The organism is Cupriavidus sp. OV096 (assembly GCF_900115455.1).
Lineage (GTDB): Bacteria > Pseudomonadota > Gammaproteobacteria > Burkholderiales > Burkholderiaceae > Cupriavidus.
Genome location: NZ_FOWM01000011.1, coordinates 1 through 113,812, shown reverse-complemented (window position 1 = coordinate 113,812; position 113,812 = coordinate 1). Strand labels below are relative to the sequence as shown.

General features: G+C 67.0%; 102 protein-coding genes, 1 tRNA gene, 1 rRNA gene and 1 pseudogene (1 of these 105 cut by a window edge). 42 read left to right on the top strand and 63 right to left on the bottom strand.

All coding sequences use genetic code 11. The features are described 5' to 3' along the window. The 3 genes from thiL to BM115_RS21190 all read left to right on the top strand — a co-directional run. Positions 1-757, top strand: the 3' portion of a protein-coding gene (gene thiL / locus BM115_RS21200; protein WP_092298731.1) for a thiamine-phosphate kinase. 221 nt of this gene lie to the left of the window's left edge; the window shows 757 of its 978 coding nt (coding positions 222-978); the start codon falls outside the window, past its left edge; its stop codon occupies positions 755-757. 99 nt (positions 758-856) lie between these two features. Continuing rightward, positions 857-1,429, top strand: coding sequence for a phosphatidylglycerophosphatase A family protein (locus tag BM115_RS21195; RefSeq protein ID WP_092298728.1), 573 nt, complete (start codon positions 857-859; stop codon positions 1,427-1,429). A 35-nt stretch (positions 1,430-1,464) separates the two neighbouring features. Then, positions 1,465-1,962: a CinA family protein gene (locus BM115_RS21190; RefSeq protein WP_092298726.1), complete on the top strand. Its 498-nt coding sequence runs from the start codon at positions 1,465-1,467 to the stop codon at positions 1,960-1,962. A gap of 36 nt (positions 1,963-1,998) precedes the next feature. On the opposite strand, the gene pyrF is transcribed toward BM115_RS21190, so the two are convergent. After that, positions 1,999-2,817 carry an orotidine-5'-phosphate decarboxylase gene (gene pyrF / locus BM115_RS21185; RefSeq protein WP_092298723.1) on the bottom strand — a complete coding sequence of 273 codons (819 nt, stop codon included), beginning with the start codon at positions 2,815-2,817 and terminating at the stop codon, positions 1,999-2,001. 218 nt (positions 2,818-3,035) lie between these two features. Here pyrF and BM115_RS21180 point away from each other — a divergent pair, with 218 nt between their 5' ends. Together BM115_RS21180 and corA are read left to right on the top strand one after the other, a co-directional pair. Next, positions 3,036-3,920, top strand: a complete 885-nt coding sequence (locus BM115_RS21180; RefSeq protein WP_092298720.1) for a DMT family transporter — start codon at positions 3,036-3,038, stop codon at positions 3,918-3,920. A 511-nt stretch (positions 3,921-4,431) separates the two neighbouring features. Next, positions 4,432-5,394 (top strand): magnesium/cobalt transporter CorA, encoded by a 963-nt coding sequence (gene corA / locus BM115_RS21175; protein WP_092298717.1) that lies wholly within the window; start codon positions 4,432-4,434, stop codon positions 5,392-5,394. A gap of 36 nt (positions 5,395-5,430) precedes the next feature. Here the strand turns inward: corA and mtgA are convergent, their stop codons facing one another. The 7 genes and pseudogenes from mtgA to mpl all read right to left on the bottom strand — a co-directional run bounded on the left by mtgA (position 5,431) and on the right by mpl (position 13,049). Beyond that, positions 5,431-6,132: a monofunctional biosynthetic peptidoglycan transglycosylase gene (mtgA, locus tag BM115_RS21170; protein WP_092298987.1), complete on the bottom strand. Its 702-nt coding sequence runs from the start codon at positions 6,130-6,132 to the stop codon at positions 5,431-5,433. Between the two features lie 71 nt (positions 6,133-6,203). Then, the gene (aroE, locus tag BM115_RS21165; RefSeq protein ID WP_092298714.1) at positions 6,204-7,103 is read right to left on the bottom strand and encodes a shikimate dehydrogenase; all 900 of its coding nucleotides are present in this window, start codon (positions 7,101-7,103) and stop codon (positions 6,204-6,206) included. Continuing rightward, on the bottom strand, positions 7,103-8,032 hold the full coding sequence (locus tag BM115_RS21160; RefSeq protein WP_092298984.1) for an energy transducer TonB family protein: 930 nt from the start codon (positions 8,030-8,032) through the stop codon (positions 7,103-7,105). The genes aroE and BM115_RS21160 overlap by 1 nt, the downstream gene beginning before the upstream one ends. A 125-nt stretch (positions 8,033-8,157) precedes the next feature. Further along, a complete protein-coding gene (locus tag BM115_RS21155) occupies positions 8,158-10,296 on the bottom strand; it encodes a ribonuclease catalytic domain-containing protein (RefSeq protein WP_092298711.1) in 2,139 nt (712 codons plus the stop codon). 168 nt (positions 10,297-10,464) lie between these two features. Beyond that, positions 10,465-11,037 (bottom strand): annotated as a pseudogene (locus BM115_RS21150) (chorismate lyase); the annotation flags it as partial. Then, positions 11,034-11,651 carry a YqiA/YcfP family alpha/beta fold hydrolase gene (locus BM115_RS21145; RefSeq protein WP_092298705.1) on the bottom strand — a complete coding sequence of 206 codons (618 nt, stop codon included), beginning with the start codon at positions 11,649-11,651 and terminating at the stop codon, positions 11,034-11,036. The gene BM115_RS21145 and the pseudogene BM115_RS21150, both read right to left, overlap by 4 nt. A 24-nt stretch (positions 11,652-11,675) precedes the next feature. Then, a complete protein-coding gene (gene mpl, locus BM115_RS21140) occupies positions 11,676-13,049 on the bottom strand; it encodes a UDP-N-acetylmuramate:L-alanyl-gamma-D-glutamyl-meso-diaminopimelate ligase (protein WP_092298702.1) in 1,374 nt (457 codons plus the stop codon). A 145-nt stretch (positions 13,050-13,194) separates the two neighbouring features. On the opposite strand from mpl, the gene BM115_RS21135 reads away from it, so the two are divergent. From BM115_RS21135 to BM115_RS21090, 10 genes are all read left to right on the top strand, one after another. Beyond that, a complete protein-coding gene (locus BM115_RS21135; protein WP_092298699.1) occupies positions 13,195-13,887 on the top strand; it encodes a UDP-N-acetylmuramate--alanine ligase in 693 nt (230 codons plus the stop codon). Between the two features lie 36 nt (positions 13,888-13,923). After that, complete coding sequence (locus BM115_RS21130; protein WP_092298696.1) at positions 13,924-14,478, top strand: TlpA family protein disulfide reductase; 555 nt, start codon at positions 13,924-13,926, stop codon at positions 14,476-14,478. A 212-nt stretch (positions 14,479-14,690) separates the two neighbouring features. Further along, positions 14,691-15,179, top strand: a complete 489-nt coding sequence (aroQ, locus tag BM115_RS21125; RefSeq protein ID WP_177219981.1) for a type II 3-dehydroquinate dehydratase — start codon at positions 14,691-14,693, stop codon at positions 15,177-15,179. A gap of 141 nt (positions 15,180-15,320) precedes the next feature. Continuing rightward, positions 15,321-15,776, top strand: coding sequence for an acetyl-CoA carboxylase biotin carboxyl carrier protein (gene accB, locus BM115_RS21120; protein WP_092298693.1), 456 nt, complete (start codon positions 15,321-15,323; stop codon positions 15,774-15,776). Positions 15,777-15,971: 195 nt separating this feature from the next. Continuing rightward, positions 15,972-17,339, top strand: a complete 1,368-nt coding sequence (accC, locus tag BM115_RS21115; protein ID WP_092298690.1) for an acetyl-CoA carboxylase biotin carboxylase subunit — start codon at positions 15,972-15,974, stop codon at positions 17,337-17,339. A gap of 39 nt (positions 17,340-17,378) precedes the next feature. After that, positions 17,379-18,302: a 50S ribosomal protein L11 methyltransferase gene (prmA, locus tag BM115_RS21110; protein WP_092298687.1), complete on the top strand. Its 924-nt coding sequence runs from the start codon at positions 17,379-17,381 to the stop codon at positions 18,300-18,302. 9 nt (positions 18,303-18,311) lie between these two features. Then, positions 18,312-19,925, top strand: coding sequence for a DUF3426 domain-containing protein (locus BM115_RS21105; protein ID WP_092298684.1), 1,614 nt, complete (start codon positions 18,312-18,314; stop codon positions 19,923-19,925). 76 nt (positions 19,926-20,001) lie between these two features. Continuing rightward, a complete protein-coding gene (tpx, locus tag BM115_RS21100; RefSeq protein WP_092298681.1) occupies positions 20,002-20,502 on the top strand; it encodes a thiol peroxidase in 501 nt (166 codons plus the stop codon). Between the two features lie 111 nt (positions 20,503-20,613). Then, positions 20,614-21,561, top strand: a complete 948-nt coding sequence (locus BM115_RS21095) for a carbohydrate kinase family protein (RefSeq protein ID WP_092298678.1) — start codon at positions 20,614-20,616, stop codon at positions 21,559-21,561. Between the two features lie 97 nt (positions 21,562-21,658). Further along, the gene (locus BM115_RS21090; RefSeq protein ID WP_369823518.1) at positions 21,659-22,138 is read left to right on the top strand and encodes an outer membrane lipoprotein; all 480 of its coding nucleotides are present in this window, start codon (positions 21,659-21,661) and stop codon (positions 22,136-22,138) included. Positions 22,139-22,363: 225 nt separating this feature from the next. Here BM115_RS21090 and BM115_RS21085 read toward each other — a convergent pair whose 3' ends face one another. Continuing rightward, a complete protein-coding gene (locus BM115_RS21085; RefSeq protein WP_092298675.1) occupies positions 22,364-23,002 on the bottom strand; it encodes a histone H1-like DNA-binding protein in 639 nt (212 codons plus the stop codon). A 1,562-nt stretch (positions 23,003-24,564) separates the two neighbouring features. Between BM115_RS21085 and BM115_RS21075 the strand changes: the two genes are divergently transcribed. Continuing rightward, positions 24,565-25,029 carry a DUF2147 domain-containing protein gene (locus BM115_RS21075; protein ID WP_092298671.1) on the top strand — a complete coding sequence of 155 codons (465 nt, stop codon included), beginning with the start codon at positions 24,565-24,567 and terminating at the stop codon, positions 25,027-25,029. 207 nt (positions 25,030-25,236) lie between these two features. Next, positions 25,237-26,211: a Bug family tripartite tricarboxylate transporter substrate binding protein gene (locus tag BM115_RS21070; RefSeq protein WP_092298669.1), complete on the top strand. Its 975-nt coding sequence runs from the start codon at positions 25,237-25,239 to the stop codon at positions 26,209-26,211. A gap of 94 nt (positions 26,212-26,305) precedes the next feature. On the opposite strand, the gene BM115_RS21065 is transcribed toward BM115_RS21070, so the two are convergent. Both BM115_RS21065 and BM115_RS21060 read right to left on the bottom strand, forming a co-directional pair. Further along, positions 26,306-28,426 (bottom strand): TonB-dependent receptor, encoded by a 2,121-nt coding sequence (locus BM115_RS21065; RefSeq protein ID WP_092298667.1) that lies wholly within the window; start codon positions 28,424-28,426, stop codon positions 26,306-26,308. A gap of 151 nt (positions 28,427-28,577) precedes the next feature. Then, positions 28,578-29,468 (bottom strand): LysR family transcriptional regulator, encoded by an 891-nt coding sequence (locus tag BM115_RS21060; protein ID WP_092298665.1) that lies wholly within the window; start codon positions 29,466-29,468, stop codon positions 28,578-28,580. A gap of 169 nt (positions 29,469-29,637) precedes the next feature. On the opposite strand from BM115_RS21060, the gene BM115_RS21055 reads away from it, so the two are divergent. After that, on the top strand, positions 29,638-30,036 hold the full coding sequence (locus BM115_RS21055; protein ID WP_092298663.1) for a tautomerase family protein: 399 nt from the start codon (positions 29,638-29,640) through the stop codon (positions 30,034-30,036). Between the two features lie 103 nt (positions 30,037-30,139). Continuing rightward, complete coding sequence (locus BM115_RS21050) at positions 30,140-30,973, top strand: aldo/keto reductase (RefSeq protein WP_092298661.1); 834 nt, start codon at positions 30,140-30,142, stop codon at positions 30,971-30,973. A gap of 39 nt (positions 30,974-31,012) precedes the next feature. On the opposite strand, the gene BM115_RS27520 is transcribed toward BM115_RS21050, so the two are convergent. After that, positions 31,013-31,450, bottom strand: coding sequence for a hypothetical protein (locus tag BM115_RS27520; protein WP_255370931.1), 438 nt, complete (start codon positions 31,448-31,450; stop codon positions 31,013-31,015). Between the two features lie 185 nt (positions 31,451-31,635). Here BM115_RS27520 and BM115_RS21040 point away from each other — a divergent pair, with 185 nt between their 5' ends. Both BM115_RS21040 and BM115_RS21035 read left to right on the top strand, forming a co-directional pair. Then, positions 31,636-32,235, top strand: a complete 600-nt coding sequence (locus BM115_RS21040; RefSeq protein WP_092298659.1) for a BPSL1445 family SYLF domain-containing lipoprotein — start codon at positions 31,636-31,638, stop codon at positions 32,233-32,235. A 208-nt stretch (positions 32,236-32,443) separates the two neighbouring features. Beyond that, positions 32,444-33,385 (top strand): recombination-associated protein RdgC, encoded by a 942-nt coding sequence (locus BM115_RS21035; protein WP_092298657.1) that lies wholly within the window; start codon positions 32,444-32,446, stop codon positions 33,383-33,385. A gap of 53 nt (positions 33,386-33,438) precedes the next feature. Here BM115_RS21035 and BM115_RS21030 read toward each other — a convergent pair whose 3' ends face one another. The 8 genes from BM115_RS21030 to BM115_RS20995 all read right to left on the bottom strand — a co-directional run bounded on the left by BM115_RS21030 (position 33,439) and on the right by BM115_RS20995 (position 44,960). After that, positions 33,439-34,413, bottom strand: coding sequence for an MDR/zinc-dependent alcohol dehydrogenase-like family protein (locus BM115_RS21030; RefSeq protein ID WP_092298656.1), 975 nt, complete (start codon positions 34,411-34,413; stop codon positions 33,439-33,441). 193 nt (positions 34,414-34,606) lie between these two features. Continuing rightward, the gene (locus tag BM115_RS21025) at positions 34,607-35,791 is read right to left on the bottom strand and encodes a ribonucleotide-diphosphate reductase subunit beta (protein WP_092298654.1); all 1,185 of its coding nucleotides are present in this window, start codon (positions 35,789-35,791) and stop codon (positions 34,607-34,609) included. Positions 35,792-35,931: 140 nt separating this feature from the next. After that, entirely contained in the window at positions 35,932-38,868 is a 2,937-nt protein-coding gene (locus BM115_RS21020; RefSeq protein ID WP_092298652.1) for a ribonucleoside-diphosphate reductase subunit alpha, read from the bottom strand. Positions 38,869-39,387: 519 nt separating this feature from the next. Next, positions 39,388-39,984, bottom strand: a complete 597-nt coding sequence (gene ampD / locus BM115_RS21015) for a 1,6-anhydro-N-acetylmuramyl-L-alanine amidase AmpD (RefSeq protein ID WP_092298651.1) — start codon at positions 39,982-39,984, stop codon at positions 39,388-39,390. Then, positions 39,977-41,620: a sigma-54-dependent transcriptional regulator gene (locus BM115_RS21010; protein WP_092298649.1), complete on the bottom strand. Its 1,644-nt coding sequence runs from the start codon at positions 41,618-41,620 to the stop codon at positions 39,977-39,979. The genes ampD and BM115_RS21010 overlap by 8 nt, the downstream gene beginning before the upstream one ends. Before the next feature lie 32 nt (positions 41,621-41,652). Beyond that, positions 41,653-43,689 carry a sensor histidine kinase gene (locus BM115_RS21005; protein ID WP_092298647.1) on the bottom strand — a complete coding sequence of 679 codons (2,037 nt, stop codon included), beginning with the start codon at positions 43,687-43,689 and terminating at the stop codon, positions 41,653-41,655. Continuing rightward, positions 43,686-43,976 (bottom strand): PP0621 family protein, encoded by a 291-nt coding sequence (locus BM115_RS21000; RefSeq protein ID WP_092298645.1) that lies wholly within the window; start codon positions 43,974-43,976, stop codon positions 43,686-43,688. Before BM115_RS21000 ends, BM115_RS21005 begins: the two co-directional genes overlap by 4 nt. Positions 43,977-44,006: 30 nt before the next feature. Next, entirely contained in the window at positions 44,007-44,960 is a 954-nt protein-coding gene (locus BM115_RS20995; protein WP_092298643.1) for a cytochrome C assembly family protein, read from the bottom strand. 115 nt (positions 44,961-45,075) lie between these two features. Between BM115_RS20995 and ffh the strand changes: the two genes are divergently transcribed. Both ffh and BM115_RS20985 read left to right on the top strand, forming a co-directional pair. Next, on the top strand, positions 45,076-46,479 hold the full coding sequence (ffh, locus tag BM115_RS20990; protein ID WP_092298641.1) for a signal recognition particle protein: 1,404 nt from the start codon (positions 45,076-45,078) through the stop codon (positions 46,477-46,479). A gap of 38 nt (positions 46,480-46,517) precedes the next feature. Beyond that, positions 46,518-47,060, top strand: a complete 543-nt coding sequence (locus BM115_RS20985) for a hypoxanthine-guanine phosphoribosyltransferase (RefSeq protein ID WP_092298972.1) — start codon at positions 46,518-46,520, stop codon at positions 47,058-47,060. Positions 47,061-47,104: 44 nt separating this feature from the next. Here BM115_RS20985 and BM115_RS20980 read toward each other — a convergent pair whose 3' ends face one another. From BM115_RS20980 to BM115_RS20970, 3 genes are read right to left on the bottom strand one after another with little or no spacing between them, the layout of a single operon-like run. Beyond that, positions 47,105-48,022: a 2OG-Fe(II) oxygenase gene (locus BM115_RS20980; RefSeq protein WP_092298638.1), complete on the bottom strand. Its 918-nt coding sequence runs from the start codon at positions 48,020-48,022 to the stop codon at positions 47,105-47,107. Then, positions 48,019-48,774, bottom strand: a complete 756-nt coding sequence (locus BM115_RS20975; protein WP_092298635.1) for a lytic transglycosylase domain-containing protein — start codon at positions 48,772-48,774, stop codon at positions 48,019-48,021. The genes BM115_RS20980 and BM115_RS20975 overlap by 4 nt, the downstream gene beginning before the upstream one ends. Before the next feature lie 32 nt (positions 48,775-48,806). Continuing rightward, on the bottom strand, positions 48,807-50,528 hold the full coding sequence (locus BM115_RS20970) for a proline--tRNA ligase (protein ID WP_092298632.1): 1,722 nt from the start codon (positions 50,526-50,528) through the stop codon (positions 48,807-48,809). 185 nt (positions 50,529-50,713) lie between these two features. Here BM115_RS20970 and BM115_RS20965 point away from each other — a divergent pair, with 185 nt between their 5' ends. Together BM115_RS20965 and BM115_RS20960 are read left to right on the top strand one after the other, a co-directional pair. Next, positions 50,714-51,424 (top strand): RNA pyrophosphohydrolase, encoded by a 711-nt coding sequence (locus BM115_RS20965; protein ID WP_092298629.1) that lies wholly within the window; start codon positions 50,714-50,716, stop codon positions 51,422-51,424. Further along, positions 51,417-51,980: a CNP1-like family protein gene (locus BM115_RS20960; RefSeq protein WP_092298626.1), complete on the top strand. Its 564-nt coding sequence runs from the start codon at positions 51,417-51,419 to the stop codon at positions 51,978-51,980. Before BM115_RS20965 ends, BM115_RS20960 begins: the two co-directional genes overlap by 8 nt. A 90-nt stretch (positions 51,981-52,070) precedes the next feature. Here BM115_RS20960 and proB read toward each other — a convergent pair whose 3' ends face one another. From proB to BM115_RS27155, 5 genes are all read right to left on the bottom strand, one after another. After that, complete coding sequence (gene proB / locus BM115_RS20955) at positions 52,071-53,189, bottom strand: glutamate 5-kinase (RefSeq protein ID WP_092298623.1); 1,119 nt, start codon at positions 53,187-53,189, stop codon at positions 52,071-52,073. Between the two features lie 74 nt (positions 53,190-53,263). Continuing rightward, positions 53,264-54,388: an Obg family GTPase CgtA gene (cgtA, locus tag BM115_RS20950; RefSeq protein WP_092298620.1), complete on the bottom strand. Its 1,125-nt coding sequence runs from the start codon at positions 54,386-54,388 to the stop codon at positions 53,264-53,266. A gap of 96 nt (positions 54,389-54,484) precedes the next feature. Then, the gene (gene rpmA / locus BM115_RS20945; protein ID WP_061955320.1) at positions 54,485-54,745 is read right to left on the bottom strand and encodes a 50S ribosomal protein L27; all 261 of its coding nucleotides are present in this window, start codon (positions 54,743-54,745) and stop codon (positions 54,485-54,487) included. Between the two features lie 53 nt (positions 54,746-54,798). Next, the gene (gene rplU, locus BM115_RS20940) at positions 54,799-55,110 is read right to left on the bottom strand and encodes a 50S ribosomal protein L21 (protein ID WP_006576525.1); all 312 of its coding nucleotides are present in this window, start codon (positions 55,108-55,110) and stop codon (positions 54,799-54,801) included. Positions 55,111-55,383: 273 nt separating this feature from the next. Then, on the bottom strand, positions 55,384-55,668 hold the full coding sequence (locus BM115_RS27155; RefSeq protein WP_143093927.1) for a hypothetical protein: 285 nt from the start codon (positions 55,666-55,668) through the stop codon (positions 55,384-55,386). On the opposite strand from BM115_RS27155, the gene ispB reads away from it, so the two are divergent. The 8 genes from ispB (at position 55,646) to BM115_RS20900 (ending at position 62,712) form a co-directional block, all read left to right on the top strand. After that, a complete protein-coding gene (gene ispB / locus BM115_RS20935) occupies positions 55,646-56,575 on the top strand; it encodes an octaprenyl diphosphate synthase (protein ID WP_092298617.1) in 930 nt (309 codons plus the stop codon). The genes BM115_RS27155 and ispB overlap by 23 nt on opposite strands. Before the next feature lie 49 nt (positions 56,576-56,624). Then, positions 56,625-56,701 (top strand) — tRNA-Pro (locus BM115_RS20930). Positions 56,702-56,974: 273 nt separating this feature from the next. Then, positions 56,975-58,702 (top strand): type IV-A pilus assembly ATPase PilB, encoded by a 1,728-nt coding sequence (pilB, locus tag BM115_RS20925; protein WP_092298614.1) that lies wholly within the window; start codon positions 56,975-56,977, stop codon positions 58,700-58,702. Positions 58,703-58,738: 36 nt separating this feature from the next. Further along, positions 58,739-60,004, top strand: a complete 1,266-nt coding sequence (locus tag BM115_RS20920) for a type II secretion system F family protein (RefSeq protein ID WP_092298611.1) — start codon at positions 58,739-58,741, stop codon at positions 60,002-60,004. A 3-nt stretch (positions 60,005-60,007) separates the two neighbouring features. Further along, positions 60,008-60,874 carry a prepilin peptidase gene (locus BM115_RS20915; protein WP_092298608.1) on the top strand — a complete coding sequence of 289 codons (867 nt, stop codon included), beginning with the start codon at positions 60,008-60,010 and terminating at the stop codon, positions 60,872-60,874. A gap of 68 nt (positions 60,875-60,942) precedes the next feature. Beyond that, positions 60,943-61,551 (top strand): dephospho-CoA kinase, encoded by a 609-nt coding sequence (gene coaE / locus BM115_RS20910; RefSeq protein WP_092298605.1) that lies wholly within the window; start codon positions 60,943-60,945, stop codon positions 61,549-61,551. Positions 61,552-61,751: 200 nt separating this feature from the next. Then, entirely contained in the window at positions 61,752-62,510 is a 759-nt protein-coding gene (gene zapD, locus BM115_RS20905) for a cell division protein ZapD (RefSeq protein WP_092298602.1), read from the top strand. 10 nt (positions 62,511-62,520) lie between these two features. Beyond that, positions 62,521-62,712, top strand: a complete 192-nt coding sequence (locus tag BM115_RS20900; protein ID WP_092298599.1) for a DNA gyrase inhibitor YacG — start codon at positions 62,521-62,523, stop codon at positions 62,710-62,712. A gap of 29 nt (positions 62,713-62,741) precedes the next feature. Here the strand turns inward: BM115_RS20900 and BM115_RS20895 are convergent, their stop codons facing one another. The 6 genes from BM115_RS20895 to BM115_RS20870 all read right to left on the bottom strand — a co-directional run bounded on the left by BM115_RS20895 (position 62,742) and on the right by BM115_RS20870 (position 71,485). Next, a complete protein-coding gene (locus BM115_RS20895; protein ID WP_092298596.1) occupies positions 62,742-64,784 on the bottom strand; it encodes an OPT family oligopeptide transporter in 2,043 nt (680 codons plus the stop codon). Between the two features lie 64 nt (positions 64,785-64,848). After that, positions 64,849-65,289: an NUDIX domain-containing protein gene (locus BM115_RS20890; RefSeq protein ID WP_092298593.1), complete on the bottom strand. Its 441-nt coding sequence runs from the start codon at positions 65,287-65,289 to the stop codon at positions 64,849-64,851. Then, complete coding sequence (locus BM115_RS20885) at positions 65,286-66,185, bottom strand: ATP-binding protein (RefSeq protein ID WP_092298590.1); 900 nt, start codon at positions 66,183-66,185, stop codon at positions 65,286-65,288. Before BM115_RS20885 ends, BM115_RS20890 begins: the two co-directional genes overlap by 4 nt. Before the next feature lie 21 nt (positions 66,186-66,206). Next, complete coding sequence (gene argJ, locus BM115_RS20880; RefSeq protein ID WP_092298587.1) at positions 66,207-67,433, bottom strand: bifunctional glutamate N-acetyltransferase/amino-acid acetyltransferase ArgJ; 1,227 nt, start codon at positions 67,431-67,433, stop codon at positions 66,207-66,209. Positions 67,434-67,543: 110 nt separating this feature from the next. After that, positions 67,544-70,336 (bottom strand): preprotein translocase subunit SecA, encoded by a 2,793-nt coding sequence (secA, locus tag BM115_RS20875; protein ID WP_092298583.1) that lies wholly within the window; start codon positions 70,334-70,336, stop codon positions 67,544-67,546. Between the two features lie 201 nt (positions 70,337-70,537). Beyond that, positions 70,538-71,485 carry a M23 family metallopeptidase gene (locus BM115_RS20870; protein WP_092298580.1) on the bottom strand — a complete coding sequence of 316 codons (948 nt, stop codon included), beginning with the start codon at positions 71,483-71,485 and terminating at the stop codon, positions 70,538-70,540. A 105-nt stretch (positions 71,486-71,590) separates the two neighbouring features. Between BM115_RS20870 and BM115_RS20865 the strand changes: the two genes are divergently transcribed. Then, entirely contained in the window at positions 71,591-72,100 is a 510-nt protein-coding gene (locus BM115_RS20865; RefSeq protein WP_092298577.1) for a DciA family protein, read from the top strand. 68 nt (positions 72,101-72,168) lie between these two features. On the opposite strand, the gene lpxC is transcribed toward BM115_RS20865, so the two are convergent. From lpxC to ftsZ, 3 genes are all read right to left on the bottom strand, one after another. Beyond that, positions 72,169-73,086, bottom strand: a complete 918-nt coding sequence (gene lpxC / locus BM115_RS20860) for a UDP-3-O-acyl-N-acetylglucosamine deacetylase (RefSeq protein WP_092298574.1) — start codon at positions 73,084-73,086, stop codon at positions 72,169-72,171. 169 nt (positions 73,087-73,255) lie between these two features. Then, entirely contained in the window at positions 73,256-73,762 is a 507-nt protein-coding gene (locus BM115_RS20855) for a peroxiredoxin (protein ID WP_092298571.1), read from the bottom strand. A 361-nt stretch (positions 73,763-74,123) separates the two neighbouring features. After that, complete coding sequence (gene ftsZ / locus BM115_RS20850) at positions 74,124-75,314, bottom strand: cell division protein FtsZ (protein ID WP_092298568.1); 1,191 nt, start codon at positions 75,312-75,314, stop codon at positions 74,124-74,126. On the opposite strand from ftsZ, the gene BM115_RS27360 reads away from it, so the two are divergent. Further along, on the top strand, positions 75,301-75,456 hold the full coding sequence (locus tag BM115_RS27360) for a hypothetical protein (RefSeq protein ID WP_177219980.1): 156 nt from the start codon (positions 75,301-75,303) through the stop codon (positions 75,454-75,456). The genes ftsZ and BM115_RS27360 overlap by 14 nt on opposite strands. 50 nt (positions 75,457-75,506) lie before the next feature. Here BM115_RS27360 and ftsA read toward each other — a convergent pair whose 3' ends face one another. The 15 genes from ftsA to coq7 all read right to left on the bottom strand — a co-directional run bounded on the left by ftsA (position 75,507) and on the right by coq7 (position 92,742). Further along, positions 75,507-76,739, bottom strand: coding sequence for a cell division protein FtsA (ftsA, locus tag BM115_RS20845; RefSeq protein WP_092298565.1), 1,233 nt, complete (start codon positions 76,737-76,739; stop codon positions 75,507-75,509). Beyond that, positions 76,736-77,635, bottom strand: a complete 900-nt coding sequence (locus BM115_RS20840) for a cell division protein FtsQ/DivIB (protein WP_092298562.1) — start codon at positions 77,633-77,635, stop codon at positions 76,736-76,738. The genes ftsA and BM115_RS20840 overlap by 4 nt, the downstream gene beginning before the upstream one ends. A gap of 41 nt (positions 77,636-77,676) precedes the next feature. Continuing rightward, positions 77,677-78,657 carry a D-alanine--D-alanine ligase gene (locus BM115_RS20835; protein ID WP_092298559.1) on the bottom strand — a complete coding sequence of 327 codons (981 nt, stop codon included), beginning with the start codon at positions 78,655-78,657 and terminating at the stop codon, positions 77,677-77,679. After that, the gene (gene murC / locus BM115_RS20830; protein WP_092298556.1) at positions 78,654-80,087 is read right to left on the bottom strand and encodes a UDP-N-acetylmuramate--L-alanine ligase; all 1,434 of its coding nucleotides are present in this window, start codon (positions 80,085-80,087) and stop codon (positions 78,654-78,656) included. The genes BM115_RS20835 and murC overlap by 4 nt, the downstream gene beginning before the upstream one ends. A gap of 13 nt (positions 80,088-80,100) precedes the next feature. Beyond that, the gene (murG, locus tag BM115_RS20825; RefSeq protein ID WP_092298553.1) at positions 80,101-81,171 is read right to left on the bottom strand and encodes an undecaprenyldiphospho-muramoylpentapeptide beta-N-acetylglucosaminyltransferase; all 1,071 of its coding nucleotides are present in this window, start codon (positions 81,169-81,171) and stop codon (positions 80,101-80,103) included. Continuing rightward, the gene (gene ftsW, locus BM115_RS20820) at positions 81,168-82,409 is read right to left on the bottom strand and encodes a putative lipid II flippase FtsW (protein ID WP_092298550.1); all 1,242 of its coding nucleotides are present in this window, start codon (positions 82,407-82,409) and stop codon (positions 81,168-81,170) included. Before ftsW ends, murG begins: the two co-directional genes overlap by 4 nt. Continuing rightward, a complete protein-coding gene (gene murD / locus BM115_RS20815) occupies positions 82,406-83,947 on the bottom strand; it encodes a UDP-N-acetylmuramoyl-L-alanine--D-glutamate ligase (RefSeq protein WP_092298547.1) in 1,542 nt (513 codons plus the stop codon). Before murD ends, ftsW begins: the two co-directional genes overlap by 4 nt. Before the next feature lie 38 nt (positions 83,948-83,985). Beyond that, the gene (gene mraY / locus BM115_RS20810) at positions 83,986-85,155 is read right to left on the bottom strand and encodes a phospho-N-acetylmuramoyl-pentapeptide-transferase (protein ID WP_092298544.1); all 1,170 of its coding nucleotides are present in this window, start codon (positions 85,153-85,155) and stop codon (positions 83,986-83,988) included. Positions 85,156-85,168: 13 nt separating this feature from the next. After that, the gene (gene murF, locus BM115_RS20805; protein ID WP_092298541.1) at positions 85,169-86,569 is read right to left on the bottom strand and encodes a UDP-N-acetylmuramoyl-tripeptide--D-alanyl-D-alanine ligase; all 1,401 of its coding nucleotides are present in this window, start codon (positions 86,567-86,569) and stop codon (positions 85,169-85,171) included. Further along, positions 86,566-88,113 carry a UDP-N-acetylmuramoyl-L-alanyl-D-glutamate--2,6-diaminopimelate ligase gene (locus tag BM115_RS20800; protein WP_092298969.1) on the bottom strand — a complete coding sequence of 516 codons (1,548 nt, stop codon included), beginning with the start codon at positions 88,111-88,113 and terminating at the stop codon, positions 86,566-86,568. Before BM115_RS20800 ends, murF begins: the two co-directional genes overlap by 4 nt. After that, entirely contained in the window at positions 88,110-89,927 is a 1,818-nt protein-coding gene (locus tag BM115_RS20795) for a peptidoglycan D,D-transpeptidase FtsI family protein (protein ID WP_092298538.1), read from the bottom strand. The genes BM115_RS20800 and BM115_RS20795 overlap by 4 nt, the downstream gene beginning before the upstream one ends. Further along, entirely contained in the window at positions 89,924-90,256 is a 333-nt protein-coding gene (ftsL, locus tag BM115_RS20790) for a cell division protein FtsL (protein ID WP_092298535.1), read from the bottom strand. The genes BM115_RS20795 and ftsL overlap by 4 nt, the downstream gene beginning before the upstream one ends. Beyond that, a complete protein-coding gene (gene rsmH, locus BM115_RS20785) occupies positions 90,253-91,233 on the bottom strand; it encodes a 16S rRNA (cytosine(1402)-N(4))-methyltransferase RsmH (protein WP_092298532.1) in 981 nt (326 codons plus the stop codon). Before rsmH ends, ftsL begins: the two co-directional genes overlap by 4 nt. A gap of 7 nt (positions 91,234-91,240) precedes the next feature. Then, positions 91,241-91,669 (bottom strand): division/cell wall cluster transcriptional repressor MraZ, encoded by a 429-nt coding sequence (gene mraZ, locus BM115_RS20780; RefSeq protein WP_092298529.1) that lies wholly within the window; start codon positions 91,667-91,669, stop codon positions 91,241-91,243. Between the two features lie 449 nt (positions 91,670-92,118). Continuing rightward, positions 92,119-92,742: a 2-polyprenyl-3-methyl-6-methoxy-1,4-benzoquinone monooxygenase gene (gene coq7, locus BM115_RS20775; RefSeq protein ID WP_092298526.1), complete on the bottom strand. Its 624-nt coding sequence runs from the start codon at positions 92,740-92,742 to the stop codon at positions 92,119-92,121. Positions 92,743-93,142: 400 nt separating this feature from the next. Between coq7 and BM115_RS20770 the strand changes: the two genes are divergently transcribed. The 4 genes from BM115_RS20770 (at position 93,143) to BM115_RS20755 (ending at position 96,588) form a co-directional block, all read left to right on the top strand. Continuing rightward, positions 93,143-94,327, top strand: coding sequence for a porin (locus BM115_RS20770; protein ID WP_092298524.1), 1,185 nt, complete (start codon positions 93,143-93,145; stop codon positions 94,325-94,327). A 173-nt stretch (positions 94,328-94,500) separates the two neighbouring features. Next, a complete protein-coding gene (locus BM115_RS20765) occupies positions 94,501-95,508 on the top strand; it encodes a tripartite tricarboxylate transporter substrate binding protein (RefSeq protein ID WP_092298522.1) in 1,008 nt (335 codons plus the stop codon). 93 nt (positions 95,509-95,601) lie between these two features. Further along, a complete protein-coding gene (locus BM115_RS20760; protein ID WP_092298520.1) occupies positions 95,602-96,114 on the top strand; it encodes a MarR family winged helix-turn-helix transcriptional regulator in 513 nt (170 codons plus the stop codon). 6 nt (positions 96,115-96,120) lie between these two features. Next, positions 96,121-96,588, top strand: a complete 468-nt coding sequence (locus BM115_RS20755; protein ID WP_092298518.1) for a hypothetical protein — start codon at positions 96,121-96,123, stop codon at positions 96,586-96,588. 36 nt (positions 96,589-96,624) lie between these two features. Here BM115_RS20755 and BM115_RS20750 read toward each other — a convergent pair whose 3' ends face one another. The 4 genes from BM115_RS20750 to BM115_RS20735 form a co-directional block, all read right to left on the bottom strand. Further along, on the bottom strand, positions 96,625-98,307 hold the full coding sequence (locus BM115_RS20750; RefSeq protein WP_092298515.1) for a long-chain fatty acid--CoA ligase: 1,683 nt from the start codon (positions 98,305-98,307) through the stop codon (positions 96,625-96,627). 172 nt (positions 98,308-98,479) lie between these two features. Then, positions 98,480-99,145 (bottom strand): TetR/AcrR family transcriptional regulator, encoded by a 666-nt coding sequence (locus BM115_RS20745; RefSeq protein ID WP_092298513.1) that lies wholly within the window; start codon positions 99,143-99,145, stop codon positions 98,480-98,482. Positions 99,146-99,225: 80 nt separating this feature from the next. After that, positions 99,226-100,392: an aminopeptidase gene (locus tag BM115_RS20740; RefSeq protein ID WP_092298510.1), complete on the bottom strand. Its 1,167-nt coding sequence runs from the start codon at positions 100,390-100,392 to the stop codon at positions 99,226-99,228. Beyond that, positions 100,389-102,500, bottom strand: a complete 2,112-nt coding sequence (locus BM115_RS20735; RefSeq protein ID WP_092298507.1) for a molybdopterin-containing oxidoreductase family protein — start codon at positions 102,498-102,500, stop codon at positions 100,389-100,391. Before BM115_RS20735 ends, BM115_RS20740 begins: the two co-directional genes overlap by 4 nt. Before the next feature lie 308 nt (positions 102,501-102,808). Between BM115_RS20735 and BM115_RS20730 the strand changes: the two genes are divergently transcribed. Further along, entirely contained in the window at positions 102,809-103,996 is a 1,188-nt protein-coding gene (locus BM115_RS20730; RefSeq protein ID WP_092298504.1) for an ABC transporter substrate-binding protein, read from the top strand. A gap of 39 nt (positions 103,997-104,035) precedes the next feature. On the opposite strand, the gene BM115_RS20725 is transcribed toward BM115_RS20730, so the two are convergent. From BM115_RS20725 to BM115_RS20705, 5 genes are all read right to left on the bottom strand, one after another. After that, complete coding sequence (locus tag BM115_RS20725; RefSeq protein WP_092298501.1) at positions 104,036-105,100, bottom strand: ABC transporter ATP-binding protein; 1,065 nt, start codon at positions 105,098-105,100, stop codon at positions 104,036-104,038. After that, on the bottom strand, positions 105,097-106,095 hold the full coding sequence (locus BM115_RS20720; protein WP_092298499.1) for an ABC transporter ATP-binding protein: 999 nt from the start codon (positions 106,093-106,095) through the stop codon (positions 105,097-105,099). The genes BM115_RS20725 and BM115_RS20720 overlap by 4 nt, the downstream gene beginning before the upstream one ends. A 16-nt stretch (positions 106,096-106,111) precedes the next feature. Beyond that, positions 106,112-107,050: an ABC transporter permease gene (locus BM115_RS20715; protein WP_092298496.1), complete on the bottom strand. Its 939-nt coding sequence runs from the start codon at positions 107,048-107,050 to the stop codon at positions 106,112-106,114. 3 nt (positions 107,051-107,053) lie between these two features. Continuing rightward, positions 107,054-108,031 (bottom strand): ABC transporter permease, encoded by a 978-nt coding sequence (locus tag BM115_RS20710; protein WP_092298493.1) that lies wholly within the window; start codon positions 108,029-108,031, stop codon positions 107,054-107,056. Between the two features lie 102 nt (positions 108,032-108,133). Beyond that, positions 108,134-109,717: an ABC transporter substrate-binding protein gene (locus BM115_RS20705; protein ID WP_092298966.1), complete on the bottom strand. Its 1,584-nt coding sequence runs from the start codon at positions 109,715-109,717 to the stop codon at positions 108,134-108,136. 348 nt (positions 109,718-110,065) lie between these two features. On the opposite strand from BM115_RS20705, the gene BM115_RS20700 reads away from it, so the two are divergent. Together BM115_RS20700 and BM115_RS20695 are read left to right on the top strand one after the other, a co-directional pair. Then, on the top strand, positions 110,066-111,259 hold the full coding sequence (locus BM115_RS20700) for a M20 aminoacylase family protein (RefSeq protein WP_092298490.1): 1,194 nt from the start codon (positions 110,066-110,068) through the stop codon (positions 111,257-111,259). A gap of 55 nt (positions 111,260-111,314) precedes the next feature. Continuing rightward, a complete protein-coding gene (locus BM115_RS20695; RefSeq protein WP_092298487.1) occupies positions 111,315-112,373 on the top strand; it encodes a DUF2891 domain-containing protein in 1,059 nt (352 codons plus the stop codon). A gap of 7 nt (positions 112,374-112,380) precedes the next feature. Here BM115_RS20695 and BM115_RS20690 read toward each other — a convergent pair whose 3' ends face one another. Together BM115_RS20690 and rrf are read right to left on the bottom strand one after the other, a co-directional pair. After that, positions 112,381-113,322 (bottom strand): DUF3047 domain-containing protein, encoded by a 942-nt coding sequence (locus BM115_RS20690; protein ID WP_177219979.1) that lies wholly within the window; start codon positions 113,320-113,322, stop codon positions 112,381-112,383. Between the two features lie 218 nt (positions 113,323-113,540). After that, positions 113,541-113,654, bottom strand: a 5S ribosomal RNA gene (gene rrf / locus BM115_RS20685). Positions 113,655-113,812 lie beyond the last annotated feature (158 nt).

The following is a 113,812-nucleotide window of genomic DNA, read 5'->3' as shown; positions in this document are numbered from 1 at the left end:
CAACCTCTCCGATCTTGCCGCGATGGGCGCCGAACCTCGCGCCTTCACGCTCGCGCTGGCCTTGCCCGAGGCGGATCCCGCCTGGCTGGCCGAACTGGCCGCCGGCATGCTGGCGCTGGCCGATGCCCACGGCTGCGAGCTGATCGGCGGCGATACGACCAAGGGACCGCTTACGCTGTCGATTACCGTGTTCGGCGATGTGCCCGGCCGTCAGGCGCTGCGCCGCGACGCCGCGCGGCCCGGCGACGATATCTGGATCTCCGGCACCCTCGGCGACGCCCGCCTGGCGCTGGGCGACTGCCGGGGCGAATGGCTGCTGCCCGAGCCGGATTTCACGATCATCCGGCCGCGCATGGACACCCCCACCCCGCGCGTGGCGCTGGGCATGGCGCTGCGTGGCATCGCCCATGCCGCGCTCGATATCTCGGACGGGCTGATCGGCGACCTCGGCCATATCCTCACCCGGTCGGCGCTGGGCGCGATCATCGACGTGGATGCGCTGCCTCGCTCCGAAGTGCTCGGCGCCCAGCCGCTGGCGCGCCAGCGCGAATGCGTACTGGCCGGCGGCGATGACTACGAACTGTGCTTCACGGCGCCCGTCGGCGCGCGCGAAGCCATCGCCGGCATCTCCCGGCAACTCGGCCTGCCGCTGACGCGTGCCGGCAGCATCACACCGGAGCCGGGCCTGCGCCTGGTGGATGGTGACGGCAACCCCTACGCCTTCAGCGGCACCGCGTTCGACCACTTCGCTTCCTGACACTTCGCGCACGAGCCATGTCATGATGCCGCCATGCGCTCGGCGGGAGCCACCGCCGCGCGCCATATGACAAAAGCAAGACAGACGAGCCAACTCCTGATGTCCGCCTATCCTCCCGGGGCCGCGCCGCGCGACCCTGTTCCCCCCGTCACGCTGGAAGCGGGACAAACCGCGCGCGTCACGCGCCCCACCGCGCGCTTCATGCTCGGCCATCCCGCACGCGCCATCGCACTCGGCTTTGGCTCGGGGCTGTCGCCGGTCAGCCCGGGCACGGTCGGCACGCTGTACGGCTGGCTGTCGTTCGTTGTGATCTCGATGTGGATCGAGCCGTCCACGTGGCTCTGGATCATCGCCGGCGGTTTCCTCGTCGGCATCTGGGCGTGCCGGCGTACCGCGCGCGATATGGGCGTGTATGACCATGGCAGCATGGTCTGGGACGAGATCGTGGCGTTCTGGCTGGTGCTGCTGTTCGTCACCCCCACCGGCTTCTGGGGCCAGTTCGCGGCGTTCCTGTGGTTCCGCCTGTTCGACATCGCCAAACCCGCACCCATCGCCTACTACGACCGCACGCTCAAGGGCCCCGGCCTGCTCGGCGCGTTTGGCGTGATGTTCGACGACATCTTCGCGGCCTTCTACACCCTGCTCGTGTTCGCGCTCTGGCGCTCGTTCTGAGCGGGCATCGCATCGTCAAATAAGGATTCGTCGATATGTCCGTCAGTCGCCTGCTTGACCAGCTTGCCATCCAGGCCGGATCCGTCCTTGCGGAACATTCGCTGATGCTTGCCACGGCGGAATCGTGCACCGGCGGCCTCGTCGCCGCCGCGATCACCGATGTGGCCGGGTCGTCGGGCTGGTTCGAGCGCGGCTTCGTCACGTATTCGAACGAAGCCAAGTCCACGATGCTGGGGGTGCCGGCGAAGCTGATCCGCGATCATGGCGCGGTCAGCGAGGAAGTGGCCCATGCCATGGCCGAGGGCGCGCTGCTGAACAGCCGCGCGCAGGTGTCGCTGGCGATTACCGGCGTGGCCGGCCCGGGCGGCGGCACGCCGGAAAAGCCCGTCGGCATGGTCTGTTTCGGCTGGAGCAACCGCGTTACCACGCTGACGCAGACGCAGCGGTTCAAGGGCGATCGCGCCCAGATCCGCCGCCAGGCCGCGGAGCATGCCATGCGCGGCCTCTTCGAATTGATCCGAAACGAGCAGTAAGCTGCCCGCTCCGGCGGCTATCACGCTGATCGTCGCTTAACCGTGACGATAGCGGTTGATGGTCTCGCGCGTCTGCAACGCCACATTCCGGGCGGCCGTGGCGAAATCCTTGTCACGGCTCGCGTACAGGATGGCGCGCGAGGAATTGATCATCATGCCGGTGCCGTCGGCGGTGCGGCCGGCCTTCACCGTGGCCTCGATGTCCCCGCCCTGCGCGCCGATGCCCGGAATCAGCAGCGGCATGTCACCCACGATCTGGCGCACCTTGGCGATTTCATTCGGGAACGTGGCGCCGACCACCAGTCCCATCTGCCCGTTAGTATTCCAGCGCTCGCGCGCGGCCTCGGCCACCACCTGGTAGAGCGGCTTGCCGTCGACCTGCAGGAACTGTACGTCCGAGCCGCCCGGGTTGGAGGTCCGGCACAGCACGATCACCCCCCGCCCCGGATGCGCCAGGTACGGCGACATCGAATCGAACCCCATGTACGGGCTGACCGTGACCGCATCGGCGCGGTAGCGCTCGAACGCCTCCACGGCATAGTGCTCGGCCGTGGAGCCGATGTCGCCGCGCTTGGCATCCAGGATCACCGGAATCCCCGGGTGGGCATCGTGGATGTACTCGATCAGTTGCTCGAGCTGGTCCTCGGCGCGCTGCGAATGGAAATAGGCGATCTGCGGCTTGAAGGCGCAGACCAGGTCGGCCGTGGCGTCGACGATCTCCCGGCAGAACGAGAAAATCGCGCCGCCCGTGCTGGTCAGGGACAGCGGCAGCTTGGCCGGGTCCGGATCGAGGCCGACGCACAGCAGGGAATCGTTACGCTGCCATGCGGCGGACAGCTGCTCGGTGAAAGTCATGGGATGCTCGATGTTGGGTAAGGCCCGGGGGCCGGACGTTATCCAAGGATAACGCGGCGGCGCGCCGGCCGGTTGTCGCGGGGCGCCGGCAGCGCGGTCCGGCGCACGATATATGGCGTTGGCGCAATTTTACCCGTTGCGTGCTATCGTTTTCGGGTTTTGCGCTCCCGCTTAATAAGAGCGACCTCGCTACGTCGCCAAATCCCGTCTCGCCTCCCATGACCCTCGATCGCCGCGGCATCGTCCTGCTCGTCATCCTCACGCTCGCCTGGGGCATCAACTGGCCCATCATGAAGGTGGGCGTCGCCCATTTCCCGGCCATGGGCTTCCGGCTGCTCTGCATGGCCGGCGGGCTGGTGGCGCTGGGACTGGCGCTGAAGCTGCGCGGGGAATCCCTCCACGTACCGCGCGCCAGCTGGCCGATGGTGATCAAGCTAGCCATCCCGAACATGGTGATCTGGCACCTGTTCGCGATCTGCGCGGTCAAGATGCTGTCCTCGGGCCGCGCGGCCATCCTCGGCTACACCATGCCGATCTGGGCCGTGGTCTGGGGGCTGGTGCTGTTCCGGGACCGCATCGCCCTGTCCGCCTGGATCGGCATTGCCTGCGCGCTGGCCGGCACGGTGCTGCTGCTCTCGGGAGAGATCGCCGCGCTCACCGGCAGCCCGGCCGGCACCTTGCTGATGCTGGTGGCGGCGGCCGGCTGGGGCCTCGGCACCCAGTTGATGAAGCGGACCCAGGTGGATATTCCCATCGGCGCGCTCACGTTCTGGATGCTGGCCATCACCCTGCCCTTCCTGGGCCTCGGCACGCTGCTGCTGGAGTCGGGCTGGCGCATGCCCACGGCCGTGGAATGGGGCGCCATCGCCTATAACGCCGTGGTGGTCTTCGCCTACTGCCACCTGGTCTGGTTCGCGCTGGCGCGCAGCCTGCCGCCGGTGGTGTCCAGCCTGTCGATCATGTTCATCCCCGTGGTGGGGGTCTTCTCGGGCATGTGGCTGCTCGGCGAGACGCCGCACTGGCAGGACTACGCGGCCATCGTGCTGATGTTCGCGGCGCTGTCTTCGGTGATGCTGGCCCCGCTGCTGCGCCGCCGCCTGTAAGCCAAACGTAGGGCGGCGTTCGCGGCGCGCAACGGGTGGCGCGCGGGATGAGATTTCGCTTAACAAGCCCCCCTGCGTTGGATTACACTCGCGGCCATCAGAATCCCGGAGAAAGTACGTGGGCAGTAGCATCGGGTGTTCGAGTTGCCGCGGTCGTACCGCGACATCGTCGGATGCCATGTCACTGCGGGCTGCGTAACGACGATCCGCGGGGCCCTGCCCTTGCTTATCGCCGTCCTTGCCCGCAGACACCTGCGGGTGAGTGTCTTTCCGTTTCCCCCTGCGGCCGTCGCCCTGACTGCCGTGTCGCGCTTCGGATCTTCCCTCTCCCGGCCAGCCAGCCAAACCCAGGCAAACGCCATCGCCTTGCCCGCGCGCCGCTTTGTTGCGGCCGTCCGCAGCGCGATCACGCTTGCCCGTGGCCGCGCCATGGTCACCCGGCTGGCTTGCCTTGCCTGCGCCTGTCTTCGATGCATCGACAACCGCGCCATCAGTAACAAGGAACCCAGGGATGATCAACCTGTTCGTCCTGCAGAAAGGCCGGCTTGCCCAGGAGCAGGTCGACGAGCGCAATGAGCTGCTGCAGCACAAGCCCATCTGGATCGACGTCGTCAGCCCCGACGACGAGGAGCTGGCATGGATCAAGGAAGCCTATAACGTCGTCCTGCCGGAACTCGAGGACCTCGGTGACCTGGAAGCGTCCGCCCGGTATTTCGAGGGCGAGGACGAGAACATCCACATCCGCACCGATTTCCTGCTGGCCGAGGACGAGGCGTCGCGCAACGTGCGCGTGGCCTTCGTGCTCACGCGCGACGTGCTGTTCTCCATCCACGACGAGGATCTGCCGGTGTTCCGGCTGGTGCGCCTGCGCGCGCGCATGCGGCCGGGTTCGGTGCGCAATGCCAAGGACGTGCTGATGGACCTGTACGCCACCGACGCCGAGTACTCCGCCGACTCCATTGAGGAGATCTACGAGCGGCTGGAGGAAGCCAGCCGCCGGGTGCTGGCCGAGAACGTGACCGATGCCGCCGCCGCCGACGTGCTGGAAACCATCGCCCGCGAGGAAGACTTGAACGGCCGCATTCGCCGCAACGTCATGGATACGCGCCGCGCGGTGTCGTTCCTGATGCGCAGCCAGCTGCTGTCCGCCGAGCAGCAGGACGAGGCCCGCCAGATCCTGCGCGACATCGACTCCATCGAAAACCACACCGCGTTCCTGTTCGACAAGATCAACTTCCTGATGGATGCGACGGTCGGTTTCATCAACATCAACCAGAACAAGATCATCAAGCTGTTCTCGGTGGTGTCGGTAGCGCTGATGCCGCCGACGTTGATCGCGAGCATCTACGGGATGAACTTCAAGCTGATGCCGGAACTGGACTGGGCCGCGGGCTACCCGTGGGCCATCGCGCTGATGGCCGTGTCGGCGGCGATTCCACTGATCTACTTCCGCCGCAAGGGCTGGCTGAGCTGAAGTCAGTGCCAGCGCCAGCGCCCGTTGCCGGAAGCGCTAGTCCGGCAGCGTGGCCGCGCCCATGCGGCGCGCGATGATCGACGCCTTGACGCGGAAGTTGACGTGCACGTTGGCGCAATATGTCTTCTTGTCGAAGCATTTCGGCGCCGGCAGCGCCGCCGCGAGCCGCGCGGCCTGCCCGACGCCTAGCTTGGCGGCCGAGGTGTGGAAGTAGTGCTGGGCGGCGGCCTCGGCACCGAAGACGCCCTCGCCCCACTCCACCGAATTCAGGTAAATCTCAAAGATCCGCTGCTTGTCGAGCCAGAACTCGAGCATCCACGTGATGGCCAGCTCCTGGCCCTTGCGCAGGTAGTGCTGCTCGGGCGCCAGGAACAGGTTCTTGGCGAGCTGCTGCGTGATGGTCGACCCGCCGCGCACGATGCGCCCGCGCTGCTTGTTGCGCTCCCGGGCGGTCAGCATCGCGTCGAGGTCGTAGCCGGGATGATTGACGAAATCCGCGTCCTCGCTGGCGATGACCGCGCGCTTCAGGTGCCGCGAGATGTCGTCGTAGCGCACCCACTCGCGCTCGACCCCGCAACTCCAGACATTGGCGCCGCAGAGCCGCCAGCGCTCGGCGCGCATGAAGGTCGTGGACGATGGGTTCACGACCTGCCACGCGGCAATCTGGAGGAAGAAGTAGAGCTGCATCGCCAGCACGCCCGCCACCAGGCAGCCGGCGAGATAGCCGAGCCAGCGCAGCGGATTGGCCGCGCTGCCGGCACGCGCCGGCGATCGGGAGGAAGTCCGCTGGCGCGCCAAGCCGGGTGGCCTCAGCGGGCGGCTTCGGCCTGGAGCCCGGCTCGCAATTCCGCGAGAACGGGGACAGTGTTGGGCCGCACGCCGCGCCAGTTGTAGAACGCCTCGGCGGCCTGCTCCACGAGCATGCCCAGGCCGTCGCTGGTGCGCGCGCCCCATTGGGCGGCGTAGGCCAGGAACACGGTCGGACGGGCGCCGTACATCATGTCGTAGGCCAGCACGCCCTCGCCCAGCAGGTAGTCAGGCACGGGCGGCACTTCGCCCTGGAGGCTGCTCGACGAGGCGTTGATCACCACGTCGCAGCGCTCTTCCTCGCTCAGGGCGGACAGCGCGTCCAGCCCACCGCCCCACAGTTCCACGTTGTACTGGTCGGCCGCTTCGACGAATTCCTCGAGCATATCGCTCGCCTTGGAAGCGGTGCGATTGGCCACCACGATCCGCGCCGGACGGCACTCGATCAGCGGCAGCATCGCTCCCATGGCCGCGCCACCGGCGCCGAGCAGCAGGATGCGCTTGTCTTCCAGCAGCACATCCAGGTTGTCCTGGATGTCGCGGACCAGGCCCACGCCGTCGGTGTTGTCGCCATGGATCAGGCCGTCCTCGATCCACATCGTATTGACCGCGCCCGCGGCTTCGGCGCGCGGGGTCAGGCGGTCGGCCAGGTCGTACGCTTCCAGCTTGAACGGGGTGGTCACGTTGAAGCCGTGGCCACCTTCGGCCAGGAAGCGGCGCACCGTGTCGGCAAAGGCGCCGAGCGGTGCTTCGAGGCGGTCGTACTGCACGGCTTCGCCGGTCTGGCGCGCGAAGGCGGCGTGGATTGCCGGCGAGCGGCTGTGCGAAACGGGGTTGCCCACCACCACGTAGCGGTCTTGCTGCACGGGCGGGTTCGGCTGGGAAGTCAGGTCTGTGGTCATCAACGGGGTTGCAGGCGGACGTCGAGCCCGCTCCGCGTGAACTTGAACGTGGAAATGACTTCCAGGATGTCCTGGCGCTGTTGCATTTCCGGGGTAAAGGCGCCGAACGGCGCGGCGGCGCGCACGATGGCCACGGCCTGGCGGTCCAGCGCGGGGTCGCCCGAACTCTTGGCCACGTCGATGGACTCGACGTTGTAGCCGTCGCGGTTATAGCCGAGCTTGCCGAGCCGGTTGACGTTGATCACCAGGATCAGCTGGCCGTACAGCGGCTTGCCATTGCGCTGGGGGAAGTCGCTCGTGCCGCGCGTCTCGATCTTGCGGCGCAGGCGGTCGTAATACTGGGCGTAGTCCACGCCCTGCGCGCTGGTCGCGGTCAGCTGCATGCGCTTGGGCCGCTTGGCGTACTGCTCCAGGTTCCGGCCGATCTCGGCCTCCAGCCGTGCCATCTCGGTCACGGCGGTGCGGTCGTCCTGGCCACGCGTGGGGGCCGGCTGCCGCTGTTCGCCCGGCTTCACGGGCTGGCTGCGCACGCTCGGCGCGGCTTCGCGCGATTGCGTCATCAGCCGGCGCTGGTCTTCTTCCAGTTGCTCGATGCGGCGCTGCGTCAGCCGCATCAGGTCGCCATCCTTGGACTCGGTCTGCGCCGGCAGCGGCGTGGTGGCACGCTGGGCGTCGTGGTCGCCGCCGCCGTCCAGGTTGGCCTGGGCCAGCACGGTCGGGTTGCGGGGGCGTTCGGCGGACTTGGAGTTGACCAGCACCACGTCGAGCTGCGGATCGGACCGCTTGATCTCGAAGACTTCGGGCGCGGCAATCCGCACCATCAGGATCAGCGCGTGAATGGCCACCGACACGGCCAGCGCCTTGGCCAGCGTGCCGCTGGAATGCCACCACTGCAGGGGATGGCGGGGAGCAACAAGAACGGCGTTCACGATGGCGGTGGGCGGGAGCGTCCGGAAATGCAGACAGTGAATACGAAGGGCGGCCACCCCACCGCAGGCGGGGTTGGCCGGATCAGACTTCGATTGTAAGGGAGCGGATTGCTTTTCCGAAGGGGTCAGGCCGTCGGGCTGGCCCCGGTGTCGCGTGGCGCCGACGCCTCGTCGTCCGAGGCGGGCTCGGCGCCCTCCCCGGCCGGGGTTTCCTGGCCTTCCGGCGCCCCTTCCGAGCCACCCTCGGCAGCCGCTTCCGCCGCATCTTCGGCCGCCGCCTCGGCAGCGGCCTCGGCCGACACTTCCGCCGCCTCCTCGTCGCTCTCCAGCTCTTCCTCGGGGACTTCGCCTTCCCCGGCGAAGACCTCAAGCACGCGGCACGACACTTCCAGCGAAATCTCGTCCGTCGAGGCAATCTCGAGCAGCACCTGGGTGCCCCGGGCCGCCTGCGCCAGTTCCGCCACGCGCGTGACCAGCGGAATCTCGGTAAAGCGCACCGCGCCTTCCTTGAGCACGGTCGCCATCAGCTTCTCGCGGCCTTCCTGGGCCAGCCAGCGCAGGCACCAGTAGCGTTCCATCGTCGACTGGTGCTCGGCATAGGCCGCATAGGTGCCTTCGAAGTCCGCCACAGCGGCCAGCAGGTCGGCATCCTTGGGCTTGAACGGCGCCACCAGCTTGGCCGTGACGCCATGCTGCGCCACCGCCAGGATCTGCCACTGGTTCACCAGATCGACGTAACGGCGCAGCGGCGAGGTGCTCCACGCGTACTGCGCCACGCCCAACCCCTCATGCGGCGCCGGGTAGGTCTGCATCCGCGTACGGTGCATGCCCCACGCCTTCTGGGTGCGATAGATGCCCGGCACGCCGTGGTCGGCCAGGAGCTTGCCCCACGTGCTGTTGGCCAGGATCATCAGCTCGGCCACGATCTTGTCCAGCGGGGAGCCCCGGCGGCGCTGCTCGATGCGCACGCGCTCGGCGCCGCCTTCGAGTTGATCGATATAGAAGTTGTAGTCAGCCCGGTTGTGCGACTCCGGCCGCAGCCCGCTGGCGAGGCGCGCGCGCTGGCGCTCGTCATGCAGGTGGTTGGCCAGGTGGAACAGGTGCGTCAGCGCGGAGCGGAACGGGTAGTCGCCGGTGCCGTTGGCCAGCGCGGCCTCGGTCACCACGTCCTCGAGCAGGTTGTGGCGCAGGTTGGCGGCAATCGGCACCCGCTCGGCGCGGGTTTCGCTGGCGGTGATGGCGATGCCGTCCGGTGTGTTCGGGTCCACCGTCACATAGAGCGACAGCGCCGGGCAGGTGCGCCCTTCCTGGAGCGTGTAGCGCTCCACGATGGGGTCCGGCAGCATGGTGATCTTGTCGCCCGGGAAGTACACCGTGGACAGACGATGCCGCGCGATGGCGTCGAGCGCATCGCCACGCTTGATGCCCAGCGCCGGCGCAGCAATGTGGATACCCACGCGCAGCTTGCCGCCGTCGAGTTCGGTGACGGACAGCGCGTCGTCGATCTCGGTCGTCGTCACATCGTCGATCGAGAACGCCTGCACGTCGGCCAGCGGCAGGTCGCCGCCCGGCTCCGGCACGTCCACGTCCGGGAAGCCGGTGCCCTTCGGGAAGCATTCGGAGAGGAACTTGGCCTCGTGCAGCGCGCGCGGGCTGGACACGCCGCCCACGGCCACCATCAGCCGCATCGGCGTCATGCCGAGCGCCGTGCAGGCGGCGTCCATCGCCTTGAATTCGAGGCTGTTCTTGTCCGGCTTGAACAGCAGTTGCAGCACCTTGCCCCGGAACGCGTCCGGCAGCGTCCGCGCCTTGAGCTGGTCTTCATAGCCGGCCTGCACCAGCGCCTGCTGCTTCTTGCGTTCGACGGCGGCCAGCGCGGCCTGCAGCTGGTCTTCCGGGGCGCGCAGGTAGCGGCCACGGCCCTTGCGGCGGAAATAGACCGGGTTGCCATGCAGCGCCATGGCCAGCGCGGCCTGCTGCACCGGGCCGGCATCGGCGCCGTAGTATTCGGCGGCCAGCTCGGCAAAGCCGAATTCCTCGGCCGGCGCGCATTCCCAGAGGAAGTCGAGGTCGATGTCGGCGGTCAGGTCGCCGGTCTGCCGCACCATTTCGATTGCCGACGGCTGGGCAAACTGCAGCAGCACGTCGCGCGCCTTCACCTTGGTGCGTTTGCCTGCTGGCAATTCCACCTGGTAGGCCTCGCCCTGCTGGGCGAGCACGGTGCCGGCGCGAATTTCGCCGCCTTCTTCAAACAGCAACTGCATGGATCGGTACTTTCAGAAATGCCGGGCGCCGTCACCGCGTGAGCGTGGGAGCGGGTTCCCGGGCAGAGTCGACGGACCGCCCGTGATGGATGGGCGCCGTGGGCCGCCATATGGCAATGGGTCCGGCAGATGTGGCCGGTCGGACTCCGGATGATACCGCACCGCCGCCGGCGCAGGCCGGCGCAGCAGGTCTGGCAGGAAGACCTCGGTCACCAGCATGGTGCCGCCGCCGCGCCGGAACACCGAGCGCCGCGCGGGCAGCATCGGCACATCCTGCATGGCCGGCACCACGCGGGCCAGGGCCTGCCGCAGCGGATGCTCCGGACGCAGCCGCGCAAACTGGAACGGCTCGCGCCGCACGCGCGGATCGATAAACAGCGCCCCACCGAGCGGGCGCTCACCTAAGCCGCGCAGGAACGGCCAGTCGCGCGGCGCGTGGTGCGGATCGACGATGGTATGGGCGAAGATGGCCGGCACATCGTCGCAGATAAGCAGCACTTCGCGCGTGATGGCCGGCACGGGCCGGATCAGGCCGATGGTCCGCCATTCATCGGCAAACGGCCGTTGGAGCGACTGGGCGAGCCGCTTGACGCGGAACTGCGCGGAGGCGGCCATCAGCCGGGCGGTCAGCGAGCCCTCGCCAATCACCCAGCGGCGCAGGTTGAAGGGGATGTCGGCATCGAACGGCAAATGCGCCCGCCACGCGCCGGTGCGCGGCGTCCGGTACAGCGAATCGCTCATGCCGGGTCCGGGCGGGAGGCGGGCAGCTTGCCGCCGGGGCCGTAGCCGCAGAAAGCGAGCACGTCGTCCACGTAGTCTTCGAACTCGCTGATGCCGTGGTCGCTGCCTTCGATGATGCGGATGTGGGCACCCGGGCAGGCTTCGACCATCTCGCGGTAGTCGAGCACCTCGTCGCCAGTCGCCGCCAGCAGGTAATAGCGCGCTGGTTTTGTGATCTTTTCGACACGCAGATCGAGCAATTCCTGAAGGTGGCTACGCTCCACCACGACCGATCCGCCGCCGTGATACAGCGGCTGCTCGCCCAGGTACTTCTCCAGGTCGGTCCACGGATGGATCGCCGGATTGAGCAGCACCGCACGGCAGCCATGGCGCTCGGCCAGCCAGCGCGCATAGAAGCCGCCCAGCGACGAACCGATGATGGCGATGTCCGTCTCGCCCCCGGCGCGGGCGCCCCGGATGGCGGCCTCGGCCTGGGCGATGGCCTGGGCCGGCGAGACATTGAGCGTGGGGCAGGCGAAATATTTCTCCACGCCCCAGGCGCGCATCCGCTCTTGCACAAGCCGCGACTTGAACGATTGCGGCGAGGAGCGGAAGCCGTGCAGATACAGCAGCATCGTCGGACCCTTGTCGATTCTTGATCAGGCGGCGAGCGCGTCGAGCAGCTTCTGATGCACGCCGCCGAAGCCGCCATTGCTCATCACGAGCACATGGTCGCCGGGGCGGGCGGCTGCCGTGACGGCCGCGACCAGCTCGCCGAGGTCCTGATAGGCGGCGGCCTTGTCGCCAAGTGGTGCCAGCGCCTCACCGAGGTTCCAGCCCAGCGCGTCCTTGCCCGCCGGCGCACCGTAGCCGAACACCCGATCGGCGCCTTCCAGGCTGGCCGGCAGTTGCGCGGCCATGACGCCGAGCTTCATCGTATTGGAGCGCGGCTCCAGCACAGCCAGGATGCGGGCGTTGCCCACCCGGCGGCGCAGGCCGTCGAGCGTGGTCTGGATGGCCGTGGGATGGTGCGCGAAGTCGTCATAGACCGTGATGCCGTTGGCCACGCCGCGCACTTCCATGCGGCGCTTGACGTTGGCGAAGCGACCCAGCGACTCGATGGCCTGCGCCGGCGTCACGCCCACATGGCGGGCGGCGGCGATGGCAGCAATCGCGTTCATGCGGTTGTGGGTGCCTTGCAGGTCCCAGACGACCGTGCCCTGCACCGCATCGCCGAACCAGACATCGAAGGCATCCTTGCCCGCCGGAGCCGGCGCCGGCGCATCGCTCTCTTTCCAGTCGCCCACGCCGAACTGCTCGACCTCGCTCCAGCAGCCGCGCTCCAGCACGCGCGCCAGCGCCGGCTCCACGCCGTTCACGAGGATGCGGCCCTGCCCCGGCACGGTGCGCACCAAGTGATGGAATTGCGTCTCGATGGCGGCAAGATCCGGGAAGATGTCGGCGTGATCGAACTCGAGGTTGTTCAGGATGGCCGTGCGCGGGCGATAGTGGACGAACTTGCTGCGCTTGTCGAAGAAGGCTGTGTCGTATTCGTCGGCTTCGATGACGAAGAAGTCCGATGGTGTCAGTCGCGCGGAGATACCGAAGTTTTGTGGCACGCCGCCGACCAGGAAGCCCGGGTTGTAGCCAGCGTCCTCAAGGATCCAGGACAGCATCGACGTGGTGGTCGTCTTGCCATGCGTACCGGCCACCGCCAGCACCCATTTGCCGTTGAGCACGTGCTCGCCCAGCCATTGCGGGCCGGAGACGTACGGCAGATTGCGATCGAGGATGGCTTCCATCAGCGGATTGCCGCGCGACACCACGTTGCCGATCACGAACAGGTCCGGCTCCAGCGAGAGCTGGAACGGGTCGAAGCCTTCGATCAGGTCGATGCCCTGGGCTTCCAGCTGGGTGCTCATGGGCGGGTAGACGTTGGCGTCGCAGCCGGTCACGCGGTGACCCGCCTGCCGGGCGAGGACCGCAAGGCCGCCCATGAAAGTACCGCAGATGCCGAGGATGTGAATATGCATGGGATGCGTCGGGGGAAATGGCGTGCGCCCGGGGCGCCGGGCGGGATAGCGGTCGATTGTACCCGAGCCCTCCGCCCGGACTGCGACACCCGGCCGCGGCACCAAGCCCGGCACCACGACCAGGCAAGCGGCGTATCATCGCGGCATGTCCAGACGCAACATCCCCGACCCGACCCGCGTACGCGAGGAAATCGCCCAGGCCGCGGCCCGCATGATCGCCGAGGACGGCGCCGACTACGCCACCGCCAAGCGCAAGGCCGCCAAGCAGCTGCTCGGCGACATGCGCGTTGCCGGCGAATGGCTGCCTGATAACGACATGATCGAGGAAGAAGTCCGCGCGTACCAGGCACTGTTCCATCCCGAGAGCCAGCCGCGCATCCTTGCGCTGCTGCGCCGGCTGGCCGTGCTGGCGATGGAAGACCTGGCCAGTTTCCGGCCTTATCTGGTCGGCGCGGTGCTCAACGGCACGGCCACCGAGCATTCCGATGTCTATCTGCAATGCTTCTGCGACAGTCCCAAGGACGTCGCGCTGCACCTGCTCAACGCCGGCGTGGACTTCGACACCAGCGAAAGCCGGCACTTCGCCGGCCGGGGCGACGTGGAGACGCTGAGCTTCCTGTGGCGCGGCCAATGGCCGGCGGCGCGCGAATGCCGCGCGCTGGCCGGCGAGGTCCGCGCGGAACTTGGCGCGCCGGTCGGCATTCATATTGCGCTGTACGATGCCATCGACGAACGCGGCGCCGTGCGGGCGGATGCCAGCGGGCGCGTCGCGCGTGCCGACCTGGCCGCCGTGCGCGCCCTGAGCACCCCCGAGCCGGCCGAACCGCCCGCGCCCTGATCCTCCGAACCCTCTCTATATAGATAGCGCCCCCAGATGACCGCCTCCGCACCCGGCTCCACCCCCATCCGCCGCTCCCGCCTGGGCCTGTGGCTCGTCGTTGCCATCGTGGCCGCCGCTGGCGGCGCCATCGTCGGTCATTTCGTGTTATCTCCCAAGCCGGTGGCCGACCAGGCCGTCGAGACCTTCTTCCAGACCAAGATGCCGGACCCCGCCGGGGTGGAACTGGATCTGACCAAGCTGCGCGGCAAGACCCTGGTGGTGAACTTCTGGGCGCCCTGGTGCGGCCCGTGCGTGGAAGAAATGCCCGAGTTGACGGCCTTGCATGGCGAATATGCCCAGCGCAACGTCGAATTCGTCGGCATCGGCATCGATTCGGCCAGCAATATCCAGCAGTTCCTCAAGAAGGTGCCGGTGGCCTATCCACTGGCCGTGGCCGGGTTCGCAGGCACCGAGCTGTCGCGCAGTTTCGGCAACGCGCAGGGGGGCCTGCCCTATACCGTGGTCATCAACCCCGACGGCTCGGTGAAATACCGCAAGATGGGCCGCGTGCACGCCGAGGAATTGCGCAAGGTGCTGCCCGGCGCGTGAAATCGGGCTTCTGGGCCGAAACACGGCCCAACTGCCCGGGATCTCCGCTCAATGGGGTGACTACCACCCCAGTCTGAGCGCGCGGACACCAAATTCCGTGAGAAGACTCTGAAATGCGCCGGCCACGCCACGTGGCCTTGTATCGCGTGCTAGACAAATCCCTCTAAGCTACGGTAATCTCCGCGCAATTTCGTTGATCTGGTCGAGCTACCGTGTCTTCAACTTCCGCCGAAAACGGCGCCGCGCGCTACCGGAAGGTGCTGGTCCTGCATGGACCGAACCTCAATATGCTGGGCACGCGCGAACCGCAGACGTACGGGCACACGACGCTCGCCGACATCAACGATGCGCTGGCAAAACGCGCCGCCACGGCTGGCCTGGATCTTGATACGTTCCAGTCCAACCATGAAGGGGCGCTGGTGGATCGTATCCAGGCAGCACGCGGCGAGGGGGTGGACTTCATCCTCATCAACCCGGCAGCCTATACGCACACCAGCGTGGCGCTGCGCGATGCCCTGGCCGCCGTGGCGATCCCGTTCGTGGAGATACATCTGTCGAACGTGCATCGCCGCGAACCGTTCCGTCATCACTCGTATTTCTCGGATCAGGCCGTGGGCGTGATCTGCGGCCTGGGCTGGCAGGGTTACCTGCTGGCGCTGGAATACGTGCTGGGGCAGACGGCCGCGGCCCCGGGCGATTGAAGGCTGCCCGCGCGTCGGCACAGCATCAGGAATGCCCGGACCCTGCCTCGCGGCCAGCGCGGCAGACCAATCAATGACTCACCGCCGCCGTTTCCTTCCCTCGGGAGGAGACCGGACAACCCGATTCTGGAGGATAAGAAGATGGACCTGCGCAAGCTGAAGACGCTGATCGACCTGGTGGCCGAATCCGGCATCTCGGAACTGGAAGTCACCGAAGGTGACGGCAAGGTACGCATCGTCAAGGCGCCGCCCCAGGTGATCGCCGCCCCGATGGCCATGCCCCAGATGCAGGCCCTGCCGGGCGCTGCCCCCGTCGCCCCGATGGCGCCGGCCGCCGCACCGGAAGCCGCCCAGGTTCCGTCGGGCCACGTCGTCACCTCGCCGATGGTCGGCACGTTCTACCGCGCACCGTCGCCGGGCGCCGCCCCGTTCGTGAACGTGGGCGACACCGTCAAGGAAGGCCAGACCGTCTGCATCATCGAGGCCATGAAGCTGCTCAACGAAATCGAGTGCGACAAGGCCGGCGTGATCAAGGAAATCCTGGTCGAGAACGGCCAGGCCGTCGAATACGGCCAACCGCTGTTCGTGATCGGCTGATGCGAGCCTGCCCGCCGCGCCCCCGTCGCCCGCGCCCAATCGGCCCCGGCACGGGGATCGGGGCGGGCCTGCATCGCCCCTGCTCCCCCATGCTTGGCACGCTTCAGGCCGCCGCGTGGCGCCCTGCTTTGCAACACCGGCCCCGCGCCGGGGCCCGACTTGCCGGGCCGGCACCCGTTCTCGCAGAGAGAGACCATGTTTGAAAAAATTCTGATCGCGAACCGGGGCGAAATCGCCCTTCGCATCCAGCGCGCCTGCCGCGAGCTGGGTATCAAGACCGTGGTGGTGTACTCGGAAGCCGACAAGGAAGCCAAGTACGTCAAGCTGGCCGACGAGGCCGTCTGTATCGGCCCGGCGCCGTCCCCGCTGTCGTACCTGAACATGCCGGCCATCATCTCGGCCGCCGAGGTCACCGACGCCCAGGCCATCCACCCGGGCTACGGCTTCCTGTCGGAGAACGCCGACTTCGCCGAGCGCGTGGAGAAGTCCGGCTTCGTCTTCATCGGCCCGACCTCGGACAGCATTCGCCTGATGGGCGACAAGGTGTCCGCCAAGCAGTCCATGATCAAGTCCGGCGTGCCGTGCGTGCCGGGCTCCGAAGGCGCCCTGCCCGACGACCCCAAGGAAATCCTGGCCACCGCGCGCCGCGTGGGCTATCCGGTCATCATCAAGGCCGCTGGCGGCGGTGGTGGCCGTGGCATGCGCGTGGTGCACACCGAGGCCGCGCTGATCAACGCCGTCAACATGACGCGCGAGGAAGCCGGCCGCGCCTTCGGCAACCCCGAGGTCTACATGGAGAAGTTCCTGGAGAATCCGCGCCACGTGGAAATCCAGATCCTGGCAGACCAGCACCGGCAAGCCATCTGGCTGGGCGAGCGTGACTGCTCGATGCAGCGCCGCCACCAGAAGGTGATCGAGGAAGCACCGGCCCCGCACATCCCGCGCCGCCTGATCGAGCGCATCGGCGACCGCTGCGCCGAGGCCTGCAAGAAGATCGGCTACCGGGGCGCCGGCACGTTCGAGTTCCTGTACGAGAACAACGAGTTCTACTTCATCGAGATGAACACGCGCGTGCAGGTGGAGCACCCGGTCACCGAGATGATCACGGGCATCGACATCGTGCAGGAACAGATCCGCATCGCCTACGGCGAGAAGCTGCGCTTCCGCCAGAAGGACGTGCAGATCCAGGGCCACGCCCTCGAGTGCCGGATCAACGCCGAGGACCCGTTCAAGTTCACGCCGTCGCCGGGCCGCATCACCGCCTGGCACATGCCGGGCGGCCCCGGCGTGCGGGTGGACTCGCACGCGTATGATGGCTACTTCGTGCCGCCTAACTACGATTCGATGATCGGCAAGATCATCACGTACGGCGCCACGCGTGACCAGGCCATCGCCCGCATGCGCATCGCGCTGTCGGAGATGGTGGTGGACGGCATCCTGACCAATGTGCCGCTGCACCGCGAACTGATGCTCGATGCCAACTTCGTCGAAGGCGGCACCAGCATCCATTATCTTGAACACCGCCTGGCCCAGAAGGCCGTGGCCAAGGGCGAGAAGGCCTGAGGCCCCGCCTCGGCCGGCATCGTCGCAGCAAGGAATCACGTGGCTTTCCAGGAATGTGTGATCGAAATTGCGCAGGAGCAGGCCGAGGCCTGGTCCGACGCATTGTTCGACCTCGGCGCGCTGTCGGTCTCGGTGGAAGACGCCGATGCCGACACGCCCGATGAGCAGCCGCTGTTCGGCGAGCCCGGGCTCGAGCCGACGCGGCTGGCCTGGAACCGCTCGCGCGTGGTGGCCCTGTTCGACGACGAGACCGACCCGGCGCTCGTGGTGGCTGCGGCCGCCAACGCGCTGAATGTCGATCCGGTGCCGGACTTCGCGTTGCGCGCGGTGGAAGACCAGGACTGGGTGCGCCTGACCCAGTCGCAGTTCGCGCCGATCCGCATCGGCGAACGGCTCTGGGTGGTGCCGTCGTGGCACGACGCCCCGGAGCCGGACGCCGTGGTGCTGGAGCTGGACCCCGGCCTGGCCTTCGGCACGGGCAGCCATCCGACCACGCGGCTGTGCATGCAGTGGCTCGAGCAGAACGTGCGGGCCGGCGAGACCGTGCTCGATTACGGCTGCGGCTCGGGCATCCTGGCCATCGTCGCCAAGAAACTCGGTGCGGGCGATACGCTCGGCATCGACATCGATCCGAATGCCGTGGAGGCGTCGCGCTACAACGCGGAACGCAACCAGGTGGCGGCCACTTTCGCGCTGCCGGATTCCGTATCAGACGCCACCTACGACCTCGTGGTGGCCAATATCCTCTCCAATCCGCTCAAGCTGATGGCGGCCATGCTCAGTGCGCGCGTGCGCCCGGGCGGCCGGCTGATCCTCTCGGGCGTGCTGGAACGGCAGGCGGACGAAGTGGCCGCCGCCTATGCGCCCTGGCTGGCCATGTCGGTCTGGCGCAGCGAGGAAGGCTGGGTCTGCCTGCACGGCACCCGCGCCGACGCCGCCAGCTCCTCCGCCAACCCTTCCTGATTCGACACCATGGCTGCCGCCAAGCTTGTCACGCGTTGTCCGGCCTGCCGCACCGCGTTCCGGCTTGTGGCGGACCAGTTGCGCCTGCGCCAGGGCCTGGTCCGTTGCGGACAGTGCGATACCGTCTTCGACGCGCGCGAACACCTGATTGAAGTGCCGGTACCGGCCGCCTCGGCTGCCGCGCCGACGCCTGCGCCGGTGCCGACGACGGTGTCAACGACTGCCGGCCCGAGCGTGGCCGCTGCGCTGGCCCATGCCGAGCAGGCCCAGGCCAACGCGCGTGCCCATGCGCAGGAAACGCCGTTCGATCCGGGCTTCGATCCCGGCTATGACGTGCCGGCGCTCGATTCGCCGACCATGATGATGCCGGAGGCCGAGCAGCCGCCGGTACGGCAAGAGCCAGCACCCGAGGCGCCACCGGCGCCGCAGCCGGAAGTGGAACTGGGTCTGGCGCCGGAACATGAGAACGAAGTCGAGCCGGAACCGGTGGTTGTGCCAGAACCGGAACCGGCGCCCGTGGCGGAAGTTGCGCCCGAGCCGGAACCCGAACCCGAGCCCGAGCCCATAGAGGAAGCCGCAGCGCCCGCGCCTGTCGCGCCGTCGGCACCCTGGCCGACCCTCGATCATTCGGCCTTTGGCGAACCTCCCCCTGCCCCGGCGGCACCCGCCCCGGCCGTGCCGGCGCACTCGTCACTCGACCCCGCTGCGGCATTCGCCCCGGCGTCGGCCAGCCCGCCGCCGTCCGGCGCGTACAGCGCCAGGGCCGCGTGGCCGCCGGTGCCGTCCTCGAGTCCATCCCCCAGCCCCACGCCGGAGGCGGCCGAGTCGCTGCCGCCGACCAACCCCTTCCCGCATACCGAGCCGGTACGCAGCGCGAGCGAATACCTGCGTGCCGCCGATCCCACCGTGGCGCCGGCCGAGGAATTCGCGCGTGAAGGGGAGGACGATGTCGCGTCGGCCAGCGCCAATGCGCTCGATACGTCGCGCGAGGGCACGCCCGATGCCATCGCACGCGAATCCACCACGCGCCACTGGATCCGCCGCGAGGTATCGCCGGGCCCGGTCTTCGCCCCCGATTTCCTGCGCCACGCGCGTGACCGCGAACGCGCGCGCCCGGCACGCGCCAAGGTGGTCGTGCCTGTCAGCAAGCGCGTCTGGGTGCGCATCGCCGTGGTGCTGCTGGCCATCGGCGCGCTGCTGCAGGGCGCCTACCTCGGCCGCAGCCAGCTGGCCGGCCGCGTGCCGGTGCTGCGTCCGCTGCTCGAGGCCGCCTGTGCGCCACTTGGCTGCGAGGTGCCGCCCTGGCGCGACCTCGAAGCGCTGCGCATCGACAGCTCCCAGCTTCAGAAACAGGACGAGGCGACCGATGTTTACCAGCTCGCCGTCACCATGCGTAACCAGGGCCGCGCCACTACCGCGCTGCCCGCGATCGAACTGGTGATGACCGACCTGCAAGACCAGTTGCTGCTGCGCCGCGTGCTGCAACCGACCGAATACCTCGAGCCCGCGCAGCGTGCCTTCGCAACGCTGGGCCTGCGCGCGGGCAGCGAGCTGCCGGTTCGGGTACGATTCCGGACAGACCAGACGGCGGCCAACTACCGCGTGCTGATCTTCTACCCCTGATATCCAGCGCCCCGCCGCGCCGCCGGTTCGCACCGGGCAGCGCGGACGAACATCCCATCCCAGTACAGGAGTGACCATGAGCAATGTGACCCTCGGCGGCAACGCCATCGAAGTTGGCGGCAAGTTTCCCCAGGCAGGCGACAAGGCCCCCGACTTTTCCCTCGTGGGCAAGGACCTGAAGGATGTGAAGCTGGCCGACTTCGCCGGCAAGCGCAAGGTGCTGAACATCGTGCCGAGCCTGGATACGCCGGTGTGCCAGGCATCCGCCCGCAAGTTCAATGAAGCTGCCAGCACGCTGGACAACACCGTGGTGCTGACCATCTCGGCCGACCTGCCGTTCGCCATGGGCCGCTTCTGCACGGCCGAAGGCCTGGCCAACGTGGTGCCGCTCTCGACCATGCGTGGCGCCGAGTTCAAGAACGCCTATGGCGTGGACATCAAGACCGGCCCGCTGGCCGGCGTGGCCGCACGCGCCGTGGTCGTGCTCGACGAAAACAACGCTGTGAAGTACAGCGAACTCGTGCCCGAGATCAAGCAAGAACCGAACTACGACGCCGCCCTGGCCGCGTTGAAGTAAGCTGCCGGAGGCCTTCGGCATCACCGGTATCTGACAAGTACGAACGCCGCCCGTCTCCGCACGGGCGGCGTCTTTTTCAACCGTATCATCCGTATTCGATTGCGAGGAAGAATGGCCAGCTTGATCTGTGGCTCCGTTGCCTACGACACCATCATGACGTTCGACGGGCGCTTCCGCGAACACATCCTGCCCGACCAGATCCACATGCTGAACGTGTCGTTCCTGGTGCCGGGCATGCGGCGAGAGTTTGGCGGCTGCGCCGGCAACATCGCCTACACGCTCAAGATGCTCGGCGGCGAGCCAGTGGTGATGGGCACCGTGGGCGAGGACGCCGGCCCGTACCTGGACTACCTGCGCAAACTCGACATCGTCACGGATCACATCCGCACGCTGCCGGGCACCTTCACCGCGCAGGCGATGATCACGACCGATCTCGACAACAACCAGATCACCGCCTTCCACCCGGGCGCGATGAGCCAGTCGCAGCTGAACAGCGTGCAGGATGCGCTGACGGCCGGCCGCCAGCCCGCCCTTGGCATCGTGGCGCCGGACAGCCGCGAGGGCATGCTGCACCACGCGCAGCAGTTCGCCGAAGCCGGCATTCCGTTCATCTTTGATCTGGGTCAGGCCATGCCCCTGTTCAACGGCGAAGACCTGCGCCAGTTCATTGAACTCGCCAGCTACGTGACGGTCAATGACTACGAAGCGCAGGTCCTGCTGTCCCGCACGGCCTGGACCAGCGCCGAGGTTGCCGCCAAGGTTCGCGCGTTCATCGTGACGCACGGCGAGCGCGGCGCCAGCATCTTTGCCGATGGCCAGCAGTACGCCATTCCGGCCGTGCCCGCCGAACAGGTCGTCGACCCCACCGGTTGCGGCGACGCCTTCCGCGGCGGCCTGCTCTACGGCATCGAAAACGGGTTGGACTGGGAAACCACCGGCCGCCTCGCCTCGCTCATGGGCGCGCTCAAGATCGCCCGCCAGGGGCCGCAGAACCACTGGCTCTCGCGCGAGGACATCGGCAACCGGTTCCAGTCCGCATTCGGTTACCGCTACGCGTAAGCCGGACGCTGCCGGCGCCGTGCCCACAAGGCGGCGGCGCCCGGCCGGCATCCGCCGACATCGCGGAGCGCGGGTCTTTACGGGAAGGAAGTCAATCATGAGAAACATCGTGCCGAACATCGTCCGCACCGGCGGCGTGGCCGTCCTGGTGGCGGCAAGCCTGGTCTCGGGCTGCGCCAGCTGGTCGAACTCCAACAGCGTCTACACCTCGGGCCAGGCCCAGCGTGAGCAGACCGTGCGCTACGGCGTGGTGGAGGGCGTACGCGAGGTGCTGATCCAGGGCGGGCAGACCGGCGCGGGCACGCTGGCCGGTGGCGCCATCGGCGGCATCGCGGCGGGCAGCACCATCGGCGGCGGCAACGGCGCGATTGCGGCGGGCCTGCTGGGCGCAGTGATCGGCGGCCTGGCCGGCAGCGCGGCGGAGAACAAGATCCAGCAGCGTCGCGGCCTGGAGATCACGGTGAAGCTCGACAACGGCGAGATGCGCGCCATCACCCAGGAAGCCGACGAGGCGTTCCGACCCGGCGAGCGCGTGCGCCTGCTGTCCTCGGGCGGCGTGACGCGCGTGACCCACTGATCGCACCACGCACCCGGACCGGGCACACCGTGCCCGACCCCAACGCCGCGCGCCTCCGGGCCGCGGCGTTTTTCTTTGGGCGATAAAAAACCCGCCGGGCGAATGCCATCGGCGGGTCGGCAAGACAGCTGTCTTGCGGACCGGATACGAGGTATCCGGTCAGTGCGGCACGCGATGCGTGCCCTGGCGCTTCCCAGTTGTGATCGTTCGCACGAGGCGAAGCGATTACGGACGGGTACCCGTCGGGAACGGCCAGGCCGCAGCCGGGTTCAGCGCGGTCTTTGCAGCAGCAGCGGGTGCAACGGCAGGAGCCGCGGCAGGCTTGGCAGCAGGCGCCTTCTTGGCAGCCGGCTTCTTCGCAGCAGCCTTCTTGGCAGCCGGCTTCTTCGCAGCAGCAGGCTTCTTGGCAGCAGCAGGCTTCTTCGCAGCAGCCGGCTTCTTCGCAGCAGCAGCCTTCTTGGCCGGTGCAGCCTTCTTGGCCGGAGCGGCCTTCTTGGCTACAGCCTTCTTGGCGGCCGGCTTCTTGGCGGCAACGGCCTTCTTGGCCGGGGCCTTCTTGGCGGCTACCTTCTTGACCGCGGCCTTCTTGGCCGGGGCTGCCTTCTTGGCGACTACCTTCTTGGCTGCAACCTTCTTCGTTGCAACCTTCTTGGCGGCTACCTTCTTCACAGCGGCCTTCTTTGCCGGTGCCTTCTTGGCGGCTACCTTCTTGGCAGCAACCTTCTTCGTTGCAACCTTCTTGGCAGCAGCCTTCTTGGCGGCCGGAGCAGCCTTCTTGGCGGCGACCTTCTTCACGACGGCCTTCTTGGCGGCCGGCTTGGCGGCTTTCTTAGCCGCCGGCTTTTTCTTTGCAGCAGTTGCCATGGATAACTCCTTCACTAGCGTGAAATATCGAATGACCTAGGATGGCGACCCGACCGACCCGAAGCGCGATACCGCGTGACTCCAGTCGAGCGAGCGATTCATCGGCGCACGGCACAGCTTCGGTCGCACGCTAATGAATTCGGTGACAGGGATGCCGCGACACGCGGCGTTCAAGCGGCAGCGCAACGGACCCCCGCGGGCGGCAAAGCCAGCCTGCAGGCGGGTGTCCGGGGCATGCCGCGCCCTGGAATATTCGATTGGCCCGCGCCGCCCGTTACGTCGGCGCACGACCAGGAAAGAGGAGATATCGGTCAGCAGGCCTGCGGTGCGGGCATGGCCTCGCGCACGGCAGACGGCAATCATTCGGGGGTAGCTCGCCCATCCCGTCACTGGGCTACAGGAGACTGCACGCGTTTTGAGAAGCCGGTTCGGCTTGGTCTGCGTCAAAGTTCTGGTGCTCCTCGGCTACCCGCATTCACTGCATCGAGTCATCGCCATCATCGTTGCTTCTGCTTGTTGCTTGTCGCTGCGATACGTCGATGCAATGAACTGAGACTCTTGTCAAGGCGAATCATAATTCGTTTGTTCGATGATGTTAAGAAAAAAGTGCAAAAAAACTTGCGTGCGCGAGCGAGTCGATCTACTTCGCTCACGCATCGCGATGACAGCATCATCGACACGCTTGTTCATCTCGACTTCCACACGCCTTCCGAAGTTCCTCCGCGAGGTCGATGCGCGTCGATTCGATGGCGTCGCGCACTGCGTCGCACAGCCTCGCGTGACACCTCGCCGCCCTCGATCGCACACTGTCGAAGGCTGCCGAACGCGCCGTCATCACGCACGGCGGCGCGCCGCGTGATCCACCGGAAAGCCGCATGGATGTTGGCTTTCACGGCGATGGCATGTAATGCGCACGGTGCCTCGCCACGGCATGCTGGCCACGCACGCGCACGCCGCGATGGCCTCGCACGGCGACGCTCCGGCACTCGCTCGGCACGCTTCACGCGCATCGATGCGCGAGGGTTCGATGTCATCGCGTCGGACATGCGCCGACACCGCCGTGCGTCGATCCGACAGTTGCGCGAGTACGACGAAAGAGTGATGCGTCAACGCAACGGTTTGTCACCGTGCGCGATGCGATGACGATGTTTGGACACGCTTCGACACGTCATCGACACGCGCCGGCATCGCTTCGACAGCGCGCGACACCACCCGCGACACACCCGATGCAGCGTCGCACCGCGTGCGTGCGACACAGCGCTGCGTGGTCAGAGAACACAGCGTGCCGATGGGGTGTCGATGAGGTACCGGCCGAGCGTCCGCAGGCGCCCGGACGACCCCGGAGTTCCCCTTAGAGGAATGCTTCGGCCCCGCCGCGCGGCGTCGCATGCTGCACGGCATAATCCCGCAAACCCCCGTACGGCGGTCGATTGCGGGGGACGGCGGCGCACCGCTGGTGCGTACGCAAACGCGCAGTGGTGATTGCGGTGCGGCGCGCGCGCCAGTAGATTGGCGTCGCGACACCTTCGCACCATCCCGACACACTGAACCAGGAGACCCTCATGCGCATTTCCCTCCCACGCACGCTGCTGCGCGCCACCGTGTTCGCGGCCGCCTTCGCCGCCAGCGCCGTGGCGCTCGCGCAGGCCACGCCGGCCGGCACGTGGAAGACCATCGACGACGCCACCGGCAAGCCGCGCGGCGTGATCGAGATCACCGAGAAGGACGGCGTCTACAGCGGGCGCCTCGTGAAGAGCCTGGTGGAGACCGCCGAGAGCAAACCCAAGGTCTGCGACAAGTGCACCGACGCCCGCAAGGACCAGCCGGTCATCGGCATGACGCTGCTGACGGGCCTGCGCAAGACGGGCGACAACGAGTACACCGGCGGCGAGATCCTCGACCCCGAGACCGGCAAGCTTTACAAGTGCAAGATGGCGCTGGCGGACGACGGCAAGAAGCTCAACGTGCGCGGCTTCATCGGCATCAGCCTGATCGGCCGCACCCAGACCTGGGAACGCGATCATTGACCGGTCATCGGTTCCCGCACGCCGTCCTCGCCCTCCTCGCCCTCCTCTCCCTCCTTGCCGTCACACTGTGCACAGCATGAATAGCGCCGCCGCCCGCCCCGGGCGCCGGCCGCCCTCCCCGCTGCGCTGATCCGCCGTCAGGCAATTGACAGCCGCATTCGGTACCATCGACGTTGGTACACACCACAACAGATACCGGAGACAAGCATGCGTATCCCCATCCATGGCGGGGCGATGGCCCTCGCCCTCGCCACCGCCGCGCTGTGCGGCACCGCCCCGGCCCATGCCGCCGACGCCTGGCCCAACCACGTGATCAAGTTCGTCGTGCCGTTCACGGCAGGCGGCGCCAACGACCTCGTCGCTCGCGCGGGGGCCGAAGCGGTGAGCAAGCGGATCGGCCAGCCCGTGGTGATCGAGAACCGGCCGGGCGCCGGCGGCGTGGTCGGCGCGGACTACGTCGCCAAGAGCAAGCCGGACGGCTACACCTTCCTGGTGGGCGCCGTGGGCACGGTCACCAACAGCCTGATTCGCACGAAGATGCCGTATGCGCCCGATGACCTCGTGCCGGTTGGGCTGATCGCGGTCAGCCCGTCGGTCATCGTCGCGTCGCCGTCGCTGCCGGTGAACAACCTCAAGGATCTGATCGAGTACTCGAAGAAGCAGGGTGGCGCGCCGTTCGCCACCGCCGGCAGCGGCAGCACGCCCCACTTCGTCGAGGAGATGCTCAAGGAGAAGGGCGCGCAGCTGACCGTGGTGCCGTACAAGAGCGGCTCGGAGAGCATCACGGCGGTGATCGGCGGCCAGGTGGCGGCGACTTCGGAGGCCAGCGTGGTGGTATTGCCACAGATCAAGGCCGGCAAGCTCAAGGCGCTGGGCGCAACCTGGGACAGGCGCATGGCTGCCGCGCCCAACATCCCCACCACGGCCGAGCAGGGCCTGCCCGAGGTGCGGATCGGCCATTGGGCCGGCATCTTCGCGCCGAAGGGCACGGATCCGGCGATCATCAAGCGGCTGAATGCGGAGCTGACCGCCGGCATGCAGACGCCGGAGATCCGCGAGCGGCTGCTGCCAAACGGCATCGAGCCGGCGGGCGGCTCGGTGGAGAGCTTCGTCGCGTTCATCCATGCCGAGCGCGAGCGGCTCGGTCGCCTGGCGAAGAACGCGCACATGACCGCCGAGTAACGATTACAACGCTGTGACGACGCTGTGACGAGATAACGGCCCGCATCGACGGGCCGTTTTCGTTTTTCTGCTATGCCAGCGAGGCCGGCACCGCTTACATCCGGTACCGCAGCGTGGCCACCACGCTACGCGGCGCGCCGGGCATGTTCAGGTTCGGACTCGAACCGTGCGCGGAGACGATGTAGCCCTGGTTGAAGAGGTTGTAGACATTGAGCTGGGCCTCGAACGGGCCCCGGCGGTACCAGGCCATCATGTCGGCCGTGACATAGCCGGGCAGCGTGACCGTGTTGGCCGGATCGGCCATGCGCGCGCCGACGAGGTTCAGGCCGCCACCCACGCCAAAGCCATGTCCGAGCGACTTGGTCAGCCATAGGTTGCCCGAGTGGCGCGGCGTCAGCGTGGCGCGCTTGCCTTCCAGCGCGGCGGTCGACTTCGTCACCGTGGCATCCAGGTAGGCATAGCCGGCCAGCACCTTCCAGCCCTGCCCCAGCTCGGCGGCGCCGCTCAGCTCCACGCCGTCGGTGCGCTGCTCGCCAATCGGCATCAGGGCCGTGCCGGTGGCATTCGCCACCTTGATATTGCTGCGCTCGAGCCGGAACACCGACACCGTGGTGCTGGCCTTGCCGTCCAGGAAGTCGTACTTGGCGCCCAACTCGGTATTGTTGGTGGTCTCCGGTGCCAGTTCGGCGTTGTTGGCGGCCAACGAGAAGTTCTCGCCCGACGGCTGGAACGACTTGCTCCACGACAGGTAGTAGGACTGCACCTTCGACGGCTGCCACACCAGCCCCGCGCGCGGGCTCCAGTTGTTGTCGGTGCGCGCCAGGTTGGGCTGGCCCGGCCGGCGCTCGATGGTCTCCTGCTCGAAGCGGTCGTAGCGCACGCCCACCAGCGCCTTCCAGTGCTCGGTCAGCGTCATCATGTCCTGCGTGTACAGGCCGAGCGTCTTGAAGATGCCGAGGTTGTTGGCCGATGGCGTGCCGCCCACCAGCAGCGGCAGCACGGGCAGCACCGGGTTGAACAGGTTCACCGTGGCCACGTTGTTGCGCGAGTAGTTGACCAGGTCCTTGTTCTGCTGGCCGACTTCCACCCCGTAGAGCAGTTCGTGCTGCATCCCGAAGAGCGTGGCCTTCTGCGTCAGGTCGGTCTGGTTGAACCAGCCGTGTTCTTCGCGATACACATTGGAACGATTGAACGACACGGTCTGGGCCACCTCGTTGACCGTGCCGGACAGCGTGTTGTTACGGTCGAGCGAGTAATGGTAGTAGCGCGTGGCGTTGCGGATCGACCAGTTCTCATTGAAGCGATGGTTGATCGTGGCCGTGCCCGAGTACACGCGCGACTCCGAGGTATCCACATCGCGCGCGTTGGCCGCGCCGTAGTAGGTGGAGGGCCGCACGTTCACCGGACGGCCCCGGTACGCCGGGATGCCGAAGTCGGTAACGCGCTTGTCCTCGAGGTAATCGGCCTGCAGCAACACCGTGGTCTGGGGCGCGAGGCGCAATTCCAGCGACGGCGCGATCGCCGAGCGGCGCAGGAATTGCTGCGAGCGGTAGCTGTCGGCATCCTCCAGCGCGCCGGTCAGGCGGAACGCCGCGGCGCCGTTGCCGAACACCTTGCCGACGTCGACTTCGGCCCGCTTGTCGGCCCACGAGCCGTAGCTGAAGCTGAAGTCGGCCACGTCGATGCCCGGCTTCTTGGTCACGCGGTTGATCAGGCCGCCGGACGAGCCCCGGCCATACAGCACGGCGGCCGGGCCCTTGATGACTTCCACGCGGTCGACGTTGGAGAGGTCGCGGAAGTACAGCGCGTCGTCACGGATGCCGTCCACGAACTGGTCGGCGATGGCCGAGAAGCCACGGATCGACACTTGGTCACGCTGGCCGTCGCCGGTGGAAAAGCTCACACCCGGCACGTTCTTGAGAACGTCCTGCATCGAGTTGGCATGCTGGTCCTGCATGACCTCGCTGGTGACCACGTTGACGGTCTGCGGAATGTCGCGCAGCGGCGCCTCGGTACGCGTGGCGCTGACCGCGTTGGGCGGGTTGTAGCCGGCGCCAAGCTCCCGGCTGACGTCCGCCTTGACGGTGACCGCAGGCAGCTCCTGCGGCGCGGGCGCGGGGGTTTCCGACTGTGCGTGGGCGATGCCGGCAGGCAAGGCGTGGGCAGCGAACAGTGCGAGGACGGCAGTCCGCACCGCATGTGGCTTTTGACTCATATTTCCCTGTAATGCGTTGTAATATTTTTACGAAAATGCGACGCATTATCATTTACTGGGGGACGCGAGGTCAACGCATCACGCGAAGAATATGCAAAGTCAGACATATTTGCGCCGCTTGCGGCGCATTTACGTCGAACGATAACAGCCGTCAGCCGAACTGCTCGCTCAGCGCGAGGCGCGCTTCGCCGATGAATTCGCTCTCGCCGCGCCGGGCGGGCAGCAGGTAGAACTCGGCATCGGGCAGTGCCGGCAGGCGCCAGCGCGAGACGGCGGCGGTATCGAGCGGCGTCACGCCCGGCCCGATGGCCGACGCATTGAGGCAGGACACGCCAAGCCCCGCCGCCAGCGCCAGGTGCAGCCCTGCCACGCCGGACGCCGAGTGGGCGATGTCGAACGCGCGCTTGCGGCGCATGAGCAGTTGCACCACGAACTGGTGCATCGAGCAGGTGTCGGGCAGTAGCACCAGTGGCAGCGTGGGCTGCGGCGATTCGGCGATCTCCGGCGCGGCCACCCAGGCCAGCCCTTCGCGCCGCAACAGCGTGCCGGCACGATCGCCGCGCTCTGACCGTTCGGCGCGAGTTGCGCGGATCAGCCGCATGCTGAGGCCGATGTCGAAGGTGTCCAAGTCAGCGGCGGCCTCGATCGCGGCGCTCTTCATCACCGTGACGTGCAGTTTCAGATACGGATAGCGGTCTCGCAGACGGCGCAGCATGCCGGCAATCTCGCCCGGCCGGAAGTAATCGGTCACGGCAAGCCGCAGTTCGCCGTCGAGCGTGCGGCCGCGCAGTTCCTGCATCGCCATGTCGTTCAGCGAGAGGATGCGGCGCGCGTATTCCAGCAGCCGCGCACCGGCCGGCGTGACCGCCGCGCCCTTCTTGCCGCGCGTGAGCAGCGGCACGCCCGCGCGCTCCTCCAGCTTGCGCAACTGCTCGCTGACCGACGACTGCGACAGGAACAGGCGCGGCGCCGCCGCAGACAGGCTGCCGCTGTCGGCCACCGTCACGAAAGTCTTCAACTGATCGGTCTCGAATCCCCGCATGGCGCCTGCTCCCGTCCCTGGTCACACCCCACTATCTCGCATTTTTACGATTCGGTGTTACCGATGGATGGTATCGCATATTCCTGCTTTTCCGATGTAACGGCGACCACTACGATAGTTTCCACGACACCGATTTCCGGTTCGCACCATCCAGAACAAGGAGCCAGCCATGCCCCACATCAACCTCCAGATCTCCGGCCAGCCCGACGCCGAACTGACCCGCCGCGCCGCAGCCACCGTGGCCGAGCTGACCCAGCGCATCCTGCGCAAGGAAGAGAACGTCATCGCCGTCACGGTGGGCTACCTGCCGCGCGAGCAATGGATCATCGGCGGCAAGGCGCTGTCCGACCGCAGCGACGGCCGCAACGCCTTCCAGCTCGACATCAGCGTGACCGACGAAACCAACACCAAGGCCGAGAAGGCGCTGTACCTGAAGGAGACGTTCGCCGCGCTCTCCGAGGTGATTGGCGATGTGAACAAGGTGTCGTATATCCACGTCATCGACGCCCGCGCGGCCGCCTACGGCTATGGCGGACTGAGCCAGGAATACCGGCACCAGCACGGTTGAGTGGCTCCGCCGCGCCGGCCACCTTGTGCCGGCCGGCATTGTTAACTAGTGTGATGGAGCGCGGCGTGGCCGGCACGCCGCCTCATGACACCGGAGCCAATCGATGAAGACCGTCACGCTGCCCGGCGGCGAGCGCGTGCCCGCGCTGGGCATGGGTACCTGGAATATCGGCGATCACCGCAACACGCGGGCCGAGGAAATCGCCACGCTGCGGCTCGGGCTGGACCTCGGGCTGCGGCTGATCGACACCGCTGAAATGTATGGCGAGGGGTTGTCCGAATCGCTGATCGGCGAGGCCATCGCGGGCCGGCGCGACGAGGTGTTCCTCGTCAGCAAGGTCTACCCGCACAACGCCAGCCACGAGGGCGTGGTGGCCGCGTGCGAGCGCAGCCTGCGCCGGCTGGGTACCGACCGGCTCGACCTCTACCTGCTGCACTGGCGCGGCGGCGTGCCGCTCGAGGAGACCATGGCGGCGTTCCTGGCGCTGCGCGAGGCCGGCAAGATCCGACATTTCGGCGTCAGCAACCTGGACCTGTCCGATATGGAAGAGCTGTGGGAGGTGCCGGGCGGCGACGAAGTGGCGGCGAACCAGCTGCTCTACAACCTGAGCCGGCGCGGCATCGAATTCGATTTGTTGCCATGGCAGCGTGCACGCGGCGTGCCGGTCATGGCCTATTCCCCGATCGAGCAGGCCCGGCTGCTGCGCCATGCAGGGCTCCAGCGCTTTGCCAAGGCGCACGGCATGACGCCGGCCCAGGCGGCGCTGGCCTGGCTGCTGGCCTCGGACGACATCATCGCCATTCCCAAGACCGGCAGCCGCGACCGCCTGCGCGAGAACCTCGGCGCGCTGGAGCACCCCCTGACATCAGAACAGCTTGCCGAACTCGACAAGCTGTTTCCGCCGCCACGCCGGGCCGAGCCGCTGGCGATGCTCTGACTATATATATATAGGGGATGGGAGCGTCCGACCCGGCGATCAGCGCTGGCCGGACTTGTAGCGCTCCACCTCCACGTAGCGCGTCAGGTAGGTGCGCGCCTTCTCGCGGGTGTCGGTGGTCACGCGGTCAGCCGCCTGCCGGGCGCTGGTCTGGCCGTGCGCCGAACTCATCTGGGCCGAGAGATAGGACTGGAAGGCGTCGTGCATCACGCCGAGCTGCGCCTTGCAGGCGTCGAGGGCGCCGGCGGCCACATCCTTCGAGGTGCCCTTGCCCTTCGCGCCGTCGTCGGCCTTGTCCTGCACGCATTCCATGTACTTGGCCCGTTCGGCCTGCCAGCCTGAGTTCAGCGTGGCGACTTCCTGCTTCTGGCTCGGGGTCTCCACGGAGGCCGGGGACGCGCACGCCGCCAGCAGCACCACGGGCACGATCGCGCCGAAGGAAATCAAGGGAGAGAGGGGGGCGAATGTCTTTTTCATGGTCGACAGACCGTCCGCACGGGCGGGCGGTTCCTAAAGTGCGCTGGCGCATTTGCAAGAAAGTATGTCAGCCCGCGTGTCAGAGTCTCTCCTGCCCAGTGTCAGACAAAATCGCATTTAACAATGTGCGCTTGACGCCTATGCTTTAGAGGCGGTTGCAACACACCACCCTCCTGGAGGAAATAATGAAACGTCGAACCTTCCTGTCCGCTGGCGGTGCCGGTCTTGTCACGGTTTCCGGTCTGTCCCTTGGCGCGCTTTCGCTCGCCGGCTGTACTACCACGGGCCCGGGCGATTCGGGCGACAAGACCGCCAAACGGCGCGAGATTGACGCCGGCGCCACGGACACGCTGAATCGGCTGTATTCCACGGTCAAGGGGTCGCAGGACCTTGGCAACAAGGCACGCGGCATCCTGGTTTTCCCGAAACTGCTGTCGGCAGGCTTCGTGGTGGGCGGCGAGTATGGCGATGGGGTGCTGCGCTCCGGCGGCGCCAATCGCGGCTACTACCGCGCCATCTCGGGGTCCATCGGCTGGCAGATCGGCGCGCAATCCAAGGCGTTCGTGCTGATGTTCCTGACGCAGGATTCGTACGACAAGTTCGTGCGCAGCAATGGATGGCAGGTCGGCGCCGACGCCACCGTGGCACTGGCCACCATCGGCGCCAACGGGCAGCTGGACACCAATACGGCCCAGCATCCGATTGTCGGCTTCGCCATGACCAACGCGGGTCTGATGGCCGGCCTGAGCCTCGAAGGCACCAAGATCTCGAAGCTCGATATTTGAGATCGCTTTGCATTCGCATTGCGATCCGCACCGACACCGCCGGCTTGGCCCGGCGGCATGGCGCGCACTGACGCGGAGAGCGTGACCTCCGCGCCGTGCGCGCCTTTTTCTTGCCGCCCCATTTCCCGCCCCATTTCCCGCCATTTCTCGGCACCGCCCGCTCAACCAGATAGAATTCGACCCTTTCCGTTCTCGTGGCCGAATACTCATGTGGTTTAAGAATCTCCAGATTCATCGCTTCACCGCCCCGTGGACCCTCAGCGCCGAAGACGTAGAGGCCAGCCTGGCGAAACACGCCTTCTTCCCCGGCACCAGCCTGGAACCGCAAACCCAGGGCTGGGCATCTCCGCGCGACAACGGCCAGCTTGTGCACTGCGTCAACAAGCAGATGCTGCTGGTGCTCCGTACCGAAAAGAAGCTGCTGCCGGCCACCGTGGTCAATCAGGTGACCAAGGCGCGCGCCACCGAGCTGGAAGAGCAGCAGGGCTTCAAGCCGGGCCGCAAGCAACTCAAGGAACTGAAGGAACAGATCACCGAGGAACTGCTGCCGCGCGCCTTCAGCATCCGCCGCGACACCCGCGTCTGGATCGATCCCGTGAACGGCTGGCTGGCCATCGACGCCGCCGCCACGGCCAAGGCCGATGAAGTGCGCGGCATGCTGTTCAAAGCCATCGATCCGCTGCCGGTGGCGGGCCTGCACGTGAACCAGTCGCCGGTGGCGGCCATGACCGAATGGCTGTCCACTGACACCGCGCCCGCCGGGTTCACCGTCGACCAGGAAATCGAGCTGCAATCGAGCGCCGAATCCAAGGCCACGGTGCGTTACGTGCGCCATCCGCTCGACCCCGAGGACCTGCGCCGCCATATCGCCGCTGGCAAGCGCTGCACGCGGCTGGCCATGACCTGGAACGACCGCGTGTCCTTCGTGCTGACCGAGAACCTGGCGGTCAAGCGCGTGGCGCCGCTGGACGTGATCAAGGAACAGGCCGACGGCACGCTGCATGACGAAGCCGAGCGCTTCGACGCCGATTTCGCGCTGATGGCGGGCGAACTGGCCGGCCTGCTGCGCGACCTGACCGACGCGCTCGGCGGCGAGCGCAAGGCCGACGGCAGCGCCGCCAGCCAGCCCGAGGTCCGCAAGGCCGCCTGACGGCCCGGAAGGACCGGAAGGCCCCCGCCCGCCCCGGGCGGCGGCGCTGGCCCTCATGCCTCGCGCTCGTCCAGCGTGAGCACGATGCGCCGGTCCTGCCGCCCCGCCCGCTCCCATGCCTCGGCCACCTCGGCCATCGGCAGGGTCTCCACGTCGAGGCGCAGGTCGCCATCCAGCGCGTACATGAGGATGTCCTCCACGTACGCCTGCACATAGTCCAGCGGCGGGTAGCTGGACGGCCCGTAGCCCATCAGCCGGAGCCGCGACTCGCGCAGCGACTGGGCGGGCAGCACGATGTCGCCCCCGGGCCGCTCGGCCACCGAGACCAGCCGCACGCCGCGGTCGTCGGGAGACGGCACGACGTGGTCCGAGCGGGCCAGCGCGGCCGCCAACAGCTCCACCGGCTCCCCCCAGATGTAGTCCAGGATCACGTCGATCCCCTCCTCCGCATAGGCCGAGAACGTGTGTTCGAGCGCGTTGCGTGACAGGCGCAGGTCGATCATCGCATCCACCTCCAGGGTGGCCAGCGCCTCCTGGCGGTGCCCGGCGGCGATGACCCGCCTGGCGCCGAGCAGCCGCGCCGCCTGAACCGCCATGCGCCCGGCCGCCGTGGTGGCGCCAAGCACCATCACCGTCTCGCCGGGCTCCAGTTCGGCGCGGTGCGCCAGCGGCAGCCACGCCATCAGCGCCGGCCGCACCAGCGCCGCCGCGAACTCGCCCGGCAAGCCGTCCGGCAGCGGCACGACCCAGTCCGCCGGCGCGAACTCGGCCATCGCGCCGAACGGCCGCCGCGTGGCGCTGAAATAGACGCGCTCGCCGCCGGCCGTATGACCGACGCCATCCACCCCGCACACCACCGGCAGCGTGAGCGGGCTGCTGGCGTGCATCCCGGCGGCGGCCTGCCGGTCGATCGCATGGATGGCGGCGGCGCTCACCCCCACCAGCCGCTCGCAGTGCGTGGTGTCGGGGTCGGGGAAGGACTCGAAGCGCGGAATATCGCCCAGGTGGTGCAGAACCACGGCTTGCATCGGAAAACTCCTAGTTGGAACGTCCATCGGACAGGGAAAGCGAACCTCTCTGTCGACGATGGTAGGGAGCATTCCGGCCCGGGTATGTGAGCCGTTTCTGAAAAATGCGGCGGGTGGCCACAAAACAAAACAGGCGACGCTCAATCGCGTCGCCTGCCTGTTTGTCTCGCCGGGATGTCAGCGCACCATCACTTCAATCCCAGGACAGCGCCCCGCCGGTCTGGTACTCGATCACGCGCGTCTCGAAGAAGTTGCGCTCCTTCTTCAGGTCGATCATCTCGCTCATCCACGGGAACGGGTTTTCCTCGTTCGGGAACAGCTGCTCCAGGCCGATCTGCTGGCAGCGGCGGTTGCAGATGAAGCGCAGGTAGGACTTGAACATCGGCGCGTTCAGGCCCAGCACGCCACGCGGCATGGTGTCTTCGGCGTACTTGTATTCCAGGTCCACGGCCTGCTTGAACAGCTCCGCGATCTCGGCCTTGAAGTCGGCCGTCCACAGGTGCGGGTTCTCGAGCTTGATCTGGTTGATCAGGTCGATGCCGAAATTGCAGTGCAGCGACTCGTCGCGCAGGATGTACTGGTACTGCTCGGCGGCACCGGTCATCTTGTTCTGGCGGCCCATCGCCAGGATCTGCGTGAAGCCCACGTAGAAGAACAGGCCTTCCATGATGCAGGCGAACACGATCAGGCTCTTGAGCAGCTTCTGGTCGTTCTCGGGCGTGCCGGTCTTGAACGACGGATCGGTCAGCGTGTCGATGAACGGGATCAGGAACTCGTCCTTGTCGCGGATCGACTTCACCTCGTGGTACGCGTTGAAGATCTCGGCCTCGTTCAGGCCCAGCGACTCCACGATGTACTGGTAGGCGTGCGTGTGGATGGCCTCCTCGAAGGCCTGGCGCAGCAGGTACTGGCGGCATTCCGGCGCCGTGATCTGGCGGTAGGTGCCCAGCACGATGTTGTTCGCGGCCAGCGAGTCGGCCGTGACGAAGAAGCCCAGGTTGCGCTTGATGACGCGGCGCTCGTCCTCGGTCAGACCATTGGGGTCCTTCCACAGGGCGATGTCGCGCGACATGTTGATTTCCTGCGGCATCCAGTGGTTGGCGCAGCCGGCCAGGTACTTCTCCCACGCCCACTTGTACTTGAACGGCACGAGCTGGTTCACGTCGGTGGAGCCGTTGATCACGCGCTTGTCGGCGGCGTTCACGCGGCGCTCGCTCTGCACGGCGGCGGCGTTCGGGTTGTTGCCCAGGATGCCCGGCTGCGTGGCGGCCGGCGGCAGTGCGCCCTGCTCGTCAGCGGCGGCCAGGGTGGCAGGTTGCAGCGCGGGCTGCGGGGCAGCCTGCGGCTTGGCTTGAACGTCGTCGTCCCAGCTCAGCATGTTATTTCTCCGTTATTCGTAGATGGCTGGCGGTGGCCAGCACTGGCGCCCGCGTCATGGGGGCGCCGGCCCTCTCCCCCGGCCCCTCTCCCGCAAGCGGGCGAGGGGTGCAAACCGTTGGGGGGCTTGTTACGTCTTGCTTACTGGCAGGCTTCGCACTCGTCGAAGCCGGCGTCGCCCGGGCGCATGGTGCAGACCGCGCCTTCGGCTTCCGGCATGGCCGGGGCCGAGGCGGCGGCGGCTTCCAGCGCCGACACGCCACCGTCGCTGCCCGACGACACCGCGTTCAGCGAGCCGCGCGACACCGTGGACTTCTCCACGTGCGTGGCCGCCATCGTGCGCAGGTAGTACGTGGTCTTCAGGCCACGCAGCCAGGCTTGCTTGTAGGTATCGTCCAGCTTCTTGCCCGACGCGCCAGCCATGTAGATGTTCAGCGACTGGGCCTGGTCGATCCACTTCTGGCGGCGGCTCGCGGCCTCCACCAGCCAGCTCGGCTCCACCTCGAAGGCCGTGGCATAGATGTCGCGCAGGTCTTGCGGAATGCGGTCGATGCGGGCCAGCGAACCATCGAAGTACTTCAGGTCCGCCACCATCACTTCGTCCCACAGGCCGCGTGCCTTGAGGTCGCGCACCAGGTAGTCGTTGACCACCGTGAACTCGCCCGAGAGGTTCGACTTCACGTACAGGTTCTGGAAGGTCGGCTCGATGCAGGCCGACACGCCGATGATGTTCGAAATGGTCGCGGTCGGGGCGATCGCGATGCAGTTCGAGTTACGCATGCCGTGCTGCTTGATGCTGGCGCGCAGGCTGTCCCAGTCCATCGACGAGGACATGTCCACTTCCAGGTAGCCGCCGCGCTCGTCGGCCAGCAGCTTGAGCGAGTCCTGCGGCAGGATGCCACGGTCCCACAGCGAACCCTCGTAGGTGCTGTAGCGGCCACGTTCCTGCGCCAGCTCGTTCGATGCCTCGTAGGCGTAGTAGCAGACCGCTTCCATCGACGTATCGGCGAACTTCACGGCGGCGTCGCTGGAGTACGGCGTGCGCAGCACGTGCAGGCAGTCCTGGAAGCCCATGATGCCCATGCCCACCGGGCGGTGGCGCAGGTTCGAATTGCGCGCCTTGTCCACCGCGTAGTAGTTGATGTCGATCACGTTGTCGAGCATGCGCATCGCGGTGCGGATGGTCTTCTGGAGCTTGGCGTGGTCGAGCACGTGGGTGCCGTCGGCCTCCTGCTTCAGGTGGGCCACCAGGTTCACCGAACCCAGGTTGCACACGGCGATTTCGCTCTCGTTCGTGTTCAGCGTGATTTCCGTGCACAGGTTGGAGCTGTGCACCACGCCCACGTGCTGCTGCGGGCTACGGATGTTGCACGGATCCTTGAACGTGATCCACGGATGGCCGGTCTCGAACAGCATGCCCAGCATCTTGCGCCAGAGCTGGATGGCCGGCACCTTCTTGAACAGCTTCAGTTCGCCGCTGGCAGCCTTGGCTTCATAGGCGACGTAGGCCTGCTCGAACGCCTTGCCGACCTTGTCATGCAGGTCCGGGCAGGTGGCGGGCGAGAACAGCGTCCATTCGGCGTTTTCCATCACGCGCTTCATGAACAGGTCCGGAATCCAGTTGGCCGTGTTCATGTCGTGGGTGCGGCGGCGGTCGTCGCCGGTGTTCTTGCGCAGCTCGAGGAATTCCTCGATGTCCAGGTGCCACGTCTCCAGGTAGGCGCAGACGGCGCCCTTGCGCTTGCCGCCCTGGTTCACGGCCACGGCCGTGTCGTTCACCACCTTCAGGAACGGCACCACGCCCTGGCTCTTGCCGTTGGTGCCCTTGATGTGGGAGCCCAGCGCGCGCACGTTGGTCCAGTCGTTGCCCAGGCCGCCGGCGAACTTCGACAGCAGCGCGTTTTCCTTGAGGGCTTCGTAGATGCCTTCCAGGTCGTCCGACACCGTGGTCAGGTAGCACGACGAGAGCTGCGAGCGGCGCGTGCCCGAGTTGAACAGTGTGGGCGTGGACGACATGAAGTCGAACGACGACAGCAGTTGGTAGAACTCGATGGCGCGGGCTTCGCGGTCGCGCTCTTCCAGCGCCAGGCCCATGGCCACGCGCATGAAGAAGGCCTGCGGCATTTCGATGCGCTGCTCTTCCACGTGCAGGAAGTAGCGGTCGTACAGCGTCTGCAGGCCGAGGTAGTTGAACTGGAAGTCGCGCGAGGCGTCCAGCGCCGCGCCCAGGCGGGCCAGGTCATACGTGGCCAGCTTTTCGTCCAGCAGTTCGGCCTGAATGCCGCGGGCGATGAACTTCGGGAAGTACTCGGCGTAGCGCGAGCCCATCTCGGCCTGCGTCACTTCGCCGCCGAGGATTTCCTTGCGGATCGTGTGCAGCAGGATGCGGGCGGTGACCTGGCTGTAGTCCGGGTCCTTCTCGATCAGGGTACGCGCGGCCAGGATGGCGGAGTCGTACACCTGGCTCAGCGGCACGCCGTCGTACAGGTTCTTGAGCGTTTCCTTGAGGATCGGCTCGGCGCTCACGCCGTTGCCCAGGCCGCTGCAGGCGGTGTCGATCAGCTCGTGCAGCGCGGCCAGATCCAGCACGCGGCTCACGCCGTTGTCGTTCACGTTGAAGGCCACGCCCTGTTGCACACGCGCCACGGTCTGCGCATTGGCCTGCGCGCGCTCCTGGGTGCGCTTCTCGCGATACAGCACGTAGGCACGGGCCACTTCATGCTCGCCCGAGCGCATCAGCGCCAGTTCCACGTGGTCCTGCACGTCCTCGATATGGAAGGTGCCGCCGTTCGGCCGGCTGCGCAGCAGCGCGCGCACCACGTTCTGGGTGACCTGTTCCACGATCTCGCGCACGCGCGCGGAGGCAGCGCCCTGGCCGCCGTTCACGGCCAGGAAGGCCTTGGTCACGGCGACGGCAATCTTGTTCGGCTCGAACGCCACCACGGCCCCATTGCGGCGGATGAGCTTGTAGTCCTGATAGTTGGCGCCGGCAGCGGCGGGGGTCTGCTGCGACGTTCCGGCGGCGCCGACAACGCCAGCCGATCCCGTGTTTTGTTGTTCGTTCTGGGCCGTTTGCATGAGGTAACTCCTGTTTTAACCCTTGTAATGAAGTGACAAAGTCCCTAGCAAAATGCGCTTCAGAAGACACTCGACACCGGCCTTGCCGGGGCGAGAACCAAACTGCACAGGCGTTCATTCTGCTAGGGACTCTTGCGATACCGCCGGCCGCGTCACTACTGTGGCGCCGGCGTCGCAATCCATTGCGGCGCAGGCTTCACACCCCGGCCGGTTCCCCGGTAGTACCACTAGATATAGTGGTCACTGCGAAAAACTGGGCTAAGTATAGTGAAACGAATCGGAAAGACCAGTCTTGACAAGTCAGATGCCGGTCTGGGGACGGGGTGTGCGGCGGCGCCACATTCCCGCAAGCCGCGCTACGCCAAGGGATGGCGGCGGCCCGTGCGCCACCGCACAAATTTTCTAAAATTTTTTTATCGTGGCGAGTCGCCGATAGGCGGCCCAAGTGTGGGGATTTCACATCGCTGTCACGCGGGCGAATGCCTGAATATGAGGCATCGTGCACAAGGGGGCGGCGGGTCAGAAACCACCCCGTCGATAAGGCAGCAGCGCTGGCGTCACATCGGCCAGTCTGGCGAATCGGTCCCAGTCGAAGTGCGGGCCGGGGTCGGTTTTGCGGCCGGGGGCGATGTCGCTGTGGCCGGCGATGCCGGTGATCGGGTAGGTCGTGCGCAGGGCGGCGACGATGCGGGCGGCGGTGTCGTATTGGCCCAGGGTGAAGGGCTGGTCGTCGGCGCCTTCGATTTCGATGCCGATGGAGAAGTCGTTGCAGCGCTGGCGGCCGCAATAGGCTGACTGGCCCGCATGCCAGGCACGTTGCGTACACGCCACAAACTGCACCAACTCGCCCTCGCGGGTGATCAGGAAGTGGGCGGAGACGCGGACGTCGCGGATCGTTTCGAAGAACGGGTGGCGGGCGGTGTCGAGCCGGTTCTGGAAGAACGCCTCGATGTCGCCCGTGCCGAACTGGCCCGGCGGCAGGCTGATGTTGTGCAGCACCACCACGTCGACGGGCATGCCCTCGGGGCGGGTGTCGAAGTTGGGCGATGGCACGCGGCGCGCGGCCGGCACCCAGCCGTCGGCGTCTGGCAGCCAGTCTGCGGCCACGTCAGCCATCGCGGCCCTCGCCTTCCGCCATCGATTCGCTGTCGTCGCGCCCTTCCCGGCCATCGCGCCCTTCGCGTTCGTCGCGGATCTCGAGTTGCTGGATGCGGTAGCGCAGCTGGCGGAAATTCAAACCCAGCAGCGGCGCGGCCGTGGTGCGATTAAAGCCGGTCTGGCGCAGCGCGCGCAGGATCAATTCGCGCTCGAGGGCCTCGAGCCGGGCCGGCAGGTCGATGGGGAACGTGACGTCGCGCAACGCATCGACCATCGGATCGATGGATGGCTGGGGCGGCGGCGGCGCCTCGGCCACGGCACCCCCCGCCTCCGGCGCCGTCAGGCTGGCCGCCGACCAGGCCGGGCTGCCCCAGGTCTCATAACCGGTCGGCGCGGTCTCCGGCACCGGCACGGGCGCGCCTTGCAGCAGGCTGGCGCGATCCACGCCGGCTTCGAGCGGCCCGAGGTCCGCCACCGCGATCTCGTCCGATTCGGCGAAGGCGTAAGCGCGTTCCAGCAGGTTTTCGAGTTCCCGCACGTTGCCGGGGAAGCGGTACGCCGCCAGCCGCGCCAGCGCCGGGCCGGACAGCCGGCGCGGGCGCGCATCGCCGTAGCGCACGGCCAGGTGTTCGAGGATGACCTGCGCCAGCACCGGAATGTCCTCGCCCCGCTCGCGCAGCGTCGGCATGCGCAGCTCCAGCACGTTCAGGCGGTAGTACAAGTCCTGGCGGAACGATCCGGCGGCGACCATCGCAGCCAGATCCTTGTGGCTCGCGCACATCACGCGCACGTCCACGGTGTCTTCCCGACTGGCGCCGATCTTGCGCACGCGTCGCTCCTGCAACGCGCGCAGCAGCTTTACCTGCATGGTCAGCGGCAGGTCCGCCACCTCGTCCAGCAGCAGCGTGCCGCCGTGCGCGGCGTGGAAGAAGCCGCCGCGCTCGGCGTCGGCGCCCGTGAACGCGCCCTTCACGTAGCCGAAGAATTCCGACTCCATCAGCGTCTCGGGAATCGCCCCGCAGTTCACGGCCACGAACGGATGCGCGGCGCGCGCGCTCACGGCGTGGATGGCGCGCGCCGCGCGCTCCTTGCCGCTGCCCGATTCGCCACTGATCACCACCGGCGCCATGCTGCGCGCCAGCCGCGACAGCGAGCGGCGCACGTCCTGCATGGCCGGGGACAGCCCCGGCAGCAGGCCGGCGGCGCGGTCGGCGGCTTCAGCGGCCTCGGCAGCCTCGGCGCTGCGCGCGCCGCCCTCCGCCGCGCCGCGCTGCTGGCGACCCAGCGCGTTCAGGATCAGGGTGCGTAGCTGGTCGAGCGACACCGGCTTGGCGATGTAGTCGAACGCCCCGGCCTTGAGGGCATCGACGGCATTGTCGGCGCTGCCGTAGGCGGTGATCACGGCCACCGGCGTGCGCTCGGGCGAGGCCGACAGTTGCCGCACGATGTCGATGCCCAGCCCGTCGCCGAGCCGCATATCGGTCAGCACCAGGCTGTAGCGGCGCTCCGCCAGTCGCAGCCGCGCCTCGGCCAGCGAGCCGGCCATCACCACGTCGTGCCCCATGCGGCGCAGCGAGATGTCCAGCAGCTCGCGCAGGTCGGCCTCATCGTCGATGACGAGAATCGGATCGGGAACGGGCGGTCTGGCGGACATGGCGTGGGGGTTGGGTTGCGGGGGGCGGCGGATCAGGCCTGGGCGGCCGTTACAACGTCGGGCGTCTCGATCCGCATCGTCAGCACGAACGCCTTGGCCGGCAGTGTATCGCGAGCGCCGGGCCCGAGCAGCCCTGTGCGATCCAGCAACGGTTCCAGCGCGATGGTGCCGTAGCGCACCTGGGCGTCATTGGCGCCGCACAGCTCGCGCGCCATGAACAGGCCCAGCCCGGTGCCCTGGGCGTTGCTGGTGAAGAACGGCTCGAACAGGCTGCGCTGCTGCTCGCGCGTGACCTCGGCGCCATCGTTCCAGACGATCAGTTCGGCATGGTGCTGATCCAGCGCATGGGCCAGCAGACGGATGGCGCCCGGCAGCCGGCTGCAATAGCGCCAGGCGTTATCGAGCAGGTTGCCGAGCACCTGCTGCAGTTGCGCGGCATCGAAGATCACCGGGCGTTGCAGGTCCACGGCGAGGCGGATGGCATTGGCGTTGATATCGGCGCGCGGGCCGCCGCGCGAGCGCATCTCCAGCCGCCAGCGTTCCACGATCTCGGGCAGCGCCTGGCCCAGCTCCACCGCGCTGTGGCCGGTGCGGGGGCGGCGCGAGAGTTGCAGCACATCGGACACCACCTGATCGAGCCGGCGCACGTTGTCGCTGATGATGCGCAGCAGCCGGGCGTCGATATTGCCCTCGCCCGCCCCGGAATCGGCCAGCAGCTCGTTGGCCTGGCTGATGGCCGCGAGCGGGTTGCGGATCTGGTGCGCCACGCTGGCCACCAGTCGGCCCATGCCGGCAAGTTTCTCCTGCTGCACCTGCTCGGCAATCCGTTCCCAGCTTTCGATGTGGACCAGCACCGTGTCGCGCATCTCGCTGCGCAGCAGCGTCTCGTCCTCGGGGCTCCAGGCCATGGCCTCGTTCTGGGCGATGGCCAGACGCAGCCGGGCCGCGCCTTCGGGCGACATGTCGTTCCAGCCGACGGTATCGAGCGCGCTCGGCGCGGTCAGCGCCCCGCCCAGCGTGGAGCGCAGCCCGGCCAGCCCCGGCAGCACGAAGCGCAGCCGCAGGCGGGTATGCAGCATCGGCCCACCCAGCGCCGACGGGCGCGACGGCAGCGGCAGTAGCTGCAGGATGCGCGGCACATCGTCATTGGTCTGGATCCAGTCGCGCAGCATTTCCATCAGCGGCTGCAGGCGCGGGATGCGGCGCAGGTCGAACAGCACCTTGTCGCGCTCGCCGGCGCGCACCTGCCCTTCCCGGATCCGCTCGTGCGGCTGCACGCCCAGCAGCACCACGGCCGCGGGGTTGGCGGCCACCACCACGCCGTTGGCGCGCACCAGCATCACGCCGTCCTGCATGTCGTTGACCATGAGCCGGTTCACCAGTTGCTGCAGGCGCAGTTCCTGCTCGCGCGCCAGCGCAATCTGCTCCTGGGCGATCTGCCGGTTGGCGAGCATGTACATCACCAGCGCGGCGATCATGAACACCAGGCCGAACAGGCCGGAACCGAGCAGGTTGGCATCGGCCTGGCGCACCAGCAGCGTCTGCACGAAGGGCTGGCCCATTACCACCAGCGCCGACACCGCCGCCGTGAACAGCGCGAACATCAGGCTGGTCAACGCCCCGGCCTCGAGCGCCGGCAGCAGGAAGATCATGGCGAGACCTTCGGCGTGGCTGCCCAGCCGGCCCACCACCGCGAAGATCCCGGCCAGCAGCGCCAGGTCGACCATCACCTGTACGCGCACGCGCACATGGAAATGGCGGCGCCACAGCGTGCCCACCAGCGTGACCATGGCGATGCAGAGGTAGGGGAGCACCACCGGCAGCGCGGCGGCCATGCGCGGATTGGCGGCGAGGGTGGCCGCGGCACCGGCGGCCACGCCAGGATCCGGCGCGGCGCGTTCCAGCGGCAGCCACACGTAGCCCACCAGCAGCAGCGCCACGGCCGCGCGGGTCCAGCAGAAATAGCGCAGCAGGCGCCAGTGGAATTCAGGCGGCTCGGGTTGGCGCCACAGCTCGACCAGCACGCGCCAGCCGTTGAGGCGGGACCAGGCCGAGCGGCGCGAGGTCATGGGCGCGCGTCGGTGTCGCCATGGCCGGACATCTCCGAGCCATCGGGCAGATGACTGCGCCGGCAGTAGTGCAGGCCGTTCCAGCCGATGGCCTCGCCACGCGGCAGGTGCACGCCGCACTGGGCGCACTGGACCATCGGCTCGGACGATGCCGCGCCTTCGGTCTTGCGCTGCGCCGGGCCAGGGCGGGCGGTCGGCTGCTCGTGCGCGTCGCGGGCGGCCGCGCGCTGGCGCAGCCACCAGATGATCGCCAGCACAACGGCCAGCAGGAGGAAGATTCTTGCCATGGGGGCGATGACGATCAGGAGATCACTAGATCAGGAGAGGCGGTGCAGCACCACTTCGATCACGAAGCGGCTGCCCACGTAGGCCAGCAGCAGGATGCCGAACGAGGCGATGACCCAGCGCAGGGCGGTGCGCCCGCGCCAGCCCCGGAAATGCCGGCCGACCAGGATGCCGCCGAACATCGCCCAGGACAGGATCGCGAACACGGTCTTGTGGTCCACGCGGAAGGCCCGGGCGAACAGCTGCTCGGAGAACAGGAAGCCGGACAGGATGGTCAGCGTCAGCAGCACGAAGCCCGCCGCGATCAGCCGGAACAGCAGCTTTTCCAGCGTCAGCAGCGGCGGCAGCAGGTCCAGCCAACGGCCCAGCCATTGCCCGGACGATGCTTCGGCGCTGGTCGGCCGGTTGAAGCCATGGAGCCGGCGCTCGGCCAGCAGCATCAGGAAGGCGTGGAACGCCGCCAGCGTGAACAGCCCATAGGCCACGTTGGCGATGACGAAATGGAGCTTGAACAGCGGCCGCGCGGCGTAGCCGAGGATCTGCGCGCCCGGGAAGGCCAGCGGCATCAGGCCGGCCAGCATCGCCACCGGAAAGACGATCAGGCCGAGCCCGGCCAGCGAGAAGAAGAAGCTTTCGATCCAGTAGATGCCCACGCCCAGCCACAGCATGGCGGAGAGCGCGAAGGCGAAGCCGAACATCATGCGGTCTGCCGGGAAGATGGTTTCGTGCAGCAGCATGCCGTGGCTGACCAGCGCGCCGAGCACCACGGCGTGCCACCATGCGGGCTGGCCGTCCGCGCGGCCATCGCCGGGCGGCGCCATCAGCACGGCCGTGGCGGCGCCAGGGCGCCCGCCGGGGCCCGGATGGCCCGGATGACCGACAGCACCCCCGCCAGCGGCCGCCAGCCGGGGGTTGCGCGTTGCCCAGCCGTGAAAGGCCAGGCCGCAATAGAGAAGTGCCGTCAAGGCATACAGTACAATGGCCATTTGCGCAGTTTACCCTAGGGCCTGTCCCTCGTGCCCTTGTCCGTGATGCCTCACGACAACGCCACGCGCGCGCCCCATCCACGCCGAATCACGAGCCGAACCTCTCCCCACTGCCATGCTGGATAACCTCACACAACGCCTGGCGCGGGTCGTCAAGACCATGCGCGGCGAGGCCCGACTGACCGAGGCCAACACCGCCGAGATGCTGCGCGAAGTGCGCCTTGCCATGCTCGAAGCCGACGTGGCGCTACCCGTGGTGCGCGAGTTCGTCGCCCGCGTCAAGGAAAAGGCGCTCGGCGAGGAAGTCGTCAGCAGCCTCACCCCGGGCCAGGCCCTCGTCGGCGTGGTCCAGCGCGAGCTGACCGCGGTCATCGGCGGCGACGAAGCCGTCGACCCCAAGCCGGGCGAGCAGAAATCGGGCGAACTGAACCTGAACGTCCAGCCGCCAGCGATCATCCTGATGGCCGGCCTGCAGGGCGCGGGCAAGACCACCACCTCCGGCAAGCTCGCCAAGTGGCTTAAGGAGAACAAGAAGAAGAAGGTGCTGACGGTGTCGTGCGACGTGTATCGCCCCGCCGCCATCGCCCAGCTGCGCACGGTGTCCGAGCAGGTTGGCGCCGACTTCTTCCCGTCCGAGCCGGACCAGAAGCCCGTGGACATCGCCCGCGCGGCGCTGGACTGGGCCCGCAAGCACTACCACGACGTGCTGATCGTCGATACGGCCGGCCGGCTCGGTATCGACGAGGCGATGATGGCGGAAATCGCCGCGCTGCACGCCGAGCTGAAACCGGTGGAAACGCTGTTCGTGGTCGACGCCATGCTCGGCCAGGATGCCGTGAACACCGCCAAGGCGTTCAACGACGCGCTGCCGCTGACCGGCGTGGTCCTGACCAAGCTCGATGGCGACGCACGCGGCGGTGCCGCGTTGTCTGTACGTCACATTACGGGCCGTCCGATCAAGTTCGTGGGGGTGGGCGAGAAGCTCGACGGCCTGGAGCCGTTCTACCCCGACCGCATGGCCCAGCGCATTCTGGGCATGGGCGACATCCTCGCACTGGTGGAGGAAGCCCAGCGCGGCGTGGACATGGACGCCGCCGAGAAGCTCGCCAAGAAGATCAAGAAGACCGGCGGGTTCGATCTCGAGGACTTCAAGGCGCAGATCGGCCAGATGAAGAAGATGGGCGGCATCGGCAGCCTGGTGGACAAGCTGCCGGCCCAGTTCGCCCAGCAGGCGCAGGGCGCCAATATGGATCAGGCCGAGAAGTCGGTGCGCCGCATGGAGGGCATCATCAACAGCATGACCGCCGCCGAGCGCGCCAAGCCGGAGCTGATCAAGGCCAGCCGCAAGCGCCGCATCGCGGCCGGCGCCGGCGTGCCGGTGCAGGAAGTGAACCGCCTGCTGAACCAGTTCGAGCAGATGCAGGGCATGATGAAGAAGCTCAAGGGCGGCGGCATGATGAAGATGATGCGCCAGATGGGCGGGATGAAGGGCGGCATGAAGGGCCTGTTCAACCGCTAAGCATCGCCCAGACCCACAGATATAAGGACAGAGACATGATGATGACCGCAGACCAGGCCCGCGAACTCTGGGCCAGCTCCGAGGAAATCGTTAGCGCCGCGGAAGTGCAGGATTCGCTGGACCGCATGGCCGATGACATCACCGCGCGCATGGGCGATGCCTTCCCGCTCGTGCTGTCGGTGATGGGCGGCGCGGTGGTCTTCACCGGCATGCTGCTGCCGAAGCTGCAGTTTCCGCTGGAATTCGACTACATCCACCTGTCGCGCTACAACAACAAGACGGTGGGCGGCGAGATGCAATGGCGCGTGGCGCCGCGCGAGTCGGTCAAGGACCGGGTGGTGCTGGTGTTGGACGACATCCTCGACGAAGGCGAGACCATGGCGGCCATCCGCGAGCGCATTCTCGACATGGGCGCCAAGGAATTCCACGCCGCCGTGCTGTGCGAGAAGACCCTGCTCAAGGCCAAGCCGATGCACCCGGACTTCTGCGGCTTCAAGGTGCCAGACCGCTACGTCTTCGGCTGCGGCATGGATGTGAAGGGCTACTGGCGCAACCTCGGCGCCATCCGCGCGCTGGTCTGACTCCCGGACTGGCCTGATTTACGGCGCGCGGCCGTCCGTCGGACTCAGCTTCCGACCCGGTACGGCCGCTCGCGCAGCCACTTGGTGGCAATCCACTTCTCCCCTGACACCACCGGCATGCCGCCGTGCAGCGTGCGGTCGTCCAGCGTGCCGTCCGGCAGCTTGTAGCTGAAAAACACAGCATTGCCCTTGACCGGGGCCACATCCAGCCCGATTCGCGGGAAGGTGGTGGCGCCGCCGGCCGGCGTGCTGTTCAGGTAGATCACCAGCGTGGCCACGCGCTGGCCGCCCACGGCCATCTGGCGCGCCTCGCCCGGATTCTTCGGATTGAAATAGTCGTAGTGCGGCTGGTATTCGGCGCCAGGCTTGTAGTTGAGCACCTGGAAGCCCTCGCCGTGCTCCATCGGCACGCCGGTCACGGCGGCGATGCGTGCCTCCAGCACTTCGAGCAGCGGGTGCTCGCCGACCTGGAACATCGCGCCGGTGCTGGTACGGGCCTCGTGGACGTTCTCGTCACCCGTGGCGGGATTGACGACGGACGAGCGCTGCATGCGGTCACGCGAGAGCGCCACCAGGGCGTCGCACTCGGCCTCGCTGAACAGGCCCTGGAGCAGCATCACGCGCGGCGCCTCGATGCGGAACAGCACCGGGATGTCCAGGCCCTCGTCGCGGATGGCGTTGCCGGCGGGGTCCGGGCCCACCATGTCGGACTTCGGCCGTACCCGGGCGGCGGGCGCCTTGGTGGCGTCGGTGGTGGCCGGGTGCGGCTGGCCCAGCGCATCGGCCACCATGGCCCGGGCGAAGGTCGCGTCGTAGCCGGCGCGCTGCATCGACAGCACCAGCGCATCGGCGTTGAATCCCTGCTTGATATGGCGGGCCAGCCAGCGCTCCAGTTCCGGCGAGGAGGCGTGGTAGCCCTGCCCGGCGGCCCCGGCAGCGTCGGTGCGGGAGTCGAATGTCATGACGGATTGGCCAGTCGCTGCGGCGAAAACGGGTTGCGCGCAGGGGACTCCGGCGGCAGGCGGCGCGAGGTGGCCGGCGGCGGCACGGCGGCTGCGCCCGGGTCGCCGGCGATCGTCACCGTCGATTCCGAATACTGCCAGCGCTTCCACGCGCCCAGCACGGCGTTCGGGTACTCCGGCCGGCCCCGGCTGCCGTTGTAGCGGCCGAGCGCCAGGAACAGGTCGCCGTTCTCGCGGTCCAGGTAGTGGCGCAGGATGGTGCAGCCGTAGCGCAGGTTGCTCTGGAGGTGGAACAGCTTGCGCACGTCGCTGTCGCCGATGGTACGCACCCAGAACGGCATGACCTGCATCAGCCCACGTGCATCGGCCGAGCTGATCGCATATTTCCGGAAGCCGCTTTCCACCTGGACCAGCCCGAGCACCAGCGACGGCTCCAGCCCGGCCCGCTTGGCCTCGTAGTAGACCGTCTCGATCAGTTCCACGCGGATCTGCGGCTCGGGAATCCGGGATTCGAGCCGGCGCGACATCTCGCCCAGCCATTTCAGGTAGCCGAGCCGCTCGCCGCCCGAGGCGAACGCCGGGCGGACGGGCCTGCCATCGGCAATGGCCGCCGCCAGCGCGCCGCGCACGGAGTCGGCCAGCGCCTCCTCCTTCTGCGCCCCCGCATGGGCCGTGGCCGCCGCGACGGCCAGCAGCAGGCCGCCGGCCAGCACGGACCAGCGGCGGGGGGTGAACAGGCGTGACGCGTGCATCGGCTTCCTTTTCCTTACTTCAACAGCGGATTTCAGCTGGCCAGCTGGGTGCGCACATAGCCCACCACGTCAGCCACGGCCACCGGGGTGGCCTGGGCGTCGCGGCGGCCCTGGTATTCGACCTTGCCTTCCTTCAGGCCACGGTCGCCCACCACCACACGGTGCGGCACGCCGATCAGTTCCCAGTCGGCAAACATCACGCCGGGGCGCTCGCCACGGTCGTCCAGGATCACATCGACACCGGCCGCCAGCAGCTCGGCATGGATGCGGTCGGCTTCCGCGCGCACAGCTTCGTTGCGGTCGTAGCCGACCGGGCAGACCACCACCGCGAACGGGGCGATGGCGGCCGGCCAGATGATGCCGCGCTCATCGTAGTTCTGTTCGATGGCAGCGCCAAGAATCCGCGTCACGCCAATGCCGTAGCAGCCCATCTGCATCGGCTGGGTCTTGCCGTTCTCGTCGAGGTAGGTGGCGCTCATCGACTCGGAATACCGGGTGCCGAGCATGAACACGTGGCCCACCTCGATGCCCCGGCAGATCTCCAGCGTGCCCTTGCCGTCCGGCGAGGCGTCGCCGGCCACCACGTTGCGCAGGTCCGCCACGATCGGCTCGGGCAGGTCGCGGCCCCAGTTCACGCCGGTGTAGTGGTAGTCGCGGTCATTGGCGCCACAGCAGAAATCGGCCATGTTGGCCACCGTGCGGTCCGCCACCAGCTTCACCGGCTTCTTCGTGCCGATCGGGCCGAGGTAGCCGGGGGGCGAGCCGAAGGTGTCGACGATCTCGTTCTCGGTCGCGAAACGGAAATCTAGCAGGCCCGGCACCTTCGACGCCTTGACCTCGTTCAGTTCGTGGTCGCCACGCAACAGCAGCAGCCAGATCTCGGCGCCGGCGTCGGTGTCCTTGGCCAGCACGATCGACTTCACCGTGCGCACCAGCGGCATGTTCAGGAATTCGGCGACGTGCTCGCACTTGGCCTTGCCCGGGGTGTGGGTCTTGGCCATGGCCTCGGCCGGCGCGGGACGGGCGGCGTCCAGCGGCAGCGCCTCGGCGGCTTCCATGTTGGCGGCGTATTCCGAGGTGGGGCAGTAGACGATGGCGTCCTCGCCGGTATCGGCGATCACGTGGAACTCGTGCGAGCCCGAGCCGCCGATGGCGCCGTTATCGGCCGCCACAGCGCGGAATTCCAGGCCGAAACGCTGGAAGATGCGCGTGTAGGTGTCGTACATGTTGCGGTACGAGCCCTTCAGGCCGTCCAGGTCCCGGTCGAAGGAATAGGCGTCCTTCATGGTGAACTCGCGGCCACGCATGATGCCGAAGCGGGGCCGGCGCTCGTCGCGGAACTTGGTCTGAATCTGATAGAAGTTCACCGGGAGCTGCTTGTAGCTGCGGATGTCGCTGCGGGCGATGTCCGTAACCACTTCCTCGGAAGTCGGCTGCATGACGAAATCGCGCTCGTGGCGGTCTTTCAGGCGCAGCAGCTCCGGGCCCATCTTGTCCCAGCGGCCGGTCTCCTGCCAGAGTTCGGCCGGCTGGATCACGGGCATCGACAGTTCCAGGGCGCCGGCGCGGTTCATTTCCTCGCGGACGATGTTCTCCACCTTGCGGATCACGCGCAGCCCCACCGGCATGTAGCTGTAGATGCCGGCGCCGACCTTTTTGATCATGCCAGCCCGCATCATGAGTTTGTGCGACACGATTTCCGCGTCGGCGGGGGCTTCCTTGAGGGTGGAAATGAAGAATTGCGAGGCTTTCATCCGTTGCTTTCTCGTGAGTCGGGCAGTGCCCGGCAGCGCCGGCCTGGCCAGGCGCGGCATTTCATTTGGCGGGACGCGCCGGAAACTGCCCTTCCCGCTCGGGGAAAACCAGCATTCCCGGCGTCAGGCCGACCCGCGCGCTTCCTTTATAATCGACGTAATTCTAAAGGATTCGAGGTGCAGTCATGCTCGATCGTGAAGGCTTTCGCCCGAACGTCGGCATCATCCTCATCAACGCACGCAACGAGGTTTTCTGGGGCAAGCGAATCGGCGAACACTCCTGGCAGTTTCCGCAGGGCGGCATCAAGTACGGCGAAACGCCGGAACAGGCCATGTACCGCGAGCTGCAGGAAGAAGTCGGCCTGCTTCCGGAGCACGTCAGGATCGTCGGTCGCACGCGCGACTGGTTGCGTTATGAGGTGCCGGACAAGTTCATCCGCCGCGAAATCCGCGGCCACTATAAGGGCCAGAAGCAGATCTGGTTCCTGTTGCGCATGGTCTGCCGCGATTGCGACATCCACCTGCGTGCCACGGACCATCCCGAATTCGACGCCTGGCGCTGGAGCCAGTACTGGGTGCCGCTGGACGCGGTCATCGAATTCAAGCGCGATGTCTACCAGATGGCGCTGACCGAGTTGTCGCGCTTCCTGAATCGTGGCCGCGCGCCGCTGAGTCCCTATGGCACCCATGGTCACCATGGTTTCCACGGGAATCACGGCCATCCTGGCCACAACGGGCACCATGGCGGCGAGGGCCGGCATGGGGACGACGCACGCCCGGAAGAGCCAATGGCTGTGTCCGGCGTCGTGCCTGAGACCGCCGCCACGGCGATCCAGGAAGCCGTGCCCGCTTCGCCGGCCAGCCCGGCACCTACCCAACGGAGTTCCGATGACTAGTTTCACCGGCCGGCGCGTGCGCGCCGGTCTGTTGCTCGCCGCCGCCTGCCTGGCGCTGGCCGGCTGCAAGACCACCAGCAAGGGCCTGCCCGAGGAAGAGTCCACCTGGGTCAACCCGTTCGAGGAAAAGGTATTCAAGGAGGCCGACACCGGCCTGCCGGCGCTGCCCCAGGAAGCGGACCTGATTCCGTTCTCGGTCAACGGCAGCGGGGATTTCCGCTTCGCAGTGGACAGCAAGTCCATCAGCGTGGGCCCGGACAAGGTGGTGCGCTTCACCGTGGTCATCACCAGCCCCGGCGGCGGACGCAATGTGAACTACGAAGGCATGCGCTGCGACGCGTTCGAGCGCAAGCTCTACGCCACCCTGCCGCAGGGCGCCACGGCCTGGATTCCGAACCGGGCCGACGACCGCGACACCTGGTATCGGATGGAAACCCGCGCCCGCAACGCCTACCCGGCCGCGCTGGCCACCGACTTCTTCTGCGAAGGCCGCACCGTGGCCGGCAGCCCGGAGAAGATGATCAAGGACCTGCGCGCCTACGCGCCGCGCCGCTAACCCGGCGCTTCGGCAAGGCTGGAATGCAAAACGGCGAGGCCCTGGGGCCTCGCCGTTTTGCTTCATCTTGCCTCGGTTTGTCGTCAGAAATCAGACGAGTACGAGGTTGTCCCGGTGAATCAGCTCCGGCTCGTTCAGGTGGCCCAGCACCGATTCGATCTCGGACGAAGGCTTGCGGGCAATCAGCCGCGCCTCGGCGCTCGAATAGTTGGTGATGCCGCGCGCCACCTCGTGGCCAGCCGGGCTCACGCAGGCGATCACCTCGCCACGCGCAAATTCGCCCTGCACCTCCACCACGCCAATCGGCAGCAGCGACTTGCCGCCGCTGGTCAACTTCTCCACCGCACCGTTATCGATGACCACCCGGCCGCGCAGCTGCAAGTGATCTGCCATCCACTGCTTGCGCGCGGTCAGGCGGCCGGTCGGCGCCAGCAACTGGGTGCCGATGGCCTCGCCTTCGGCCAGCCGGCCCAGCACGTCGGCCTCACGGCCCGAGGCGATGGTGGTGTGGGCGCCGGACTTCGCCGCGCGCTTGGCCGCCAGGATCTTGGTCAGCATGCCGCCCCGCCCGATCGACGTCCCGGCACCGCCCGCCATGGCTTCCAGTTCCGGCGTGCCGGCCAGCGCCTCGTCCACGAACCTGGCGTTCGGGTCCTTGCGCGGATCGGCCGTGTACAGCCCGCGCTGGTCGGTCAGGATGACCAGTGCGTCGCCTTCGATCAGGTTGGTGACGAGCGCGCCCAGCGTGTCGTTGTCGCCGAACTTGATTTCGTCGGTCACGACCGTATCGTTCTCGTTGATGATCGGCACCACGCCGAGCGAGAGCAGCGTCAGCAGCGTGGAGCGCGCGTTCAGGTAGCGTTCCCGGTCGGCCAGGTCGGCGTGGGTCAGCAGCACCTGCGCGGTGCGGATGCCGTAGCGCCCGAACTGGCTTTCGTAGACCTGGGCCAGCCCCATCTGCCCGACGGCGGCAGCGGCCTGCAATTCGTGGATTTCCTTGGGCCGGCGCACCCAGCCCAGGCGCTGCATGCCTTCGGCGATGGCGCCGGAGCTGACCAGCACCACTTCCTTGCCGGCGCCGCGCAGCTTGGCGATCTGGGCTGCCCAGCGCGCGATGGCGTCGTGGTCCAGCCCCTTCCCATCATTGGTGACCAGGCTCGAGCCTACCTTGACGACAATGCGTTTTGCCTGGGCGATGACCGATTGCATGGCGAGGATCCTGTCTCCGGGTGCCGGGGTGTTCTGGTTATTCTGCGGTACTGGCTAGCCCTCGCCGCAAGGCGTCAGGCCTGGTTGCCCTGATCACCCTGATCGCCAACGCCGGCATCGGGCGCCACGTTGTGCAGGCGGTCGTCCAGACGGATATCGGGCTCGGCCAGCGCGGCGGCCTCTTCGGCCTTGATCGCGGCCAGATGGTCCTTGATCGCGTAGATCAGCTCACGGCAGCCCTCGCCAGTCAGCGCCGAAATGTGGAACACGGGCCCCTTCCACTTGTAGCGCTTGACGAAGTCCTTCATGCGCGTGGCGCGCTCTTCATCCGGCACCACATCGAGCTTGTTCAGCACCAGCCAGCGCGGCTTCTCGTACAGCGTTTCGTCGTACTTCTTCAATTCGTTGACGATGGCACGCGCCTCGGCCACCGGATCGACGTTCTCGTCGAACGGGGCGATGTCCACAATGTGCAGCAAGAGGCCCGTGCGCTGCAGGTGGCGCAGGAACTGGTGACCCAGCCCGGCACCTTCGGCGGCGCCTTCGATCAGGCCGGGAATGTCCGCCACCACGAACGATTGCTCGTGGTCCACACGGACCACGCCGAGGTTCGGATGCAGCGTCGTGAACGGATAGTCGGCCACTTTGGGACGCGCGTTCGAGATATGCGAGATGAACGTCGACTTGCCCGCGTTCGGCATGCCGAGCAGGCCCACGTCGGCCAGCACCTTGAGTTCGAGCCGCAGCATGCGGCGCTCGCCGGGCTTGCCGTCGACCTGCTGGCGCGGCGCGCGGTTGGTACTCGACTTGAAGTGGAGGTTGCCCCAGCCGCCCATGCCGCCTTCGGCCAGGCACACGGTCTGGCCGTGCTCGGTCAGGTCGGCGATGACCTCGCCGGTGTCCATGTCCATGATCAGCGTACCGACCGGCATGCGCAGCGTGACGTCCTCGCCGGCAGCGCCGTAGCAATCCGCGCCACGGCCGTTCTCGCCGTTACGGGCCACGTGCTTCTTGGAGTAGCGGTAGTCGATCAGGGTGTTGATATTGCGGTCGGCCTGCGCGAACACGCTGCCGCCCCGCCCGCCGTCACCGCCATCGGGGCCACCGAAGGGCACAAACTTCTCGCGCCGGAACGACGCACTCCCGTTGCCGCCATTGCCGGCAATCGCCTCGATTCGGGCTTCGTCGATGAACTTCATATTGGTCTTCCCAGATGGATCGGGCCGGCTTTATTCATGCCAGAAATGAAAAGGCCCCGCAAGTGTTGCGGGGCCTTCGGGCTGCAAAGGCTGTTATCAGGCCGCCGGAACGACGCTGACTTGCTGCTTCTTGGCAGCGCCCTTGACGGCGAACTGCACGTGACCGTCCACTAGTGCGAACAGGGTGTGGTCCTTGCCGATACCCACGTTATCACCAGCGTGCACGCGAGTGCCGCGTTGGCGAACGATGATGCCGCCGGCGTTGATGGCCTGGCCACCGTACACCTTCACGCCCAGACGCTTCGATTCCGAATCACGGCCGTTCCGCGTGGAACCGCCGCCTTTTTTCTGTGCCATGTCTTAACTCCTGTTTACCTGATTGCGTTGAATACCTGTTGTCCGAGCAATGCTCAGGCAACGATGGCTTCGATGCGCAGTTCGGTGTAATTCTGACGATGGCCCTGGCGCTTCTGGTAGTGCTTGCGACGGCGCATCTTGAAGATCTTCACCTTGTCGTGACGACCCTGGGAGATCACGGTAGCCTTGACGGAAGCCCCGCTCACCAGCGGCGTACCAAACTTGATTTGGTCGCCGGCGCCCACTGCGAGCACCTGGTCCAGCGTGATTTCTGCGCCAATGTCTGCCGGTATCTGTTCTACTTTAAGTTTTTCGCCAGCAGCAACCTTGTATTGCTTGCCGCCGGTTTTTACGACCGCGTACATTGTCGAACCTCTCGATGTGAATGAAACGTTGAATGCTGCCCCGGTATCTCACGGGACCGGCGCCGTTTCGTGCGCCGACTTGCTGCTTTGCCGTCCGGCGGCTCGCCGTATACAGCGCAAACCAACCGAAGGAACCGGCGATTGTAGACCAGTTTTCCAGAAAGCGCAAAGGGCGCGATACGGAAAGGTCAAAGAAAAGCCAACGGAAACAAATACATAGCCTGCCGGAGTGTTGCGCAGCGGCGACTGGCGCACTTCGCGCCGGAATGCGGATCAGATCAGGTCGGCGAGCAGGAACCCGGCAAGGGCGGCAAACGCCACCCACCAGGCGGTGCGGCGGACCTGCCTGCGGGAGGCAGGGGCCTTGTTCATGCCGTCATTATAGATAGGCGCCGCCCCTTCCGGGCCGTTCTGGCCGCATGCAAGCGGCCATGGCGACACCGCGATCGCATATAATCCACCGGTTTTGCGAACCGGTGATTCCATCTTGTCCCAGTCTTCCGCCACTGCCTTGCTTGCCCCGGTCGCTGCCGACATGCGCGCCGTCGATGCCGTCATCCGGCGCCGCCTGTCTTCTGAAGTGCCCCTGATCGAGCAGATCGGCGAATACATCATCGGCGCGGGCGGCAAGCGGCTGCGTCCGGTCATCCTGCTGCTTTCGGCGCGCGCGTTCGGCTACGAGGGCCATCGCCATCACGAACTCGCCGCTGTGGTGGAGTTCATCCACACCGCCACGCTGCTCCACGACGACGTGGTGGACGAATCCGAGTTGCGCCGTGGCCGCCAGACCGCCAACGCGGTGTTCGGCAACGCAGCCAGCGTACTGGTGGGCGACTTCCTCTATTCGCGCGCCTTCCAGATGATGGTCGAGGCCGGCAGCATGCGCATCATGGAGATCCTCTCCAATGCGACCAACGTGATTGCCGAGGGCGAGGTCCTGCAGTTGCTGAACATGCACGACCCGGACGTGACCGTGGAGCGCTACCTCCAGGTGATCCGCTACAAGACCGCCAAGCTGTTCGAAGCCTCGGCCGAACTGGGCGCGGTGCTGGCCGGCGCGGACCCCGCCATGGAAGAAGCCGCGGCCGAGTACGGCCGCCGCATCGGCACGGCATTCCAGCTGATCGACGACATGCTCGACTACACGGCCAGCGCCGAGCAGATGGGCAAGAACGCCGGCGACGACCTGCGCGAGGGCAAGCCCACGCTGCCGCTGCTCCACCTGCTCGAGCACGGCACCGCGGAACAGCGCGAACTCGCGCGCGAGGCCATCGTCCAGGGCGGCACGGAACACTTTGATGCAGTCTTCTCGGCCATCCATGCCAGCGGCGCGCTGGAGGTGACGTTTGCCGCCGCGCAGCGCGAAGCAGAAGCCGCGGAAAAGGCGGCAATGCAATTTCCCCCTTCCCAACTGAAGGAAACGCTGATACACTTGTGTGCTTTCTCGCTGCAACGTCAGTCGTAACAACGCACCGACAAGTCAGCGCGAAAAAACCCTAGCAGTACCAAGAAATCGGGGTGTAGCTTAGCCTGGTAGAGCGCTACGTTCGGGACGTAGAGGCCGGAGGTTCGAATCCTCTCACCCCGACCAGATTTCGATGTCATGCGCCAGCGTGATGTCCACGAAAAAGCCGCACAGCAATGTGCGGCTTTTTTCGTTTCCCGCCCCCCTTCCCCCTCCCCCGCGCAAGTAGGGTTGCGGACGTGTCGCGCAAACGCCAACGCGCCCGCCCCGTCGCTTTACAAAAAGTGACCCCGGCGGCAAACTGCCCCGGTCCGGGACCCTCTGCACCCGATCCCGCCGCAGTCAAACGCGCCGCCGGCCGGCTTCATCCGATCGCGCGCTCATCGCTCGTATTTCGCCATGACATTAGGCCTTGCGCTCGCCCAGAGCCGACGGATCGCCCCCGCGCTACTCGCGCAGCTCGAGCAATCGGCCCGGGAGAAGAAGTCGCAGCTGATTGACGAGATCATCGGCAGCGGCACCATGTCTGCCCACGACGTGGCGATCTTCGCCGCCGACAAGTACCAGCTACCGCTGCTGGACCTGGCCCAGTACAACCTCAATCGCGTGCCGCCCGCGCTGGCCGGCAATCGCGAATTCCACGCCCACCGCCTGCTGCCGCTGGGCCGCCGTGAGAACCGGCTCATCGTGGCGCTGTCCGACCCGACCAACCAGGCCGGCGTGGACGCCATCAAGCAGAAATTCAACCTGCCGGTGGAAACCGTGGTGGTGGAGCACGACAAGCTGATGAAGCACGTGCGCGCCGCCGGCGAGGCGCTCGGGACGATGAAGAACATCTCGCCCGTGACGCCCACCGCCACCAAGATGATCGAATACGATCCGGTGGCGGCCGCGGCCGGCGTCCGCAAGGGCGGGCCGGGCAACGAGATCGACGACGCCCCCGTGGTGCGCTTCCTCCAGAAGCTGCTGACCGAGGCGTTCCAGCGCGGCGCGTCGGACTTGCACTTCGAACCGTTCGAGTTCTTCTACCGCGTGCGCTTCCGCGTGGACGGCGTGCTGCAGGAAGTGGCACGCCCGCCGCTCGACATCCGCGACAAGGTCGCCACCCGCATCAAGGTGCTGTCGCGCCTGGACATCTCGGAAAAGCGCGTGCCGCAGGACGGCCGCATGAAGCTGCTGCTCTCGCTGCCCAAGGACAAGGACGCCAAGGAGGTCATCGAGAAAGCGATCGACTTCCGCGTCTCCACGCTGCCCACGCTGTTCGGCGAGAAGATCGTGATGCGGATTCTGGAATCCTCGTCCGACAAGCTCGACATCGACCAGCTCGGCTACGAGCCCGCGCAGAAGGCGCTGCTGCTGGAGGTGATCAAGCGGCCGTACGGGATGGTGCTGGTCACCGGCCCCACCGGCAGCGGCAAGACGGTGTCGCTCTATACGTTCCTGAACATGCTGAACCAGGGCGACATCAACATTTCCACGGCGGAGGATCCGGCGGAAATCCAGCTGCCCGGTATCAACCAGGTGAACGTGAACGACAAGGCCGGCCTGACCTTCGCGGCGGCGCTGAAGTCGTTCCTGCGGCAGGATCCGGACATCATCATGGTCGGCGAAATCCGTGACCTGGAAACCGCCGATATTTCGATCAAGGCCGCCCAGACGGGCCACCTGGTGCTCTCCACGCTGCACACCAACGACGCCCCGACCACGCTCACGCGCCTGATGAACATGGGCGTGGCGCCGTTCAACATCGCGTCCTCGGTGCTGATGATCACGGCGCAGCGGCTGGCGCGCCGGCTCTGCACCTGCAAGCGCGCCGGCGATATTCCCAAGCCGGCCCTGCTCGACGCCGGCTTCACCGAGGCCGACACGGACGGCAGCTGGCAGCCCTACCACCCGGTGGGCTGCGAGCGCTGCAACGGCAGCGGCTACAAGGGCCGCTGCGGTATTTATCAGGTCATGCCGATCACGGAAGCGATGCAGCAGATCATTCTGTCGCACGGCACGGCGCTGCAAATCGCCGAGCAGGCGCGCCGGGACGGCGTGCTATCTTTGCGGGAATCTGGCCTGCTCAAGGTCAAACAGGGCGTCACGTCACTCGAAGAAGTGCTGGCGACCACCAATACGTAAAACAATAGTCAATAGACATTAGTCGGGGGTCAAATCATGGCGACGCGCGCACCAGCGGCGGGCGCCCGGACGGCAGCGCCGTCGCGGGCCAAATCAGGGCGGAAGGCGCCCACGCAGTACATCTTCGAATGGGAAGCCAAGGACCGGAAGGGCAAGGGCTTCAAGGGCGAGCAACGGGCCGAAAGCCAGGCGGAGGTCGTCGCCACGCTGCGCAAGCAGGGCCTGACCGTCGTCAAGATGAAGAAGCGCAAGGCGGCGCGCGGCAAGAAGATCACCGAGAAGGACATCGCGTACTTCACGCGTCAGCTCTCGACGATGCTCAAGGCCGGTATTCCGCTGCTGCAATCGATCGACATCATCGCGCGCGGCCACGCCAACCCCAACTTCACGCAGCTGCTGTCCGACATCCGCTTCGACATCGAGGCCGGTAGCAGCATGGCCACTGCGTTCCGGCGCCAGCCGAAGTACTTCGACACGCTGTACTGCAACCTGATCGACGCCGGTGAACAGGGCGGTATTCTCGACGCCCTGCTGGAGCGCCTCTCGCTCTACATGGAAAAGACGATCGCGCTGAAGAGCCAGATCAAGTCCGCGATGATCTACCCGATCTCGGTGCTCTGCGTGGCCTTCGCCGTGACCGTGGTGCTGATGCTGTTCGTGATTCCGGCGTTCAAGGGCGTGTTCTCGAGCTTCGGCGCCGCCCTGCCCGCGCCGACGATGGTCGTGATCAACATGTCCGACTTCTTCGTCACGTACTGGTATCTGGTGATCGGGATACCGATTGCCTCGATCATCTTCTACCTCCGGGCGCGCAAGACCTCGGAAAAGGTCCAGCGCTGGCACGACAAGGCGCTGCTGAAGCTGCCGATCTTCGGCAGCCTGTTCCGCAAGGCCGTGATCGCGCGCTGGACCCGCACGCTGGCCACGATGTTCGCCGCCGGCACGCCGCTGGTGGAGTCGATGGAATCCGTGGCCGGCGCCGCCGGTAACTGGCTGTATTACGATGCCACCCGGGAAATCGAACAGGCCGTGCGGATCGGTACCAGCCTGACCAACGCGATGCAGGCCACGCACGTGTTCGACAACATGGTGCTTCAGATGACGCAGATCGGCGAGGAGTCCGGCGCGCTGGACAACATGCTGCTCAAGGTGGCGGAATTCTACGAGCGCGAGGTCGATGACGCCGTGGCGGCCATCTCCAGCCTGATCGAGCCGCTGATCATCGTGATCCTGGGCGTGCTGATTGGCGGCATGGTGGTGGCGATGTACCTGCCGATCTTCAAGCTGGGCCAGGTGGTGTGACCGATGCAGGCTGTATCCGCGCTTGAAGCCGTGCCGCCGCTGTTCCTGATCGTGGCGGCCGGCCTGCTTGGCCTGCTGGTGGGCAGTTTCCTCAACGTGGTGATCCATCGCCTGCCCCGGATGATGGAATACGACGAGGCCAACTATCTGGCCGAACTACGAGACGAGCCGCTGCCCCACCCGGACCGCTACAACCTCATGGTGCCGCGCTCGGCCTGCCCGCACTGCGGCCACCAGATCGCCGCCTGGGAAAACGTGCCGGTGGTCAGCTACCTGTTCCTGCGGGGGAAATGCTCGGCCTGCAAGGCGCCGATCAGTGTCCGCTATCCGCTGGTGGAGCTGGCCACGGCCGTGCTGACCGGGCTGGCGATGTGGCATTTCGGCCCGACCGTGCAGGCGCTGGCCGCGATCGTCATGGTCTGGAGCCTGGTCGCGCTGACCATGATCGACGCCGACACCCAGCTGCTGCCAGACCAGATCACGCTGCCCCTGCTCTGGCTCGGGCTGCTGCTGAACCTGAACGGCGCCTTCGCGCCGCTGGCCGATGCCGTGATTGGCGCCGCCGCCGGCTACCTGCTGCTGTGGAGTGTCTATTGGCTGTTCAAGCTCGTGCGCGGCAAGGAAGGCATGGGCTACGGCGATTTCAAGCTGATGGGCGCGCTGGGCGCCTGGTTCGGCTGGCAGGCGCTGCCGGCGCTGGTGCTGCTGTCGTCGGTGGTGGGCGCGGTGTTCGGCATCGTGCTGCTGGTTGTGCGGCGCCAGGGCCGCGAGACGCCGTTCCCGTTCGGGCCGTTCATCGCCGGCGCAGGGCTGATCGTGCTGTTCTTTGGCGCCGATGTGCTGCCGCTGGGGCTGACCTTCAGCCGCTGACCGACAGCCGCTGCCCGGAAAGCTGGTATCGTTGGCGCCATTCCTCCACGCTACCGACACGCTTCTCCATGCTGGAAATCGGACTCACGGGCGGCATCGGCTCCGGCAAGACCCGCGTTGCCGACATGTTTGCCGCGCGCGGCGCCGCGCTGATCGACACTGACCTGCTCGCGCATGAGATTACCGCGCCCGGCGGCGCCGCCATCGGCCCGCTGGTGGCGGCATTCGGCCCCGGCTGCCTGCGCCCGGACGGCGCCATGGACCGCGACGCCATGCGCGCCCTGGTCTTCTCGGACCCCACGGCCAAGGCCACGCTCGAAGGCATCACCCATCCGCTGATCCGCTCGCTGACCGAGTCGCGCGCCGCCGCCGTCCGTGCGGGCGGCCAGCATCCGTATCTGATCTATGTGGTGCCGCTGCTGGTGGAATCCGGCACCTGGCGCGCCCGCGTGGGCCGCGTGCTGGTGGTCGATTGCCAGGAAGAGACGCAGATCGCCCGCGTCATGGCGCGCAACGGCTTCACGCGCGCGCAGGTGCTGGCGATCATGGCCCGGCAGGCCACGCGCGCCGCGCGGCTGGCCGTGGCCGATGATGTGATCGACAACGACGGCCCGCCCGAGGCCCTCGCGCCCCAGGTGGAACGGCTCGACGCCTACTATCGTCAGCACGCCGGCTAGCGTGGCGCGCCCCGAGTACGCCGCACGGGCAGATTGCATTTGTCCTTGAGGCGCGACTCGCATAGAATGCGCTGAACATGCCGGGAAAAGCGTGCTAACTGACGGATTTTCCGAAGTTCCGCCAGACCGCCGACCTCGGGCACTCGATTGAATCTGCCTTTCGGCTTCCGGCCCCTCGGCGCGCAGCACGGATACCTCCCTTGATCCTGTACGAATATCCTTTCAACGAACGCATCAGGACGCTCCTGCGCCTGGAAGACCTGTTCGATCGGCTGGATTATTTCCTCGGGCAGGATCACCCCCAGCAGCATCACGTGGCCATTACGACGATCTTCGAGATCATCGATGTGGCCGGCCGCGCCGACCTCAAGACTGACCTGATCAAGGAACTGGAGCGCCAGCGCCAGGCGCTCTCGCCGCTGCGCGCCAATCCGCAGATCGACCAGGACGCGCTGGCCAACGTCATCGCCGAGATCGAACAGGGCATTACCGCGCTGAACCAGACCGTGGGCAAGGCCGGCCAGCTGCTGGCCGACAACGAGTGGCTCACGAGCATCCGCAGCCGCGCCATCATCCCGGGCGGCACCTGCGAATTCGACCTGCCGGCCTACTTCGCGTGGCAGCACCGCCCCGCCGAGGACCGTCAGGCTGATATCCTCAAGTGGGCGCGCCCGCTCACGTCGCTGCGCATGGGCACGTCGATCGTGCTGCGGCTGCTGCGCGAGTCCGGCCAGAGCGGCAAAGTCATCGCCACGGGCGGCAGCTACCAGCAGATGCTGTCGGGCCGCAGCTACCAGCTGATGCAGGTCTACCTCGACGACTCGCTGCTGGCCTTCATTCCCGAGATGAGCGCCAACAAGTACATGCTCTGGGTCCGTTTCACCCAGCAGGACGGCGACATGCGACCGCGTTCGGTCGATGCCGACATCCCGTTCCTGCTCAAGCTCTGCAATTTCTGAAGTCTTCCCGATGCCAGCCGTCGTCAAATGTCCCACCTGCGGCAAGGATGTGCCGTGGGTGCAGGAAAACAAGTTCCGTCCCTTCTGTTCCGACCGCTGCAAGCAGATCGACCTTGGCGCCTGGGCGGCCGAGAAGTATGTGATCGGCGGCAAGCCCGGCGAGACGCCCTCGGCGGACCTGCCTGAAGAAGAGGAAGACTGAGCGGCGCCCGGCGCCCCCTCCTCCGCGCCCTACCGCGTCGCCAGCACGCGCCGGCAGAACCCCACGCAGACCAGCACGAAGACCGCCAGCCCCAGCCACTCGGCCGTGGTGGCAAACCCTGCGCCGACCAGCGCCAGTGGCGCCTCCTTGCCGGACAGGCCGATGATGGCCGCCAGCGCCACGCCGACCAGACTCTCCCCGACGATCAGCCCCGACGCCAGCAGCGTGCCGCGCCGCTCGGCGTGCGCCACCGCCAGCGTCACGTCATCGCCGCGCGCCTCGGCGCGGCGGCGCTCGGCCCGCAGCAGCCACCACGACAGCACCGCGCCCACCACCAGCGCGGAGCTGATGGTCGGCGGCAGGTAGATGCCGATGCCCACCGCCAGCACGGGCAGGCGCGCCACACCGCCCCGGCGGCGCAGCATTTCGTCGATGGCAATCAGCACCACGCCCAGCGCCACGCCGATCAGGATCATGGTCCAGTTGAGCTGGTGCGTGAAAATGCCCGTGGCGATGGCCGTCATCAGCGTGGCCTGCGGCGCCGCGAGCGCCTGGCCGGGGTCCATATCGGCCCGGGGCAGCGTGCCGGCAAAGCCGTACGCGTTGTAGAGCAGTTCCAGCACCGGCGGAATCACCGCCGCGCCCACGGCGCAGCCAATCAGCAGCGCTACCTGCTGGCGCCACGGCGTGGCGCCGACCAGCCAGCCGGTCTTCAGATCCTGGAGGTTGTCGTTGGCGATGGACGCCACCGCCACCACCGCCGACGTCGTGAAGATCGCCAGCGCAATCGCGAACTTGCCGCCCTCCGGCGTGCCCATCAGCCCATCGAGCGTGCCCACGCCGAGGATCAGCAGCGACACCAGGATCACGGCGATGATGCCGATGCCCGAGATCGGGCTGGCAGACGAGCCGACCAGCCCCGCCATATAGCCGCAGGCGGCCGCCACCAGGAAGCCGAACACGAAGGCGAACAGCACGGCGCAGGCCACGAGCCGCCACATCGCGCCGTCATCGAGCGGCGACGGGGCGAGGAAATGGCCAAACGTGACCGCCAGCACCGCGAGCAGCACCAGCGTGATGGCGCCGATCCAGACCGCCGGCAGGTCGCGCTGGGTCCGTGGGATCTCGCCGCCCTGCCCGGCACCTTGTCCGGCACTGTTCCCGCGCAGCGCACCCATCGACGCCCGCACGCCCTCGACCATCGGCTTGAACAACGTGGCGAGCGTCCAGATCGCGGCAATCCCGATCGTGCCGGCACCGATAAAGCGTGCCTGCGTACTCCAGACCGAGGTGCCGAAGCTCGCCAGCGTGGCGCCAGCCGGCATCGGCGTAATCGCGGTCAGCCACGGCACGGCCACGCCCCATGTGAGCACGAGGCCCAGCAGCATGGCCAGCCCGCCGACGATGCCGACCAGATACCCGGCACCGACCAGCGCCAGCGAGAACCCCATCGACAGCCGCACCACCGACGCGCCCGCCGCCAGCCACGCATTGGCCCCTTCGGCCAGCACGCGCAGCCCGCCCGCGGCGAAGCTGAACAGCCCCGCCGCCACGCCGCCGGCTAGCAGATCGGCCAGTCCGGTGGCCTGCTTGGTCTCGCCGGGCGCCTCGCTGGCGCTGCCCACGCGCAGGATCTCTGCAGCCGCGACGCCCTCGGGGTACGGCAGGTCGCTCTTTACGACCATCGCGTGACGTAGCGGAATGCTGAAAATCACGCCGAGCATGCCGCCCGCCGCGCAGATCGACAGCGTCTGCCAGAACGGAAATCCCTGCCAGTGGCCGAGCATGACCAGCCCCGGCAGGATGAAGATGATCGACGACAAGGTGCCCGCGGCGGACGCCTGCGTCTGCACCATGTTGTTTTCGAGGATATTGGCGCCCGGAAACAGCCGCAGCACGGCCATCGAAATCACGGCGGCTGGAATGGCGGAGGAGAAGGTCAGGCCGACTTTCAGGCCGAGGTAGATGTTGGACGCGGTGAACACCACGGTGATCAGCGCGCCCAGGATGATGCCGCGCAGCGTCAGCTCGGGCAGGGAGATGGCATCGTCGATGCGGTCGACACGTTGCATTGGGCCTCCAGTGTTTGTTGTTCAACTTCTGGTGACGGGGGCGACGGGACTGGCATGCGGCCACTCAGGGCGTGGGGCGCTCCTCTGCGAGCCATGCCACGACGGGGATCGTCGCCGGCAGCAGCGGGCCGACATCGACCGGGGCGTACTGCCACGAGAACGCCTGGCCTTCGCGACCGACCGGCTGGCCAACCCAGTCGGTGACCTTGCAGAAATAGAGCCGCACATAGGCGTGCGGGTAGTCATGTTCGAGCGTATGCCAGCGCTCGCTGCGCGTGACGTCGAGGCCGAGTTCCTCGTGCAGCTCGCGCGCCAGCGCAGCCTCGACGGTCTCGCCCGGCTCCAGCTTGCCGCCCGGGAATTCCCAGTAGCCCTCGTATGGCTTGCCCGCCGGGCGCTGCGCCAGCAGGAAGCGGCCATCGGGCCGCACCAGCACGCCGACGGCCACCTCGGTGACCGGGCGCGCCTGGCCGTCCGGGGACACTACCGTGCCGGCGCCGCTCATGCCTGGGGTCCCACGTCGGCCACGAAGGGCTTGCCGTGCTTGCCACCCCAGTCGCGCGCGAACTGCCACGCCACCCGGCCCGAGCGCGAACCGCGCTCCAGCGCCCAGACCAGCGCATCGCCACGCGCGGCGGCGATGTCTTCGGCGCTGCAGCCGAAGTGCCCCAGCCAATGGCCGACGATGGCCAGGTACTCGTCCTGCTTGGGCGGATAGAACGACAGCCACAGCCCGAAGCGCTCGGACAGCGAGATCTTCTCCTCGACCACCTCGCCCGGATGGATTTCGCCATCGGCCGTGTGCTGGTAGGTCTCGTTGTCCTTCATGTACTCGGGCAGCAGGTGGCGGCGGTTGGACGTGGCGTAGATCAGCACGTTGTCCGACTGGGCGGCCACCGAGCCGTCCAGCGCGGACTTCAGCGACTTGTAGCCCGACTCGCCTTCCTCGAACGACAGGTCATCGCAGAAGATCACGAAGCGCTCGGGCCGCTGGGCCAGCTGTTCGACGATATCGCCGAGGTCGCCCAGATCGTCCTTGTCCACCTCCACCAGCCGCAGCCCTTGCTTCACGTACGCGTTCAGGCAGGCCTTGATCAGCGACGACTTGCCGGTGCCACGCGCGCCGGTCAGCAGCACGTTGTTGGCCGGCAGCTTCTGCACGAACTGGCGCGTATTGGCGACGATGGCGTCCTTCTGGCGCTCGATGTTCTTGAGATCGTCCAGATAGATCGGCGGAAGCTGCTTGATCGCCTGCAGATAGCCGATATTGCCGAACAGGCTCTGACGCTTGCGCCAGCGGAACGCTACCGCCTCCTGCCAGTCCGCGTCGCTCAGTTGCGGCGGCAGCCATTGTTCCAGTCGGGCGAGAAAGCTATCGAGGCGGGCAGCAAGGTCAGACATGGCAGGGGCGAATTCAGAAAATTACGAACGATAGTCGGCGTTGATCGACACGTAGTCGTGCGAGAGGTCGCAGGTCCACACGGTGGCTTCGGCGTTGCCGCGGCCCAGCGCGATGCGCACGGTGATCTCGGCCTGCTTCATCACGCGCTGGCCGTCTTCCTCGCGGTAGTCGGGGTTGCGGCCGCCGTCGCGGGCCACCCAGACGTCATCGAGCCACAGGTTCACGCGATCGACGTCGAGGTCGTTCACACCGGCATAGCCCACGGCGGCCAGGATGCGGCCCAGGTTGGGGTCCGAGGCGTAGAACGCGGTCTTGACCAGCGGCGAATGCGCCACCGCGTAGGCGATCTGGCGGCATTCGGCCACGTTGTTGCCGCCTTCCACGTGAATCGTCATCAGCTTGGTGGCACCCTCGCCATCGCGCACGATCATCTGGGCCAGTTCCTGCGCCAGCGACGTCACGGCGTCGCGCAGCGCGGCGAAGGCCGGGCCGTCGGCGCGGTCAATGGACACGCCAGCCTTGCCCGTGGCGATCAGCACGAACGAGTCATTGGTCGACGTATCGCCATCGATGGTGATGCTGTTGAACGAATGGTCGGCGGCGTGCGAAACCAGTGCCTGGAGCACCGGCTGCGCCACGGCGGCGTCCAGCGCGATGAAGCCGAGCATGGTCGCCATGTTCGGGCGGATCATGCCGGCGCCCTTGCTGATGCCGGACAGCGTGACCGTCTTGCCGTCGATCTGCACCGTGCGCGACGCGGCCTTGGGCTGCGTGTCGGTGGTCATGATCGACTCGGCGGCGGCCAGCCAGTTGTCGGCGCGCGCATTGGCGATGGCAGCCGGCAGCGCGGCGGTCAGGCGATCGACCGGAAGCTGCTCCAGGATCACGCCAGTCGAGAACGGCAGCACCTGGTTGGCGGCGATGCCAAGCTGGGCGGCCAGGGCGTCGCACGTGGCGCGCGCGGCCTTCAGGCCCGGTTCGCCGGTGCCGGCGTTGGCATTGCCGGTGTTGACCACCAGCGCGCGGATGCCCGGGCCCGTGGCGAGGTGCTCGCGGCAAACCTGCACCGGCGCGGCGCAGAAGCGGTTCTGCGTGAACACGCCGGCCACGGTGCTGCCTTCGGCCACGCGGACCACGAGCACATCCTTGCGATTGGCCTTGCGGATGCCCGCCTCGGCCCAACCCAGCTCCACGCCGGCAACGGATTTCAAATTCTCTGCCTGGGGCAGCGGCAGGTTCACGGGCATGTGCGGCTCCTTGGTTGCATCTGACAAATATGCCCGCTTGCGCGGGCATTGTGCGGTCTGTGACTCCCCTCTCCCGGACGATGTCGCGGGAGAGGGAGAGGGTCCCCGGCTCAGCTAAGCTTGCCGTGGCACTGCTTGAACTTCTTGCCCGATCCGCACGGGCACGGATCGTTACGGCCAACCTTCGGCATGCCGGCCACCGCCATGTCCGCGCCCATCGCGGCCATGGCCGCCTGCGCGGTGCCACGGCGCGCCAGCGAGGCGTCTTCCACCGGCTCGGCGCGTTCGGCAAACTCGTCGTGCTTGTACTGCACGTTCTCCAGATGCGCCAGCCCTTCCTCAATCTGCTCCGAAGCCTGCTCGAGTTGCTCCGGCGACTGGATCTGCACATTGAAGATCACGCGGGTGACTTCGCTCTTGATCACGTCCAGCAGGCGCGCGAACAGTTCGAACGACTCGCGCTTGTACTCCTGCTTCGGGTCCTTCTGGGCATAGCCGCGCAGGTGGATACCCTGGCGCAGGTGGTCCAGCGCGGCCAGATGCTCGCGCCAGTGCGTGTCGATGCTCTGCAGCATGACCGAGCGCTCGAAGCCTGCGAACGACTCCCGGCCCACCTGGTTGACCTTGGCGTCGTAGGTTTCGCGCGCCGTGGTCATCACCAGATTCAGCAGTTCTTCATCCTCGATGCTCTGGGCGCCCTCGATGGTCTTGGCCAGCGGCACGTCCAGGCCCCAGTCGTCGCGCAGGCGCGTTTCCAGGCTGGCGATGTCCCACTGTTCTTCCATGGTCTCGGCCGGCACGTGGTCGCGGAACAGCTCCACCAGCACGCTCTCGCGCAGGTTGCCCACCATCTCGCCGACGTCGTTCGATTCCAGCACGTCGTTGCGGAGCTTGTAGATCTCCTTGCGCTGGTCGTTGGCCACGTCGTCGTACTGGAGCAGCTGCTTGCGGATGTCGAAGTTGCGGCCTTCCACCTTGCGCTGTGCCGATTCGATCGAGCGCGTGACGATGCCAGCCTCGATCGGCTCGCCTTCGGGCATCTTCAGCCGTTCCATGATCGCGCGCACGCGGTCGCCGGCGAAGATGCGCAGCAGCTGGTCGTCCAGCGACAGGTAGAAGCGCGACGAACCCGGGTCACCCTGGCGGCCGGCACGGCCACGCAGCTGGTTGTCGATCCGGCGCGACTCATGGCGCTCGGTGCCGACGATATGCAGGCCGCCGGCGGCCTTGACCTGATCGTGCAGAGACTGCCATTCGTCCTTGAGCTGGGCGATGCGGGCGGCCTTGTCGGCGTCCGACAGGCTTGCGTCGATCTCGATGAAGCCGGCCTGCTTCTCCACGTTGCCGCCCAGCACGATGTCGGTACCGCGACCGGCCATGTTCGTGGCGATCGTGATCATCTTGGGGCGGCCCGCCTGGGCCACGATCTCGGCTTCGCGCTCGTGCTGCTTGGCGTTCAGCACCTGGTGGGGCAGTTTTTCCTTGTTCAGCAGGTCCGACAGGTACTCGGACGTCTCGATCGACGTCGTGCCCACCAGCACCGGCTGGCCGCGCTCGAAACAGTCGCGGATGTCGCGCACCACAGCGTCGTAGCGTTCCTTCGACGTCTTGTAGATCTGGTCCTGCAGGTCCTTGCGCTGGGCCTGGCGGTTGGTCGGGATCACCACGACCTCGAGGCCGTAGATTTCCTGGAATTCGTACGCTTCCGTGTCCGCCGTACCGGTCATGCCGGCCAGCTTCTCGTACATGCGGAAGTAGTTCTGGAAGGTGATGGTCGCCAGCGTCTGGTTTTCCTGCTGGACCGTCACGCCTTCCTTGGCTTCCACGGCCTGGTGCAGGCCGTCGGACCAGCGGCGGCCCGTCATCAGGCGGCCCGTGAATTCATCGACGATCACCACTTCGTCGTTCTGCACCACGTAGTGCTGGTCGCGGTGGAACAGGCTGTGCGCGCGCAGGGCGGCGTACAGGTGGTGCATCAGCGTGATGTTCTGCGGCGCGTAGAGCGATTCGCCCTCGCCGATCAGGCCCTGCTGGTTCAGGATCTCTTCCGCCTTCTCGTGGCCGGCCTCGGTCAGGTAGACCTGATGGCCCTTCTCGTCGACGTAGTAGTCGCCGGGCGTCTCCACGCCGGTGCCGTCGGCCTTTTCCTCGCCGATCTGGCGCACGAGCAGCTTGGGAATGCCGTTCATGCGCTGGTACAGGTCGGTCTGGTTCTCGGCCTGACCCGAGATGATCAGCGGCGTACGTGCCTCATCGATCAGGATCGAGTCCACTTCGTCGACGATCGCGTAGTGCAGCGGGCGCTGCACGCGCTGCGACGGGTCGTAGACCATGTTGTCGCGCAGGTAGTCGAAGCCGAACTCGTTGTTCGTGCCGTAGGTGATGTCCGAGTTATAAGCGCGCTGCTTCTCATCATGAGGCATCTGCGAGAGGTTGACCCCCACCGACAGCCCCAGGAAGTTGTACAGGCGGCCCATCCACTCGGCATCGCGCTGGGCCAGGTAGTCGTTCACGGTCACCACGTGCACGCCCTTGCCGGTAATGGCATTGAGGTACACGGCCAGCGTGGCGGTCAGCGTCTTGCCCTCGCCGGTACGCATTTCGGCGATCTTGTTGTCGTTCAGGACCATGCCGCCGATCAGCTGCACGTCGAAGTGGCGCATCTTCATGACGCGCTTGCTGGCCTCGCGGCAGACGGCAAACGCCTCCGGCAACAGCGCGTCAATCGATTCGCCGCCCGCGTGGCGCTGGCGGAAGGTCTCGGTCATGCCGCGCAGGTCGTCGTCCGAAAGCTGTTCGAATTTCGGCTCCAGCGCGTTGATCTTCACGACCATGCCGCGATATTGTTTGATCAGCCGTTCGTTGCGGCTGCCGAAGACTTTCTTGAGAAGGCCCGTGATCATCGAGTGCTTTCCCCTGCGCGCGCGGCCCGGATACAGCTTGGACGACGGCGAGGAATGGGTGGATTGGCGCAAAACGCCGAGTTTATCATGTGGCGGTGTCGTGGCCGGGACCCAAACAGGCTCCTTCTGCGCTGGCGCAACAGCCGCCAGACCACCTTCGACAGGTTGGGACTCTCCCGCCGCCTTCAATGTTCCGCGCAGTTAGCGGATGGCAGTGCGATCGGTCGGCACGGGCGCCGTGGCAATGGCCGGTGCCGGGGCCGGGTTCGGCGCGGCGGCGGTCAGGAACCCGATCGGGTTACGCGGCACGCCGTTGACGTGGACCTCGAAGTGCAGGTGCGCGCCGGTGGACCGGCCCGTGCTGCCCACGCGCGCCACTTCCTGCCCCGCGCGGACCAGATCGCCCACCTTCACCAGCGACTTCGACGCATGCGCATAGCGGGTCTTGAGCCCGTTGCCATGGTCGATGTCGATCATGTTGCCGTACTCGGGGTGCCACTCGGCCGCCACGACCACCCCGCCGGCCGCCGCGACGATCGGCGTACCAATCGGGGCGACGAAATCCACACCATCGTGCCGGGTGCGCCGGCCCGAGAACGGATCGATGCGGGCGCCGAAGCTCGAGCCATCGTAGCCCACCGCCACCGGCATCACGCTCGGCGTGCGGCGCTCGCGCAGTTGGCGGTCGATGAGTGCCCCTTCAATCACATCGAAGAAATCGACGCGATGGTCGGCCTGCTTGCCGAGCCGGGCCAGTTCGTCGCGCAGGTCGGGCAGGGTCAGCGCGGTGGATCGCTCGACCGCGGCGGGGCCGCCCCGGGCCGGGCGATGGCGGAAGTCGAAGTCCTGCGGCGCGATGCCGGCCAGGCCGGACACGCGCTCGCCGAGCGCATCGAGCCGGACCATCTGGGCCTGGAGTTCGCCGACGCGGGCAGCCAGCACGGCGAGGTTGGCGCGCAGGTAGGCGTTGTCGCGCGCCTGCCCGGAGGCCTCGGCGCCCGGCTGGGCACGGGCGACATACCAGGTGATAGCGGAAGATGCGGCGGCCACGAGCAGGCACAGCACGATGGCAAGTAGCCCGGCGCGCAACGGCGTGAGCTGAAGACGGAACACCCGCGGCGCACGCGGATGCAGCACGATGATTTGCATGACCTACCCCCTTCGCCGACAAAAAAGAGGCCGACCGGCCTCGTCGCGCATGCGGGCGGGGCATCCCGGCTCTCGGTGGCCAGGATTGCGCGCTAGAATGCGCGCATGCGCATGTTCACTCACCACGCTCTCCAGACGCCGGTTGCCAAGCCACTCAACGATTGGCTGAACAAGTCCGGGCCGGTTTCGGCGCTCATGCAGACGGCGCGCGAACTGGCGTCACTGGAAGCGGAAGTCCTGTCGCTCCTGCCCCGCGGCCTGCAGGACGGGATCGCCGTGGCCGGTGTCAAACATGACAACCGGGGCCCGCAGGCGGAAGCGACATTGCTGTTGCTGGCCGCGCATGGCGCGGCGGCTGCGCGGGTGCGGCAAGTGGTGCCGACCCTGCTTACCCGGCTGCAACAGCGGGGCTCGCAGGTTACCGCAATCCGGGTACGGGTACAACCGGAGGTCGGGCGGGGGGATTGGGACACCGGTCCGGTCACGCGCCAGCCCCGCACGGCCAACCTGCCGCCGGTGGGGCTGACCAGCATGGATCAACTGGCGCAGAGCCTGGAATCCTCGCCGCTGAAGGAAGCGGTGGAGGCGTTGCTGGCGCGGCATCGCAACCGCTGACGCCGCCGTACTAAATAGAAACGGCCTCCCAAGGGAGGCCGTTGTCGTTTGCGCCGGGGGCGCGGTGCTCAGGCAAACGCCGGCTGCACCTGCGGCAGGAAGGCGGCGGGCGCTTCTTCCAGCTTGTCGAAGGTCACGATTTCGTACGCTTCCTGGTCCGCCAGCAGCGCGCGCAGCAGCTGGTTGTTCAGGCCGTGGCCGGACTTGTTGGCCACGTAGGCGCCAATCAGCGGATGGCCGACCACGTAGAGGTCGCCAATCGCATCGAGGATCTTGTGGCGCACGAACTCGTCGCCGTAGCGCAGTTCCTCATTGTTCAGCATGCGGTGCTCGTCCAGCACGATGGCGTTGTCCAGGCTGCCGCCACGGGCCAGGCCCATTTCGCGCAGCGCTTCTACCTCGTGGGCGAAGCCGAAGGTGCGGGCCCGGGCGATCTCGCGCACGTAGCTCGTGTCGGCGAAATCGATCGAGAACGCCTGGCCGGTCTTGTCGACGGCCGGATGGCGGAAGTCGATCGTGAACGAGAGCTTGAAGCCGAAGTACGGCTCCAGCCGGGCCAGCTTGTCGCCCTCGCGCACTTCCACGGCCTTCTTCACGCGGATGAAACGCTTGGCGGCCGACTGCTCCTCGATCCCCGCCGACTGCAGCAGGAACACGAACGACGCGGCGCTGCCGTCCATGATCGGGATTTCCTCGGCATCCACGTCGACATAGAGATTGTCGATGCCCAGGCCAGCGCAGGCCGACATCAGGTGTTCCACCGTCGAGACGCGCGCGCCGTTCTTCTGGAGCACGGACGCCAGGCGCGTGTCGCCGATGGCGCTGGCGGCCACGGGAATTTCCACCGGTTCCGGCAGATCGACACGGGTGAATACGATGCCTGCATCGACGGGGGCCGGTCGCAGGGTCAGCGTCACTTTGCGACCCGAGTGCAAACCGATGCCAACCGTCTTCACCAGGGATTTGATGGTGCGCTGTTTGAGCATGACAGCCTCAATCTCTTAGGTGGCCCACATTATAAAAAACTATTGGGCGCAAATTTTAATAACGCCATACTACCACCGCTTGGTGTATTGCGCCGCACCACTTTGTGTCGGGTTGTTAACCAGTGTTACCAAAGTCGGCCAGACATCACTCCGGCCGAGCCAATCCGTGTCAGGCGCGCAACGCCTCAAGAACGGCTTCGGCGCTGCTGACCTTGAATTCGCCGGGGGCTTCCACGAACAGGTGGGTGACCACGCCGTCGTCCAGCACCATCGCGTAGCGCTTGGCGCGCACGCCCAGGCCGCGCTGGCTCAGGTCCTGGTCCAGCCCGAGGGCCTTGGCCCATTGTGCAGCGCCGTCGGCCATCATGCGGACTTTGCCGCCGGTCTGCTGCTCACGGCCCCAGGCGCCCATCACGAAGGCGTCGTTGACCGCGTGGCACCAGATCTCGTCCACACCGGCCGCCCGGAACTGGTCGGCTTGCTCGACGAAACCGGGCACGTGCTTGGCGGAGCAGGTCGGCGTGAACGCGCCGGGCAGGCCGAACACGACAATGCGGCGGCCCTTGACCAGGTCGGCCACCGGGAAGGCATTGGGTCCGAGCGCGCAACCGCCGGTCTCGGTTTCGAAGAATTCGTACAGGGTGGCGTCGGGGACGCGCTGGCCAACACTGATCATGGGGGCGATTTCCTAAAGGCCGAAAAAGACGAAAGTCCGGGCTGGTGAAAACCCTGACTGCAATCATAGGCCACAAAAACGACTGCGCGGCGCACCGGTTCGGCACGCCGCGCGGACGACGAGGCATCCCGCCGCGGGAAGGCGGGAACAGTCCGGGGAGGCGGCCGAAGGCACGCCTGTCCCGGCAACGGGATGCGGGCGGAGACAGTGCCGACGCGGGCGCGGCGCAGCCGGGCGCGCTGACGGGCTACGTCAGTCCTGGCGAATGCCGAGCGGATAGGGAGCGCTCAGGCTTCGCGGATCAGACCACGTGCAACCCGCCAGGCGCACGGCCGCAGCCGCCGCCCTGCCGGTAGCCAACTCAGTCCGCCTGCTTGCGCAGGAAGGCCGGGATGTCGTACGTGTCCACACCCTTTTCCTGCAGCGCCGCCACGTGAGCCGATGCCGACTCACGCGAGCTGCGCCACACGGCCGGCGTATCCAGGCCGCTGTAGTCCGGCGAGGCATGCGCCGGGGCAGCGGTCATGCCGCCCATCATCTGCATCGGGATGTTGTCCGTGCCGGTCTTCAGCAGCGTCATCGGCTGCTGCTTCTTGGCCGAACGGCCCAGGCCCGTGGCCACCACGGTCACGCGCAGTGCGTCGCCCATCGAATCGTCGTACACCGTACCGAAGATCACCGTGGCATCTTCCGCGGCGTAGCTGCGGATGGTGTTCATGACTTCCTTGGTTTCCGACAGCTTCAGCGAGCGGCTGGCCGTGATGTTGACCAGCACGCCGCGCGCGCCGGACAGGTCCACGCCTTCCAACAGCGGGCTGGCGACGGCCTGCTCGGCAGCCAGGCGGGCGCGGTCCACGCCGGACACGGTTGCCGTGCCCATCATGGCCTTGCCCTGCTCGCCCATCACCGTCTTCACGTCTTCGAAGTCGACGTTCACGAGGCCGTCAACGTTGATGATCTCGGCAATGCCGGCCACCGCGTTGTGCAGCACGTCGTCGGCGCACTGGAAGCACTTGTCCATCTCGGCGTCGTCGCCCATCACCTCGAACAGCTTCTCGTTGAGCACCACGATCAGCGAGTCCACCGACGACTCCAGTTCGCCCGAGCCATGTTCGGCCACCTTGGCGCGACGTGCGCCTTCGAAGTCGAACGGCTTGCTGACCACACCCACGGTCAGGATGCCCATTTCCTTGGCCACCTGCGCCACGATCGGGGCAGCGCCGGTACCGGTGCCACCGCCCATGCCGGCAGTGATGAAGACCATGTGCGCACCGCGCAGGGAATCGGCGATCTGCTCGCGCGCCTGTTCGGCGCAGTTGCGACCCACCTCCGGCTTGGCGCCGGCGCCCAGACCCGTATTACCGAGTTGCAGCACGCGCGACGCCGTGGAGCGCTTGAGCGCCTGGGCATCGGTGTTCATGCAGATGAATTCCACGCCCTGCACGCCACGGCTGATCATGTGCTGCACGGCGTTGCCGCCCGCACCGCCCACACCCACCACCTTGATGATGGTGCCGTCCTGCATCTCCGATTCGATCATGTCAAAGTCCATCACTGCCTCCGTGAAAAATCAGTCCCCAAACGCTGCAGCCTCCCCGCCGCAGCCCTTGGTTCCTGAACAAGAAACCAAAATAGAAGAAGAAAACCTGCTCAACGTGCCATCGCGCGATTCGATGACCGCGACGCATGGCTGACTCGTAAAACGTCTAAAAAAATCCCTAAAACAACCTGACCACGTCCAGCGTCAGAAGTTGCCGACAAACCATTCCTTCATGCGCGTCCACACCTGCTTCACCGAGCCGCTCTGCACGGCCACCTTGCGGCCACGCATGCGCTGCACCCGGCCTTCCAGCAGCAGGCCCATCACCGTGGAGTAGCGCGGGCTCTTCACCACCTCGTGCAGGTTGCCGCGATACTCGGGCACACCCACGCGCACCGGCTTCAGGAAGATGTCCTCGCCCAGCTCCACCATGCCCGGCATCATCGCCGTGCCGCCGGTGATCACCACGCCGGACGACAGCAGTTCCTCGTAGCCGGACTCGCGCACCACCTGGTGCACCAGCGAATACAGTTCCTCGATGCGCGGCTCGATCACGGCCGCCAGCGCCTGACGGCTCAGCGTGCGCGTGCCTCGGTCGCCCACGCCCGGCACCTCGATCATGTCGTCCGGGTCGGCAATCGCCTGCTTGGCAATGCCGTACTGGATCTTGATGTCCTCGGCGTCCGGCGTCGGCGTGCGCAGCGCCATCGCAATATCGTTGGTGATCTGGTCCCCGGCGATCGGGATCACGGCCGTATGCCGGATCGCGCCCTCGCTGAAGATGGCGATGTCCGTGGTGCCGCCGCCAATGTCGACCAGCACCACGCCCAGTTCCTTCTCGTCCTCCGTCAGCACGGCCAGGCTCGACGCCAGCGGCTGCAGGATCAGGTCATGCACTTCCAGCCCGCAGCGGCGCACGCACTTGACGATGTTCTGCGCCGCGCTGACCGCGCCCGTGACGATATGGACCTTGACCTCCAGGCGGATGCCGCTCATGCCGATGGGCTCGCGCACGTCCTCCTGGCCGTCGATGATGAATTCCTGCGTCAGGATGTGCAGGATCTGCTGATCGGTCGGGATATTGACCGCCTTGGCGGTCTCGATCACCCGGGCCACGTCCGTCTGCGTGACCTCCTTGTCCTTGATGGCCACCATCCCGCTCGAATTGAAGCTGCGGATATGGCTGCCGGCAATGCCGGTGAAGACCTCGGCGATCTTGCAGTCGGCCATCAGCTCGGCCTCCTCCAGCGCGCGCTGGATCGACTGCACGGTGGCCTCGATATTGACCACGACCCCCTTCTTCAGACCCTTGGACTCGGACTGGCCCATCCCGATCACTTCGTAGCTGCCGTCGGGGCGCAGTTCCGCGACCACCGCCGCCACCTTCGAGGTGCCGATGTCGAGACCGACCAGTAAGTCCTTGTATTCCTTGCTCATCGGGTTTTCTCCGCGTTCTTGCTCTTGAGTCGCGTCGGATTGTTATTGGGATTGCCTGCCGGCACCGTTGCCGGGGCCGGTCCTGCGGAGGCCTTGGCCGCCGCCTTGGCTGCCGCGGCAGCCTGGGCGTCGGTCAGGAACCTGACGTTGGCCGCGCGGATCGCGAAGCCGTTGGGGTAGCGCAGGTCGGCGTAGTCCACCTGCTTGCCCACCTGCTCGGTCACCTGCGGCCAGGCGGCCACGAAGCGCTTGACCCGCGCCTCCATGGCTGCCCGATCCTCATCGGTCTGCTCACGACCCAGCTCGATCACCATGCCGTTCGACAGCCGCGTCCGCCACGCATAGCGCGACGACAGCGCCACCGACAGGGGCTCGGCCTTCAGCGGCTTGAACCATTGCCGCATGACTTCCAGCTTCTCGACCACATCGGCCTCGCTGTCCGGCGGCCCGTCGAGCGCCAGCAGCTGGGCATCTTCCTCGGCCTCGGCGGTGTTGGCGACGAACACCTCGCCATAGGTATTGAGGAGCCGGCCGCTTTCCGGGCTGCCCCAGGTACCCAGCGCCTCGTGCTCCTCCACCTCCACCGCCAGCCCGTTCGGCCATTCGCGGCGGACGCTCGCGTGCCGCACCCAGGGCACCGATTCGAACGCCTGACGCGCCGTGTTCAGGTCCAACGTAAAGAAATTGCCAGACAGCTTGCCCAGCGCGTTGGCGCGCACGCTCGGCCCATTCACGTGGCGCAGCGCCTGGCCGTCCATCGCGTGCAGCTCCACATGGGTGATGGCGAACACCGGCCGCTGGGCCAGCCACAGCAGGCCCGCCCCGAGCGCCATCAGCGCCACCAGTGCGTAGAGCACGGAGGCGATCAGGTTGAGGAGGCGCGCGTTATGCCACATGGGTCGGGTTCAGGAGCTGTGTTTTCGTCGAATTACGGTTATCAGGGCTTCCAGTGCTCGTTCGGATGCAGGTCCAGCGTGGCCTGCGCCACCACCTGGATCACGAAGTCCTCATAGCTGATGCCCACCGCGCGCGCCGCCATCGGCACCAGCGAGTGGCCGGTCATGCCGGGGGACGTGTTCATTTCCAGCAGGTAGGGCTTGCCGTCGCGGGTCAGCATTACGTCGGCGCGGGCCCAGCCACGGCAGCCGAGCACACGGAACGCTTCCACGGCCAGGGCGCGCACCTCGTTCTCGAGCGCCTCAGGCAAGGTCGAGGGGCACAGATATTGGGTAACGTCAGTAAAGTACTTATTTTGATAGTCGTAGTTCGACTCGGGCGCAACAATCTTGATGACCGGCAGCGCTTCGGCGGTCGCGCCCTCGCCCACGATGGGGCAAGTCAACTCCGCGCCGTCGATAAAACTCTCGGCCAGCACGTCGTCATCCAGCACCGCCGCCTTCTCGAAAGCCTCGCGCATCTGGCTGGTATCCGTGACCTTGGTCAGGCCGATCGACGACCCTTCGCGGGCCGGCTTGACGATCAGCGGCAGGCCGAGATCCGCCACCACGGCGTTGAAATCGGTATCGGGGCGCAGCACCGCAAAGCGCGGCGTGGGCAGGCCGTGGGACATCCAGAGCCGCTTGGTAGCCGGCTTGTCCATGGCCAGCGCGGACGCCAGCACGCCACTGCCGGTGTACGGAATGCCCAGCATCTCGAGCATGCCCTGAATCGTGCCGTCCTCGCCGTAGCGGCCATGCAGCGCGATAAAGACGCGGTCGAAGCCGGCGGCAGCCAGTTCGGCCACCGGTTGCAGGGCCGGGTCGAACGGGTGGGCATCCACGCCGCGCGCGCGCAGCGCCGCCAGCACGCCGTTGCCGGACATCAGCGACACCTCGCGTTCGGCCGAACGGCCGCCCAGCAGCACGCCAACCTTGCCCAGCGATTTCGGGTCGATATTGGGATGGGCGACGAAGCTCATGCCTGGCCTCCTGCCGGACTAACTTGGGTAACTTGTTGCGATACGAGCTGGCCGGGCACCGTGCCGATCGTGCCGGCGCCCATGGTCACGACCACGTCGCCCGGCTGGACGGCGGTCAGGATGGCCTGCGGCATGTCCTCGATCTGCTCGACGAAGACCGGCTCCACCTTGTTGGCCACGCGCAGCGCGCGGGTCATCGCCCGGCCGTCGGCAGCCACGATGGGCGACTCGCCGGCGGCGTAGACCTCGGCCAGCAGCAGCGCGTCCACGGTGCCGAGCACCTTCACGAAATCTTCGAAACAGTCGCGCGTCCGCGTGAAGCGGTGCGGCTGGAACGCCAGCACAAGGCGGCGGCCCGGGAAGGCCCCGCGCGCGGCGGCCAGCGTGGCGGCCATCTCCACCGGGTGGTGACCGTAGTCGTCCACCAGCGTGAAGGTGCCCTGCCCGTCGGCCGTGGCCACCTCGCCATAGCGCTGGAAGCGGCGGCCCACGCCGTGGAACTCGCGCAGCGCCTTGACGATGGCGGCGTCCGGCACCTCCAGCTCGGTGGCGATGGCGATGGCGGCCAGCGCGTTCTGCACGTTGTGCAGGCCGGGGAGGTTCAGCACCACGTCGAGCGGCGGCTCGGCATGGCCGTTGAGCTGCCGATGGACCGTGAAATGCATCTGGCCGTCCACCGGGCGGGCGTTGACCGCGCGGATCTGGGCGTCTTCGGCAAAGCCGTAGCGCACCACCGGCTTCGAGACGAACGGCAGGATCTCGCGCACATTCGGGTCATCGACGCACAGCACCGCGATGCCGTAGAACGGCAGCCGCTGGGTGAACTCCACGAACGCCTGCTTGAGCCGGGCGAAATCGTGCCCGTAGGTGTCCATGTGGTCCGCATCGATGTTGGTGATGACTTCCATCACCGGGAACAGGTTCAGGAACGAGGCGTCCGACTCGTCCGCCTCGGCCACGATGAAATCGCCCGTGCCCAGCCGCGCGTTGGCGCCCGCCGAGTTCAGCCGGCCGCCGATCACGAAGGTCGGGTCGAGCCCGCCCTCGGCCAGCACCGACGCCACGAGGCTCGTGGTGGTGGTCTTGCCGTGCGTGCCGGCAATGGCGATGCCCTGCTTCAGGCGCATCAGTTCGGCCAGCATGATCGCGCGCGGCACCACGGGGATGCGGCGCGCCCGGGCGGCCAGCACCTCGGGGTTGTCATTGGTGACCGCCGTGGAGACCACGACGGCATTGGCGCCTTCCACATGGCCGGCGTCGTGGCCATGGAAGACGCGCGCGCCCAGCGTGGCCAGCCGCCGCGTGGCGGCGTTGCTGCCCACGTCCGAGCCCGAGACCTTGTAGCCCAGGTTCAGCAGGACCTCGGCGATACCGCTCATGCCGGCGCCCCCGATGCCTACGAAGTGGATGTTTTTGACGATGTGCTTCATTGATTCGTATAGGTCAGTGGCCCGCCATCTCTTGGCAAATCTCGGCGACGCGCCGGGTTGCCTCAGGTTTGGCCAGGCCGCGCGCCAGGCGCGCCATGTCTTTCAGTTGTGGCCGCGACAGGCTGGCCAGCGTCTGCGCCAGCCCCTCCGCGGTCAATGCGTTCTGTTGCACCAGCAACGCGGCGCCCTGCTTCGACAGGAACTTCGCGTTGGTGGTCTGGTGGTCGTCCACCGCGTGCGGAAACGGCACGAACAGGGCCGCCACACCGGCGGCGGCCACTTCGGAAACCGTCATCGCGCCCGCGCGGCAGATGACCAGATCGGCGTCGGCATAGGCCGCCGCCATGTCGTCGATGAACGGCACGGTGTCGCCCGCCACGCCGGCTGCGGCGTAGTTGGCGCGCAATATGTCGATCTGCTTGGCGCCGGCCTGATGCCGCACCACCGGGCGCTGGCCCTCGGGCAGCAGCGCGATGGCCTTCGGCACCACGTCGTTCAGCGCCGCCGCGCCCAGGCTGCCGCCCACCACCAGCACCCGCAGCGGGCCGGTGCGATGGTCGTAGCGCGCCTCGGGCGCCGGCAGGCTCGCCAGTTCCTCGCGCACCGGGTTGCCGGTCCACTCGCTGTTCGGCAGCGCGTCCGGGAACGCGCAGAGCACCCGGTCGGCCACCTTGGCCAGCACCTTGTTGGTCAGGCCGGCAATCGAGTTCTGCTCGTGCAGCACCAGCGGGCGGCCCAGCAGCGATGCCATCATCCCGGCCGGGAAGGTGATGTAGCCACCCATGCCCAGCACCACGTCCGGGCGCACCCGGCGCAACGCGCCGATGCTCTGCCAGAACGCGCGCAGCAGGTTCAGCGGCAGCAGCAGCTTGGTGATCAGCCCCTTGCCGCGCAGCCCGCCGAACTGGATGAATTCCATCGGGATATCGTGCTTCGGCACCAGCGTGGCTTCCATGCCGGTACGGTTGCCGAGCCAGACCACGCGCCAGCCGGCGTCGCGCAGCGCGTGCGCGACCGCCAGCCCCGGGAACACGTGGCCCCCGGTGCCGCCAGCCATCACGAGCAGCGTGCGCGGATCGCTCATACCTTCCCTCCGCGCATCAAGACCCGATTCTCGTAGTCGATCCGCAACACGATCGCCAGCCCGATGCAGTTCATCAGGATGCCCGAGCCGCCATAGCTGACCAGCGGCAGCGTCAGCCCCTTGGTCGGCAGCAGGCCCAGGTTCACGCCCATGTTGATGAAGGTCTGCCAGCCGAGCCACACGCCGATGCCCTTGGCGACCAGCCCGGCGAAGGTCCGGTCGAGCTGGAGCGCCGTGCGGCCGATGTCGAAGGCGCGGCGCACGAGCCAGTAGAACAGCACGATCATCACCAGCACGCCGATAAAGCCGAATTCCTCGCCGATCACGGCCAGGATGAAGTCGGTATGCGCTTCGGGCAGGTAGTGCAGCTTCTCGATGCTGCCGCCCAGGCCCACCCCGGTCCACTCGCCCCGGCCGAACGCGATCAGCGAGTGCGTGAGCTGGTACGCCTTGCCCAGCGCGTTGCTCTCTTCCCACGGGCTCAGATAGGCAAAAATCCGCTCGCGGCGCCATGGCGAGGCCGTGATCAGCAGCGCGAACGCGCCGATCGCCACCCCGACCAGCCCGGCGAACAGCTTGCCGTTGATGCCGCCGAGGAACAGGATGCCCATCGCCACGGCCGCGATCACCAGGAACGCGCCCATGTCCGGCTCGAGCAGCAGCAGCATGCCCACCAGCACCACGGCCACGCCCATCGGCAGGAAGCCCTTGGACACGGTCTGCATCCATTCCTGCTTGCGCACGGTGTAGTTGGCCGCGTACAGCACCACGGCCAGCTTCATCAGCTCCGACGGCTGGAAATTCATCACGCCGAGCGGAATCCAGCGCCGCGCGCCGTTCACGCCCTTGCCGACGAACGGCACCAGCACGAGCACCAGCAGCACCAGCGCGATGATGAACAGCTTGGGCGCGTATTTATCCCAGACCTTGACCGGTATCTGGAACGCCACCAGCCCCGCCGACAGCCCGATGAACAGCGCGAACGCGTGGCGCACCAGGAAGTGGCTCTCGCGGTAGTTGGCGTAGCGCGGCGAGTCAGGCAGCGCGATGGACGCCGAGTAGACCATCACCAGCCCGAGCGTCAGCAGCACGATGGCCACCCAGAGCAGCGGCTGGTCGTACTCCATCATGCGGGAGCGCGTGGGCTTGACGCCGGACACGGCGTCGCGCAGCCCACCCCAGGCATTGCCGATGGTGGCGCCGATGAAACCGCTGCGCTTGACCTGCGAGTCGCTCATGGCAGGATCCCCCGGGACAGGGCCAGTTCTTCCACCGCGCCACGGAACACCTCGGCGCGATGCACGTAGTTGCGGAACATGTCGAGACTGGCGCACGCGGGCGAGAGCAGCACCACGTCGCCGTTCTCGGCCAGATGGGACGATTTCTCGACCGCTTCCTCGAGCGTGGCGGCGTCCACCAGCTGCGTGCCGGTGTCAGCCAGCGCGGCGCGCAGCTCGCCGGCGTCCTTGCCGATCAGCACCACGGCGCGCGCGTACTGCGCCACCGGCTGCGCCAGCGGCGAGAAATCCTGGCCCTTGCCTTCGCCGCCGGCGATCAGGACCACGCGCTTGTCCAGCCCGGACAGCGCGGCCACCGTGGCGCCCACGTTGGTGCCCTTGCTGTCGTCGAAATACTCGACCTCGTCGATCGTCGCCACCCATTCCACGCGGTGCGGCTCGCCGCGATACTCGCGCAGGCCGTGCAGCAGCGCGTTCATCGGCAGGTCGATGGCACGGCACAGCGCCAGCGCGGCCATGGCGTTGGTGGCGTTGTGCATGCCGCGGATGTGCAGCGCGTCGGCCGGCATCAGGCGCTTGTGGCGCACCGGCACGGCTTCCTCGACGACCTGCGCCCCCTTGCGGCGGCGCGGCTTCGGCTCGGCGTCGGCCTCGGTGTCCGGTTCGGCCAGCACCAGCCAGGGCATGCCGCCCTCGCGCAGCACGCCGTAGCTGCCAGCCGTCTCGGGCAGATCGGTGCCGAAGGTGACCAGCGGCGCACCCGAAGTGACGAGCGCCGTACCGGCGCGCGCCATGGCCATCGTCATGGGGTCATTGCGGTTCAACACCTGCACGCACGCCTTGTCGGCCGGCCCGAAGATGCGCGCCTTGGATGCGGCATAGGCTTCCATGCTGCCGTGCCAGTCGAGGTGGTCTTGCGAGATGTTGAGCACGGTGGCCGCGTGCGGCGCCAGCGTGTGGGTGGTTTCCAGCTGGAAGCTCGACAGTTCGAGCACCCAGACGTCCGGCAGCGTGGCGCTGGCGATGCAGGCCGACAGCTTGTCCAGCGCGGACGGGCTGATATTGCCCGCCACGGCCACGGTCTTGCCGGCGCGCTCGACCAACCTTCCGGTCAGCGCCGTGGTGGTGGTCTTGCCGTTCGTGCCGGTGATGGCCAGCACGCGCGGCGCGTAGCCGGACACGCCTTCCAGATAGCCGAGCGCCTGGGCGAACAATTCGATCTCGCCCCAGACCGGGATGCCGCGCGCGGCGGCGGCGTCGAGCACGGCCTTCGTGCCCGCTTCCAGCGGCGAAAGGCCCGGGCTGATCGCCACGAGGCCGATGTCGTCCAGCAGGCCATCCACGTTCGCGGCAAACGGACCGGCAACAAATTCGGCCGTGGTCAGCTCGGCCTGCAGGAAGGCCAGGTTGGCGGGCGCCTCGCGTGTGTCGGCCACGCGCACGCGGCAGCCGTTCAGGCCGCACCAGCGTGACATGGCCAGCCCCGACTCGCCGAGGCCCAGTACCAGCACATGAGGTTTCTGCAACACGCCAAACACTTCGATTTCCCGCCTTACTAATTAGAGAGTGGATCCGGTCAACGCAGCTTCAGCGTCGACAGCCCGATCAGCACCAGCAGCATCGTGATAATCCAGAACCGCACGGTGACCTGCGTTTCCTTCCAGCCGCTCAGCTCGAAATGGTGGTGCAGCGGCGCCATGCGGAACAGCCGCCGGCCCTCGCCGTATCGGCGCTTGGTGAACTTGAACCAGGTCACCTGGAGCATCACCGACACCGTTTCCACCACGAAGATGCCGCCCATCACGAACAGCACGATTTCCTGCCGCACGATCACGGCGATGGTGCCGAGCGCGCCGCCCAGCGCCAGCGCGCCCACGTCGCCCATGAACACCTTGGCCGGATGCGCGTTGAACCAGAGGAACGCCAGCCCCGCCCCGGCCATCGCCGAGCAGAAGATCAGCAGCTCGCCGGCGCCCGGGATGTGCGGGAACAGCAGGTACTTGCTGTAGACCGTGTTACCCATCACGTAGGCAAACACGCCCAGGCCACCGCCCACCAGCACCACCGGCATGATCACCAGGCCGTCGAGGCCATCGGTCAGGTTCACGGCGTTGCTCGAGCCGACGATCACGAGGTAGGTCAGCACGATGAAGCCCATCACGCCCAGCGGGTAGCTCACTTCCTTGAAGAAGGGCACGATCAGGTTGGTCTTGTACGGCACATCGGCCCACATGCCACCCTCGATCCAGCTCAGGAACAGGCTCCACACGCGCACATTGCTGGCCTCGGAAACCGAGAACGCCAGGTAGACCGCCGCCACCAGCCCGATCAGCGTCTGCCAGAAGAACTTCTCGCGGCTGGACATGCCGCGCGGGTCGCGATACACCACCTTGCGGTAGTCATCGACCCAGCCGATGGCGCCGTAGCCCACCGTTACCAGCAGCACCACCCAGATGAAGCGGTTGCCCCAGTCGCACCAGAGCAGCGTGGAAATGCCGATCGAGAGCAGCACCAGCACCCCGCCCATGGTCGGCGTGCCCGACTTCACGAGGTGGGTCTGCGGGCCGATCGTGCGCACGGCCTGGCCGATCTTCAGTTCGGTCAGGCGACGGATTACCCACGGCCCGAAGCCGAGGCCGATCACCAGCGCGGTGAGGTTGGCCGCCACCGCGCGGAAAGTCAGGTAGTTGACGACCCGCAGGAAGCTGTAATCGTTTTGCAGCCACTGGGCCAGAGCCAATAACATCGTGTGTCTTCAGTTAGTGAGCGGAAGGTGTTGCGACCAGCGCATCGACCATCCGTTCCATGCGCATGAAGCGCGATCCCTTCACCAGCACGGCCGATGCCCCGGCTACCGTGCCCTCCTTGTCTTCGCCCAGCGCCTGCGCCAGGTCTTCCGCCTTGTCGAAATGGCGGCCCGCCGGCCCGTAGGCCTGCACCGCGTGCGTCGCCAGCTGGCCCGTGGCCCAGAGCGCCTCGATGCCGCGCGTGCGCGCGTAGTCGCCAATTTCGGTATGGAACGCCGGGCCCTGGTTGCCGACTTCGCCCATGTCGCCCAGCACCAGCAGGCGCGGCGCGGCAAACCCGGCCAGCACGTCGATGGCGGCGCGCATGGAGTCCGGATTGGCGTTGTAGGTGTCGTCGATCAGGACCGTGCCGGCCGCCGTGTGCTTGACCTGGAGGCGGCCCTTCACGGCCGTGAAACCGGCGATGCCAGCCTGGATGGCGGCCACGTCCACGCCCGCCGCCAGCGCGCAGGCCGTGGCGGCCAGCGCGTTGCGCACGTTATGGGCGCCCAGCAGTTGCAGGCGCAGGTCGAACGTCTGGCCGGGCGCGGTCACATGGAGCACCTGCACGCCGTCATCGAGCGACACCGTGGCGCGCACGTCGGCCGACGCATCGGTCCCGAACGCCATCACGCGCCGTCCGGCAGCCGCCTGGCGCCAGATCTGCGCATGCGCCCCGCCGCTCTCGGCATCCACCGGGAACACGGCCACGCCATCGGCCGGCAGCGCGGCCAGCGCGCTGGCGTGCTCGTGCGCCACCGCCTCCACGCTGACCATGAACTCCTGGTGCTCGCGCTGGGCGTTGGTGATGACGGCCACGGTCGGCTGGGCGATACCGGCCAGATAGACCGTCTCGCCCGGATGGTTCATGCCGAGTTCCAGCACCGCCAGCTTGTGGTAAGCGCGCAGGCGCAACACCGTCAGCGGCAGGCCGATGTCGTTGTTCAGATTGCCCCCCGTGGCCAGCCGGTCCGGCTCGCCCACGGCGGCGGCGAAGATCGCCGCGATCATTTCCTTGACCGTGGTCTTGCCGTTGCTGCCGGTCACGGCCACCGTGGGCAGCGTGAACTGGCGGCGCCAGCCGGCGCCGAGTTCACCCAGGCCGATGCGCGTGTCCGGGACCACGATGGCCGGCACATCGAGGCCGGTCTCGCGGCTCACCAGCACGGCAGCCGCGCCACGCGCGACCACATCGGCCAGGAAATCATGGGCGTCGAAGCGCTCGCCCTGGAGCGCGACGAACAGGTCGCCGGGCGCCACGGTACGGCTGTCGGTATGCACGCGCGTGAACGTGCGCGAGGCATCACCCACCACGCGGGCGCCGGCCATCCAGCCGGCGGCTTGCTGCAAATTGGTCATCGTGGTCTGGTTCATGCCGACACCCCCCGCGTACCCAGCGTCAGGCGTACGTGCTCGCGATCGGAGAACGGGCGCTTCTTGCCCTGGATCTCCTGCGTGGCCTCGTGGCCCTTGCCGGCCACCAGCACCACATCGGCCGTGGCCGCGTGCTTGATGGCATAGAGGATGGCGGCGGCGCGATCCTCGACCAGCCGGGCGCGGGCACGGTCCTGCATGCCGTCGGCGATGGCTTCGAGGATGTCGCGCGGATCTTCGCTGCGCGGGTTGTCGCTGGTCAGGATGATGTCGTCGGCAAGACGCTCGGCCACGCCGCCCATCAGCGGGCGCTTGGTGGCATCGCGGTCGCCACCGCAGCCGAATACGCACCAGAGCCGGCCCTGACGGGCCTGCGCCACCGGGCGCAGCGCGGCCAGTGTCTGCGCGAGCGCGTCCGGCGTGTGGGCGTAGTCGACCACGGCCAGCGGGGCGTCCTGCCCGCCGAACAGCTCCATGCGGCCATCCACCGGCGTCAGGCTGCGCAGCGCGGCGAGCGCGGCATCCCACGCCACGCCCTGCGCCAGCGCGGCACCGAGCACGGCCAGCAGGTTGCTGACATTGAAATTGCCGATCATCGGCGTGGTCACGTCGGCGCTGCCGAAGCTGCCGTCGACGTGGAAGGCGGTGCCGCTGGCCGTGGCGCGCACGCCGGTGGCGCGCAGCCACTGGCCACGGGCGGCCGAGGCGCCGGCGGCGCCGTCGATCCCATATTCGATCACCTGCGGCGCGGCCACGGCAGCGGCGTTGCTGGCCAGCAGGCGGCGGCCCATCGCGTCATCGCGGTTGATCACGGCGGCGCGCAGGCCCTCCCACTGGAACAGGCTCGCCTTGGCGGCCTCGTACTCGGCCATGGTGCCGTGGTAGTCCAGGTGGTCCTGCGTCAGGTTGGTCAGCACGGCCACGGCAAACCCGGTGCCGGCCACGCGGCCCTGTTCCAGGCCGTGCGACGACACCTCCATGGCGATGGCGCGCGCGCCGGCGTCGTGGAGGTCGGCCAGGCTGGCCTGAAGCTGGACGGCGTCCGGCGTGGTGAAGCCGGTGGCCTGCAGGGCATCGGGGAAGCCAGTGCCGAGCGTGCCGATGGTCGCGCAACGCGTGCCAGTGGCCTGCAGCAGGCGGGCCAGCCATTGCGCACACGAGGTTTTGCCGTTGGTCCCGGTGATGCCGGTCACGGTCAGGCCGCGCGCGGCCACGCCATGCCAGCCGGCGGCAATCGGGCCGGCCAGTTCGTGCAATTGGGAGACGGCCAGATGCGGCACGGCATCGCCATGCGTCCAGGCGTAGCGATCGGCTTCATAGACGATGGCCGACGCGCCGGCGGCGATAGCCTTGTCGATATGGGGCCGGCCGTCCGTGGCCAGCCGTTCGTTACCGAGCACGTAGGCGAAGAACACATCGCCGGGCTGCAGGCGGCGCGTATCGCCGGTGAGGCGGGCCGTGGCGGGTGCGTGCGTACGCAGCCAGGCCAGCGCGTTGCTGGCCTGGGCGGAGACTTCGAGGGGGAGCAGCGGCTTGGCCGTCATGGCGTCGTGGCCCATGGCTCGCTCTCCTGCACCTTGTCCGTCACCATTAGCTGGCGGATCGGCGAATCGGGCTGCACGTTCAGCGCCCGCAATGCCCCGCCGGTGATCGCCGCGAAGACCGGACCGGCCACCGCGCCGCCGTAGTGGCTGCCGACGGTCGGCTCGTCCACGCTGACCGCCACGATCACGCGCGGGTTGGACATCGGCGCCAGGCCGATGAACGACGCGCGGTACTTGCTGCGGTCGTAGCCGCGGCCCACGTGCTTGTATGCCGTGCCGGTCTTGCCGCCCACGCGATAGCCCATCACCTGGGCTTCGGGCGCGGTGCCGCCCGGCGCGGTCACGGTTTCCAGCATGCCGCGCACGTCGCGCGCCACCTGCGGCTTGAGGATGCGCTCGCCGGTCGCCGGGCCGTTGGTCTTGAAGATCGATACCGGGATCAGCTCGCCGTCATGGGCGAAGATCGTGTAGGCGTGCGCCACCTGGAACAGCGACACCGACAGGCCGTAGCCGTACGACATCGTCGCCTGTTCGATCGGGCGCCAGCTCTTCCAGGGCCGCACGCGGCCGGCCACGGCGCCCGGGAAGCCGATCTTCGGCGCCTGCCCCAGGCCGAGGCTGGTATACATATCCCACATTTCCTGCGGCTTCATCAGCATCGCGATCTTGGTCGTGCCGATGTTGCTCGACTTCTGGATCACGCCCGACACCGTCAGCGCGCCGTAGTTGTGGGTGTCGCTAATCGTGGCGCCCTCGAACTGGTACTTGCCCGTGGTGGTCACCACCGTGGACGGCGTGACGCGGCCCAGCTGCAGCGCCAGCCCGATCGAGATCGGCTTCATCATCGAGCCGGGCTCGAAGGTATCGGTCAGCACCCGGTTGCGCAGCTGCTCGCCGGAGAGGCGGGTGCGGTCGTTCGGGTTGTAGGTCGGCCAGTTGGCCAGCGCCAGCACCTCGCCGGTCTGGGCGTCGAGCACCACGGCGCTGGCCGCCTTGGCCTTGCTGCGCTCGGCCACGGCCTTGACCTCGTTGTAGGCCAGGTACTGGATCTTGGCGTCAATGGACAACTGCATGTCCTCGCCGTCGCGCGGGGTCTTGAGGATGCCGACGTCCTCCACCACCCGGCCGAGCCGGTCCTTGATGACCTGGCGCGCGCCCGAGCGGCCGGCCAGCACGCCTTCGCGCGCCAGTTCCACGCCTTCCTGGCCCTTGTCCTCGACGTTGGTGAAGCCGACGATGTGCGCCATCGCCTCGCCTTCCGGGTAGAACCGCTTGTACTCGCGCGTCTGGTGCACGCCCTCGATCTTGAGCGCGGCGATCTTGTCGGCGGCGTCGGGCAGCACCTGCCGCTTCAGGTAGACGAAGCTCTTGTCCTCGGACAGCTTGGCCTTGAGTTCCTTCTCGGACATCTCCAGCAGCTTCGCCAGCTGGCGGATGCGCTGCGGCTCGATGTCGCTGGAGACGTCCTCGGGCACAGCCCAGATCGCCTTGACCGGCAGGCTGGTGGCCAGCACCAGCCCGTTGCGGTCCAGGATCTTGCCGCGCGTGGCGGGCAGCTCGAGCGTGCGCTGGAAGCGCTTCTTGCCCTCGGCCTCATAGAACTGGTTGCCGGGGCCCTGGATCCACAGCGCGCGGGCGGCCAGCGCGGCGAACGCCGCGAACATCAGGAACACCACCAGCTTGGAGCGCCACATCGGCAGGCGCAGGCCCAGCACCGGGCTGGCCGAGAACTGGCCGGTACGCGGGCGTGCGGCGCCACCAGCCGCCTGGCGGCCAGTGCGGGCGCGGTTTAGCGAGGGGCGGGCCATGCTCATTTGGCGGCTCCCCCGGCGGCGGGTTTTTCGGCCGGTTGCTCGGCATCCGGCGGCGTGTTGGGTAGCACCACGCCCTGCAGGTATTGGGTACGGCCGGCCAGCGCCGGCGCCATCTTGAGCTGGGTGCGCGCGGCATCGGCAATGCGCGCGCTCTTGCCGAGCGCGCTCTGCTGGTACTGCAGGCGCGACCAGTCGATATCGAGCTGCTTCTCCTCGGACTGCGCGCGCTCCAGCGCCACGAACAGCGTGCGTGCCTGGTGCTGCGCGCTGACCAGGGACAGCGCGCAGAGCAGGAGGGCAGCCAGGAGGAAGAAGGTGAGGCGATTCATGCCGGGCGGGCCTCCGGCAGCTTTTCGGCCACGCGCATCACGGCGGAGCGGGCGCGCGGGTTCTCGGCCACCTCATCGGCGCCGGGCTTGAAGCGGCCCAGCAGCTTGAGCGTAGGCTGCGGCAGGTCGGCGGCGCGCAGCGGCGCGCGGCGCAGCGCGGGATCGGCGTCCTGCTGCGGACGCGCGTGCGCCTGCATGAACCGCTTGACGATGCGGTCCTCGAGCGAATGGAAACTGATCACCACGAGGCGGCCCCCCACCTGCAACAGCTCGTAAGCCGCCTTCAGCCCGGCCTCGAGGTCCGCAAGCTCTTGATTGATGTGAATCCGTAGAGCTTGAAAGGTGCGGGTCGCAGGGTCCTGACCCTTCTCGCGTGTTTTGACGGCTTTCGCCACGAGCGCGGCAAGGTCTGAAGTAGTGGCGAGTGCTCCGCCATCGCCGGGTTCGCTCCGGCGAGCAACAATCGCCTTTGCAATCTGTACAGCAAACCGTTCTTCCCCATAGTCTCGTATCACCCTGGCAATGTCTTGCTCGTCCGCCTGTGCAAGCCACTCGGCGGCAGTCATGCCGCGCGTGGTGTCCATGCGCATGTCCAGCGGGCCCTCGAAACGAAAGGAAAACCCCCTCGCCGCCTCGTCGATCTGGGGCGAGCTGATTCCCAGGTCGAGCAGCACGCCAGCCAGCGGACCACGGTCGGCCAGCCGCCCGGCCATGTCGCCAAAGCTCGCGTGCTCAATGGAGAAGCGGGCATCCCCGATGGTGCCCGCTTCTGCGATTGCTGCCGGATCCTTGTCGAACGCGACGAGGGTGCCGGCTGGCCCCAGCCGGGCCAGGATCGCCCGGCTGTGCCCGCCCCTGCCGAACGTGCCGTCCACGTAGGCGCCGTCGGGCCGCCAGACGAGCGCCTCGACGGCCTCGTCCAGCAACACGGTGCGATGGCGCAGGGTGGTGGACCCCGGCGTTCCGGTAGGGCTCATGACCTCTTCAGAAAGAGAAATTCTTCAATGCGTCCGGCATGCCTTGTGCCATCGCCTGCGATTCCTTCGCGGCGTAGGTGGCGGCGTCCCAGACTTCGAAATGGCTGCCCATACCGAGCAGCATGACTTCCTTGTCGAGCATGGCGGCACTGCGCAGCTCCGGTGCAATCAGCACGCGGCCCGCGCCATCCATTTCCACGTCGGCGGCGTTGCCCAGGAAGATCCGCTTCCACCAGTGCGCATCCATCGGCAGCGCCGCGATACGGCTACGGAAGGTCTCCCACTCGGGGCGGGGAAAGAGCAACAGGCATCCATCCGGGTGCTTGGTCAGCGTCACCCGGCCTTCGGCCTGCTGTTGCAGCGCTTCGCGGTGCCTGGCCGGAATCGACATCCGACCCTTGGCATCGAGCGACAGCGCCGATGCTCCCTGAAACAAGCTATGCCCCCCGGTTGCCGACGGCTTACGCGCCGTGCGGCAGGTCGAACCATCCTGTCCGGTCTGTTCAAATCATCGCAGACGCAGGCCGCTTTATCACACAAAAATACACTTCCTCACACTATTTCCCACTTTAGAGGAAGCGGTATAGCGGGTCAAGGCTCGCCATCGGGCGAAAAACGGTGTTTTTTGAATCAGAACAAAGACTTAGCGCGTTGACTTCACGCACCACGAAAGTGAATCCTTAATGAAATGAAGATCTTAGGGAGCAAAGCAGAGAAACCACCTGAGAACTGCCGAGGGAGGGACGGCCGACAACGCTGGGCGAATTCCGTTCCGCGTTGTCGCGAAGGATACAACGTTTTGCCGCGAGCCCCGATTGCACAAGGGCTCACGGGACTTTTCCACAGGTCGGGCGGGCAGCCGATCCGGCTGGCCGCCGGTGGGAATCAGATGCGGTAGGCGGTGGTGGTCATCACGCGCGAGGCGGCACGCATCAGCGCGCGTACCGGGGCGGGCAGCGGCAGGCCGCCGGCGTCGCGCGCGGCATCGCCGTGGCGGATCTCGTCGTCGCGCATCTGTTCGAGGATGGCGCGGCTGCGGCCATCGGCGGGCGGCAGCTGGTCGAGGTGGCCGGTCAGGTGATGCTCGACCTGGCGCTCGGTCTCGGCGACGAAGCCCAGGCTCACGCGGTCACCGGCGCGGCCGGCCAGGAAGCCGATGGCGAACGCGCCCGCGTACCAGACCGGGTTCAGCAGGCTCGGCCGCGAGCCGAGTTCGCGCAGTCGCTCGGCACACCAGGCGAGGTGGTCTTCCTCCTCGCGCGCGGCGGCATCCATCTGCGCCCGCACCGGCGCGGTGCGCGCCGTGATCTTCTGCGCCTGGTACAGGGCCTGGGCGCAGACCTCGCCGACATGGTTGATGCGCATCAGCCCGGCCACATGGCGGCGTGCATCCGCGCTCAGTTCATCCGTCTCCGGCGCCAGGCGGTCAGCCGGGTTCGGCCGGCCGGCCCGGGTCGCGCCCGCGATGGCGCGCAGCGCCACGTCGAATTCTCGGATCAGCGTATCCATGTCTGCGATGTCTTGTCGATTTCGGTCAATCAGTGATGCGTCAAGCTTCAAGCACCCGTTTGAGCGGCATTTCACGCGGCCGATCCGATCCCCCACCAACGGGGGAGGCCGGGGCCGGCAGCGCCTCGGGATTTCCCCGCATTGTACCCGGCGGCCATCCGCACGCCCCCGGCGGCAAGCCGCGAGCAGCCCGGAACGCTGCGCCTGGACTGGTTTTCCGTACCCAGAAACCCTGAGTTGTGAAAACAAGACAAGACGTTTACCTCAGGGTCAACAAAATGCGCGCTTTTGCTAGAGTGACCGACAGCTTCCATGGAAGTTAAGCGCAGAAGAGTGGAGAGAGGGCTCAGGAGGTTCTTCGGCGCTTCATCTAATAATTCTTAAGTGGAGATAACCCAGCATGAAAAAGTCGCTAATCGCGCTTGCCGCGATGGGCGCGTTTGCCAGCGCGGCAAACGCCCAGACGAGCGTGACGCTGTACGGCGTCGTGGACGTGCCGATCGAATATAACAACCACCTGGCACCGGGCTTCAATACCAATCCGGCGACGTGGGGCCCGAATGGCCGCCCGCCGTCACTGCCCGGTGGCGGCAGCCGCGTCGGCCTGCAGACCGGCGGCGGCCTGTCCGGCTCGCGTTGGGGCCTGCGTGGCACCGAAGACCTCGGTGGCGGCCTGAAGGCGCTGTTCGTGCTGGAATCCGGTTTTGGCCTCGACGATGGCCGCTCGCAGCAAGGCGGCCGCCTGTTCGGTCGTCAAGCCTACGTGGGTATGCAGAGCGACAAGCTCGGCCGTCTGACCTTCGGCCGCCAGTACACGACGATGTTCGACATGTTCGCGAACTTCTCGCCGACCGGCTACGCCACGATCTACGAACCGGTGGTGGCCCAGCTGGGTACCAACTTCCGTTCGGACAACACGGTCAAGTACACCGCCGTGCTCGGCCCCGTCACCGCTGAAGCGCACTGGAGCTTCGGCACCGGCGTGGCCGCCATCGGCCCCGTGCCGCTGGCCAACGCAGGGGCTGGCGAAGCCCCCGGCAACTTCAACAACAACGCGGGCGGCGGCGCCGGCCTGCTGTACCTCTCGGGCCCGTTCGGCCTGACGGTGGCCTATGACGAATGGCGTCCGGCCACCACGATCGGCTCGGCGGGCAAGTCGCGCAAGATCGGCACGGCCGGCAGCTACACATTCGGCCCGTTCAAGGCGATGGTGGGCTACCGCTACGGCATGATCGAGGACAACGCCGGCAACACGCTCCAGCGCGACGACTACTTCTGGGCTGGCCTGAACTACCAGGTCACTGCCCCGCTGGGTCTGACGCTTGCGTACTTCTACGACGATCTGAAGACGCTGCGCGCCTCGTCGGCATTCGTCCAGGACAACCCGGCCAACCCGTGGCAGGTCAGCTTCGTCGCCGACTACAACTTCTCGAAGCGCACCGACGTCTACCTGACGGCCGGCTACGCCAAGAACTCGGGCCTGAACTTCGATACCTCGGCCGTGAGCTTCGCCAACGGCTACTTCATGCAACAGGGCAAGAACAGCCAGATCGGCGTGGCACTGGGTATCCGCCACAAGTTCTGACCTGAAGCATCTGATTGGGGAGGAAAGGCGCCTGCGGGCGCCTTTTTTCGTTTCCGTGACACGCCCGGGCACAGTCGGTAAGGGCTTCACCTCATCCGCGAAGTGGCGCTGGCGAGACTAGAATGGCCCCGAGACCGGAAGACCAGACAGCCGGCCGCCAACAGGAGACCCTCATGCACCACCCCCGCCGGCGCGCCCTTGCGCTGCTGCTGTCCACCGCCCTGGCTTCCCTCGCCCTGCCCGCGTCCACCGCCTTTGCCGCCGATCCGTACCCGAACAAGCCGATCCGGCTCGTGGTGCCATTCCCGGCCGGCGGAACCACCGACATCCTCGCGCGCGCCGTGGCCGCCGAGCTGTCGAAGCTGCCCGGCTGGAACGTGGTGGTGGACAACAAACCCGGCGCGGGCGGCAATATCGGCACGGACATCGTCGCCAAGTCCGCCCCGGACGGCTACACCCTTCTGATGGGCACCGTCGGCACGCACGGCATCAACCAGTCGCTCTACGCCAAGCTGCCGTTCGATCCGATCAAGGATTTCGTGCCGATCACCGAGGTGGCGTCGGTGCCGAACGTGCTGGTGGTGAACCCGGCCTTCGCGCAGCAGAACAAGATCAACAGCGTCAATGACCTGATCGGCTATGCGCGCGCCAATCCGGGCAAGCTGAACATGGCGTCGAGCGGCAACGGCACGTCCATCCACCTGGCCGGCGAGCTGTTCAAGACCCAGACCAAGACGTTCATGGTCCACTTCCCGTACCGGGGCAGCGGCCCGGCGCTGACCGACCTGTCCGGCGGCACCATGCAGCTGATGTTCGATAACCTGCCTTCGTCGATGCAACTGATCAAGAGCGGCAAGCTGAAGGCACTGGCGGTGACCAGCGCCAAGCCCTCGCCGGCCCTGCCCGACCTGCCGACCGTGGCAGCCGCCGCCAAGCTGCCGAACTTCGAGGCCAGCTCGTGGTTTGGCCTGCTGGCGCCGGCGGGCACGCCGACCGACATCGTCCATCGCATTCAGCAGGAAGTGGCCAAGAGCCTGGCCACGCCGGCCGTGCGGGAGCGCATGCTGGCCCAGGGCGCCGATCCGGTCGGCAACACGCCGGAGCAGTTCGCGGCGTTCATCCGGGCCGAGACGGCCAAATGGGCGAAGGTGGTGAAGGACTCGGGCGCCAAGGTCGATTAAGGACGTCGATCCAGAACGCGGATCTCCGGGGCATTGCACCGGACCAGCGCATATACTTGAGGTATCAAACGTTTTGCCTGCCCTGGTATCGCAATGCCCACTTCGCCCACAGCCAACGCGGCGCCCCCGAGTGCCGACCTTGCGCCGGTAGATCTCGAGACCCGCGTCGGCGAGACCAGCCACGAGGCCTTGCGCCTCTGGCTGCGCCTGCTGACCTGCACCAACCTCGTGGAGGGCGACATCCGCTCGCGGTTGCGCCAGGAGTTCGCGGTGACGCTGCCGCGCTTCGACCTGATGTCCCAGCTCGACCGCCACCCCGAGGGCCTCAAGATGGGCGAGTTGTCCCGCCGGATGATGGTGACCGGCGGCAACGTTACCGGCATCACCGACCAGCTCCAGCAAGAGGGCCTGGTCACGCGCGAGGCGTTGCCCACGGACCGCCGCGCCTACCTGATCCGCCTGACCCCCGCCGGCCGCGAGGCATTCTCGCGCATGGCCCGCGCGCACGAGAGCTGGGTGGAACACCTGTTTTCCGGACTGGCCGAGACGGACCGCCGCGCGCTGTTCCGCCTGCTGGGCCGGCTAAAGACCAGCCTTGCCGGCTGAGATGCCATGAAAACCCTGTTCCGCCCGATCCTGACCCTCGCCACGGCCGCTGTGATGGCTGGCCTGTCTGGCTGTGCCCAGACGCCGCCAGCCGCCCCGCAGGTGGCGCCGATGAATGCCACGGTCAAGCTGGGCCGCGTGATCGAGCGAACGTACCTGACCCGTGTGGAGGTGCCCGATGGGGGCAGCTACCCGGGCTATGGCGTGGGCGTGGGGGCGGCTGGCGTGGGTGGAGGCGGCGGGCGCGGCGGCAGCGCCGTGGGGGTGGGATTTTCGATCGACCTGACGCAGCTGTTCAACCGCCGGCCGCCGCAGCAGATCGACCTGTTCCTGTACAAGGTGCAGGCCGCGGACGGGACCGTGGTGAACGTCAACGCGCCGGCGCTGGCCGGGCTGGACCCGGGCGCCTGCGCGCGGGTGATCTATCCGGACGGCGCGCCCCAGCCGCTGATCGCGCCCTCGAACGAGTGCTGAGGGCGCCCGGCTGATCGCAGCGGATTGCGACGCGGCTTAGGCCGCCTTGCGGCTGTCGCGCAGTTCGCGGCGCAGGATCTTGCCGACGTTGGTCTTGGGCAGCTCGGTGCGGAACTCGACGTACTTCGGCCGCTTGTAGCCGGTCAGCCGTTCCTTGCAGAACGCGATGACATCGGCCTCGGACAGCGCCGGGTCCTTCTTCACCACGAACAGCTTCACCACCTCGCCCGAATGCTGGTCCGGCACGCCGACAGCGGCCACTTCCAACACGCCCGGGCACTCCGCGACCACGCCTTCCACCTCGTTCGGATACACGTTGAAGCCCGACACCAGGATCATGTCCTTCTTGCGATCGACGATCTTGGTGTAGCCGCGCTCGTCCATGATGCCGATGTCGCCGGTCTTGAAGAAGCCGTCCGGCGTCATGACCTTGGCCGTCTCGTCCGGGCGATTCCAGTAGCCGGCCATCACCTGCGGGCCGCGCAGGCAGATCTCGCCCGGCTGGCCGAGCGGCAGTTCGTTGCCGTCGTCGTCGCGGATCGAGACCTCGGTGGAAGGCAGCGGCAGGCCGATGGTGCCCGAGAAGGTGTCCGTGTCCGTGGGGTTGCAGGTGGCCGACGGCGAGGTCTCCGACAGCCCGTAGCCCTCGATGACCGGGCAGCCGGTCTTGGCCAGCCAGTTCTTGGCCACCGCCTCCTGCACCGCCATGCCACCGCCGTTGGCCACGCGCAGGCCCGAGAAATCGACCTTGCCGATGTCCGGATTGTTCAGCAGCGCGTTGTAGAGCGTGTTCACCGCCGGGAACATGTTGAACTTGTACTTCTGGAGTTCCTTGACGAAGCCGGGGATGTCACGCGGATTCGGAATCAGGATGCTCAGGCCGCCGCTGCGCATGCCCAGCAGGCAGCAGACCGTCAGCGCGAAGATGTGATACAGCGGCAGCGCGGTGATCGTGATGACCTGGTCGATGGGCGCGCCCTTGGCCAGCGCGGGCTGCATCCAGGCTTCAGATTGCAACACGTTCGACACAATGTTCCGGTGCAGCAGCGTGGCGCCCTTCGAGATCCCCGTGGTGCCGCCCGTGTATTGCAGGAAGGCGATGTCGTCCGGGCCAGTGTCCACCGGCTTGAGCGTCATTTTGGCGCCCTCGGCCAGCACGTCGTTGAAGCGCACGCAGTGCGGCAGCTCCCAGGCCGGCACCATCTTCTTGACGTTGCGCACGACGAAATTGACCACGGCGCCCTTCACGGTGCCGAGCATATCGCCCATGCTGGCCACCACCACGTGCTTGACCGGCGTGGCCGGCAGCACGGCCTGGAGCGTGGCGGCAAAGTTTTCGAGGATGACGATGGCCTCGGCGCCGCTGTCCTTCAACTGGTGTTCCAGTTCACGCGGCGTGTAGAGCGGGTTGACGTTGACCACCACGTAGCCGGCGCGCAGCACGGCGGCCAGCACCACCGGGTACTGAAGCACGTTCGGCATCATGATGGCCACGCGTGCGCCGGGGCGCAGGCCGCGTGACTGGAGCCACGCCGCGAAGTGCGCGGACAGCTGGTCCAGCTCGCCATAGGTAATGGCGCGGTCCATGCAGATGAAGGCGCGACGGTCGGCGTAGGTACGGAACGATTCCTCGAGCAACTGGGCCAGCGAACGGAACTGACTGGCGTCGATCTCTGCCGGTACGCCCGCCGGATAATGTTTCAGCCACAGCTTTTCCATACCGTCTCCTGAATTTCTGAATGGTCGTTCGATTTTTTGGGAATGCTAAACGTGCACGCCTCGCCAGACAACACGTTAGACGAAGTCCTCCACCCACCGGAATCGTGAAATCGTGAATTATGCGCCACTCAGGGGTGGCGGCGAGGGAATACCCCTAGCTCCCCGCCTGGCCTCAGCTCGGCAGCACCAGCTTCATCATGTTGGACGCCAGTTCCTGGGCGAGGGTTTCCTCGTCCATGCGCCCGGGCTCGTGCCAGGTGTACATGAAGCCGATCACGCCGCCCATGGAATGCGCGGTCACGCGGGCATCCCCGAAGGCAAACACGCCGGTGGCGCGCCCTTCCTCGAGCAGCACGTAGAGGTCGCGGTAGAAGTCGCGCGCCATGGTGTTGAGCCACGCCACGGTGTCCGGCTTCAGGTACTGGTTGTCGCGGAAGCTCAGTGCCGCTGCCACGTGGCAGCGCACGCAGCGCCGCGCCATCTCCAGCAGGCAGGCGTGCAGGCGCTCGCGCACGGGCAGCGCCGGGTCGGCCGTCTCGCGGATCACCGGCAGGCAGGTCTGGGCCGACTCGCGGCACAGGATGTCGAAGATCTCGTACTTGTCGGCGAAGTAGTAATAGACCGCCGGCTTGGTGACGCCGAGCGCCCGGCACAGGTCGTTCATGGTCATGCCGGGGTAGCCCTTCGTATAGAAGAGCTGGGCGGCGGCATCCAGGATCTGGCGGCGGCGTGCTTCCTGGCGCTCGGCAACGTGCGAGCGCGCCGGACCGTCGTCGGCCAGCGTGGCGGCTTCATCGGCGCGCGGCACGGCGCCGGTTTTCCTGGAGGGGGGTGGCATAGGGCAATTTTCTCATGCGGCGCGCGCTCCACCATCGGGAAACACGCGGCTTGACGGATTGGGCGGGAAGGCGTCGGGTTCTACCGGCCGGTATCGCCCTTGTCTGGGGATTGTGCCGACAGGGGCTTGGGTGGCGGAGGCTGCGGCGGCGACGGTGGCGTGACCTCCGTGGCCGGCGGCGCCAGCCGGCGCAGCGCGGCGTCGCGCTCGGCCGGCGGAAGGTCGCCCAGGCGGCGCGCCTCGGCATAGAACCGGGTCCAGTCGCCGCCCGACTTGGCCAGCAGCGCGGTGAACGCGGGCACCCATTGCTGGTAGGTGGCCACGGCGGCCAGGTGGGCATTGGTCAGGGGCTGGTCGAACCAGCGGTCGTAGCCGCTGTAGTTGCCCCATTCGGCGCGCTTGTGTGCATAGTCTTCGCGCAGTTCGGTGAAGATCCGCGCCTTGCCCTGGCGCTTGGCCTCATCGTCCAGCGGGGCGCGGTACAGCGCCACGAGCTTGTCGCGCGTGCGCAGCAGCATGGCGCGGAAGTCGCGCCGGCGGCTGTCGTAGATCTGGTAGCTGGCGCGGGCGTCCGCTGAGGCAGCGTGCGCCAGCCATTGCTCCACCCCGGCCGTCTCCACGGCGGTGGCGAACGACTCGTTGAACGCGGTGTCGTTGCGCACGTAGACCACCTGGTGGGCCAGTTCGTGGAAGATCAGCCGGGCCAGTTCGCCCTCGGGCTGGTAGACGAAGGTGTTGAGTAGTGGATCGTCGAAATATCCGAGCGTCGAATAGGCCGGGATCCCGGCCACGTAGGCCTCGAAGCCTTCCCGGCGCAGATCCTTGGCGTACTGTTCGGCGTCCTGGGGATCGTAATAACCGCGATATGTGATGCAGCCCACGATGGGGAAGCACCACTTGCGCAGCTCCATCGACAATTCCGGCGTGGCGAACACACTCCACACCACGTAGGGCCGATGCAGGTTGGCGTAGCGGCGATAACTGCCGTTGTCCGGCAGCTTCAGCTCGCGCGAGGCGTAGTCGCGCATCTGCCGCGCCAGCGTGAGGCGCTGGGCCAGGCGGGTGTCGTTGGCGTTGCGGGCGGCGTCGATGGCGTCGTCGAGCGACTCCGCCTTGGCCATCACGCCCAGATGGCCGCCGACCGACTGATAGTAATAGCCGAGCGTGTCGCAGCCGGCCGCCAGCGCCGCGACGGCCAGCACCACCAGGGTGCCCGCCACGCGCCAGCGGGCCGGCCAGCGCATCATGACGCCACGGCCTCCCTCTCCACCCCGGCCGGCGCCACCTCGACCAGACAGTCGTAGAAGACCGGCGCGCGGCCCAGGTCGGTCAGGCGCTGGCTGGTCAGTTCGTTGGCGTTCTTGCCGTCCGACGCCAGCTTCTTCCACCAGATCGACAAACCCACCACCAGGCCCTGCCGCGCGCGGTCCGTCACGCGGGCGCGGGCCAGCATGCTGCCCCGGTCGTTGAAGGCACGGACCATGGCGCCGTGGACGATGCCGCGCGCGGCGGCGTCCAGCGGATGGATGTCCAGGTGCGGCTCGCCCTCCGTGGCGCGCAGGCTGTCCACGTTGACGAACGAGCTATTGAGGAAATTGCGAGCCGGCGGGGAGATCATCGCCAGCGGATAGCGGGCCGCCAGCTCGGGCGCCGAGGCCGGCGCCTCGTAAGGCGGGACATAGGCCGGCACCGGATCGAGGCCGTCGCGGGCCATCGCCTCGGAGTAAAACTCGCATTTGCCCGATGCCGTGGGGAAGCCGCCCTCGGCGAACGGCGCAGCCAGCAGGTTCAGCTTCTGCCAGCCCTGCTCGCGCAGCGAATCCCAGCTGATGCCCTCGGCCCGCTTGTCCTCGCGCAGGATGGCCTGCGCGGCGATGGCCTCGTCGCTATCGGCAAAACACGGCTCGGTGAAGCCCATGCGCGCGGCCAGCCGGCGGAAAATCTCGGTATTCGGCAGCGCCTGGCCCATCGGCGCCACGGCCTGGTTGTTGGCCAGGAAGTAGGTGTGGCCGTAGGCTTTGTGGACGTCCACATGCTCGAGCTGGGTCGTGGCCGGCAGGACGATATCGGCGTAGTCGGCCGTATCGGTGCGGAAATGCTCGAGCACCACGGTAAACAAATCCTCGCGCGCGAAGCCGGCCGCCACCTTGGCCGATTCCGGCGCCACGGCCACCGGGTTGCTGTTGTAGACCACCACGGCTTCGATCTTCGGGCCCTGGGCGCCGGTGCCGTCGTCGAGCAGCGCGTCGCCAATCGTGCTCATGTTCACGGTGCGCGGCACCTGCGGCCAGTCTGGCAGCAGGTCGGGCCGCTGGAGCGCCGCGTGGTCGATCGGGAAGAAACCCGAGGTCGATAGCTGCAAGCCGCCCGCCGGGTGGCGCCAGGCGCCGACCAGCGACGGCAGGCTCGCCACCGCGCGCACGGCCTGGCCGCCGCCGTGGGCGCGCTGCATGCCGTAGTTCAGGCGGATGGCCACTGGCTGGCGCTCACGCACCGCGAGTTGGCCGTAGAGGCCGGCGATCCATTCGATGTCTTCCACCGGCACGCCGCAGATCTCGGCGGCGCGGGCCGGCGAGAATTCCATCGCCCGCTCGCGCAGCGCGGCAAAGCCGACCGTGTGCCGTTCGATGTAGTCGTGATCGAGCAAATCGTCGCGGATCAGCACGTGCATGATCGCCAGCGCCAGCGCGCCGTCGGTGCCGGGCATCGGCGCGATGTGGCGGTGGCACTTCTCGGCCGTCAGGGAGCGATACGGGTCGATGGCGACCAGCGTGGCGCCACGGCGCTTGGCTTCCTGCGCGCGGGTCCAGAAATGGAGGTTCGAGGCGATCGGGTTGCCGCCCCAGATGATCACCAGCTTGGCATCGGCCACGTATTCCATGTCCATGCCCACGCTGGCGCCATAGGTATAGCGCAGCGCCGTGGCGCCCGCGCTGGCGCAGATCGTCCGGTCCAGCAGCGAAGCCCCGAGCTTGTGGAAGAAACGCGCGGCCATGCTTTCGCCCTGCACCAGTCCCATGGTGCCGGCGTAGCTGTAGGGGATGATGGCCTGCGGGTCGCGCGCGGCAATGGCGCCGAGGCGGCGGGCCACCTCGTCGAGCGCCTCGTCCCAGGAAATCGGCTCGAACTTGCCCTCCCCCTTCTTGCCGACGCGGCGCAGCGGCGTCAGCAGCCGGTCAGGGTGGTAGGTGCGTTCCGTATAGCGGGAAACCTTGGTGCACAGCACGCCCTGGGTGGCCGGGTGGTCGGGGTCGCCGGCCACCTTGATGGCCCGGCCGTCCTCGACGGTGACGAGCAGCGCACAGGTGTCGGGGCAATCGTGGGGGCAGGCGGCGCGGACGATACGGGTGGCCATGGTGATGTCGGACGTGGGGCGGCTGGCGGGCCTTGGGGCCTGGGGCGATGGATTTCTGGCGACGGAGCGGGCCAGGCGGCCGTCATGTCTGGGGGCATGACTGTGGCGCAAGCGCCTCGCCGGAGGGTCCCGAACCGGGAGAAATTGTTTGGCTCCGATTGTATTCGATTATGATGTTCCGGCGCTGCCGGGCAAACCGCCCGACAGTCCGGCCACCGTGCCGGAACCCCCTCACAGGCAACAGACCGGGCGGGGGCCGCGGGGTACAGAAGCACAAGAACACTTTGGATTTTTTGACGGGGATTCACATGGTTTTGCATTCTGGGGTCACGCGCCGGCGCTTTGCCGGCCTGCTGGCGGCGTGCGCCGTCGTCGCATCCGGCGCGGCAAGCGCGGCCAACACTACGGCCGCCGAGACCGGCGTTACGGCCGACACCATCCTGCTCGGCCAGTCCGCCGCGCTGACCGGCTCCACCGCGGTGCTCGGCAAGCAGATGAACTCGGGCGCGCGGCTGTATTTCGACTACATCAACCAGCAAGGCGGCGTGTTCGGCCGCAAGATCGAACTCAAGGCGCTGGACGATGCCTACGAGCCGGACGATGCCATCAAGAACACCAAAAAGCTGATCGAGGAAGACCGCGTCTTCGCGCTGTTCGGCTACGTGGGCACGCCGACCAGCCAGGCCGCCGTGCCACTGGCCAACCAGGCGCGCGTGCCGTTCTTCGCCCCGTTCACGGGCGCCCAGTCGCTGCGCGACCCGCGCAGCCGCTACGTCTTCCACGTGCGCGCCGGCTACGACGAGGAAACTTCCGCCATCGTGCGCCAGATCCGCACCACGGGCCTGAAGCGCGTGGCCGTGGTCTATAACGACGACGCCTACGGCAAGGCCGGCATCGCCGGGGTGGAGCAGGCGATCAAGTCGCTCCCGGCCGACAGCGGCGTGAAGCTGGTCGCCCAGGAGTCGGTGATCCGCAACACGGTGGAGATCGGCGACGCGATGCAGGGCGCCATGAAGGCCAGCCCGGACGCCATCGTGCTGATCAGCGCCTACCGCACCGTGGGCGCGTTCGTGAAGGAAGCCCTGCGGCGCGGCTACAGCGGCCAGTTCTACAACGTGTCCTTCGTCGGCACCCAGGCGCTGGCCAAGGAAGTGGGCCCGCTGGGCAGCGGCGTGATCATCTCGCAGGTGATGCCGCACCCGGGCAACGCCACGCTGCCGGTGGTGCGCGAGTACCTGCGCCTGCTGCAGGCGTCCGGCAAGCAGAACGACTTCGACTACGCCAGTATCGAGGGCTTCATCGCCGCCAAGGCGTTCGTGGAAGGGCTGCGCCGCACCGGGCGCGAGGTCACGCGCGAGAAGTTCATCACCGCCGTGGAAAGCATGCGCAACGTGGATCTGGGCGGCTTCATCGTCCAGTACGGGCCAGAGAACCACGTGGGATCGAAATTCGTCGAAATGACGATCATCAACTCGCGCGGCGTGGTGATTCGCTGACGCACCTGGGGCGCCCCTCCTGGGGCGGAGGGGCCCCTTTCAAGCCATATCGTTCAGATGGCACGCCGAGAAGCGTAGCGGCGCGATCTCCTTCAGCATCGGCTGTTCCTCCCGGCAGCGCGGCATCGCGTGCGGGCAGCGCGGGTGGAAGTGGCAGCCCAGCGGCGGGTTCAGCGGCGACGGGATCTCGCCCCGGATCGCCACATAGGTCTTCTTGCCCACTTCCAGCTTGGGCGCCTCGGCCAGCAGCGCCTGCGTGTACGGGTGGTTCGGCGCCGCGAACACGCCCTCGGTGGGCGCCGACTCCACCACCCTCCCCAGATACATGATCACCACGCGGTCGCTGATGTGCTTGACCACGCCCAGGTCATGGCTGATGAACAGGTAGGTCAGGTTCAGGTCTTCCCGCAGGCGCATGAACAGGTTCAGGACCTGGGCCTGGATCGAGACATCGAGCGCCGCCACCGATTCGTCGCAGACCAGGAATTCCGGCTTCACGGCCAAGGCCCGGGCGATGCCGATGCGCGCCCGCTGTCCGCCCGAGAACTGGTGCGGGAAGCGGCGCAGCACGGTGGGATCCATGCCCACGCGTACGAGCATGTCTTCCACATAGGCCTTCTGGGCGCCCTTCTCGACCATGCCGTGCACCACGGGTGCCTCGCCGACGATATCGAGCACGCGCAGCCGGGGGTTCAGGGACGCGTACGGGTCCTGGAAGATCATCTGGATGGCGAGCTGCTTCTCGCGGCGCTTGTCCGGCGGCAGGCGGTCCAGATCCACGCCGCGCCAGAACCGTTCGCCCTCGGTCAGCGTATGGAGCCCCACGGCCATCCGGCCCAGCGTGGACTTGCCGCAGCCCGACTCGCCCACCAGCCCCACCACCTCGCCCGCGCGGATCGCCAGGTCCACGCGATCTACGGCATGCACCACCTCCACGCGCTGCTTCGCGCCGAAGACATTGGCGAGCTTGGCCGCCACGTCGAGCGTCTTGACGAAGCGCTTGGACACCGCGCGCAACTCCAGCAGCGGCGCGGGAGGCGTCGCGGGCTCGGTCGGCGTGATGTTGGCGGCACTCGCCGGAGTATCGATCACGGACTGGCTCATGCGGCCTCCTGCTGGGCAAGTACCGGGTGGAAGCAGCGCAGCTCCCGGCCGTCTGGCGAGGTGCCGAGCGGCGGTTCGGTCTTGCAGATGTCGGTCGCGTAGGGGCAGCGCTCGCGGAACGAGCAGCCGCCGGGCAGATTCAGCAGCGATGGCGTCATCCCCGGAATCTGCCGCAGCGGCGTGCCGCGCGGGTTGCGCGACGGCGCCGAGCCGATCAGCCCGTGCGTGTACGGGTGCTCGGGATGCTCCAGCACCTGGCGCACATCGCCCGATTCCACGATCTTGCCGGCGTACATCACGCAGACCTTGTCCGCGAGCCCGGCCACCACGGACAGGTCGTGCGTGATCCAGATCAGCGCGGTGCCCGATTCCCGGCACAGCGTCTGCATCTCATAGAGGATCTGGCCCTGGATGGTCACGTCCAGCGCCGTGGTCGGCTCATCGGCAATGATCAGGTCCGGCTTGTTGAGCAGCGCGATGGCAATCGCCACGCGCTGGCGCATGCCGCCCGAGAACTGGTGCGGGTAGGCGGTCAGGCGCTCGTCCGGCGAGGGAATGCCGACCCGGGCCAGCGCGTTGCGCGCCCGCTCGCGGGCGGCCGGCTTGCTGACGTTGTCGTGCGCGCGCACGGCCTCGATCATCTGGGTGTCGATGCGCAGGACCGGGTTCAGCGTCATCATCGGGTCCTGGAAAATCATTGCGATGCGGTTACCGCGCACGTCGCGCTGCTGGGCGGGGGTGAGCGCGCGGAGGTCGCGCGTCACGCCGTCGCGGCTGGTCAGCGCGATCCGGCCGTCGACGACTTTGCCGGGCGCATCGATCAGGCCCATGATCGAATAGCCGGTCATCGACTTGCCCGAGCCGGACTCCCCGACCAGGCCCATGATCTCGCCGCGGTTGACCGAGAACGACACGTCGTCCACGGCCTTGGCCACGCCGGCGCGCGTGAAAAACTGCGTTTTCAGGTGTTCGACCACCAGGGTAGGTTGGCTCATGCGCGCTCCTGGGCGGTCATTGCGTTTGCAGGCGCGGGTTCAGCACGTCGCGCAACTGGTCGGCCACGAGGTTCATCGACACGATGGTCACCACCAGCGCGATCCCCGGGAAGAAGCTGATCCAGTACTTGCCGGACAGCATGTACTGCTGGCCGTTCGAAATCAGCGAGCCGAGCGACGGCTCCGTGACCGGCACGCCGAGCCCGAGGAACGACAGCGTGGCCTCCAGCGTGATGGCCGATGCCACCTGCAGCGCGGCGATCACGATCAGCGGCGGCAGGCAGTTCGGCAGCAGGTGGCGGAACATGATGCGCCCCGGCGGCAGGCCCAGGCACGTGGCGGCCTCGATGTACTCCTTGCGCCGCTCCACCAGCGCCGCGCTGCGGGTGGTGCGCGCGTAGTAGGCCCATTGCACCGCCACCAGGGCGATAACGATGTTGCCGAGGCCCGGCCGCAGGAAGGCCAGCAGGATCAGCGCCAGCAGAATCGGCGGAAACGAGAGCTGGAGATCGGCCACGCGCATGATCAGCGCCTCGATGCGGCCACCGAGGAAGCCGGCCAGCAGGCCGAGCGTCGCCCCCAGCAGCAGCGCGATCACCGTGCTGAGCACCCCCACGCCGATACTGATACGCAGGCCGTACATCACGGCGGAGAGGATGTCGCGCCCCTGCTCGTCCGAGCCCAGCAGGAAGGTCAGGCCGCTGCCGGCCTGTTCGCCCGGGGCCATCCGTGCGTCGAGCACGTCCAGCGTGGCCAGGTCGTACGGATTCTGCGGCGCCAGCCATGGCGCGAAGATCGCAATCAGGATGATGAGGCCGAGCGTCACCAGCCCCAGCACGGCCAGCTTGCTCTCCAGGAACTGCCGGGCGAAGCGGCGGAACGGCGTCTGCTCCTTCGCCGGCACGGCCGGGATCGCGACTTCCTTGGTTGGGTTCGGTACGGTGCTCGCGCTCATGGCTCAGCCCTTGTTGTCGGCAATGCGCACGCGCGGATCGAGCATGCTGTAGACGATGTCCACCACGAGGTTGATCAGGATGAACAGCGTCACGATCACCATCAGGTAGGCCACGATCACCGGGCGGTCCAGCAACTGGATCGAGTCGATGATGAGCTTGCCCATGCCGGGCCAGGCGAAGATCGACTCGGTCACGATGGCGAACGCGATGATCGAGCCGAACTGGAGCGCGATCACGGTCACGATCGGGATCAGAATATTCTTAAGAACGTGCACCCCGACGATGCGGGAGTTCGACAAGCCCTTGGCCCGGGCGAACTTCACGTAGTCCTGCAGCATGGCCTCCTGCGTGCCGGCGCGCGTGAGCCGGATCACCATGGCGATGTTCAGCAGCGACAGCGTGACCGCCGGCAGGATCAGGTGGCGGATGCCGTCCACGGTCAGGAAGCTGAGCGGGATGCCCAGCACCCGCACGGTCTCGCCCCGGCCATTCGACGGCAGCCAGCCAAGCTGCACCGCGAACACCATGATCAGCATCAGGCCGACCCAGAACGTGGGCAGCGAGAAGCCCAGGATCGATATCGTCATGATCGACTTGCCGGCCACGCCGGTGGGCCGGAGCCCAGCCCAGAGACCTAGCGGAATGCCGAGAACGATGGCCAGCAGGATGGCCGTGACGGCCAGTTCCATGGTCGCCGGCATGCGCTCGAAGATCAGCTTCAGTGCGGGCGTGCCATGCGCGAACGACATGCCGAGGTTGCCGTGCAAGGCGTTCTGCAGAAAGATCCAGTACTGTTCCCAGAGCGGCTTGTCCAGCCCGAGCGCGGCGATGGTGCGCTTGATGTCCTCCTGGTCCGCCTGCGGACTGATGAGGATGTCGACCGGGTTGCCGATCGCAAAAACGCCAAGAAAGACGAGCAGCGACATGACGAGGAGCACGACCACGCTCTGCATCAGGCGCCGGATGATGAAAACCAGCATGGTGGAGACACTATCCTTTCGCCGGCAACGGTCCCCAGGTCAGGGACCGTTGCACGACGGCATCCGCTGCTAGCTTAGTGCAGCCGATTGACCCCAGCCGACTTATTGCGGCTTGAAGTTATGCGCATAAGTGCGCTCGTCGGTACGCGGCACGTAGGTGATGCCCTTCTGCGTGGCCCACGTGGTGACTTGCTGGTGGATCGGGATGATGCCGCCGTCGTTGATGGCGATGGCCGTGGCTTCCTGCAGCAGCTTCGATCGTTCAGCGTCTTCCACCGTGGCCAGCGCCTTCTCTAGTACGACGTCCATTTTTGGATTGCAGTACTCGCCCCAGTTGGTCGTGCCGAAGCCCTTCTTCGAGTCCTCGCAGGCGAGCAGCGCACGCAGCGGCGAGCTGACCTCGCCGGTCTGGGCGCCCCATCCGAGCAGGCCGAACGACCACTCGTGCTTGATACCCTTCGACGAATAGGTGGCCATCGGCATGCCTTCCACCTTGGTGGCGATGCCAATCCGCGTCAGGTTCTGGGCGATGGTCTGGGCAATCTTCTCATCGTTCACGTAACGGTTGTTCGGCGTGTGCAGCGTGACGCCGAAGCCGTTGGGGTAGCCCGCCTCCGCGAGCAGCTTCTTGGCGCCTTCGGGATCGTATTTCACCGTCTTCAGGGCCGGGTTGTAGCCGAACAGCGTGGGCGGCACGAGGTTGTTGGTCGGCTCGGAAAGCCCTTCCATCAGCCGGTCCTTGATGCCCTGCCGGTTGATGGCCATGCTGATGGCGTTCCGCACGCGCGCATCCTTGAGCGGATTCTTATCCATCGGCTGGCCGTCCTTGGTGGTGACGTACGGCGACTTGTCGCGCTTGGCATCGAAAAACAGGTAGATCACGCGGTGCGAGATCTTGCTGAAGAACGACAGCTTCGGGTCCTGGCGCACCTTGGGCAGGTCCGGCGTCGGCACGTTCTCGATGGCCTGCACGTCACCGGACAGCAGCGCGGCGAGGCGCGTGGCCGGGTTCGGGATGAAGCGCAGCGTGACCTTGTCCCAGGCCGGCTTCGGGCCCCAGTAGTCGGGGTTCTTGACCAGTTCGACCCGGTCGTCGCGGGCGTAGCTCACGAACTTGAACGGCCCGGTGCCGACCATGCCCTTGCCCTGCGCGAAGTCGTCGGACGTCAGGCCCTGCGTGGCCTTCTTCTGCACCATGAAGATCGACGTCAGGTCGTTCAACATCAACGGATACGGCTGGTTGGTGGTCAGCTGGAGCGTGTACTTGTCGATCACCTTCTTGTTGATGATCGCCTTGGTATAGACGTCGAACTTGCCCGGGCTGTTCAGGATCGTGGCGGGGCGGTCGAGCGACCAGACCACGTCCTCGGTCGTCAGCTCGGTGCCGTCATGCCACTTCACGCCCTTGCGGATCTTGAATTCCCACGTGAGGTTGTTCACGAGCTTCCAGGACTCGGCCAGGCCCGGAATGATGCGGCTGTCCGGGTCGAGCTTCACCAGGGAGTCGAACACGTGTTCGGACACGTTGATGTTCGAGAACAGGTTATAGAAATGCGGATCCATCGAGGTCGGCGGCGAACTCATGGCGATCTTCAGGTCGACCGCCTGGGCGGGCGCGGCCAGGCCGAGGCCGAGGGCGCTCGCCAGCAGCACGGCGGCGGCGGTATTGCCGACCCTCTTACTCATGGCGATCTTGACCTTGTTGACAGTGCGAAGGGACATCGCGCGTTTCTCCCTGTGGGAAGTCTGAAATGACAATAAGGAGCAGTCGTCGCCTGCGCAATAAGAAATCGCCGCATTTTGGTGCGGTCCATTCTGCATCGCGGATCCGGGCGCGACCGGCCAGGCACTTCAAGCATGAACTGTTCCAGCAGTGGAACGGCAGCGCCATGCGGGGAAACCCACCCGGCGAGGGGTGCGCGGGCGCGCGAGGTGCCGTGCTGCAGTGCGCCAAGTCGGGGCGCCAAGGTCCGTCTTTGGCGCTTTGCAGGCAGACAGGTATGATCGGGGTATCCCACTGCCCGGTACGGCACCATGAAGCTCATCCCAGAAATCCTCCAGGCGCAAGCCGAAATCCGCACCCTCCGCCGCGACATCCACGCCCATCCCGAACTCTGCTTCGAAGAACAGCGCACCGCTGATCTGGTCGCAAAAAGCTTGGAATCGTGGGGCATCGAGGTCCATCGCGGGCTTGGCACGACGGGGCTCGTCGGCGTGATCCGCAACGGCAACAGCGGCCGTTCGATTGGCCTGCGTGCCGACATGGACGCACTGCCACTGCAGGAAGCCAATACCTTCGGCCATCGCTCGCAGCACGACGGCAAGATGCACGCCTGCGGCCATGACGGCCATACGGCGATGCTGCTTGGCGCGGCGCGCTACCTCGCCGAGCACCGTAATTTCGACGGTACCGTCAACCTGATCTTCCAGCCGGCCGAAGAGGGCGGCGGCGGCGCGCGCGAGATGATCAAGGACGGGCTGTTCAAGCGTTTTCCGTGCGATGCCGTCTTCGGCATGCACAACTGGCCGGGCATGCCGGTGGGCTCGTTCGGCACCACGGCCGGGCCGCTGATGGCATCGAGCAATGAATTCCGCATCGTCGTGAAGGGCAAGGGCGCCCACGCGGCCATGCCGCACAACGGCTTCGACCCAGTCTTCACCGGCACGCAGATCGTCTCGGCGCTGCAGGGCATCATCACGCGCAACAAGCGGCCGATCGACACGGCCGTGATCTCCGTGACCCAGTTCCACGCCGGCGATGCCACCAACATCGTGCCGGATCAGGCATGGATCGGCGGCACGGTGCGGACGTTCACGGTGCCGGTGCTCGACCTGATCGAGCGGCGCATGGAAGAGGTGTCGCGCGCGGTGGCGTCGGCGTTCGACTGCACCATCGAATTCGAATTCCGCCGCAACTACCCGCCGACGATCAACAGCGCCGCCGAGGCGGAGTTCGCGGTGGGCGTGGCCAGCGAGGTGGTGGGCGCGGACCATGTGGACGGCAACGTCGAGCCGACCATGGGCGCCGAGGACTTCTCGTTCATGCTCCAGGAAAAGCCGGGCTGCTACCTGTTCATCGGCAATGGCGAGGGCACGCACCGCGAGGCCGGCCACGGCATGGGACCGTGCATGCTGCACAACCCCAGCTACGACTTCAACGACGAGCTGCTGCCGGTGGGCTCGACGTTCTTCGTGAAACTCGTGGAGAAGTGGCTCGCTGCCGCCTAAGTTTGGCGTTGATTGCGGGCAGCTTTTCAGAATCCGCTCATAGGAAAGGCCGGCGATGACGCATACGCTGTTGGACGACAACACGGCGGAAGGCTTCGCCCGGGTGGCGCTGGACAACATCGTCCGTCCCTATCCGTACAAGCTCGACCACCTGATGGCGCGTGCCGGCGATCTCACCGAGCCGGCGGTGGCGCATCCGGTCTTCTATGGCAGCTACGACTGGCATTCGTCGGTCCATATGCATTGGCTGCTGGTGCGACTGCTGGCGACGCGCCCGGACCTGCCGATCGCACCGCAGATCCGGCAGACGCTCGACGCGCAACTTCGCCCTGAGGCATTGGCGACGGAGTTGGCGTACTTCGAGCGTCCGGGCTCGCGCACGTTCGAGCGCCCGTACGGCTGGGCGTGGGTGCTGCGGCTTCAGTCGGAATTGACGCTGCTGGGCGCTGCCGACCCACAGGCAGCGCAATGGGCAGCAGCTTGTGCGCCCCTGGCCGACCACCTCGCGCTGCGTCTGATCGAATCCATCGAAATCGCCGATTTCCCGGTGCGGACCGGCACCCATTTCAACAGCGCGTTTGCGCTGGTGATGGCGCTGCATTTCGCGCGTAGCACGCAGCATCTGGCGCTGCGCAAGGCCATTGTCCGGCGCGCGCACCGCTGGTTCGGACATGATCAACGGTATCCCGCCCGCTACGAGCCGGGCGGCGACGAGTTCCTGTCAGGTGGATTGATCGAAGCGGTCCTGATGCAGCAGGTGACCGACGACGACTGCTCGTTCGGGGACTGGTGGGAGATGTTCTCGCCAGGGCAGGCCGAGTTGGCGACCTGGCTGACGCCGGTGACGGTGGCGGATCGCACGGACCCGAAGATGTCGCACCTGGACGGCCTGAACCTGTCCCGTGCATGGTGCTGGCGGCTGCTGGGGCCCGCCCTGCCCCCGACGCTCCAGCCGCTGGCTGTGCGGGCGTGGTCCGATCACCTCGAGGCGTCACTGCCGCAGGCGGTGGGCGGCCACTACGTCGCCACCCATTGGCTGGCGACGTTCGCCCTGCTGGCGCTCGAGGACACGGCGCCAAGCCAGGCCTCCGCCTGCTCAATCGACCAGGACTAGCCCCCGGTCAATCGAGGACGATGTCCCCGTACCAGGACTCCGCGCGGCTCTTGGTATTGTCGGTATCGGTCATCAGCCCCACGGCGATGACCTTGCCGGGATCGGTCCCGAACGCCTTGCGGTAGTCCGCGCGCAGATCGCGCTCATGGCAGCGCCAGCTATTGGCGTGGCGCGTGCCCGAATCGACCACGATCATGCGGACGCGATCCGTATGGGGGTTGTTCAACACCGCGCCGGCGGGACGGCGACCGCCCCAGATGTACATCAGCGTGGCGTAAGGCATCTCACGGCCCGTGGTGATGCGGGCCATTTCGTACATGAGCTGGTCGCGCAGCGACAGCTTGGCCGTATCGCCATCAAAGGCGACGAAGATGCGCAAAGGCGCGTCTTCCCGCTGGCCCATCGCGTTGTCGGCGCTACGGATCACGTCGCGCGTCTTCCACATCCAGCGAAGCATGCCGGGGTCGCGCTGCGTCAGTGGCACATAGAGCCCCGATGCGGAACTGTCGGCCTGGGCATGCAGCACCAGGCGCTGATCCACTTCGGTCAGCGTGTAGCGTGTGGGGGTCTTGTTGCGGTTGATCGTCCACGGCTGCCAGCCCGCAGGAAGATTGGCGAGCGACGCGGACGCTGAAAATGGAGGAAGTTCGGGCAATGCCACGGGCGCGGCAGCACTGCCTTCGCCCTCGCCATCGGGGTCGCCGCCAGCCTCAGCATCGGCATTCCGCTGCGTGGCCAGCACGGTCGCGATATTCGCCGCCTCCAGCGCATCGACGTGAACAGCCGACTTCATGCCGGCTTTAGCCGCGAATGTCTTGCAATCCACTTCGGCCACTGGGACCATTTTCGTCGGATCGAAGGGAGGATTTCCCCCGCTCGATGCACATCCCGCCAACAACAACACGCCTGCCATGCTGGCAAGCGCGGGCCATAACTTCGTGGCCGCCATGTAACCCCCTAAACCCAATTTCTCGTCGCTGCTTCGCAGCCTAGACCCGGCGCTTGTAGGAAACATAACAGAACGAAATCCGCGCCGGAATACTCCGGTACCCTGAATACAACAGCGATACGACGCTGAAATGACGAGGGCTTCGCGGCGCGAACGAAATCGTCGCCGCAAAAGCAAAACCCCCAGCCTTTATGGGGCTGGGGGTTCTGGGTATAAGAGCCTGGCGATGACCTACTTTCACACGGGTAGTCCGCACTATCATCGGCGCAAAGTCGTTTCACGGTCCTGTTCGGGATGGGAAGGGGTGGTTCCGACTCGCTATGGTCACCAGGCATGAGGGGTTGCCGCGCTGACGCATGTCAGCACGGCGAATCTGGGAGTAGTAAAGATTGGTTGTGTTTGTACCATCGTGGCACAAGGCGGCGAACCGCTACACCAGGTAAGACACACTGGTTATAGGATCAAGCCTTACGGGCAATTAGTACTGGTT

Bases quoted from the DNA above. Each gene is read 5' to 3' on its own strand.
- BM115_RS21195 (WP_092298728.1), top strand. From the start codon at position 857: ATGTCCGCCTATCCTCCCGGGGCCGCGCCGCGCGACCCTGTTCCCCCC.
- BM115_RS21190 (WP_092298726.1), top strand. From the start codon at position 1,465: ATGTCCGTCAGTCGCCTGCTTGACCAGCTTGCCATCCAGGCCGGATCC.
- pyrF (WP_092298723.1), bottom strand. From the start codon at position 2,817: ATGACTTTCACCGAGCAGCTGTCCGCCGCATGGCAGCGTAACGATTCC.
- BM115_RS21180 (WP_092298720.1), top strand. From the start codon at position 3,036: ATGACCCTCGATCGCCGCGGCATCGTCCTGCTCGTCATCCTCACGCTC.
- corA (WP_092298717.1), top strand. From the start codon at position 4,432: ATGATCAACCTGTTCGTCCTGCAGAAAGGCCGGCTTGCCCAGGAGCAG.
- aroE (WP_092298714.1), bottom strand. From the start codon at position 7,103: ATGACCACAGACCTGACTTCCCAGCCGAACCCGCCCGTGCAGCAAGAC.
- BM115_RS21155 (WP_092298711.1), bottom strand. From the start codon at position 10,296: ATGCAGTTGCTGTTTGAAGAAGGCGGCGAAATTCGCGCCGGCACCGTG.
- BM115_RS21145 (WP_092298705.1), bottom strand. From the start codon at position 11,651: ATGCTGCTGTATCTGCACGGCTTCCGCTCCTCGCCGCAATCGTTCAAG.
- mpl (WP_092298702.1), bottom strand. From the start codon at position 13,049: ATGCATATTCACATCCTCGGCATCTGCGGTACTTTCATGGGCGGCCTT.
- BM115_RS21135 (WP_092298699.1), top strand. From the start codon at position 13,195: ATGTCCAGACGCAACATCCCCGACCCGACCCGCGTACGCGAGGAAATC.
- BM115_RS21130 (WP_092298696.1), top strand. From the start codon at position 13,924: ATGACCGCCTCCGCACCCGGCTCCACCCCCATCCGCCGCTCCCGCCTG.
- accB (WP_092298693.1), top strand. From the start codon at position 15,321: ATGGACCTGCGCAAGCTGAAGACGCTGATCGACCTGGTGGCCGAATCC.
- accC (WP_092298690.1), top strand. From the start codon at position 15,972: ATGTTTGAAAAAATTCTGATCGCGAACCGGGGCGAAATCGCCCTTCGC.
- BM115_RS21105 (WP_092298684.1), top strand. From the start codon at position 18,312: ATGGCTGCCGCCAAGCTTGTCACGCGTTGTCCGGCCTGCCGCACCGCG.
- tpx (WP_092298681.1), top strand. From the start codon at position 20,002: ATGAGCAATGTGACCCTCGGCGGCAACGCCATCGAAGTTGGCGGCAAG.
- BM115_RS21095 (WP_092298678.1), top strand. From the start codon at position 20,614: ATGGCCAGCTTGATCTGTGGCTCCGTTGCCTACGACACCATCATGACG.
- BM115_RS21090 (WP_369823518.1), top strand. From the start codon at position 21,659: ATGAGAAACATCGTGCCGAACATCGTCCGCACCGGCGGCGTGGCCGTC.
- BM115_RS21085 (WP_092298675.1), bottom strand. From the start codon at position 23,002: ATGGCAACTGCTGCAAAGAAAAAGCCGGCGGCTAAGAAAGCCGCCAAG.
- BM115_RS21075 (WP_092298671.1), top strand. From the start codon at position 24,565: ATGCGCATTTCCCTCCCACGCACGCTGCTGCGCGCCACCGTGTTCGCG.
- BM115_RS21070 (WP_092298669.1), top strand. From the start codon at position 25,237: ATGCGTATCCCCATCCATGGCGGGGCGATGGCCCTCGCCCTCGCCACC.
- BM115_RS21065 (WP_092298667.1), bottom strand. From the start codon at position 28,426: ATGAGTCAAAAGCCACATGCGGTGCGGACTGCCGTCCTCGCACTGTTC.
- BM115_RS21060 (WP_092298665.1), bottom strand. From the start codon at position 29,468: ATGCGGGGATTCGAGACCGATCAGTTGAAGACTTTCGTGACGGTGGCC.
- BM115_RS21055 (WP_092298663.1), top strand. From the start codon at position 29,638: ATGCCCCACATCAACCTCCAGATCTCCGGCCAGCCCGACGCCGAACTG.
- BM115_RS21050 (WP_092298661.1), top strand. From the start codon at position 30,140: ATGAAGACCGTCACGCTGCCCGGCGGCGAGCGCGTGCCCGCGCTGGGC.
- BM115_RS27520 (WP_255370931.1), bottom strand. From the start codon at position 31,450: ATGAAAAAGACATTCGCCCCCCTCTCTCCCTTGATTTCCTTCGGCGCG.
- BM115_RS21040 (WP_092298659.1), top strand. From the start codon at position 31,636: ATGAAACGTCGAACCTTCCTGTCCGCTGGCGGTGCCGGTCTTGTCACG.
- BM115_RS21035 (WP_092298657.1), top strand. From the start codon at position 32,444: ATGTGGTTTAAGAATCTCCAGATTCATCGCTTCACCGCCCCGTGGACC.
- BM115_RS21030 (WP_092298656.1), bottom strand. From the start codon at position 34,413: ATGCAAGCCGTGGTTCTGCACCACCTGGGCGATATTCCGCGCTTCGAG.
- BM115_RS21025 (WP_092298654.1), bottom strand. From the start codon at position 35,791: ATGCTGAGCTGGGACGACGACGTTCAAGCCAAGCCGCAGGCTGCCCCG.
- BM115_RS21020 (WP_092298652.1), bottom strand. From the start codon at position 38,868: ATGCAAACGGCCCAGAACGAACAACAAAACACGGGATCGGCTGGCGTT.
- ampD (WP_092298651.1), bottom strand. From the start codon at position 39,984: ATGGCTGACGTGGCCGCAGACTGGCTGCCAGACGCCGACGGCTGGGTG.
- BM115_RS21010 (WP_092298649.1), bottom strand. From the start codon at position 41,620: ATGTCCGCCAGACCGCCCGTTCCCGATCCGATTCTCGTCATCGACGAT.
- BM115_RS21005 (WP_092298647.1), bottom strand. From the start codon at position 43,689: ATGACCTCGCGCCGCTCGGCCTGGTCCCGCCTCAACGGCTGGCGCGTG.
- BM115_RS21000 (WP_092298645.1), bottom strand. From the start codon at position 43,976: ATGGCAAGAATCTTCCTCCTGCTGGCCGTTGTGCTGGCGATCATCTGG.
- BM115_RS20995 (WP_092298643.1), bottom strand. From the start codon at position 44,960: ATGGCCATTGTACTGTATGCCTTGACGGCACTTCTCTATTGCGGCCTG.
- ffh (WP_092298641.1), top strand. From the start codon at position 45,076: ATGCTGGATAACCTCACACAACGCCTGGCGCGGGTCGTCAAGACCATG.
- BM115_RS20985 (WP_092298972.1), top strand. From the start codon at position 46,518: ATGATGACCGCAGACCAGGCCCGCGAACTCTGGGCCAGCTCCGAGGAA.
- BM115_RS20980 (WP_092298638.1), bottom strand. From the start codon at position 48,022: ATGACATTCGACTCCCGCACCGACGCTGCCGGGGCCGCCGGGCAGGGC.
- BM115_RS20975 (WP_092298635.1), bottom strand. From the start codon at position 48,774: ATGCACGCGTCACGCCTGTTCACCCCCCGCCGCTGGTCCGTGCTGGCC.
- BM115_RS20970 (WP_092298632.1), bottom strand. From the start codon at position 50,528: ATGAAAGCCTCGCAATTCTTCATTTCCACCCTCAAGGAAGCCCCCGCC.
- BM115_RS20965 (WP_092298629.1), top strand. From the start codon at position 50,714: ATGCTCGATCGTGAAGGCTTTCGCCCGAACGTCGGCATCATCCTCATC.
- BM115_RS20960 (WP_092298626.1), top strand. From the start codon at position 51,417: ATGACTAGTTTCACCGGCCGGCGCGTGCGCGCCGGTCTGTTGCTCGCC.
- proB (WP_092298623.1), bottom strand. From the start codon at position 53,189: ATGCAATCGGTCATCGCCCAGGCAAAACGCATTGTCGTCAAGGTAGGC.
- cgtA (WP_092298620.1), bottom strand. From the start codon at position 54,388: ATGAAGTTCATCGACGAAGCCCGAATCGAGGCGATTGCCGGCAATGGC.
- rpmA (WP_061955320.1), bottom strand. From the start codon at position 54,745: ATGGCACAGAAAAAAGGCGGCGGTTCCACGCGGAACGGCCGTGATTCG.
- rplU (WP_006576525.1), bottom strand. From the start codon at position 55,110: ATGTACGCGGTCGTAAAAACCGGCGGCAAGCAATACAAGGTTGCTGCT.
- ispB (WP_092298617.1), top strand. From the start codon at position 55,646: ATGCGCGCCGTCGATGCCGTCATCCGGCGCCGCCTGTCTTCTGAAGTG.
- BM115_RS27155 (WP_143093927.1), bottom strand. From the start codon at position 55,668: ATGACGGCATCGACGGCGCGCATGTCGGCAGCGACCGGGGCAAGCAAG.
- pilB (WP_092298614.1), top strand. From the start codon at position 56,975: ATGACATTAGGCCTTGCGCTCGCCCAGAGCCGACGGATCGCCCCCGCG.
- BM115_RS20920 (WP_092298611.1), top strand. From the start codon at position 58,739: ATGGCGACGCGCGCACCAGCGGCGGGCGCCCGGACGGCAGCGCCGTCG.
- BM115_RS20915 (WP_092298608.1), top strand. From the start codon at position 60,008: ATGCAGGCTGTATCCGCGCTTGAAGCCGTGCCGCCGCTGTTCCTGATC.
- coaE (WP_092298605.1), top strand. From the start codon at position 60,943: ATGCTGGAAATCGGACTCACGGGCGGCATCGGCTCCGGCAAGACCCGC.
- BM115_RS20900 (WP_092298599.1), top strand. From the start codon at position 62,521: ATGCCAGCCGTCGTCAAATGTCCCACCTGCGGCAAGGATGTGCCGTGG.
- BM115_RS20895 (WP_092298596.1), bottom strand. From the start codon at position 64,784: ATGCAACGTGTCGACCGCATCGACGATGCCATCTCCCTGCCCGAGCTG.
- BM115_RS20890 (WP_092298593.1), bottom strand. From the start codon at position 65,289: ATGAGCGGCGCCGGCACGGTAGTGTCCCCGGACGGCCAGGCGCGCCCG.
- BM115_RS20885 (WP_092298590.1), bottom strand. From the start codon at position 66,185: ATGTCTGACCTTGCTGCCCGCCTCGATAGCTTTCTCGCCCGACTGGAA.
- argJ (WP_092298587.1), bottom strand. From the start codon at position 67,433: ATGCCCGTGAACCTGCCGCTGCCCCAGGCAGAGAATTTGAAATCCGTT.
- secA (WP_092298583.1), bottom strand. From the start codon at position 70,336: ATGATCACGGGCCTTCTCAAGAAAGTCTTCGGCAGCCGCAACGAACGG.
- BM115_RS20870 (WP_092298580.1), bottom strand. From the start codon at position 71,485: ATGCAAATCATCGTGCTGCATCCGCGTGCGCCGCGGGTGTTCCGTCTT.
- BM115_RS20865 (WP_092298577.1), top strand. From the start codon at position 71,591: ATGCGCATGTTCACTCACCACGCTCTCCAGACGCCGGTTGCCAAGCCA.
- lpxC (WP_092298574.1), bottom strand. From the start codon at position 73,086: ATGCTCAAACAGCGCACCATCAAATCCCTGGTGAAGACGGTTGGCATC.
- BM115_RS20855 (WP_092298571.1), bottom strand. From the start codon at position 73,762: ATGATCAGTGTTGGCCAGCGCGTCCCCGACGCCACCCTGTACGAATTC.
- BM115_RS27360 (WP_177219980.1), top strand. From the start codon at position 75,301: ATGTCAAAGTCCATCACTGCCTCCGTGAAAAATCAGTCCCCAAACGCT.
- ftsZ (WP_092298568.1), bottom strand. From the start codon at position 75,314: ATGGACTTTGACATGATCGAATCGGAGATGCAGGACGGCACCATCATC.
- ftsA (WP_092298565.1), bottom strand. From the start codon at position 76,739: ATGAGCAAGGAATACAAGGACTTACTGGTCGGTCTCGACATCGGCACC.
- BM115_RS20840 (WP_092298562.1), bottom strand. From the start codon at position 77,635: ATGTGGCATAACGCGCGCCTCCTCAACCTGATCGCCTCCGTGCTCTAC.
- BM115_RS20835 (WP_092298559.1), bottom strand. From the start codon at position 78,657: ATGAGCTTCGTCGCCCATCCCAATATCGACCCGAAATCGCTGGGCAAG.
- murC (WP_092298556.1), bottom strand. From the start codon at position 80,087: ATGAAGCACATCGTCAAAAACATCCACTTCGTAGGCATCGGGGGCGCC.
- murG (WP_092298553.1), bottom strand. From the start codon at position 81,171: ATGAGCGATCCGCGCACGCTGCTCGTGATGGCTGGCGGCACCGGGGGC.
- ftsW (WP_092298550.1), bottom strand. From the start codon at position 82,409: ATGAGCGACTCGCAGGTCAAGCGCAGCGGTTTCATCGGCGCCACCATC.
- mraY (WP_092298544.1), bottom strand. From the start codon at position 85,155: ATGTTATTGGCTCTGGCCCAGTGGCTGCAAAACGATTACAGCTTCCTG.
- murF (WP_092298541.1), bottom strand. From the start codon at position 86,569: ATGAACCAGACCACGATGACCAATTTGCAGCAAGCCGCCGGCTGGATG.
- BM115_RS20800 (WP_092298969.1), bottom strand. From the start codon at position 88,113: ATGACGGCCAAGCCGCTGCTCCCCCTCGAAGTCTCCGCCCAGGCCAGC.
- BM115_RS20795 (WP_092298538.1), bottom strand. From the start codon at position 89,927: ATGAGCATGGCCCGCCCCTCGCTAAACCGCGCCCGCACTGGCCGCCAG.
- ftsL (WP_092298535.1), bottom strand. From the start codon at position 90,256: ATGAATCGCCTCACCTTCTTCCTCCTGGCTGCCCTCCTGCTCTGCGCG.
- rsmH (WP_092298532.1), bottom strand. From the start codon at position 91,233: ATGAGCCCTACCGGAACGCCGGGGTCCACCACCCTGCGCCATCGCACC.
- coq7 (WP_092298526.1), bottom strand. From the start codon at position 92,742: ATGGATACGCTGATCCGAGAATTCGACGTGGCGCTGCGCGCCATCGCG.
- BM115_RS20770 (WP_092298524.1), top strand. From the start codon at position 93,143: ATGAAAAAGTCGCTAATCGCGCTTGCCGCGATGGGCGCGTTTGCCAGC.
- BM115_RS20765 (WP_092298522.1), top strand. From the start codon at position 94,501: ATGCACCACCCCCGCCGGCGCGCCCTTGCGCTGCTGCTGTCCACCGCC.
- BM115_RS20760 (WP_092298520.1), top strand. From the start codon at position 95,602: ATGCCCACTTCGCCCACAGCCAACGCGGCGCCCCCGAGTGCCGACCTT.
- BM115_RS20755 (WP_092298518.1), top strand. From the start codon at position 96,121: ATGAAAACCCTGTTCCGCCCGATCCTGACCCTCGCCACGGCCGCTGTG.
- BM115_RS20750 (WP_092298515.1), bottom strand. From the start codon at position 98,307: ATGGAAAAGCTGTGGCTGAAACATTATCCGGCGGGCGTACCGGCAGAG.
- BM115_RS20745 (WP_092298513.1), bottom strand. From the start codon at position 99,145: ATGCCACCCCCCTCCAGGAAAACCGGCGCCGTGCCGCGCGCCGATGAA.
- BM115_RS20740 (WP_092298510.1), bottom strand. From the start codon at position 100,392: ATGATGCGCTGGCCGGCCCGCTGGCGCGTGGCGGGCACCCTGGTGGTG.
- BM115_RS20735 (WP_092298507.1), bottom strand. From the start codon at position 102,500: ATGGCCACCCGTATCGTCCGCGCCGCCTGCCCCCACGATTGCCCCGAC.
- BM115_RS20730 (WP_092298504.1), top strand. From the start codon at position 102,809: ATGGTTTTGCATTCTGGGGTCACGCGCCGGCGCTTTGCCGGCCTGCTG.
- BM115_RS20725 (WP_092298501.1), bottom strand. From the start codon at position 105,100: ATGAGCCAGTCCGTGATCGATACTCCGGCGAGTGCCGCCAACATCACG.
- BM115_RS20720 (WP_092298499.1), bottom strand. From the start codon at position 106,095: ATGAGCCAACCTACCCTGGTGGTCGAACACCTGAAAACGCAGTTTTTC.
- BM115_RS20715 (WP_092298496.1), bottom strand. From the start codon at position 107,050: ATGAGCGCGAGCACCGTACCGAACCCAACCAAGGAAGTCGCGATCCCG.
- BM115_RS20710 (WP_092298493.1), bottom strand. From the start codon at position 108,031: ATGCTGGTTTTCATCATCCGGCGCCTGATGCAGAGCGTGGTCGTGCTC.
- BM115_RS20705 (WP_092298966.1), bottom strand. From the start codon at position 109,717: ATGAGTAAGAGGGTCGGCAATACCGCCGCCGCCGTGCTGCTGGCGAGC.
- BM115_RS20700 (WP_092298490.1), top strand. From the start codon at position 110,066: ATGAAGCTCATCCCAGAAATCCTCCAGGCGCAAGCCGAAATCCGCACC.
- BM115_RS20695 (WP_092298487.1), top strand. From the start codon at position 111,315: ATGACGCATACGCTGTTGGACGACAACACGGCGGAAGGCTTCGCCCGG.
- BM115_RS20690 (WP_177219979.1), bottom strand. From the start codon at position 113,322: ATGGCGGCCACGAAGTTATGGCCCGCGCTTGCCAGCATGGCAGGCGTG.